The following is an 83,587-nucleotide window of genomic DNA, read 5'->3' as shown; positions in this document are numbered from 1 at the left end:
CAGCCCATCCACGCCTTCTGCGCGGAACCGCTTGACCCATTTGGCGACAGTCTTTGGCGTAACGTTGAACTGGCACGCGGCGGCTGCCTTGCTCAGCCCGCCTTCAACAACGCATCGCACCATGGCCTCTCGACCTTTGGGCGTCAGTGGCGCATTCTTGTGAGTGTCCATTCGGTCCCCCGCGAATCACTGTGTGTTTGGTGACATCAGCGTTCACGGCACGGGCCGAATGGACAACCTCCTGAAAGTTCACATCTAGAGCTGCGGTTCTGATTCAGTCAGAACCGGAAATGCTCTAGAAGCTCGCCTGCGTGCAGGCGGAAGGCCGCGGCTTTGGGCCTCGCTTGTCGGGCGGGACGTTGCAATTGTCGATTCGCTGCTCGTCGGTCCATTTCGGGCCGAGTCGCTCCTTGCCGGTGAGCACCTTCGGTGCCTCGGCGGACGCCGCCGCACGTCGCGCGAGCGAGGAGGGCGGCGGACCGTGCTTGGCCTCCTGGCCAGAGGCCTGTATGGCAAAGCCGATGCCGAGTAGTCCGGCAAGCAGCGCGCGGCTGAGCGCTTTCATGGTCCACTCCCTTTTGGCAAAGCATATCGCCGCTGATTGAACAGCCTGGAGATCAGGCTTGCCACCCGGAACCTGAAAAGATTTCGCTCGGTTTGTTCGATGCGTTCGCAATTGCAAAATGCGCGCGCGAAAGCCATGCTGAAAGGAAGCGAGCATGCGGCTAGCTGCCGTAGAGTGTCGACAGGGAGGAAAATTCGATGATGAGTTTACGCCGATCCATGCTTCTGACCATGACTGCGGCCGCGTTGGCGATCGGGCATTGGCCGGCTTTTGCGGCGCCCAAAGCGGCTGATCCGATCGCGGCGTTCGACACAGACAATGACGGGACGCTGGATCTGATGGAGGTGAAAAAGGCCGCATCGGCGCTGTTCGCAAAGCTCGATCGCGATCATGAAGGCACCGTCGACAAGCGCGAACTGGCGGGACGGTTGAGCGCCAAGGAGCTCGCGGCCGCTGACCCCGATCACGATGGAACGCTGACGCTGGATGAGTATCTTGCCGTTGTAGAACAACGCTTTAAGGCGGCAGATCCGGACTCCGACGGCACTCTCGACGCAAAGGAATTACACTCGAAAGCAGGGCAAGCTCTGCTGCGCTTGCTGAAATAGATTCGACGTCCGTCCAACGCCGCCCGGCCACGGTCGTGAAGATTTCCCGCTCGCAGCTTGCACGGGTAGGGGCCCCTTGCGTTAAGTGCGGGGCAGCCCTACCCTTGGGCACGGCGCGAACCTGCGCCAACATTGGACCAATGTACTTGGGAGGACCCCCGAATGACTTGGAAGACTCCGAAGATCGTCGAAGTGCCGGTGGGCATGGAAATCAACATGTACGCCTGCGCCGCGCGCAAGTGATCTGACAAGCGATCTGCCCGGCTCGTCCGCGAGCCGTGGCAGACGTCTCCCTCCGGGTGATTCAAGACCCCACCTCGAATTCAAAAGCTCCCGCACATCGCAAACCGGCCTCAGCGCGATCGCTCGGCAATGAGCCATTCATTGATTCGCCGGCATGAAATACATCGTCGAACGCGACGACAGCGGCACCCGCATTGTGATAGCGTCAATCGTCAGGGCAATCAGATCAGATCGAGACGGTCGGCGTGGGAAAGCTCATTCGCGCAGCACAAGCCGGGATCATGATCACGTGCGCCTGCGCGTTGCTCCCGCGTTGCGCGACGGCTGAAGGCATCGACAGCGAGCATATCTTTGGCTTCATGATCGGCACCGACGTCGGCGAGGTCGGTGAGCTCGAATTCCAGAGCCAGACCACGGGACGTTTTGCCAAGAGCGCCGGCGGCTATCGCGCGGTCGACCAGCAACTCGAGCTGGAGGCCGTGCCGGTCGATAATTTTCGCGTCGAGCTCGGCAGCAGCTTTTCGGCCCATGACATTGCGGGCGTGCCTGACATGGATGATCGCCGTCAACTGGGCTGGCAGGAGCTCTCAGCCGATTTTCGCTACAGATTTCTTGATCGGCAAACCGCGCCCGTCGGCTTGACGCTCGCCGTGGAGCCGCACGCCGGTCGTATCGACGAGATCACCGGCGCCTCTGTCCGCAGCTATGGGACGGACGTGACGCTGGCTGTCGAGCGCGAGGTGGTGCCCAATGTGGCCGTCGTCGCGCTCAACCTGCTCTACCAGCCGGAATGGACGCGCTTGACGGCAACCCAGGCCGCGGTGCAGGAGGCTACCGTCGGGGCAGCGCTGGGCGCCATGGTGCAGGTGCATCCGGGAATTCTTCTTGGCGGCGAAGCGCGCTATTTCCGGAACTATGATGGCATCGGCCTGCAGGATTTTGCGGGACAGGCGCTCTTTGTCGGCCCCGTCGCTTATTTCCAGCTCTCGGAGCGGTCCCGGCTGACGGCGGCATGGAGCGTTCAGGCCTGGGGTCGCGCGGCGGGATCGGCGGTATCGCTCGATCTCGTCAATTTCGAGCGTCACCAGGCGCGGCTGGTGTTCGGTGTCAGTTTTTAGAACAACGGGAACTTTCACGCTGTCTTGAAACCAAGCCGGCCGAATGGCGTAGTTCAATGTGATATCGCGATGAAGAGGCCATCAAGGGATTCCAGGCATGAACCCGATTGATTTGGTCATAACGATCTGCGCCGTCCTGTCGCCCACCACCTGCGAGGAGACGCGCCTGGTGTTCGACTCCAACATATCGTTGACACAATGCGCCATGGCCGCGCCACCCTACATCGCGCAATGGATCGGTGAGCATCCCAAATGGACGGCGGTGAAGTGGCGCTGCGAATATCCGCACAGCAACGACAAGGCTGATGCCAGCAAGGCTGGCACGGCCGGCTAAGCTACTTGTTGCAGTCCTTCAAATCCTTGTCGGAAATTGAGAACACCGCATCAGGTTTGATCTCGATATCGCGGACGAAGCATTGCCTGGAATCGGGATAGCTGACCTTGGCATCATAATGCCCGGGCTCCACGCCTGTGATGCGCAGGCGCTCGTCGTGATCGACTTCCTTGTCCTTGTCGTTCAGGGTCTGGTTGGGGCCCCATGCGTTCTTGCCCGCGGGCGACAGCTCGAAGCCTGAGATGGTCGCGCTGGTCAGGTTCCAGAGCCGGACGCCCTTGCCCTTGGTTTGCGCGAACAGGATGCCGGGCAGGGCGGTCAAGATCAGGACAATGGCGGTTGGGACGCGCAGCATGGGACGTTTCCTCGATTTTTTTCGGCGCAAGCCTCGCTTAATCCGCGGCAAGGTTCAATAGCGCGAGATCGGCCTTGATTGTCGCGATCTCCGCCTCGCTGCGCGCCGCGCGCGGTGTGGCGATGGGCACGACGCGCAGGATGCGCGCCGGCCGTGCCGACAGGAAGAACAGCCGGTCCCCGAGCCTGACCGCATCATCCAGCTCATGGGTGACGAGCAGCGTCATGGCCGAGCGATTGGCGACCAGTGTGGCGATCTGCTCGCGCAGGCGCGCGGCCAATGCCTTGTCGAGCGAAGCGAAGGGCTCGTCGAGGATGAGGAAATCCGGATCGACCGCGAAGGCCCGCGCGAGCGCGACGCGGCGGGCGAGGCCGAGCGACAATTCGCCCGGAAAATGGCTACGGTGTGCCGCGAGCTCCAGAACATCGAACAGCTTTGCAAGCGCCTCTTCGTCGGCGAGCGGCGCGGCAAGCCGCACATTGTCGTCGACCGTGCGCCAGGGCAACAGCCGCGGCTCCTGGAACACCATACCGAGCCGCGCCTGCAGCGGCCGCTCCACGGTGCCCTCGAAATCATGGTCGAGGCCGGCGAGGATGCGCAGCAGCGTACTCTTGCCGCAGCCGGAGGGGCCGACGAGGACCGCGACCTCCCCGGCAGCGAGCGAGAAGCTGACATCCGAGAGCACCTCGTGCCGCTTGCCGGACGCGCTCTCGAACGCCTTCTTCCTGATATCGACATCAAGCCGCACGGAGCCGCCACCGGGTTAGGCGCGCCTCGAACGGCTGCACCAGCGCCGTCTCGATCACGAGCACGACGGCTGCGAAGCTCAGCGCATAGGCGAGCAGCCGAGGTGTGTCGAACAGCTGGAAGGCGACCCCGATCTCGAAGCCGACCCCGTTGGGCCGGCCGAGCAGTTCCGCAACCAGCACGATCTTCCACACCAGCGAGAGGCCCGACCGCGCAGCGGCGGCGATATAGGGAGCAAGCTGCGGCAGCACGATGTGCCGGAAGGCGCGCCAGCGCGGAATCGCAAACACCTGGGCCATCTCGTCAAGCGACGTATCCAGCGCACGCGTGCCTTCGCGCAAGGTGACGATGGTTGCGGGCACCTTGTTGATCGCAATCGCCGTGATTGCGGCAGCCTCGGTCAGGCCGGCCCAGATATAGGCCAGCACGATCACCACCAGCGCCGGCAGGTTCAGCAGCAGGATCAGCCAGGGATCGCCGAGGCGATTGGCAAGTCGCACCCGCCCCATCAGATAGCCGATCGCAATACCGAGCGTGATGGCCAGGCTGAAGGCCAGCGCAACCCGGGCGAGCGTGACCCCGATATTGAAGAACAGCGCACCGGATGCTGCTTCTGACATCACCACCTGCATGACGGCGGGTGGCGCCGGAAGCTTGGTGCTGCCGGCGAGCAGCGCCGCGATCCACCAGGTGGCCAGGAAGATCGCGAAAGACAACAGACGCAGCACCTCAATCTCCGGGAAGTGCGTGATAATAGGTGCCGGGGTCGAGATCCGAGGCCGGCCCCACGAGGTCGCGACCGCCGATGCCGGCCAGCACGCGATAGAGCACGCGTGCATCCTTCTCCTCGTCCTCGATCCGGCGGTGCGGAATGCCTTCGCGATAGCGGTCGCGATAGGCCCGTAAGGTTGCGGCATCGGCGGCGCCCGTCAGCTTGGCGATCTCCTCCCACGCGCTGTCGGAGGTCGACAGGATCTGCTTGGCCTTGCGCGTCATGTCGACGAAGCGCGCGAGTCTGTCCCGGTTGGCGTTGGCCCATTCCTCCTCGAAGACATAGCCGACCATCGCGACCGGGCCCTTGGCGCCGAAGCGCTGCACGATATCCTGGATCGGGGCGAGGCGACGGAATCCCTTTTCCTCCAGCGCCGCGCAGAAATTCCAGTAATTCACCGTTGCGTCCATGTCGCCGTTGAGCATTTGCGCGGCAACCAGCGGTGCCGCGCCATAGACGATCGTCGAATCCGATTTCAGGTTGATGCCGTCCTGCTGCAGCGAGGCCTGCAGCAACAGCCAGCTCTTGTCGATCGGCCCGCCGGCGACCGCAAGCCTGCGGCCCTTCAGGTCGGCGAGCGTCTTGATCGGCGAGGCAGTCGGAACCATCACCGCGCCGAGCGCGCTGGAATAGGGATAGAACGCGAGCTTGGCGCCGAGCGAGCGCTCGCGCGACACCCAGAGCCAGTCGGAGATCATGATATCGGCATCCCCCGCGCGCAGCGCGATCTTGCCCGCCTCCGGACTGGCGAGCTCGCGCACGTCGAGGGTGAGGCCGGCGTCCTTGTCCAGCCCGTGCGTGCGGATAATCGCGAGTTCCCAGGCGAAGGTGCCGGTCTTCTGCGCCGCAATGCGTATGGTGTCGGCGGCGCTGGCGGCCCCGATCTGGATGGCCGCAAGGGCGGCGGCGATCAACGCGCGAACCAGGCTCTTCATCGTCTTGCGGGCCATTTCCTCGAATGTCTGCTTTTCAGGACCACAGTGATAGCATAGCCTCAAAAGTCAACGGAGGGCGACCAATGACGTATATCGGGTGGGTCACGCGCATCGTTATCGTGACGACTGCCGCGATGACAACCGCGGCAATTGCATATGCGGAAGAGGTCAGCGACTACCCGACCTCGGCACGGGCCGAATATGTCTTCGGCTGTCTGAAGGCCAATGGCGAGATGCGGCAGGCGATCGAGCAATGCTCCTGCTCGATCGATGTCATCGCCTCGCTTCTGCCCTATGACAGATATGTCACGGCCGAGACCGTGCTCAGCATGTCGCAGGTGCGGGGAAACCTGGGCGGCGAGTTTCGCTCATCCGAGCAGGCGACGAACGCGCTCAACGATTTGAGGCGGGCCCAGGCCGAGGCCGAGGTGAGGTGCTTCTAAGAGCATGATCCGGAAAAGTGTGTAGCGGTTTTCCGAAAAGATCATGCTCAATCAAGACCTAAAGCGCGATCACGATTCAACCAAATCTCATCGCGCTTTAGGTGCGAAGCAGAATCAGATCCCCGCGTCGACCTTCCATTCGTCGCGGTATACGTGACCCGCGGTGTCCTTTGCTTCGGCGCGGAAGGTCTTGGCTCCGTTCGAGACATAGGTGAAGCGGAGATTGGGGTCTTCGGAAATCGAAATTCCACCTTCCATCGATAGCACCGGGCTATCGTCCTGCCACAGCTTCAACTGATCGATGAAGAACGCCGGAATGTAGAGCTGCGTCACCTGGTCCATCTGCAGGCCGGAATTGTTGGGGTGGCCAATCATAATCTGCGCTTCGCGGGTCCCGTCTGCACCCTCTTGCCCCGGTCGTGCAAATTGCCGGTACTTCATCTGGCCGAGATGATTGCTGGCCTCATCGGCATCCTTGGCGGCGGGCGCCGAGCATCCGCCTGAGGCTTTGACAAAGGTCTTCACCATATAGAGCTTGCCGTCGCTGAGCTCGGCGACCGCATGAACGTCGGTGTAGTTGTTGACGCGGACGCGGGTCGAAATCTCGGACACGCGGGCATCCGGCCCGAGCTCGAATTTGGCCGCCATCGGCGCCGGGTTCTGGTCGATCACAAGCGTGATCCTCACCACGTGCCGGCTGTCGGTCGACGCCAGCTTGTTGTGCAGGGTGACGGGCACGATCGCCGCATCCTCGGCGCGGTAGGGCATCTCGATGCCGATGATGTCGCTGCCATCGTTCATCGGACGGTTGTTGAAGATATCCTGCACCAGGCCGGGCCAGGGGTCGTAGCCTTCGGCGCCCGCCGTTGGGAGCTGGGCGGCACCAAGCATGCCGCTCAGGAGAACGAGGATGGCGAGACTGAGCAAGCGACGTCCAGGCATCAGGCGGTCCTCGCGGCGACAGGATTGACGCAATATACGCGATGACAGCTGTTATTCCCATTCAATTTGCGAAAATGCTGCAGTTGCGTTGCGTGCATTGTAGTCATCGAACAGAGACCAGCGCGCCTTCTCCGAGGCTGCCGCGGTGGCCGCGGTGGCTGCGATGGGATCGCCGCGCGCCACCGCCGCGCGCACGTCAGCGGCCAGGGTTTCCAGATAGCGCCGTTCATCGGCCAGCGCCGCCGGCCACGGACTGACCGGGCCGTGGCCGGGAACCACGCGCTGCGCGGGTAGCGCGCCGAGCTTATCAAGTGCCGACAGGAAGCCGCGAAGGCTGCCGTCAAGGACAGGCACATGGGTGAGGAATACGAGGTCGCCTGCGAACAGGGTTCCCGATTTTTCGTCCGTCACCGTGAGATCGCTGTCGCTGTGCGCCGCAGGCCACGCCTGCAAGGTGAGTGTCCGCGAGCCGAGATCGAGCTTTTGCGTGTCCTCGACCAGAAGAGTTGACGGGATCAGGCGTACCTCGTCGATCAGCCCGGCGCCCATGATGCGACGAAAGGCGTCGATGTAGAATTGCCCGTGGGTCGCGAGCGCCCGCGGCAGGTTCTTGTGGCCGACAAACGTGGTTTGGTCGGCAGCGAAAGCCGCGTTTCCAAACATGTGGTCGGGATGGCCATGCGTATTGATGACATAGCGAACGGGCTTATCGGTATGGCTGCGGATGGCGGCGCGGAGCTCTCGCCCCTCGCGTACGCTGCCGCCGGTATCGATGACGGCGACCGCATTGTCGCCGACGATGAAGCCGATATTGGCGATGGCGCCGTCGTTTTCGCGTGTCATCAGCGCGATCGCGCCGATATGCACGAAAACGCCGGGCGCGATTTCGCTCACAGGCAATTCGTGTTCGCTCTCAGACAAGTTTCGCGGCTGAGCGTACGCGACGATGGACATGCAGAGCGTGGCGAGCGATACCAGAATCAATAAGCGCCGAACCATGATCCTGCCTCCATTTCACCACGACGTGATATCTACCGTGTTCCGCCGCGTGGCCGGGTGCGTCGCAGCACGCGCGGCCACTGAAACCGTTCTGCTTAATCCGTTGCACGCGTCACTTCGCGAGCATAGCATTTTGCCAAAATCGCACCGCTGTCGAACTTCGGTTCGTGTGATCGCGGACGTCTCTGGGAGGTTTGCAACGATGCGCTGGCTGCCTGTCTCGTTCATTGTCATTCTCGCCATGCTCGGCGGCGCGCAACGCGTGCATGCGCAGACCAGCGACAGCGGCGATCTCTCCATCGAGCTCGTCGATCCCAAGGTGCTCAGGGTCTGCGCCGATCCGCGCAACATGCCGTTCTCCAGCGAAAAGGGCGAGGGGTTCGAGAACAAGATCGCCGAACTGTTCGCCGAAAAGCTGCAGAAGAAGCTCGATTACGCATTTTTTCCGCAGGCCACGGGTTTTGTCCGCGTCACCCTCGGCGCGCATCGCTGCGACGTGATCATGGGCTTTCCGCAAGGCGACGATCTCGCGCAAGGTACCAACCCATACTACCGGACCGCCTACGCGCTGGTTGTCAAGCCCGGCAGCGGTCTTGAAGACGTGACCACGCTGGAGGACGAGCGTCTGAAGAACAAGCATATCGGCATCATCGCCGGCACACCGGCCGCGACCTACATGGCGGTGGATGGCTTGATGCCGAACGCCAAGCCTTATCCGCTGATGATCGATACGCGCGTGGATTCGTCGGCAGAGGCCATGATCAATGATCTGACCTCGGGCGCGATCGATGCCGGCGTGCTGTGGGGGCCGATGGCCGGCTATTATGCCAGGAAGATGACGCCGCCGCTCCATATCACGCCCCTGGTGAAGGAGAAGGGGGGACCGCGGTTGGTCTATCGCATCGGCATGGGCGTGCGGCCTGCCGACCAGAACTGGAAACGCGAGCTCAACCGCCTCATCCAGGAGAACCAGCCGGCCATCAACAAGATCCTGCTCGATTATGGCGTGCCGCTGCTCGACGAGAACGACCAGCCGATCAGTGTGGGAGCCGCGGCCAAATCGCCATGAGAGCGCTTCTTGCATGCGTGGTGATGCTGGCGCTTGCGTCGGCAGTCTTCGCGCAGAAGGGCGTTCCGGAGCCGCAGGATTACCGAACCGACAATTATCGAGCACCTGTGCCCGCAACGCTCGCCGGCGCTCGGGTGCTGACGACCGAGGCGGCCGAGGCGATCTGGCGCGCAAAGAATGGTGTCTTCGTCGACGTGCTGCCGCGCCCGCCGAAGCCGAAGAATCTTCCCGAAGGCACGGTCTGGCGCGACAAGCCGCGGCTCAATATTCCCGGCAGCATCTGGCTGCCCGACACCGGCTACGGACGATTGGCGCCATCGACCGAAGATTATCTGCGCAAGGGTCTTGCTCGCGCCACCGAAGGCAACAAGAGCACGCTGCTCGTGGTCTATTGCCAGGCCGATTGCTGGATGTCCTGGAATGCCGCCAGGCGGGCGCTCAGTCTCGGCTATTCCAACGTCGCCTGGTATCCGGAAGGAACCGACGGCTGGACGTTTTACGACCTGCCGACGCAGGAGTCGCAACCGGAGCCGCGCCCGGACGAAGAGACACCGCCTGCGCGCTAGCTAGTTGTGGAATCGGCGAGTTCATGGCGTCGTAACTACTTATGCTTACTGTAAAAGGCGGATCGAAGGCCGTCGGAGACGCGCTCAATGAGCTGGCCCCCCGCATCGAGCACGCCCGCGAACGACAGCAGCGCGTGAATCATCCCTGGCCAGCAGTAGTGGTTGATCGGAACGCCCGCCTCGCGGAGCTTGACGGCGTACTCGTTTCCCTCGTCACGCAACGGATCGAATTCAGCAGTGATGATCAACGCCGGCGCCAATCCTGCCAAGTCAGTCGCGTAGGCGGGCGAAACCTGCGGATCGGTGCGATCGATGCCCGGCGGGAGATAGGCGTCGTAATAAACCAGCGCATCGTCCCGCCCCAATCCGTATGCACCGGTCCCGAGCTGTTGCCAGGATTTGCTCGACGCGGTCGTATCCAAGGTCGGATAAAGCAGAACTTGCATGATCAAGGGCAGCCCCTCGGATTTTGCCTTCTGTGCGGCCCATGCCGCGAGCAATCCGCCCGCGCTATCGCCTCCCACCGCGATCCGTTGCGGATCGGCATTGATTTCAGTGGCATGGCTCAACCACTTGAGCGCTGCCCAGACGTCCTCATTCGCCGCCGGGTACGGATGTTCGGGCGCCAATCGGTAGGCCACTGATACGACCAGGCAAGCGGCGCGGTTGGCCAGCGCACGACAAGCGGTGTCGTAAACGTCCAGATCTCCGGTGACAAAGCCACCGCCGTGGCAGAACAGCAAGACTGGCGCAGGAAGCGCGAGTTCTTGACGCGGTACATAGAGGCGTATCGTCAGCTCGCCGGCAGAACCGGGAATGACAAGGTCTTTCGTCATCCCGATTGGTTCGTGCGGGAAACCGAATTGAGCCATGCTGATTGTCCCCGCTCGCACAGCGGCGATCTTTTCGTCAGCGGAAAGGGGCGTTCCCGATGTTTGCGTCGCGGCGGATTGCAATTTCGCCAGGAACTCTACGACTTGTGGATCGAGATCGGCATGCGGACTACTATTCACTCGTGCTTCCTTTTTGGTGGCTCTTTGTGTTCGTGGACCAGCGTCCCAAGGCTCGCCAAGTCTTGGGGGCCTCGCCAAGTCTTGGCGGCCTCGCAAGTCTTGGCGGCCTCGCAAGTCTTGGCGGCCTCGCAAGTCTTGGCGGCCTCGTATGCGTCGTCAGGTGTTGAGAATGCGAGGAGGCGATGGTGTGCGCCGCCATCGCCGAGCCGTTAGGTTGGTCAGCACCGAACTGCCCTTCGTCTGGGAGCCACCCACCATGCTGCGCATGAATCCCTTTCAGAGCCATTTCATTTTGGGCCGAAAGCATTTCGTTTGTAACGGGCGACGCGGCCATTCATCCGAGTAATACCGTAACGCAGTCCCGCGCCACGGCCACCGGGCCGTCTCGATCTGGCGGCCACGGGCCGTTTGGTCAAGGCCTGTCGTGCTCCTCGGAAATGTCCTTGTTGGTGTAATCGGGCATCAAGGAGGTCGCGATAATGCTGACGACCGCGCAGAACAGGATGTAGGCTGCAATCGCGTAGCCCGATCCGGTGGCCGCGAGCAGTGCGGTGGCGATCAACGGCGCCGGCCCGCCGGAGATAACTGAAGAGAGCTGGTAGCCGATCGAAGCGCCGCTGTACCGCAGCCGGGGCGTGAAGCACTCGGCGATCAAGGCCGCCTGCGGGCCATACGTCAAAGCGTGCGGTACGAATGACAGCACGATGGCGATGAAGATCAGCGCCGGCACTGCCGTGTTCAGCATGGCGAAATACGCAAAACCGAACAGCCCGGTGAGGACCGCGCCGATCAGATACAGGCGCTTGCGCCCGATGCGATCCGACAGGTGACCCGCCAGCGGGATGTTGAAGAGCTCAATGGTGCCGGCGGCGATCAGACAGATGAGCAGGAAGTCGCGATCCTGGTTGATCACCTGGGTGCCGTAGGCGAAGACAAAGGCCAGGTAGATGTAGGCCGGCGCCTGTTCAACCATCCGCGCAAACGCCGAGAGAATAATCGATCGCGGCTGACGCTTGATCACCTCGATGACCGGAACCCGCTCGACACGGTTTTCGGCCACAATCCGCCGGAACGCCGGCGTCTCCATGATGCCGAGCCGGATGTAGAGCCCGATGGCGATCATCACGAGGCTGAGCAAGAACGGGATGCGCCAGCCCCAGACCAGGAACTGGTCGCCGGACATTCGGCTGAACACGAGCACTGCTATGTTTGCCAGCAGCAATCCGGCGGGACCGCCGAGCTGCGGCCACGAGGTGATGAAACCGCGGTGCTGATTGGTCCGTGCCCACTCCATCGAAAGCAGCACCGAGCCACCCCATTCGCCGCCGACCCCCACGCCCTGGATGAAGCGGATGACGGTCAGGATGACGGCACCCCAGATGCCGATCGTCTCATAGGTGGGGACGATGCCGACGGCAGCAGTGGCAAGTCCCGTCAGAAGCAACGTCGCTATCAGCGTGGCCTTGCGACCGATGCGGTCGCCATAGTGGCCGAAGATCGCGGCACCGATCGGCCGGGCGATGAAACCCACCGTATAGATGGCGAACGCCTGCAGCACCCCAACCAGAGGATCGGACTTGGGAAAGAAGAGCTTGCCAAAAACGAGGCCGGTCACCGTGCTGTAGAGCAGGAAATCGTACCATTCGATGGTGGTGCCTACGGTGCTGGCGATCAATGCGCGGCGCAATTGCGCCCGGTGCTCGGCTTCCGGCAACGGGCCGGCAGTGATGTCCAATGTCGTCATTATGAATCTCCTTGATGAATCTCCTTTGGCGCCCGTCGGGGGGGCGCCTGCTGGAATGCGTTTCATCCCCATCCGGGAAAGTGGATGGTGGCATCGACTGCTATTTTCTTGTTTGGCTGGGGCGGTGGCGTCATTGCGCACATCCGCCCGTGCCGGCTGTCGGGGGCCGGTCCTGGATGGCGAGCGGCGCCACCGTTCGCCATCGCGGGAGCGGACATCGCTCAAATGGCACGGTCTTGCGAACTTAGCACGATCTTACAAAGTTAGAAATCGAGCCGCTTGGTCTACCCGGAAAATTCGACTTTGGTCCGTGGTAGGCCTGTCCCAGGTGTCGTTCGAGCTTTCGCGACAGGATGGTCACCGCGCTCGGGCTCCCAAGCTTGCCTGAGGAGTAGCCGCCAACATAACGGGCGGTTGCGGAGTGTGCGATGCGATACAGGAAGAGAAAAACTGGCCTCAAAAATCTCATCGGTCTCCGCCTCGAGCTCGAATCTGATTTCGGGGTCCTTCTCGGTCGAACCGCGGGCCCATCACTATCATCGAGGAGGCTGATGCTGTTATACAAATACAGAACTTATCGTCCGTCATCAGTTCGGGGCTCCCTTGTATTGGCAGCCCGCCAAGGCTAATCAGTGGGTATGGCAGCATACACTGCGACCATTCGTTTATCTGGAACCCGCCTTTGGCGCCAGGTGCTCGCCGCGCTCATCTCATTGGCTTTGGTCGCCTCGCTATTTCATTGCTGTTGCTGTTTTGATGGAGACGAGACCACGGTGACGGTCTCGGTCGCGCAGACCAGTTCTGGTGAATCCGGCAAGACTTCCCCTTGCCCTGCCGGAGCTCATTGTTGTCACTGCCTCGCCCACGTCACGACCGTAACCCCGCAGATCAATATCGCGAGCATCGAATACGTTACGCGACTTGATCGCATTGCAGCGGCCCCTGCGCCCGACTCGGCCGATCTCGACTCGCCCTTCAAACCACCCCGCGCCTGATCCGGCCCTGATGGCCAGTCGAGTTTCGCCGCGCTCTGCGGCGGAACATCGTCGCCTTGATCAATCAGACATGCGCGCAAGGCATCGACCTCGCGCAGCGGGAAGGTGCAGATGAAACGGATTCTTCTTTTTGTAGCCGGCATGCTTGCCGGTATCGCCGCACTTGTCGCGGTCGGCGCGTTGACCGGTTGGCCAATGCCGTTCACGGTCGGCCAAGAACGCGCGGGAACGGCTCACGCCACGAGGGATGCACGTGGCGACGACGGCCCGGAACGGGTCGCGCTGTCCGAACAGCAGATCAATGATGCCGGAATCGAGCTGGCGGAAGCAAAAGGCGGAGTGCTGAAGCGGCACTTCCTGGCGCCGGGATCACTTATCCCCGATGCTGACCACGTCGCCCGGGTGTCCGTGCGCGTGCTCGCCACCGTCGCCGAATTGCGCAAACGGCTCGGCGATAGCGTGGAGAAAGGCGAGATCGTCGCTGCGATCGAGAGCCGCGAAATCGCCGATGCCAAGAGCGAGTATCTTGCGGCGCGCCTCACCAATGAACTGCAGCAGACGTTATTCAGCCGGCAAAAGGTACTGGTCGAGAGCCGCACCGTATCCGAAAACGAATTTTTGCGGACGAAGCTGACGGCGAACGATGCCCAGATCAAGCTCGATGGCGCCCGGCAGAAGCTGTTTGCGCTCGGCTTGTCGGAAGGCGAGCTCGCGGAGCTGCCGAGCCAGCCGGCGGAAAGCCTGCGCAGGCAGTTCCTCCGGGCACCGATCGACGGCAGGATCTCGGAGCGGCGTGTCGATCTGGGGGGCCTGGTCGGACGAGAAGGGCTGGAGAGTGAACTCTTTGTCATCGTCAATCTCGATGACATCTGGGTCGATCTTGCTATTTCCCCGGAGGACATCGCGTCAGTGCACGAAGGCGCACCGATCACCATTCGCGCGATTGGCATCGAGGGCGAAACGAGCGCGAAGGTGATCTTCGTCAGCCCCTTGCTCGATCGCGAGACCCGCAACGCACGCGTCATCGCCAGCATGCCCAACGCCGATCATCGCTGGAAGCCGGGTACGTTTATCACGGCGGAGATTCCACTCGGCGGTCAGCCTTCTAAGGTGATTGTCCCCAGGAAGTCCCTGCAAGCGATCCGGGGCACGACGACCGTATTCGTGCGCGACGGCGAGGGATTTGAGGCGCGTCCGGTCAAGACCGGCCTCGAGGATGATGACGATATCGAGATACTCAGCGGCCTCTCCGCTGGCGAAACCATCGCGGTCGCCAACACCTTCACGCTGAAGGCCGAGTTGGAAAAGAGCGACGTGGAGAACGACTAGCCATGATCGAATGGATCATCGATTTCGCCATCCGCCGACGCTGGGTCGTCGTCACGGCCGGAGCGCTTGCCGTGCTGCTCGGCGCCTACGCGCTGACGCGGGTCCCAATCGATGCGGTGCCCGACATCACCAACAAGCAGGTACAGATCAACACGATTGCACCGGCCCTGTCGCCGGTCGAGATCGAGAAGCAAGTCACCTTTCCGATTGAGGCCGCGCTGGCGGGCACCCCCGGATTGGAAAGCACTCGGTCAATGTCGCGGAATGGGTTCTCGCAAATCACCGCCGTGTTCAGCGAAACAACCGACATCTATCTTGCGCGCCAGCAGATCGGCGAGCGCTTGACGGATGTCCGCGCCCGGCTGCCGCGAGGGATCGAACCGCATCTCGGCCCGATATCGACTGGGCTCGGCGAAATCTACATGTGGACGGTCCACTTTTCCGGCAAGCCGGTCGGGCGCGATGGTAGTCCCGGCCTTCAGCATGACGGTCGCTTTCTCACCTCGGACGGTCAGTTGTTGGAAAGCAACGTCGAAAAGAACGCCTATCTTCGCACGGTTCAGGACTGGATCATCAAGCCACAGATCAAGACGGTGGCCGGCGTTGCAGGCGTGGATTCGATCGGCGGCTATCTCAAGCAGTATCAGGTGAACCCTGATGCCGCGAAGCTGATCGCGCTCGGCCTGACGTTCGCGGACGTCGCCAACTCCATTGAAGCCAACAATGTCAGCCGTGGCGCACGATACATCGAACGGAATGGCGAAGGCGTGGTGGTTCGTTCAGGCGGCAGATTGGAGAACATCGAGGAGATCGGTGCCGTCGTCGTCACGACGCGCGGCGGCGTGCCGGTTCGGGTCAGTGACCTCGCTACTGTGTCGATCGGCGGTGAAACGCGCACCGGCAGCGCCAGCGATAACGGTCGCGAAGTCGTGGTCGGAACGGCATTGATGCTGGTCGGCGCCAACAGCCGCACGGTTTCGTCGGCGGTTGATGCAAAGCTTCGCGCGGTCGCACCATCGCTGCCGGCCGGCGTCGAAGTCACCACAGTGCTGGACCGCACCCAGCTCGTTGACGCGACAATCGGCACCGTGGTGCGCAATCTAACCGAGGGTGCGCTGCTGGTCATCGCCGTGTTGTTCCTGCTGCTCGGTAATTTCCGCGCGGCCCTGATCACCGCTCTAGTCATTCCGCTCGCCATGCTGATGACGGCCGTCGGGATGTGGCAGGGGCGAATCAGCGCCAATCTCATGAGCCTCGGCGCTCTCGACTTCGGTCTGATCGTGGACGGTGCCGTCATCATTACCGAAAACGCTTTGCGCCATCTTGCCGAGAGGCAGCAGGGATTGGGCCGCCTGCTCTCGCGCGAGGAACGGCTTACCACAGTGCGGGCGTCTGCCGTCGAAATGGTACAGCCGACCTTATACGGACAAGCCATCATCCTGCTCGTCTATGTGCCACTCCTGACGTTTACCGGTGTCGAAGGCAAGATGTTCGGGCCGATGGCACTTACGGTGATCCTGGCGCTCGCATCGGCTTTTGCGTTGTCTTTGACCCTGGTGCCTGCCTTGATCGCCATCTTCCTCACGGGGCGCGTGCGAGAAGAGGAAAATCGTTTCGTCAGACTTGCGAAGCGCTTCTATGCTCCCCTGCTGCGACACGCGATCAGTTCGCCATCTCCCATCATGGCCGCGGCCATCATCCTTTTTGCTATTTCCCTACTCGTCTTCACGCGGCTGGGCCAGGAATTCATCCCTACGCTGGACGAAAAGAACATCGCGATCACCGTATACCGGATTCCAAGCACGTCGCTGACGCAATCGCAGAGCATGCAGCTCGCTGTAGAAAAAGCGGTCAGCCGCTTTCCTCAGGTGGCCTTCGTGTTCTCGCGAACCGGCACCGCAGAGATCGCGAGCGATCCAATGCCTCCAAACGCGTCTGACACCTTCATCATCCTCAAGCCGCACGACGAGTGGCCGGATCACTCCGTCACCAAGGCGGCCTTGATTGAAGCGATTGAAGCGGCTGTCAATCGGCTGCCCGGAAATGTTTATGAAGTTACCCAGCCGATCCAGATGCGTTTCAACGAGCTGTTGGCAGGGGTGCGCAGCGATATCGCGGTGAAGGTGTTCGGCGACGACTTCGAGCTCATGCTGAAAGCCGCGCGGGACGTTGCCGCTGGCCTGCGCAGCGTACCGGGTGCAGTTGACGTCAAGGTGGAGCAGACGGGCGGTCTGCCCGTGCTGGAAATCAAGGTCGACAAGGCGGCCATCGCGCGCCGCGGACTCAGCGTGTCGGCAGTCCACGATGTGATTGGGGCTGCTGTCGGTGGTCAGGATGCCGGCGTCGTTTTCGAAGGCGACCGCAGCTTCGATATCATCGTGCGGCTACCCGAAACCGTTCGTTCGGACCTCGAAGCCCTCGGCAATCTTCCCGTCGCGCTTCCCAGAGCGACGCCGAATTCGCCAGTCCAGAGTCTTGCGCTCAATCGCCTGGCGCGGTTCTCCTTCGTCGAAGGACCGAACCAGATCAGCCGCGAGAATGGCAAGCGACGTGTCGTGGTCACCGCCAATGTGCGCGGACGCGATCTCGGCTCGGTGGTCGGCGAAGCCCAGAATATCGTCGCCAAGACCGTGCGGCTACCACCCGGTTACTGGATTAGCTGGGGAGGACAATTGGAGAACCTGGTTGCGGCGAAGCAGCGGCTCGCGATAGTCGTACCGGCATGCTTCATGATGATCTTCCTGTTACTGATTGCGGCAACGGGATCTCCGCGGGACGCGCTCCTGGTGTTCAGCGCTGTTCCGCTAGCGCTCACCGGAGGCATTTGTGCGCTTTGGCTGCGCGACATGCCGTTCTCGATCTCCGCTGCCGTCGGATGCATCGCGTTGTCGGGCGTCGCCGTGCTGAACGGCCTGGTGATGCTGAGCTCCATACGCCAGTTACGCGAAAGTGGAATGCCGATGCCCATCGCGATCGAGGCCGGCGCGCTCACTCGATTCAGACCCGTGGTCATGACCGCTTTGGTGGCCTCACTCGGTTTTCTTCCGATGGCGTTCGCAACCGGAACCGGCGCGGAGGTACAGAAGCCGCTGGCGACGGTCGTTATCGGAGGCCTAATAAGTGCCACCCTACTAACGCTCGTGGTCTTGCCCGGGCTTTACATACGCTACGGCAAATTGTCCGAGCCGTCGTCATCCGAGGATTCAGTGGCGGCGCAGGCTTCAATCAAATAGCCCGCTCGGGAGCATTTTTCGGCGGATTCAGCGTAGGTTGTGTCCTGCTTTTGCCCATAAGCGCCGACTGAGGCGAGGCCAGGGGAACATTGCGTTTGCCCGGACGCCCGCGATTCGAATCCCCAAACCGAGGACGAATCATGCGCCACGAACAAATCAGAAGGGCGCAAGCTTTTGCGAGAATTTGGCATTGATCGTATTTTCGACTTTTCCACAGAATCGGCCCGAATGCGAAGTCTGGACGGGTCGCCAAGCAGTCTGCTTATCGGGGGAATCTCGAAACGGCGATGCGCCCGCGAGCAATAGCTTCTGCGCTCGCGGCCGGTTGTTCAAGGGCGTCCGACAAGCAATGGCAGCACGTCTGCGCCGCCCGCCATGAGCGGATTCGACGGCTCGAAATGTTCCCGCAATTCTCGCTTCCGGACGAGTGAGCGCGCATCGAGAAACGCATCCTTCAGGTTGACGGCTTTCCGGAGCGCGACGTTGAAAAACGCGTCGCCAAAATAGGTCCACTTGGCCTTGTCCTGACAGCCGAACGACGGATGCTTGGCGTCGGCCGCGGTGATGACCAGCACATCGGGATTCGCCAGACGCGGGACAAAGACCCCGGAATAACAAGCCGAGATGACCACCACCTTGTGCCGCACGCCTGTCTTCGCGAGCATGTCGCGGAGACGAGATGGCGTGAGCGTTTCTGTGAGCCGCCCCGCCTTGATTGCAAGGCCATCGGGAGAGCCATGCGAGGTGAGAATCAAAAAGAGAACATCTTTCTCGGCATCCAGGCGGTTGGCTGCCGTTTGCAACGACTTGGTGAGAGCTTCGATCGTTGCACTTCCGCCTTTCTTGGAATTGTACTCCACGTTGATCGGGCCAGTCTCGAAACGGCCGGCGACGACCTGAGCCGCGCCGGTCGCCTCGGACCTAAACACGCCTTGATCCCCGAACAGGCCAAACGACACCACGCCAACCTTTCCAGCGTCCTCAATAGCATGTACCGGCGAAACCAACGGCCAGATGGTCAGAAAAAAAGCGACGAGCGGCGCGCCGAGCCGTCTAATCGAGGACCTGGAGGTCATGGCGAACCTCGTTTCGAGATCGCCGCTACAGAACTGCGGCTCAACACAAAATAGCGGAAAGTCAGTGAATTTCCATCCTTCGGAACAGCACCCGCGTAGGCCCGGATATGGCAGCTTGGCTGCGACGCAGCGACCGCGTCGCTTGAAAGGCAAAGCGGAAATTCGCTTCGCCACGTCATGCTACCGGGTCTATGAGTACGCGGTCCGATCTTCGGCGTTACTCGATCTCCTGCTGGATCGCGCGCCCGAGTGCGAACAGCCGCTGGTCGATCGCGGTCGGCACCTCGCAGACGAATTTGACCACGCGACGGCGGTCCTCGAAAATCCGCGTCTCCCACAGCAACTGGTTGCTGAGCTCGTCGACCTTCTGCTGATCGGGCGAGGTCTCGCTCTGCAGCGCCTGCAGCGCGATCGTGTCGGCGCGGACCCTGTCGGCGGCCTCGCGCTGCTTGCGCATGACCCGCTCGAGGCCGTTCATAACGGTCGAACGCTCGGCATTGAGCGTATCGAACAGGCCGGCGAACAGAAGCTTGCCGGCCATGACCTTGTCATTATTGGAGGAGGCGAGAAATTGCCTGATCTCCTTCTCGGCTTCGTCAAGCGGCATCCGCCGCGCCGCCGTCTTCGTCACCAGCGCGGTGACCTTGGAGTCGTCCTTCCATTTGCTCTGGACGTCGTCGAGCGGCGGGCCGGCCCACACCGCGGGCAGCGAGATCTCAGGCACCTTGGCCTGCGCGCAGGGCCAGTCGGGATAGCGCGGGTCGGCGGCGAGACAGGCCTGGCTCGATGCGGCCACGAGCGTCAACGCCCCAAGAACGATGCGCCATGTCATGTCTCACCTCCGGCAGGCCCGCGGCGGGCAAGGCCACGCGACGGATCATAGGCCAGGATCGCACCGATCATGAAGACGGCCGTGCAGCCGGCGACGACCGCGAGCGAAACCCAGTTGATCTTGCCATAAAGCGCGAAGCGTATCAGCTCGACCGCATGGGTGAATGGATTGGCCTGGCACACGTAATAGAGGTAGGGGCTGCCTTCCTGGACCCGCCACAGCGGATAAAGCGCTGATGAGGCAAAGAACATCGGAAAGATCACGAAGTTCATGACGCCGGCAAAATTTTCCAGCTGCTTGATGCCGGACGAGATCAGCATTCCGAGCGCGCCCAGCATCAGTCCGGACAGGATCAGCGCCGGCAGCACGGTGAGATAGCCGATGGTTGGCGGCGCGATGTCCCAGAACCAGGCGATCAGGAGAAAGGCATAGACCTGGAGCAGCGAGACTGCCGTGCCGGCGAGCAGCTTGCAGAACAGCAGGTAGCCGCGCGGCAGCGGGCTCACCAGCAAGGTGCGCATGTTTCCCATCTCGCGGTCATAGACCATCGAGAGCGAGGATTGCATGCCGTTGAAAAGCTGGATCATCGCCATCAGCCCCGGCGCGATATAGACCTCGTAGAGGATATAGGTCTCGTAGGGCGGGATGATCGAGATGCCGAGCACCTGGCGGAAGCCGGCCGCGAAAATGAACAGCCACACCAGGGGCCGCACCAGCGCCGAGATGAAGCGCTCGCGCTGGTGCAGGAAGCGCAGGCCCTCGCGCCAGACGATGCCGGTGAGGCAGGTCATGTACTCGGAAAACGAAAAGCCCTTCGGCCGTTCCGTAATTGTGGTTGAGGTCACGATTCCGATCCTCCGGTCACGGCGCCCTGCGTCAAGCGCATGAAGGCGGAATGGACATCCTGTCCGCCGGCCTTGGCGATGACGTCAGGCACACGGCCGCGTGCCAGCATCTTGCCCTGATGCAGCACGACGAGATCGTCGCTTGCCGTGATCTCATCGAACAGATGGGTAGCCCAGAGTACGCCGATGCCCTGCTCGGTGACGAGCTGCCTGACATGGGTGAGGATATCGGCACGGGCCTTGACGTCGAGCCCAACGGTCGGCTCGTCGAGCAGGAGGAGCCGTGGCCGGTGCAGAAGCGCCCGCGCGATCTCCAGCCGTCGCATCTGGCCACCTGAGAGATCGCGCACCTTGCTCGCGGCGCGGTCGGACAGGCCGATACGCGCGAGCAATTCGGCGCTGCGCTCAGCTGCCTCTCGTCGGCTGATGCCGTGCAGGGCGGCGTGGTACAACAGGTTCTGCTTGAGCGAGAGGTCGAGATCGAGGGTGCGCGGCTGGAACACAACGCCCAATAGCCGCAGCGCCTCGCCCGGTTCGCGGCTGATGTCGTGGCCGAAGATGCTGATCTGCCCGGTCTGAATGCCGAACAGGCGCGTGATCAGCGAGAACAATGTGCTTTTTCCCGCGCCGTTCAGTCCGAGGAGCGCGGTGAAGCTTGCGGGCGCCACCGTAAAGCTGATGTCGATCAGCGCGCGCCTCGGGCCATAAGAATGGCTGATGCCGGCGATCGACAGCGCCGCCACGCCGGCCGGCTGCGTTTCCGCGCCGGGCAAGGCCTGATCGCCGCCGGCTGTATCAGCCATTGTCATTGCGGCGTGATCGTGATGCCCCATGGCAACTCCCCGACCTGGATTGTCTTGATCACCTTCTGGCTTGCGACATCGATCACGGACACATCATTGGAAACGCCGTTGGTCGTCAAAAGATATTTCTCGTCCGGCGTGAAGGCCATGTGCCAGACCCGCTGTCCGACCAGGAGATATTTCGTCACTGTGTGGGTCGCGGCATCGACGACCGCGATGCGGTTGGCGGGGCCGAGGGCGATGAAGGCCGTCTTCCCGTCCTTGGTGATGCCGATGCCGACCGGCTGGATCGCTTCGCGCCGCAGGCCTGGAATGCTGAACTCGATCTTGCCGGTCACGGCGTGCTTGACGGGGTCGATGATCGACACCGTGCCGCCGATTTCCGAAGAGACCCACAATTCCGAGCCATCAGGCTTGAACTGGGCAAAGCGCGGCCGCGAATCCACCAGCACATTGGCCACGATTTCGCGCTTCGTGGTGTCGATGAAGTGCGCCATGTTGGTGGTTTCGGACGTGTTGATCAGGATCTTGTCGTCCGGGCTCATGGTCATGCCCTCGGGCTCGACCCCGACCTGGATGTCGCCAAGTCGCGCGCGCTTCGCGATGTCGATGATCGTCACGGTGTTGTCGTTCTCGTTCGCAACGTAGAGAATCTTGCCGGTAGTGTCCTGGGTGAACAATTCGGGGTCGGGGCCGGAGGGCAGGGTGTCGGCGATCTCGTGGGTCTTGGTGTCGATCATCTGGATGGTGTCGTCGTCGCCGACTGCCACCATCACGAATTTGCCGTCACGGGTGAACTCGATGCCGCGCGGCCGCTGGCCGACCTTGATGGTGTTGGTGACGGTCCAGCTATCGGTATCGATCACCGAGACCGTGTTGCCTTTTTCGTTCGAGACATAGGCGATGTAGGCGTGCGCGGGCGCGGCCGCCGCGAGCCAAACGGCCAGTCCGGGAAGCAGGCAATGGCGCCACATGCGCAGGTTCTCCATCCTCAATGCAGCTTGCACTTGGTTTCGGGCCGGTCAACGCCGAGCGTGTCGAGTTCGGAGACCTGGTGCAGGAAACCTTCCTGCGGCGAAACCGAAACCACCATGCGCCCGTCCGCAAGCAGGATCGGCTGGCGAAGCTGCAGATTCCAGTCGCGCAGCGTCAGCGGCTGCCCCTTGAAGGCCGCGACCGAAAAGTCCGGTCCCTTTATGAAGTCGGCCAGACGCTTGGGATCGCCGGAGTTGGTGCGGGAGGCAGCCTCGCCGATCATGCGTGCGGCGGTCCAGGCCTGCATGTCGAGCGCCGTCATGCGCCGCGAATTGAGCTTGACGAAGCGGTTCTGCAGCTGGATCGCGCCCCATTGGTCATGCGCGGCATCCCAGCTCGTCGGCATTAGTCCTGCCGAGCCCGCGACGGGGCGGGGATCCCAGGTGCGGTAAGGCAGATAGGAAGCGAAGACCTCGCTCTCGTCGGCGGCAACCAGAACGTCATAGGCCGGCGCCTGCTGGGTGAAAACAGGCATCTGGCGCTGGATCAGCGTGACGCCGCTGTCGGTGCGCCGCGCGCCGCCTTTATCCTCGAAGGTGCGCTCCTGCACGATCTTGGCGCCGAAGCGCGTCGCCGCGCGGCGCAGCGCGTCGGCATAGAGCTTGTCGTTGTCATGCGAGCCGGCCACCAGCAGCCAGCGCTTCCATTGCTTCCACACCAAATATTGTGCGAGCGCATCAGCCAGCATCGAGCGTGTCGGTGCGACATGAATGACATTGGCGCGACAGTCCTCCTCGCGGAGCCGGTCGTCGATGGCGCCGGCGTTCAATAGCAGCGTGCCATTGTCGCGCAGCGCGTCCGAGACCTTGAGCAGCTCGTCCGCGGGGAGGTCGGCGATGATGAAGCCGTCATGGCCGGCAAGCGTCTGCGCCGCCTTCACCACATCATCACTGGACTTGAGCCGAACCTCGTCCAGGTTGAAATGCTGGTTGAGAAATTTTCCGGTGGTGTTGTTGTCCTCGATCGCAAGGCGCGCACCGGCAATGCCGTCATTGTCGGCGGGCTGCGCAATCAGCGACAAGGTCTCTTTGATGCCTGCGTGGTGAAGATAGCCGATGTTGACCTCGACCGGCTCGGCCGCAAGCGCAAAGGGCGAGATCAGCGCCAGGCCAATCGCGGCCGCCAACCATCGGAACATAGTTCCTCCCAATGCACTTATCCCTCGCCTGAACGGTGATGGGCGCTTCGCCTTGAAGCTCTTGCCCGCAAACAAGACCGAATTATGCTTGGCTTGCAAGCCCGCATTTTGTGGTACGTCACGACGTCAGGGATCACCATCATGAGAGCACGGCTCGCGGCTATTTTTCTGTCACTGATGGGTTCGCTGCCGGCCCATGCCGATACGCCCAAGCTCGCGGTGTTCGATTTCGAGCTGCTCGACACCAGCCTGCAGGGCGAGATGAGCGGGCCGCGCAAGGACGAGCAGGATCGCCTGATGCGGGCCGGCGATCAATTGCGCCGGGAACTGGCGGAGTCCGGCAAGTTTCAGCTCATCGATATCGCTCCCGTCACCGCAGCTGCGCATGGCAGCAATCTGCAGGCCTGCGGCGGCTGTGACGTGCGCTATGCGGACCAGATCGGGGCGGATCTCGTTCTCACCGGCGTGGTGCAGAAGGTTTCCAACCTCATCCTGATCATGAACATTTACATGCGCGACGTTCACACCGGGCGAGTGGTCGCGGCCATGAATGCCGATATGCGCGGCAACACCGACGAATCCTGGACGCGGGTGACGAGCTACCTCGTGCATGACCGCCTGCTGGCGCCGAATTACGGCATGCCAAAGCCGCAATAGGTTTCGCGCCGCCTCACGCCTTCAGCCGTCTGGCGTGCCAGTGCAGATGATCGCTCATGAACGTCGAGATGAAATAATAGCTGTGGTCGTAGCCGGGTTGGCGGCGCAAGGCGAGCGGGATGTTCGCCTTCTCGCATGCGGCCTTCAAAAGCTCGGGACGAAGCTGCTCGGTCAGGAATTGGTCGGCATCGCCGTAGTCGACCAGAAATTCCGGGAAACGCGCGCCATCCTCGATCAGCGCGACCGCGTCATGCTTGCGCCAGGCCTGCTTGTTGCTGCCGAGATAGCCGCCCAGCGCCTTGTTGCCCCATGGCACCTGCGACGGCGCCACGATGGGCGCAAAGGCGCTCGCGGCGCGGTAGCGGCCGGGATTGCGTAAAGCCACCGTCAGCGCGCCGTGCCCGCCCATGGAGTGGCCGAGAATGGACTGCCGGTTGACGTCAACCGGGAAATTTTCGGCGACCAGCTTTGGCAGCTCCTCGGTGACGTAGCTCCACATGCGGTAGTTGCGCGCATAGGGCTCCTGCGTGGCATCGACATAAAAGCCCGCGCCGAGCCCGAAATCGTAGGCATTGGCGGGATCGCCGGGCACGTCGGGGCCGCGCGGCGAGGTGTCGGCTGCGACAAAGACGAGGCCAAGCTCCGCGCAGGCGCGGCGGTATTCGCCTTTCTCCGTGACATTGGCGTGGGTGCAGGTGAGCCCCGACAGATAGTACACCACCGCCAGCTTGGCGCCGCTCTGGTGCTCCGGCACATAGACCGAAAAGGTCATGTCGGTCCTGGTCTGCTGGCTCGCATGCTTGTACACGCCCTGCACGCCGCCATGGGATTTGTTGAGGGAAACAGTCTGGACCGCCATGGTTGGCTCCTGTGATGGAAGAGGTTGATCTTGCCGGACGCCGAGACGTCTCGTGCCGCGCTAGGCGACGCCGCTTTCGATCGCCAACCGGACCAGCTCGGCCGAGGTGCGCACGCCAAGCTTCTGGCGCATGATCGAGGAGGTATTGGCGACGGTCTTGTAGGAGGAGTGGACGAGCCAGGCGATCTCCGAAAGGCTCTTGCCGGCGCTGAGCAGGCGCAGGATCTCCATTTCCTTCGCGGTCAGTTTTGACAGCGGGCTCAGCGCAAAGCCAGGTCCCGCAAAAGCGATGCTCCGCGCTATCGCGGTCGGCAGATAGGTTCCGCCGTCGCCGACCTGTCGGATCGCCTCGACAAGATCGTTGGGATCGCCGGATTTCGAGACGTAGCCCTTGGCGCCGACCTCGATCGCGCGCGCGGCGAAGATCGGATCATCATTCATGCTGAACATGATGATGCGGGCGGAGGCGTCGCGCGCCAGGATCCGCCGCGCCAGTTCGAAGCCCGAGACGGTCGGCAGGTTGATGTCGATGACACAGACATCAGGATGCTCAGCGGCAAACATGCGCTCGCCGGTTTCCGCGTCGGAGGCGTCCGTGAGCACGATCTCGCCTTCGCCCGCGAGCAAGGCCCGGCAGCCGGAGGCGACAATGGGGTGGTCGTCGACGATCAGAACGCGCATGCATCGGTCCCAGACGGCTGCGCATGTCTGTTGTTGCAGCGCAACAAACGTGACGCAGCTCGTTATCGTCGCGACGCCTGTCCCCCCGGGCATGCATCTGAAACGAGGTTGCTATAGGTTTCGATTAGATAGCCGGCCCAGTTGTGCTGTCAACGCTCCTTCTTGTCAGTAGCGAAAGCGGCGGTCGCGGACAAATACCATGTGGCAGAAACTTTCCTTGCGTGCCCGGATCACCCTGCTGCTGGCGCTGGTCCTGGCCTTCGGTCTCCTCATCAACATCACGCGGCTCGTGGTCGAGGCGGGGCCGCGCGTTCAGGCCGAGGATCAGAGCGTCATCCGGCTCGCGCGCGAGTTCATCGAGATGATCGTCGCCGATCTCAACGAGGCGCCGGACCCGAATGCGAGATTGCAGCAGATCGCGAGCGACCTGAGCCGGCTCCGCCATGTCAGCATCACGCTGCAGGATGGCACGCAGCGTATCTCGAACAGCGGTCAGGCCGCCGAGAGCGACGACGCGCACGCGCCGCCTGCCTGGTTCGTCAATCTGGTTCACCCCGAGACCACCTCGGTGGATGTCCCGGTGTCCGTGCATGGCAAGCCGCAGCAGCTCGTGATCACCTCGCATCCCAATGACGAGATCGCGGAAATCTGGGACGGCATCGTGACCCAGCTCGAAGTTGGTTCGCTCACGGCACTGGCGCTTTTCCTGGTGACGATGATGGTGGTCAGCCGCGCGCTCAGCCCGCTCGGTGCCTTGTCGCAAGCCATGAACAGAATAGAGGCGGGCGACTATAATGCCCGCGTCACGCCCGGCGGCGCACCGGAGCTCGCCGCCATCTGCGGCAAGCTCAACCATCTGGCGGCGACGCTGGGCGAGGCGGTGGAGGAGAAGCGGCAATTGGCCGAACGCGCGGTCTCGCTGCAGGACGTCGAGCGCAAGCAGATCGCGCGCGAGCTGCATGACGAATTCGGTCCTTATCTGTTTTCGCTGCGCGCCCATGCAAGCGCGCTGGTGCGGCTGGCCGAGAGCGGCGAGCCGGCGAGGGAGGCGCTGCGGAAGCACGGCAGCGCCATCCTGGATCAGGTCAATGCGCTGCAGCAGTTCAACCGGCGCGTTCTTGAGAAGCTGCGGCCCGCGGGGCTTGCGGAACTCGGCTTGAACGGCGCGCTCGAGGCGCTGCTGCGGCTCTGGCGCGAGTCCCGTCCCGATGTCGCGATCGAAACCTCCATTTCCCGTTCCCTCGGTCAAACCGGCGAGACTGCGGAGCTCACCATCTACCGGGTGGTGCAGGAAGCCCTGACCAACGTGTTCCGACACGCGGGCGCAACCGCGGTCAACGTCACTGTCGAGCCGGCGGGAACAGGTGCTAACCGCGCCGGCGCGCTGGTGCGAGTGCGCGACAATGGCTGCGGGCTCACGCCGGACCACAAGCTCGGTCGCGGATTGAGCGGGATGCGGGAACGGATCCTGGCGCTGGGCGGCACACTTTCGGTTGCCTCGAACGATGGCGGGGTGACCGTGGAGGCGATCATTCCCAATGCGGCACATTAGCGCATCGGGAATTTTTCCCGATCATTCCGGGAAAAGATCGCGCTCGAACAGCGCTACAGTCCGCATTGGGCTCGGTGCATCCTCCTGAGGCGCGCTTTCGCAGCTGAAATTTCTCCTGACGCAATGATCGTCTTGAAGCGGAGAGCGACAAACGGCACTCTCTTGATTTGTCGGATCGTCTTGCAGCATCTGCCGTTACTTTGCCTAAGCGCGATGACACCATGTCGTGGCAGTGTGCGCGACCATCGCACGGTCAAGACCACGCCCCGGCGACAGACCGGGGGCAAGCGGGAGGAGTACAGAGCATGGCCGAGGTGCAAACCCAGCCGCGAGGTCGAGGCGCATACCCGCGAAAGCGTTCGACGTTGCGCGTCGAATGGCTGCTGGCGATGATGCTATCGCTGGTCTCCTTCTCCGTTCTCGCCGGGCTGCCTTCTGCACGGGCGGAGGAGGTGTCGAAGGACGCGCCGCCGGCCGTCGCCGCCCCTGCCAATCCGGCTCCCGTGAGCACCGCTGGCCAGAGTGTTCTCCCTTCGGAGAGCGAAGCAAAGCCGGCAAGCTCCGAGCCGCAGTCTTCAGCATCATCTATTGCGTCACCGGGGGCTCAACCCGCCTCGACAATAGCCGTCGGTCCCTTGCCCGATGCCATGTCGCCATGGAGCATGTTCGTACAGGCAGACGTGGTGGTGAAGGTCGTCATGATCGGCCTGGCACTCGCGTCGGTTGCGACCTGGACGGTTCTCCTCGTCAAGACCATTCAGTTGCGAGCGGCGAGAGGTGAAGGCCGCCGCGCATTGGCCACCGTTCTCTCGGCGCGTTCGCTGCTCGATGCAGCCCGCCAGATCGCGGACCAAAGAAACGTGGTGGGCCGGCTTCTCGCCGCGGCCGAAGACGAGGTGGAGAAGTCACGCGGTCTTCCTGTGGAAGGCATCAAGGAACGTGTCGCCTGGCAACTCGAGCGGATGGAGGCGGCAGCCGCGCAGCGGATCGGGCGCGGCATGGGCATCCTGGCCACCGTCGGGGCTGTCGCGCCGTTTGTGGGCCTGTTCGGCACCGTGTGGGGCATCATGAACAGCTTCATTGGCATTTCGCGGGCCCACACCACGAACCTCGCCGTCGTCGCTCCGGGTATTGCGGAGGCGCTGTTGGCCACCGCTTTCGGTCTCGCGGCGGCAATTCCTGCGGTCGTGATCTACAACGCCTTCGCGCGCTCAACCGGCACCTATCGTGCGGTGCTGGCCGATTCCTCCGTCGCAATCCTGCGCCTGCTGAGCCGCGATCTCGACCGCAATGCCCTGCCTATCGATGTCAGACGCGGGCCACGCACGGCGGAGGCCACGGTGCTTTCGATCGCAGATTCGGCGGAGTGAGCCATGGCAGTCCGGTTCGCCAGGCGCGACGAAGAGTACGCGGAGTCCCACGAGATCAATGTGACGCCATTCATCGACGTCATGCTGGTTCTCCTCATCATCTTCATGGTCGCAGCTCCGCTCGCGACCGTGGATGTTCCGGTCAATCTGCCGTCAGCGTCCGCCGAGCCGCCGCCGCGTCCCGACAAGCCGATCTTCGTGACCTTCAAGGCCGATCACTCGCTCGCGGTCGGTGACGACGCGGTCACGCGGGCGGACCTTGCCGCGGCGCTCGATGCCGCAACTGGCTCCGATCGCGCCCAGCGGGTGCTGCTGCGCGCCGACCAGGCCCTGTCCTATGGCGAGGTGATGGAGCTGATGAATGTTCTACGGAACGCCGGCTATGTGAAAGTGGCGCTGGTTGCGCTGGAAATCCGGAGCGGGCCGTGAGCGTATTGACGGTCGATCCCTATGATCGGGAGCGGGCCAGCGAAACGGCGCTGTGGACGGTGGCCGCACTTGTGGTTGTGGCGCTTCATGTCGGTCTGGCACTGGCTTATCTGCTTCTCAGGTCGGCGCCGGAGGGACAGGCCGAGGCGCCGGTGGTCGACGTCGCCTTCATGCCGGCCGCCAGCGCGCCTGCCATGGCTGCACCGGAAGCTCCGCCGGCCGAACCAACGCCGCAAGTCGAGCAATCCGATCTCGCGCCGGCCAAGACCGAACCTGTCGAGACCCGGCAGGCCGTCACCGAGCCTGAACCGCCACCGGTGAAGGCAGAGCAGACACCGCCTCCGGAACCCGTTCCGCCGCCTGTGGCACTGCAGATGCCCGAACCTGCAGCGCAGCCCGATCAGGTCACCGTCATGCAGCCTCCTGCGAAGCCAGCAGAATCGACGCCTGAGGCGAAGCCCGAGAAGGTCCCCGAGCAGTCCGCGCGCAAGCCGGCGACAAACGAAAAGGCTGAGAGAGAAAAGCTAGAGAAAGAGAAGGCCGAAAGAGAAAAAGCCGAGAGAGCGAAGCACAAGACCGCACCGCCGAAGCCCGCGGCCGCGCCGGGGAGCAAGCCCGCGCAACTCGCCATGGCGCCCAATCCCGGCGCGGACAGCGAGGGAGCGAAGGCGGGGCGGGCGTCGTGGGAAAGCGAGCTGGCCGCGCATATCAGGCGCTTTGCCACCTATGCCGCGAACGGCAACAAGGACAGTGGTACCGTGCGTGTGGGCGTCACCATCGATCGCAATGGTCGGTTGTTGTCGCACCGGCTCGCCGGCAGCTCGGGCTCTGCGGTGCTGGACAGCGCGGGGATGGCTGTCATCGAGCGGGCACAGCCCTATCCGCGTTTCCCGCCGGGCATGACCCAGGCGCAAATCGCGCTGACCATCCCGCTGCACCTGCGACCGCAGTGAGACTGCGCGGCGTGAAACCACGGCGCCGCGCGATCGCCATCTCATGGCAATCTGCTGATCCATTCAGCCTGCCGATCCATGTAGCGCCGGCCTGAGCGAACATGCTCCACGGCCCTGGCGAGCTCTTCCGGCGGCGCATCCTTCAGCAGATAGCCCGTCGCGCCGGCGCGGATGGTGGCACTGATCACAACCGGATCGAGATGCATGCTGAACGCGAGAACGGCGGCTTGAGGAGCGCGAGAGCGGATCCGCTTGATCAGGGCAAGACCGCCAAAATCCTCGTTCTGCAGCCTGAGATCAACGACGATGACGTCGGGCTTGTGCTGCAGAAAAGCGTCGTAGCCGGTTGAGGCGTCATTTGCATCCAGCACGGTGGTGCCAGCGTCCTGCTCGAGCAGCCAGCGACATGCAGCGACGATGATCGGATGGTCGTCGACGAGAAGGACTTTGCACATGGGGGGAGGGACCGGTGTGACCAAAGTGCATCAGGGAGCGAAGTTTTTATGTCACGTCGCGCAGGTGCAAGGATCGCAAAACCGCGCCAGCAACAAGAGACCGCTGCAAATAGCCCACTTTTCGCGATCGGGAAAAATGTCCCTGTCCCGCCGGGAGAAATCCCTGTTGCGGCGATCAAGGCGAGTCACTAGCAATATTTCCATATGTTAACGTAACGGCGTAATTCGACCGCTCTGCGTCGTTCGAGGCTCAGGGGACGCTGGGCAGCCAAGAACAACGCGGTCGAAAATTGGGGGATGTTTTGACCAGGCTCAAGGCATTGAAGAGCGCGCTTCTCCTGAGCTGCGCCGTATTGCCGGGGATTGCATCAGCGCAGGAGGCGCTGCCGACCATCGAAGTCGTCGGCGTATCGCCCGTACCTGGTGGGGAAATCGATATCAATAAAGTGCCGTCCAACGTTCAGACGATGGGTGCATCCGACCTCGTTCCCGAGAAGTCGACATCGCTGCTGGACGGCATGGTTCAGTTCCTTCCCTTCGTGTCTCTGAGCGACCAGTCCGGCAACCAATTCCAGCGCAATCTCGACTACCGCGGCTTTAGCGCCTCGCCGGTGCCGGGCACCCCGCAGGGAATCGCCGTCTATCAGAACGGCAACCGCATCAACGAAGCGTTCGGCGACGTCGTGAACTGGGACTTGATCCCGGAGATGGCGATCGCGCGCATGACCTTGATGCCGAACAACCCGATCTTCGGTCTCAACGCCACCGGCGGCGCATTGTCGATCGAGATGAAGAACGGCTTCACCTATCACGGCACCGAGGCCCAGCTCTGGGGCGGATCGTACGGGCGGATATCGGGCGGCGCGCAAGCCGGCTACGAGAAAGACAACGTCTCCGCTTATGTCGCAGCCGACAGTACCTTTGACCGCGGCTGGCGAGAATTCTCGTCGCAATCCCAGGTCCGGCGCATGTATGTCGATGTGGGTGTGCGTGGCGACCAAACCGAATTCCACGTCTCCTTCACGGGCGCAGACAACAAGCTGGGCTCCGCTGCCGCGACGCCAGTGGAGCTCCTCAATCAAAACTGGGCGAGCGTCTATACATGGCCACAATCAACCCATCTGCAGCTTGCCTTTCTGCAGACGAACGCGAAGTGGACGCCGACGGACACGCTCACGGTTCAGGCCAACGCCTATTTCCGCGCCTATCGTGCGGCCCATGTCGACGGCAACGGGTCCGACGCGCAGACCTGCGATGACGGCATCAACCTCTGCATCGGCGATGGCGCCACGCCGCTCAATATAGCAGGAGACACTCCGAACAACCTGATTGCGAATTCTGCAATCGGTGAAATCGACCGCAACTGGACCAGGTCGAACAGCTACGGCGGGTCGCTACAGGCAACGAGCACGGCCCAGGTGTTCGGACATGACAATCATCTGGTCGTAGGCACCAGCGTCGATCGCGGAACCACGAATTTTCAGACATCGGCCGAGCTGGGCACGGTTGACCAGAATTTCTTCGTGACCGGCACCGGCGTCTTCATCAATCAGCCCGCGGCTGACGACATGCCGGACAATCTCAGGGCCAACAACACCTATATCGGCGTCTACGCAACCAACACCTTCGACATCACCTCGCAACTCTCGCTGACCGGCGGCGGACGCTTCAATTACGCCCAGATCGACCTGCAGGACTTGACCGGCACCAATCCGCTGCTCACCAGCGCGAATAACTACCAGCGCTTCAATCCGGTCATCGGCCTGACCTACCGGATTACGCCGAATGTCACCGCCTATGCCGGCTACTCGGAAGCCAACCGCGCGCCGACACCGCTCGAGCTCGGCTGCTCGGACCCCTCGATACCCTGCCAGATCGATAATTTTTTGATCGCGGATCCGCCGCTCAAGCAGGTGGTGTCGCACACGATCGAAGGCGGCTTCCGCGGCGAATATTCGGGTGGCGCCGCAGCCGCAGAGCATCTGCCGTCGAAGGCGCCCCCCAAAGCCGTCGAGAACGGCTGGCGCCTGCGTTGGGGCCTCAGCCTGTTCCGCACCGAGAACACCGATGACATCATCAGCGTCGCCAGTGCTGCGGTGCCGAACTTCGGCTTTTTCCAGAACGCGGGCACCACGCTGCGGCAGGGTGTCGAGGCGAAGGTCGATTTCTCCTGGGATCGCTGGACGGCCTACGCCAACTACACCTTCATCGACGCGACCTATCAGAGCTTCCTGACATTGCCCGGCGTGAACAATCCGATGGCAAGCATCGACCCCGTCACCGGCGCGAGCGTCATCTTTGTCGCGCCCGGCAATCACATTCCCGGGATTCCCGCGAACCGCCTCAAGATCGGTGGTGAATACGCGATCACCGATGCCTGGAAGCTCGGCGCCGACGTAAATTATTTCGGCAGCCAGTATCTGATCCACGACGACTCCAACCTGAATCCCAAGGTGCCCGCCTATTGGGTCGTCAACATGCACACGTCCTACCAGATTACGAAAAACGTGCAGGTGTTCGGGCTGGTGCAGAACCTGTTCAACCAGCACTACTACTCTGCCGGCACGTTCTTCGACACCGGTGGTTACAACAACTCCACGCCCGGCGGTCCCAATCTGCTTACCTTCAACGACCCGCGCACCTTCCTGCCGGGAATGCCGCTCGCGGTCTACGGTGGCATAAAGGCGACGTTCTGACGCCAGCACGCATCCACGCGCCTGCCTTTTCGCAGTCCGTCCTTCGAGACGGCGCTGACGTGCCTCCTCATGGTGAGGAGAGGCATCTGCGCCGTCTCCGGACGATGCTTCGCATCGCCGGGAGGACCACGCAGGCTGCGCGCGCGAAGACTTGATGCGCTGGCTGCGACATGATCGGATATGCCTGATCGGAACGCCATCGTCGTCCTCTCGGGCAGCGAGGCACGGCAGCGTCGACAGGAGAGAGCAAGATGGCTCCGGGATCGGTCATATCGTGGCTGTACGGGCTGGCTCTTGTCAGGGCGATGGTCGGAGCCTTTGCTATGGGAGTCCTGGCACTCGCGCCTGCCGCGCATGCCGAGAACAGGGTTTCCCCGATTGCATCGCCGCACCATCCCATGGACGGCCTGACCGCCGACGAGATCAGCGCCGGTGTCGGCGTGCTTCGCCGTGCCGGCAAGTTCGGCGATGACGCACGGATCGTCTCCCTGGCCCTCGACGAGAATCCCAAGGACGAGGTCCGCGCCTGGCGCCCGGGGCAGGCTTTCGCGCGCAGGGCGGTCGCGACGCTGCTCGCGGGCGGCCGGCTCTATGAAGGGCGGATCGACCTGGTCGCGAAAAGCCTGGTCAAATGGGACGAGATCGCGGATCGGCAGGCCGCATTAACGATCGACGAACTCATGGCCGCAAGCGATTTGCCGAAACAGGACCCGCGATGGGTCGCCGCTATGGCCAAACGCGGCATCACCGACTTTCACAACATCTTCTGTCTTCCCTTGACCGTAGGTCCCTCGGTCGATCCGACTCTCAGGGGGCATCGCCTCCTCAATGTTCCCTGCGTCGATACGTCGGGAGCGGGCAACAATCTGTGGGGCAGGCCGATCGAAAACCTGATTGCGCAGGTTGACCTCAATGAGAAGAAGGTGCTGTCGGTGACCGATTTCGGCGTGGTGCCGCCGCCTGCGCCAACCCCATCGCACGCCTATGCCGATTCCGGCAAATATCGCGTCGTGCCGAAGCCGGTTTTGATTTCGTCGCCGCAGGGCACGAACGTCACCGTGAACGGAGGCGAGGTGCGCTGGGACAACTGGTCGTTCCATGTGCGCCTGGAGCCGCGCATCGGAGCGGTGCTGTCCCTGATCCGCTACGACGATCACGGCGCGATGCGGGATGTCGTCTACCAGCTCTCGGCGAGCGAGATGTTCGTGCCCTACATGGATCCGGCGCAAACCTGGCAGTTCCGCGCCTACATGGATATCGGCGAGTACGGCTTTGGCGTGCTCTCAAGCGAGTTGCGTCCCGGCGAGGATTGTCCCGACGACGCGCACTACCTTGACCTCACGATTTCAGGCACCAAGGGCACGCCGATCGTCTCCAGGGGCGCGGTGTGCATTTTCGAGCGGCCGACGGCAGATCCGATCTGGCGTCATAGCGAGCTGATCAACAACACCGCCGAAGTGCGGCCGAACACCGAGCTCGTGGTGCGCATGGCGCCCGTCGTCGGCAATTACGACTACCTCGTGGACTATGTGTTCGACCGTGCCGGAAACATCGACGTGCGGCTCGGGGCCTACGGCATCGATGCCACCAAGGGCGTCGCAAGCAGCACACTGAATGATCCAACCGCTGCGCAGGATACCGCCTACGGAACGCTGGTCGACGAGCGGTTGCTCGCGGTCAACCATGATCATTACCTGATGTTCCGGATCGACATGGATGTCGACGGTACCGGCAACCGGCTGGTGGAGGACCGTTTCACTGTTCACAGGCTGACGGGCGAGGGGCCGCGCAAGAGCCTGTGGCAGGTGGAGACGCGGCCGGTCGCAACCGAAGGGCCGATCGCGACGCCGCTGAACGCTGCCCAGTTCAGGGTCGAAAGCGCCGACAAGACCAACAAGTTCGGCTATCGCACGAGCTACCAGCTGATATCAGGCCATGCCGACACCTCGCTGCTTGCCAAGGACGATCCGATCCAGCTCCGCGCCGGCTTCTCGAGCTACACGCTGTGGGCCACGGCCTATGCCGCCGACGAGAAATACGCAGCCGGCCTCTACCCGAACGAAAACCCCGAGGTGGACGGCCTGCCGAAATGGGTCGCAGCCAGGCGCTCGATCGAGAATCGCGATCTGGTGTTGTGGTACACTGTCGGCTTCCGACACGTGCCCCGTGCCGAGGATTGGCCCGTGATGCCCGGCCTGTGGCACGGCTTCCGCTTGCGCCCGTTCAATTTCTTCGATCGCAACCCGGCCCTCGACGTGCCGCCGGCGAGCGAAGCGAAGGCCGCACAATGATCGCCAGATGGGCCGGCATTTTCCTTGCGGCAGCCTGCACCTCGCTCCCGGTCGTGACCGCGCTGCGGGCGCAGACGCCGGTCGGCCTTGAGACGTCGCTGATCTATCTCGATACTGATGAGTGGACGCGACAGACGCCCGCCCGCAAGATCGAGCTAGCCGCCGATTTCATGCGAATCTTCTGCACCGACCAGACCATGTCGGCGGCAATGCTTGCTGATTGTCTCGACAGGGACGGCGAGAATGGCCCGCTGTTCGAGCGGGCCATTGCCTGCGTGAGCGGGGCTTCGGGCGCCAAATAGAGCATGATCCGGAAAGGGTGTAACGGTTTTTCGAAAGGCATGCCCGCGGGCTCGACACGGGGAATCGTGCTCCATCGAAAGAGCGCGACGGCGATTCAACCTGATCTTGCCGATCTTGTCGCGCTCCGGTGTAGCTCACTGGCACGCCGGCGCGGCGAGCGCGGGCTGGCGCTGCGGCGGATCGCCGGGGCGCTTGAGCCCCGCACCGCGGGCGAGCGCGGTTGCAATCTCCTCGGTGACGATCGGCCAGCGCACCACGTCGACGATCCCGGCCGTCACCAGCGTATCGGCGCTGATCTCGATCGCGGCCTTGGTGGCAAGCACGATCGGGACGCCGGGCACGCTGGCGTGCAGCGCCGCGGCCAATTCGAGTGTGCGCGCGGCCGATCCAAAATGGCCCACAACGATCAGGTCGAAGCGGTCCTTGTTGGTTCGGCAGGCCGCGAGCGCCGCCTCGGCGGCGGCGAATCCGACCGGTTCATAGCCGAGCGCTGCGAGCATCTCCTCGTCTCTCAGCACGCGCTCGCCGTCCTGCGCGACGAGCAGGATTGTCTCACCCCGTCCGCTCGGAAGCGTCGTCTCGGCCGGTTCCGGCACCGGCGCCGCCGTCGCTCTCGGCAGCCAGACTTCGAAACAGCTTCCTTCTCCAGGCGCGCTCGTGACGTTCAAGGATCCGCCATGCTCATGCACAATCTGGAGCACCGTGGCCAGTCCGAGACCGTTGCCCGCCGCGCGGGTGGTGAAAAACGGCTCGAAGATGCGCCCGAGCGTCGCCTCGTTCATGCCTTTGCCGGTGTCGGTCACGGCAATACAGACATAGTTGCCCGGCTGAAGCTCGTCGTGGCTGAGCGAAAGGGATTGCGAAACGTCGTTCAACCGGGTTGCGATCTCGATCCGGCCACCATGCGGCATGGCGTGTACGGCGTTGTTGCACAGGTTGAGGATCACCTGCTGCAATTGCGCATTCTCGGCCGACACGACGACTGCGGTCGCAGACGGTTGGACGACGAGCTCGATGCCCGGCGGCATCGAGACATCGAGCAGCGTCGCCGTTTCGGCGATCAAGGCATCGATGCTCAAGGGCTTGCGGCGCGCGTCGCGCCGGCGGCCGAAGGCCAGGAGCTGGTCGACGAGATCACGCGCCCGTTCAGCACCCCGCCGGATCGCGGCCAGATTGCGCGCATGCCGCGCGCCGGGACCGACATGCTCCTCCATGATCTCGGAATGCCCGAGAATGCCGCCCAATATGTTGTTGAAGTTGTGGGCAATGCCGCTCGTCAGCGTTCCAATCTTCTCCAGGCGCTGGGCCTGGCGAAGGCGTGCCTCAAGCCGCGTCCGCTCGCTTTCGATCGCGTGCCGCTCGACGGCCTGCAGGATGGTGTCGAGCGCCATGCGCAGGAGCGCAAGCTCGCCTGCCGTCTTGATGGTGCACGGGCGGCCGACGGTATCGAAGCCGAGAGCGACGCTGACGCCATTCTTGCTGACATTCGTCGCGCATGCCCACCCGCCAAGCCCGAGCTCGATGGATCTGGCCCTGGCGGTCCCTACCGGCATCGAACGGACGCGGGGCACGTAGACCAGGCCGTCGGCTCCGGTACCGATCAGCGCCGCGAGCTCGACGGCGCCAGCCGGCCAGCCTGGTGGCGGCGGCATGCCGGGGCGATGCCACAGGTGAAGACGCGGCGTCGGACCGGACATTACGAAATAGGCGCGGTCCGAACCGATGCGGCCTGCCATCTCGGCAACAGCGCGATCGATTTCGGGTCCGAGATTTTGTGGTCGCGCATTGATGAAGCGCATCGACATCGCAGCGATCACATGGTCCAACGCCGCGCGCCGTTGCAGCGCGCTGGCGCGTGATCTCAGGTCGATGCCGAGCCGAACCAGGAAGGCCACGAGGATCAGCGACGCCGCGTAAAGCAGTTGGCGGTACCATCGGGCCTCGGTTCTGGTCTCAAGCTGCTGCGTAGCGATTATCGCGCGCAGAGTTTCCTGCTCCCGCTCCTGAGGTAGCGCGCGCATGGATTTCAACGTGCTGTCGACGGTGGGCAGGATGCGGGCGAGCAATCGTCCGTGCGCCAGCAATGCCTCAACCGAGCCTCGCTGTCCTGTCAGGCTCGCCTGCCGCTCGAGCTCGTCGAGACGGTTTTGAGCCTCGCTGATCGCGGCCGAGGACGTATCCAGCGTCAAGTGCAGGATCGCTGCGGCGGCCGCGCTGATCGCGGGATCCAGCTCCGGCGCGTCGGGTCGGACCCGAAAGCGTCCGAAAAAGGCCAGCGAGTTGTGCAGCAAGGCGTTGTCGCTCTTGAACAGCTCGACCAGCTGCTCCTGGCGATCGATCACGGCGGCGAGCTCATCGACGGTCACGGTGATCCGCGCATCGATGGCGGAGCTGTCCCGCAAACGATCGAGCGAATCGCGCAGCGCATTGACCTCGTTCACCAGCGGATCGTAATTGCGCAGCGTCCCGGCGCGGGCTGTGAAAACGTCGCGAGACAATGCATTTTCTATCGCAGCAAAGCGATCGAGTTCGACGAGCGCACGGTCGAACAGCTCGGCCTCGGGGTTGACCGCGCGCATCGACAGCCATGTCAGCAGCAAGATCAGAAAGACGACGATTGTCGCGGCTTGAATGGCTTTCATGGCTTGGCTCCAACGACTGGCGAGCCGCGATAGTTGCCGGTCAATGTCCGCAGGAAGGCAACGAGGGAAGCCACTTGCTCGTCGTTCACGGTTCGATTGAGCTGCGCTGCCGCCATCCGGCGCACGGCCTCTTCGAGGGTTGCGGCGCTTCCGTCATGAAAATAGGGCGCGGTGGTTGCGACGTTGCGCAGGCTCGGCACGCGCACCGTGTCGGGCTTTCCCTGGACGAGGGGGCGGAAAATGCCTTGCCGTGCGAACAGATTGCCACCGACATTCGTGCCCTGATGACACGAGCTGCAGCCGAACGATTTGAACAATTGATAGCCGGCAAGCTCGTCGGGCGAAAGCGCCGAGGCGTCGCCGCGAAGCCAGCGATCGAACCGGCTCCCAGGCGTCAGCAGCGATCTTTCGAAAGTGACGAGCGCGTCCAGCACGTTGTCACGATCCGGCGCGCGGTCGTAGGCGGCGCGAAAATCCCGGACGATGGCCGCGTCGGTGCTCAGCTTCCGCGCGACCTCGTCGGCGTTTGTGTGCAGATTGGTCGGGTTCTCGAGCGACGATTCGGTCTGCGTGGAGAGCGAGCGGAAATTGCCCTCCCAGTTCAGTCTGAAATTGAGGGAGGCGTTGAACACCGTCAGGGTGTCAAATTGGAGCGAGCCGCTAGGGGCCGCGTTGCGGCCGCGGCCTCCGGCGCCGTTGGTGCGAAGGTCATGGCAGGACGAGCAGGAGAGGCGGCCATCCGCCGACAGACGCGGATCGCTGAACAGGCGTTCGCCGAGCGCGAGCTTGCGCGGATCGGCAGGCGGGGGCGGCGGGATGGGCGTGATCGGCTCCTGATCGGCCACGGGTTCCACCAGCGACAATTCGGAAAGGCACAGCGGCGCTTGCGCAACCGCCACCCCTGATAGCAGGGCATACAGGCCAAGCAGGCTCAGCCGCCGGCATGCGTTTGGGAGCGACAACCATGCCGGCGGTCGCGGCCGGATCATTCCGGTCCGCCCCCGCATCGCGCGATGGATACGACGTCGATCCTGGATACGCCGAGTTCGCGGCGCGACCGTTCGTCGAGGTTTTGCACGTCGGCGTTGCTGCGTCGCCGGACGCAGGCCTGGCGAATTTTGGACCAGAGCCCGATCGCGGCCGCGATGATCGCCGCGCGCCAGCCGGCGCGGGCGCCGGACTTCTGCTCGCGGCGAAGCACTGCGTCAGTTCCATCGTCGATCCGGGACTGGGCTGCGCCAAGCAGCTGCGAGGCCTTGGTCCGCCCGGTGCCGTCCGGATTGCCCGATGAAATCACCCGCAGGGTGGGCCTGGCATTTTTCGGACGTCCGGACACCGGCGGCCTGGGTTCAGACGGCCTGGGTTCGGACGGCTTGGGTTCGGACAGCTTGGGGCCGACGGGGTCGGCGAGATCGTCCAATGCAAGGGCCGGATACATCGCCCTTGCGTAGGCGGCGCAGCCAGCGAGGGTCTCGGCCACGATCCAGGATACGATCGCGATGGCAAGTGACGGCAAGGCGCCAGCATGCCCTGCGAACGGCATGAGGCCGGCGCACATCGACCGGACTCTCTCCACGAGCCTTGGCCGTTGCGACGGCGTTGGGCGCCGTGGCGCTTCGTCGCGACGGACGCGTTGGGCTGGGCGCACGGATTGATCGATCCGGTGTGAGATCGAAAGCAGCGCGGGGGATCTGGCGTAGGACGGGTGCTTTGCGACTGGCATCGAGTTCTCCCTGGGAATGTCTGTGCGGGAGAAACTGACGCAAGCGTGTTTCGTGAGCATTCCGGCGCGGCGGATTGAGGCTACGGCTGTAACCCGTCGCGCCGCCTTGGCGACAGAAGCGGGCGTCGGTGCGCCTTGCCGGCACGCGGCCGAGCCCGCTTCACGTCTTGTGCCCGGAGCGGCAATCACAGGCGGTCCACGGGAAGCGAGAAGACATAGCCAACGCCCCGTTCGGTCCGGATGATGGATGGCGTGCTTGGATCGCTCTCGAGCTTGCGCCGGAGGCGCAGCACCTGCACGTCGATGCTGCGGTCGAAGACATCCTCGTGCACGCGGGTCGCCTGCAGCAGCTGTTCGCGGGAAAGGGGGCGTTGTGGCGCATCAAGAAAGGCGACCAGAAGCACGTACTCGCCCTTGGTCAGGATGACCTCCTCGCCGGCCGAATTGGTGAGGCGTCGCCGGCGGCGATCGACGTGCCAGCCGCCGAACCGGTACCGGCCTTTCTCATTGTCCCGCTGGACGGCGGCTTGCCCGGTTTCGCGTCGTCTCATGACCGCGCGGATGCGGGCCAGAAGCTCCCTCAGGCCAAACGGCTTGGTGATGTAGTCGTCCGCTCCCAGCTCCAGTCCCACCACGCGATCGATCTCGTCGCGGCGGTGGCCGGTCGTGATGATGATGGGAACATCGGACTGCGCGCGTATCTCGCGAAGCAGATCGAGACCATCTTCCTGGCCCAGTCGCAGATCGAGCAGCACCAAATCGGGCGTGGTGCGCGCAAGCAGCCCGACCACCTCGTCCCGTCGGCTGGTGGAGACCACATGGATATCGTGATCCTCGAGATAGTTCGTCACCACGTGACGCAAGGTGCTGTCATCCTCGACCACGAGACAGGTCGACGATCGCCGGTCCACGCCTGGGCTGCCGGGTGACAGCCGAACGCCGGACGCCACGTCGGCGGAGGGCCCGTCCTCTGCGCGCATCGGTCCGCTCTGGCGGGGCGGCGTACTATCCGTTCCTGTCATCAACCAACTCTCCGACGCCCCGGACGCTATATAGAGCGCGCAATCTTCCGTTGCTGAACACGTTTCAGAGAGCGGTGATGTTGCGTGAGCCCGTCAGCCGCCGAGGCTCGGGCCAGTCCGATTGAGGCAACCCGCGGACAATTGGTTACATTTGTAACGCGAAGGGGCTTTGCTGAAATCATCATAAGCCACGAATGTACATCCCGCGTGCAGGCGAATGCGCACCGCTCTGGAACGGCCAAGTAAGCAGCGGCGCGATTCGCTCAAGAGGCACGGTGATTATTTCAGTCGAGTATTTGCGACCGGCAGGATCGATGCGATCACCCAGCCGTGCCCATCCCGGACAAAGGTTTGGCAGACAAGAAAGGTGTTGCTCTGCGGCTGGCCGCCGGGGAGGCTGCGCGTGAAAACGATGGGCACGAGAATTTGCACGACATCGTTCGAGATCACCGCGGTGTGAAGGTTGGCCATGTCAGGTTCGAGATGCCAGGTGCCCTGATAGTATTGCGTGAAGCGATCGACCGCCGCCTCGGTTCCCCTCGCTTCGATGCCGCGCGAAAACAACAGCATGTCGGGCGAGTTCCAGAGCATGGATTTTACTTGGTCCGCATCGTGCGCGTTCTGTGCAGCCACGAATTTCGTGAAAAGCCCACGCGCTTCGGCTGCATTTGAATCCAGTTCAGCTGACGCTCCTCCCCCGTACGCAATCATGACTCCTGCAACAAGAAACACGAGCGCGGTGGAAAGGTAAAACCGGAGTTTCGGCCACTGGATGCGGCCGATGGAAGTCAGGAGGCTTTTCATGCGGCATCTTTCAAAATGAAATCATCGGTCGGCCGCGTGCGAGCTGGCCATTGATATCAATATGAGGATTATCATCCTTTGATATTGCCCGACCGTGTCGGCCAATTGAAATTTGGCTACGGTTGCAACACGAATGGAGCGCGCGAAGCCGCGGCGGCGGGTGAACATATCGGGGAGGCGATCCCGCATCCGGGGATCGTCCGATCTCGTTCAGGTTGAGTAGGATCGATCTGGAAAACCGCTACATTCTTTTCCGGCTCATGCTCCAGCGCCGATTGCGCGGCGCAGGAGTTCGACGGGATCGGCATCGTCTCCGACCCAGGCGACGAACTGGTCCGGCCGGACCAGGATCAGGCGTGATTGATAATTCTCCCGACCATCCGTCGGAGAGTCGCTGACGACTTTCAGGGGGACGCGGAGCTTCGAGGCGGCCTGCTCGAAGCCGGATGCCGCGTGGCTTGCGCCGAGGTCGATCAGCGTAAAGCCATGTCCGAGCGCCTCGAAAATATTCTTGCCCCCGGTCAAGGGCTGTGGCGCGAGATGATGGCCGGCGCGGGCCGCATAAGCATGCGAGCCGATCGCGCTGCTGACTGCGCCCGCCGGCCCCCACACGATCGGTGAGCCCTCGTAATTCGGTTCGAAAGCGTTCACCTCCGCGCGCGCGCCGGACTGCCGCTCGCGCCAGGCGGTCTCGAAATCGGAGCGATCGCGCGCTGGATCGTGTTTGCGCAAGAAGTCGCGATCATCGAAAATGGATTTCTCGATGAAATCGCGCGCCGTGGAGGCGAACACCGGCCGTCGCTCGGCATCATAACTGTCGAGCAATCCGCCGCCGCCCCAGCCTTGCAGGGCTGCCGCGAGCTTCCAGGAGAGATTGACGGCGTCCTCGAGTCCGCTGTTCACCCCGTAGCCGCCATAGGGCGGGTGGCTATGCGCCGCGTCGCCGGCGATGAAGATGCGCCCGGCGCGATAGCTGTCGGCGAGCGCGAAGCGCAAATCCCAGAAGCCGATGTGCTCGAATTCGATGTCGAACTCGGCGCCGGCGGCTTGGTGGAGAAAGCCGCGGAAATCAAAATTTTCGCGCGTGGTGCTGGCGGGAACGGGGGCATGGAAGAACCACGTACTGCCGAGATCGACCCGTCCAAAGAACTTCCAGTAGCCGTCGAGCTCCGGATGCAGCACGTTGTAGAACGATTTGCCCGGAAAGCGCTCCAGCAGCTTGTGCAGGCCGGCGGAGCGAAAGACGAGCAGCACCATGAGACGGTCGTGATCGGACCGGGTCTGCGTGATGGCGGCCTGCTCGCGCACGGTCGAGCGGCTGCCGTCGCACCCCACGACATAATCAGCACGCAGGCTCCGCTTGTTTGCATCGCGGTCGACGATGTCGACACTCACGCCGCCATCATCCTGGCGAACGGCTTCGGCGGTCCAGCCGTACAGGGTCTCAATGGCGGGGATCTGCGCTGCCCTGCGCCGAAGCACGGCTTCGGTCGCGTATTGCGGCAGGCGTTCATTGTCGGTGAAATAGAATGGTCGGACCAGCTCGCGCTGCAGCCAGTCGTAGCCATAGCCGCTCAGCAGCGTGCCGTAGCTCGTCATGCCGCCAATGCCATAGTCGCGCGGGATGGTACGCGCGGCGCGCAACTCCGCTTCCGCACCCCAGAAATGGAAATGCTCCATGGTGCGCTGGGTCAGATTTTGTCCCTTCGGGATCGGCTGCGGATCCCTGTAACGTTCGACCACGATGGTGCGGACGCCGCGCAGACCGAGATCGATCGCGAGTCCGATGCCGACCGGCCCGCCGCCGACGATCACGACCGGCACATCTGTTTCAGGTGAGTTCTGCATCGAAGCCATAACCCTCGAGAGCAGCTCCGCGATGGAGGAGTCCGACCGCGAGCCATTTGACGTTCCACATGAAGCCGGATCAGGTTTTCGTCAACTTAAATCTCACTAGATGAGATTACTTTGCGGAGCCGAAGGCTGCGATCGAGACCAGGCGGGCTGCATTGCGGACTTCGTTGCTGATCCGATCAATCAGCTCGCCATTTGCATGCTGGCCCGCGATCGTCACGCAAAGGCTTGCGACGGGATCATTGGCGTCCAGGATAGGCGCGGCAATTCCAATGGCGCCCGGCGTGACTTCGCCAAAGGCGACTGCAACGCCGGCCCGTCTGATGCGCTTGAGCACAGCAATGATCTCCTCCGGCGTAGCGCCGACGCCAACGGCGCGCAGATCGTCGGAATAGCGGGTGATCAGCGGGACGAGGCGCTGTCTGGGCAGAAAGGCCATGATCGAACGTGCAATTGCGCCGCGTCCCATCGGCATCGGTCGTCCCCGCGGATAGCTGCTCACCGGATTGGGCGCCGACGATTGCGAGGCGACGCACAGCATCTTGTCGCCGTACCAGCGCACGACCAGCGCGGTGCAGGGCTGCGCGGCGGTGAGCGCGGCGAGAGGCGAAGCGGCGGCGGCGACGAGGGGGTCCGCCCGCCGGCTCAGATAATCCATTTCGACGACGCGCGGGCCGAGCGTGAAGCGGCCCCCGCGCGCCGACATCAGAAGCCCGCTCTCTTTCAGGCTCTTGAGATAGCGGTAAAGCGTCGGCCGGCTGTAGCCGAGCTCCCGCATGAGTTCGTCCGGCGTCCAGAGCGGGCGGCTTTCGCTGAACAGGTCGAGCACCGCAAGCACCCGGTCCCGGCTGTTTGTCGTCTCCGCTTCCTGGTCCAATCCAACCTCCGCGCGCCCTGCGCATGATGCCCTGTAACCCGGTTCTGCGGCCCCGAAAACGGGTGACGGCGGGCAGGCTTGATTTCGAGTAAGTCTCAATATAAGAGATTTTGTATTAAACAACTATAGTTCATGCAACGGTGTTGCGCAGGGAGAACGACCGCACATGACAATTGCCGTTAGGGAGAGGCCTTCGCCCACGGTCATCGACGTCCCCGGCTACATCGACCGGCACCGGGTCGGGCCCTTTCAGGTTCATTTGCTGCTGATCTGTGCGGCGGTTCTGTTCATCGACGGCTTCGATACCCAGGCGATCGGCTACGTCGCGCCGGCGCTGGCCCAGGAGTGGAGGTTGCCGCGGTCGGCGATGGGACCGGTGTTCAGCGCCGGGCTGTTCGGCCTCATGATCGGTGCATTGATCTTCGGCACCATCGCCGACCGGATCGGCCGCAAGCGGATCATCGTGCTGAGCACGGCGGCCTTCGGCATCGCCACTCTGCTCACCGTCCTGGCCCCGGACGCGCCATGGCTGATCGCGTTGCGCTTTCTCACCGGCCTTGGCCTTGGCGGCGCGATGCCGAATGCCGTCGCGCTGATCTCCGAGTTCAGTCCGCACCGGCGCCGCGCAACCATGGTCATGACGATGTTTGCGGGCTTCTCGATCGGCGCGGCCGTGGGCGGCCTGCTCGCGGCTGCCTTGATCCCGGCCCTTGGCTGGCGCTCGGTTTTCGTGGTCGGCGGGCTCGCGCCGCTGCTGCTGGTGCCGATCTTGGTCCGCGCGCTGCCGGAATCGATTCGCTTCCTGGCGCTGGTCGGCGGGCGCGATCGCGAGGTTGCGGAACTGTTGCGGCGGATCACGCCCGATATGCCACCTGCCGCGGACGTCCGCTTTGTGGCGCAGGAGCCGAGATTGTCCGGTCTGCCGGTCGCACATCTCTTTGCCGAGAAGCGCGCGGCCACGACATTGTTGTTGTGGATCGTCTTCTTCATGAGCCTGCTCGATCTCTATTTGCTCTCGAACTGGCTTCCGACAGTTTTGAACGACCTTGGCGTCTCGGTTTCGGTTGCCGCTGCCATCGGCGCGATGCTTCAGGTCGGTGGCGTGGTCGGCACCTTCACGCTCGGGCGCTTCATCGACCGCTTCTCCTTTCGTGCGCTCGCGCTGACCTATCTGTGTGCGGCGGGCGCCGTGGCGGCGATCGGCATCACCAGCCATTCCACGGGCCTCGTCACCGTCGCGATCTTCGTGGCCGGATTCTGCATCGTCGGCGGCCAGATCGCCTCAAACGCACTGACGGCAACGTTTTATCCGACGGCGATCAGATCGACGGGGGTCGGCTGGGCGCTGGGGATTGGCCGCATCGGTTCGATCGTCGGGCCACTTGTCGGCGGCCTTCTGCTGGCGAACCAGATCGGGCCGCAGTCGCTGTTCGCGGTCGCCGCAATCCCCGCGCTTGCGGCCGCCGCGGCATCCTTCCTGCTGGCGCGCGCGGGATAGGCGAGGGACAAGTTTATGGGAGAAGCCGGCCTCGACACAGGAGTCGCCGGCCTTTCCGCCGTGAGGGCGCAGGTCCCCTCGGCGAACGAGCTCCGTGCCGCCGCAGATTGTGTGGAGTTGCCTCGTCATCTGCGGCTATGGTGCCACTCAGCGCGCCGCGCTGAAGACGAAAGGCATTTCGATATGACCCGTGAGGAACAACAATTGCGTGAAGCCATCATCGCGAAATGCCGGTGGATGAATGCGTCGGGTCTCAACCAGGGCACATCGGGAAATATCTCCGTCCGCTACGAGGACAGGATGCTGATCACACCCTCGGCGACGCCTTACGAGGCGATGAAGCCAGAGATGATCGCGTCGATGCCGCTCGAAGGCGAGTATGGTTCGTGGGATGGCCCATTGCCGCCATCCACCGAATGGCGCTTCCATCTCGATATCGTGCGCGGCCGGCCGGACGTCGGTAGCGTCGTCCACACCCATTCGACCTATGCCACCGTGCTTGCGATCGCGCGCAAGCCGATCCCCGCCTGCCACTACATGATGGCTGCGTTCGGCGGTAACGATGTCCGCTGCGCGGGCTATGCGCTGTACGGCACGGCGGAATTATCAGAGCTCGCGCTTGCCGCGCTTGAGGGCCGCAACGGCTGCCTGCTCGCCAATCACGGCATGATCGCGGTCGGCGCCAATCTGGACAAGGCGATGTGGCTTGCCGTCGAGCTCGAGACCATCGCGCGCCAATATTATCTTTCGCTTGCGCTGGGATCGGCGCACATCCTCAACGACCGAGAGATCGCGGAAGCGGCGAAGGGATTCTCGACCTACGGTCTCCAGGCGTCCAGGCCAAAGCCGGCGAAAATGCGCGCTGCGGCGAAAGCTGTTGCAGGCCGACAGATCGAGAAAAAGCGCAGCAAGACGCGATAAGCGCGGCCGCGACCGGCAGGGCAGGGCAGGGCTTATCGCCGACGTTTCGCCCGCGTACGCGCGGCCTTCCTTGCAGCCGTCGATCGCACCTTCGCGCCCTTGGTTCGCGCGGCTTTACGGGCGGCCGCCGAGCGCGATGCCGCGCTACGGCGGCTCGCGGCGCGTTTGGCCTGTTTTGAAAGCGCGCCGCGCGAGGCGCTGGATCGCGGCTCCTTTTTCAAAACCTGCTTCACGGCACGCGCAACGCGCGGCCGCCGTTGCGTCTTGCGCTTGCCCTGACCTGCTTCATAGGCATATCCGGCGCTCTTGCGTGTGCTCTTTTTTGCCTTGCCTCGACGGGGCGGCGGAAGTGCCACGCCCGCGCGGCGTGCTTCTGAGAGACCGATGGCGATGGCCTGCTGCGGCGACCGCGCGCCATGCTCTCCGTGGCGAATTTTATCGATTTCTTCGCGCACAAACTCGCCGGCCTGGGTGCTGGCCGATTTCCCGGCACGCTTGTCCGCCTTGGCCTTTCGGATCGTTTCTTTTCGCGGCATTGAAATGTTCCCTCAATTTCAGCACTTGACGAGGCAACAGGGCCGGGATGGCGATTGTTCCTTTGGACGCGCCAAATTCCAACGCCGTCGCGGGCATCTCGCCGCTCAGAAGAACAGCTCCGACGCCAATGACGTGGAGCTGTTCTCTGGCAAGCTTATGCAGAGCGATGTCTCAATGCGGCGAGAATCCTGCTAGCACGAGCCGGTGCCGGCCGCGCCAGTCGCGCCGCTGCTCGTCGTCGATCCCGCGCCACGACAACCGGTGCCCGCGCCCGAGTTGAGACCATTGTCCATACCGGGAGAGGTGCCGACGCCATTGTTGTTTCTCATCCCGTTCGTGGTGCCGGTGCCCATTCCGGTCGTGCCCGTTCCCATACCTGTCGTGCTGCCCGGGCTTGTGATGCCGGGAGAGGTCGTGCTGCCCGGAGACGACGACGTGCCTGGCGAGGTCGCGCCCGTTGAAGAACTTCCCGCAGCCGAGCCGCCTCCGGCAGAGCCGCTGCCTGCGCCGCCCGCTCCAGCCGCAAACACAGCTGTACCAGACATGGCGAGGGTCGTTGCCAACATGATGGTCGCAAGTTTCATGTGTTGGTTTTCCTTCGTTCGTTGACGAAGGGGATAAGGAGCCCCAGCGCGGGCCGTTCCTGATTTGCCGATCACAATCGGCAACATTGGCCTGGGCGTGAGAGATAGTTAGCCGAGTTCCATCGCAGCGTCGACCTCCGCGCCTACCAGAACGGCGATGGCGGAAATCCATAGCCAGGTCATGAATCCGATCACGGCGCCGAGCGAGCCGTAGGTTTCGTTGTATGCGCCGAAATTGGCGGCGTACCAGGAGAAGGCCGCCGATGCCGCGAGCCACAGCATCGCAGCGGTGACGCTTCCCCAACTGACCCAGCGCCATCGTGCTGTCCGCCGATCAGGCCCAAACCGGTAGATGAAGGAAAGGCTCACCGTCAGTGCGACCAGGAGTCCCGGCCAGCGGCCGGCACGAAGCAACAGATCGGCGCGGTCGGAGAGGCCGACATAGTTCAATGCCACGGGCAAGATGACGACGGCTGCGATCGCCAGCTGGACGAAGACAATCCCTCCCAGCGTGAACATCAGCGAGACCGTGTTGAGCTTGAAGAAGCCGCGCCCCTCTCGCTCGCCATAGATGATGTTCAGCGTGTCAAACAGCGACTTCATCGCGGCATTGGCGCTCCACAACGAGATCGCCAGTCCGATCAGGAAGGTCCAACCAAGCGTCTGTCGTCCCTTGGAGGCAACCCGGGTGAGCTGGTCGCGTGCGACGTCGAGCGCGCCACCCGGCAGGAAACCCGAGAGGTAATCGACGTGCCCCGCAATGGTCGAGGGGTCGGCGAACAGGCTGTAGATCGCAACGAGTGCGGCAAGCGCTGGGAAAATCGCCAGCAGACTGTAGAAAGTCATGCCGGCTGCCAGCGCGACGAGGCGATGCTCGGATATGGCGGCATAGATGCGCAGCAGCCAGTGGGCGCGGCTGCGCGCGGGTGGGGTGTCGCTGGAGGCGAGCCGGCCATCGCGGAAGATGTCCGCTTCACCCGGAAGCGAAGCGTCTTCGGCGTCGACGGCATGATTTTCAGAGTCTCGGCCGGCCAGAAGAAGGCCAGCCATGACGGCGATGGCCAGCATGACCGTCCAGTTGGACAGGATGGCCAAGCCGGGCCGCCGCTGCCGCGACGTGGATAATTGGTCTGACAAATTTCGAGCCCGCGACATCGGCGGCGCAATCCTGAACCCGAGGCCGGACGCCCCGCAACGAGGGGCAACAAAGCAGGTCTATACGTGTTCCATATCTCGCCTGTCGCCACAATCGCGGATGGTCGAGAGCTGACCAGAGAGTGCGCCGCGGCATCGGTCTGGGCGCCATTCGAATGAACCTCGTGGCTGTTCGGGAATTTCCACTTTGATGAGAGACGTTGGTGTCCCTGATTCAAATGTCGAACTTAGGAGACGTTCGGGTCGGTGGTTTGACCAGGACAAACGAAACGGAGACCGACCATGGCATATCCTAGCGATGATCAGATCAAGGTCCGTGCCCATCAGCTATGGGAGCGGGCCGGAAAGCCGGAAGGTCGGGACGACGAGTTCTGGCGCCAGGCCGAGCGCGAATTCGAGGAGATGGACGAGGTCGACAAGCAGGAGCCGCCGGCCGTATTGCCTGGCTAAGGCGCGGTGAGATCGGATTACGAACGCAAAGCGATGAGCAAGCTGATTTGCCCGTCGGGCGGCATGCGCGAATTGTTGTCAAGCAAACGCGGCAAAAATATTGTTCTTTCTTTTTTTCCGAATGTGTGATTAGCTAACCGCGTTCCGCTACCGACACGAGGGGCGTACGCGTCGTCACGAACGTGGAGCGGAATGCGGTGGACGGGATGTGCCGATCGACGTGCGGTGCATTCGCGGACGGCGAAGTCGTGTGGTCTTGGCGCGCCCATGCAGGCGCCAAGTTCGGGCGAAACTCCAAAGGTGTCGTACGGACAACGGTGGCAAACGCTGGTTCACCGGAGAGAGCACGTTATAAGCCGTAAACCACTGCGCGGGGAAGGCCGGTGTGATCACCGCCTGTACCTGTGGTTTTCGCGCTCGCGCAAATTTTGTTTGCGCGGGAGCCCCGGGTGCAGCGGCCACCCGGTCTTCCCCGCGCCCTCCATATTTTCGAGGAGGACGGCAATGAGCAGAATCTCGGGCGCGAAGGCGCGGCGAGAATACAGCGCTTTGCATCACCGGTTTGATGGTGCTTGGGACTGATATCCGAATGCCACGACGTGTGAACCTATGCAGGCATGTCGCGTTCGTTTTCCATCGCGACTTGTCTGCGTCAGTATTTTCGGACAGCCGATCCGAGCATTACCCACGAGCCCACCGCAGCGAGCCCCAGCGCACCGAGCACGAGAAAGGTCGGCGAAAAGCCAATCCACTCGGCGATCCAGCCACCAAGCGCGGGACTGACGGCGGCGCCCGCGCCTTGGACCGTGATGACGGCCCCCTGTGCCAGATTGACCCTGCCCGTGCCGCTGAGCGAGCGGGCCACCATTCCGGGTACGGCAACGCTTTGCAGCCCGGTGCCGATACCATCCAGGATCTCGACGGGAACGACGCCCCACCATCCAGTCAGGAAATAGGCAAGGAGGCCGCGCAAGGGCAGCACCAGAAACGACACAAGCAGGATCGGCCAATAGCTGCGGCCCTCGGCAGCGCGCATGCCGAGCACCGACGCAATGATCATCGTGCCCTGTGCGACCACGATGGTGGTCGCGACAAAACTCGGCCCATTGGCCTGGCGGCCCGCGACGGCCGCCATCCCATAGAGAGGAATGATGGCCGCGTTTCCGAGATGAAATACAGCGAGTGAAAGCGCAAGGACCAGGAGCGGCTTATGCTTGAGCAGCACCGAGAGGCCGCTGTGCTCGCTTTTCGGATCGTCCTCCTTGCCGCCACGCGCCGCATGGTCGTCGATGGAGGAGGGTGGAATCATCAGCACGCAGGCAACCGTGATCGCGCCGAAGAACGCCGCGAGCAGGAAAACGGAGAAATAGCCGAATTGCCAGCCGAGATAGCCGGAAGCCGCCGCGCCCACCATGTTGCCGGCGTGATTGAATGCCTGATTGAGGCCGTTCTGGCGGTTGAAGCCCCGCTGCTTCACCATGCCGAGGGTGATGCCGGTTACCGCCGGCACGATTGCAGCTCCCGCGACAGAGGTTGCGATCTGGGATGCGGCCACCGCCCAGAAGCTCTGCCAGAGGAGGATGATGGACGAGGCCCCCACCACCGCGACACCCGGGAGGATGACCCACAGGCGTTTGTGCCGGGTAGCATCGATGAGTCCGCCGACCGGCGTCGTGATCAGCATGCCAGCGATATTGCCGATCGTCATCGCCGTTCCAATCAAGCCGCTGGCCCAGCCGCGCTCCAGCAGGAAGACGCTGACGAAAGGGCCGATCCCCGACTGCATATCGGCCATGAAGAAGTTCAGGGCGAGGAGAGGCCAGAGCCGCGTCGCATGTTGCTTGGTTGTTTGCCGCGAGGGCGCCTTGCCTGCCATTCGTCGCATGTTCCTTCCGCACGAATGCCTTGCGCGGTGCAACGATAACCAAACACGCAGCCCGAAAGTTCACTGGTACGGGGACAGCCTGCGGGAACCAGCGGCCATGCGCAACGTTCTCGGCTCGGGACGATGGAGGAGAAGCAGGATGAGCCAGGAAAAGCCGACCGACGATCCCCGCCACAGAACCGACAAGGGGTCTCTGAAGCAAACGGATCAGCCCTGGAAGCAACCGGTCGAAAAAGAGCAGGGCTCCCAGGGAGCCAGGAAGTCAGACCTCGAGCGGTGGCATGAGAGCAATACGCATTGAGTGGAGCAATCAGCGATCCGCGATGATGCTGAAAGAGACGATGGTATGATCGCGCGCAAGCGCCTGCATCAGGTCGAGCGGCGGCTGCGCCCGCGCAGGCTGCGTCCATGTGAGGTCAAAGGTGTAGTCAGCAGTTGCAGAGCTGCCGTGCCGATTCTGGGCCTGGAAGCGGCCGCTGCAGTTAAGCTGTTTCAAAGTCCTGAGGACAGACTCGACCGGCCGCCAGTCATCCGGGCCCGCGATAACGAGACGGGCGCGGTGCTTGCGCAAAATCGTGCTGTCGAACTGCTTCAACGCCCAGAGGGTCAGGACGGCAAGTATCGTCGCCGCGATCCCGAGAATCAGCTGGCCGCCACCGAAGCAAAGGCCAATGACGGTTACAAGCCACAGCGTCGCCGCCGTGGTAACGCCAGTGAGCAGGTCGCCCCGTCTCAGAATTGCACCCCCGCCGATGAAGCCGACGCCGGTCAGGATGCCGAGGGGCAGTCGCATCAGATCCATGACGGCAAACGACTGGGGTGTCTTGCCCGCGATCGGCAAGAGGAGATTGGCCTGGATCATGGCGACCGACGCCGCAAGACCAACAAGAATTGTGGTCCGAAAGCCTGCGGCGTGGCCGCGCGCCTCCCGGTCAAAGCCGATGATCCCGGCCGCCAGTATCGTCAAAGCAAGCCGGATCGCGATATCCTGCCACGATGGCTGGAGCGGCAAAATTTCTCTCCCTTCGAACCTCCTTTGCCCCTGCAGCGTTCCAGCCTCACCAGTCGCGTCCGCATCCGCCTTCCGGCGGTTCAACGGAGCGGGCACCATCTTGTTCCTGCAGGAGCAGCGTCTGGAGCGGGAAACGCGCTTGGCGTCAGCCAGACGACCGTTGCCGGCAATTCGATCTCACTGCGCTTCCACCGGAGGCGTGAACACATAGCCGACACCGCGCTCCGTTCGGATAATGGACGGGGTGCTTGGATCGGACTCCAGCTTGCGGCGCAGCCTCAGTACCTGCACATCGATGCTCCGGTCGAAGACATCTTCGTGGACGCGTGTTGCCTGCAGCAGATGCTCGCGGGAGAGCGGTCGTTGTGGGGCCTCGAGGAAGGCGATCAGCAGGGTATATTCACCCTTTGTGAGGGCAACTGGTTCGTTGCGGGAATTGGTCAGGCGGCGTGTCCGCCGGTCAAGCCGCCAGCCTCCAAAACGAAAGGTGCCTTTTTCGTTTGGCCGATGCGATGTGGCCTGTCCCGTTTCCCGGCGTCTCAGGACAGCGCGGATGCGGGCCAACAACTCCCTCAAGCCAAACGGCTTAGTGATGTAATCGTCTGCTCCCAGTTCCAACCCCACGACGCGATCGATCTCGTCGCGGCGATGACCGGTGGTGATAATGACCGGGACATCGGAATGCGCGCGGATTTCGCGCAGGAGATCGAGACCATCCTCCTGCCCCAGCCGCAGATCAAGGACGACCAAATCCGGCTGGTTGCGGGTCAGCAGCGTGACGACCTCGTCCCGCCGTGAGGCCGAGATCGCCCGGATGTCGTGATCTTCGAGGTAGGTCGTGACCAAGTGACGCATGGTCGTATCATCCTCAACCACCAGGCATGTGAGCGCGCGGCGATCCTTGCCGTTTGCGGCCAAGGGTCCTAGCGGTCCGATTGTCTCGTTGGCAAGCACGGCGGCTGGACTTTCAATCCGTTCGTTCATTCGATTTCTCCGGCGCCCCGGATTGCGTGGGCACGCGAACTTGTGTCGCAGCACAGCTCCCGGAGAGCAACGTTTGGAGGAGGCCTTCGGTGGGTGGCTTATGCCACAAGATTGGTATCCCAGCGTCTTTTCGCAAGGTTTTGGCTACAGCCGTAACCTGAAAGGTCAATTTTGAAATCATTTCGTGTTGATCGCGGACGCTCCCACCACGGTTTTGGTCGGTCGCTTGCGCGCGTTGATGAAGTCCCCGGTCGCTGGAGATGCGGCTGTTCGAGCTTCTCAGTTCGGCCGTCGCGATTGTCATCGGCTTCCTGTTGGTGAGGGGTGAATCTTCGCGCATGGCGTGCGGGGAATCCTTGGCTGAAGTGGGGCGGCGGTAGCAGTGTTGATCGCGATCAACAGGCCATCTTCTCAACGGGATGGATTGGCAATCGACTGATGCGGCGTTCGCTCGCCGTGAAGATCGCGTTCGTGACCGCCGGTGTCACGATCGCCGTCGCGGCTTCATCGAGGCCGCCGGGATCCACCGTGCTCGATACGATATGGGCCTCAATACGCGAATTTATCGGTAGCCGCAATCGACCGCGCCGACGATACGACCTTGACGATGCCTCGGCCCCGCCCCTGCCGGCTCCGTTTCACGACAGCTCGCGCATCTTCCCGGAAATTAACGCGATTCATTGCGGCTCCGGCGTTACAGCTCTTGCGTCGGCAGGAGCATCCGCTTCCGGGCCGTAGCCCGCAGTCGGACAGGACAGTGCCGAGTAACGCAAGATAGCGCCAAGTAACGAAGCCGAGAGCAGGCGAATGACTCGACCCATCACGTGCGATGCTATGAGATCGGATGTCACCATCCTGTGGTTAGTCAATGACTATATCCTTCAATAAGCTGGATCTTAATCTTTTGCGCGTCTTCGACGCGGTCATGGAGGAGCGAAGCGTGCTGCGGGCTGGCCAGCGCATTTGCCTCAGTCAGTCCGCGGTCAGCCACGCTCTCGCTCGGCTGAGAGAGATGCTCGATGACGAGTTGTTTATCCGTACGACGACGGGAATGCAGCCGACGGCACGCGCACTCGCAATGGCTCCATTGATACGCAAGGCCTGGGGATCCCTGGAAGCCGCAATCGAGCTGCCGAAGTTCAAGCCGGAAACGTCGAGCAGGCGGTTCACAATTGCCGCGAGCGACTTCGTAACCACTGTGATGGTGCCGCATCTTCTCGAGTTGCTCAGGCGCGAGGCACCCAATGTCGATCTCGTCGTCCGGTCGGACAGCCGGATCGACCTTGGCGAGCAGATTGATCTTGGTCAGATCGATGCGGCGATCGGAACGTTCTCCGATGCGCCAGCGCGCTTTCGGTCGAATTCGCTTTTTTATTACGATGACGTCCTGATAGCGAGTTCGTCGCTGGAGCTTGGTCAAGTTTCGCTTCGGAAACTCTCTGGCTTATCCATCGCGGTCGTTTCACTGCATGGTGATCAGGACCGGATTGTCGACGGCTTTCTATCCGAACGTGGATTGGCTCGGCGCTCCGACATGTTTGATCGGGTTGGCCTCGCGCGGGCCTTTTCGGCAGCGAAAACAGCTCCACGTATTGCAGTCTCATTACCGCATTTTCTGTCACTTCCCTCGCTGCTGGAGGGAGCGCATCTGGCGGCGATCGTGCCGCGGCCACTCGGCAGGTCCCTGGCGCGGTTGCATGCACTGTCAATATGCGAGTTGCCATACAGGACCGCTCTCATGGACGTCGGTGTCCTGTGGCATGAGCGTAACTCTGGAAGCGCGCCGCATGAGTGGCTACTCAATGTGCTGAGACGTGCTGCTGAGCCTCTGCGTCCGCATCTCGAAGAGCTCAGGCATCCGGCCCGATGCATGGCGGGGGCATCGCTTTCGCGCTTGGCGGTCCAAGTCTGAGGCCGCGGGCACACCGGGGGGTTGAATGGTCAGTTATTCGTGCGGTCGGTGCATTGCGAGTGAGTCCGTTCGCCCGGCGTCTTCGATTTGGAAAAGGCGAATTGCGAGATGCCGGCGTGAAGCAATTCACGCTCGCATTTGTCGCGTGCGAATGTTGAGACTGTCGACGGTTCGAATTGCAGTGCGCTCATCCGCTCCTTGAAATTGTTTCACTTCCGATTCCGGTTGGAATTGTTCAGGGTCCTCGTGCAACGCGGTGGGACACATTGTGGTCGATCTCGGACCGATAGCTTGATGATCTGCCTGCAGGCTTCTGGAGACATCAATGAGTCAAGAAGCGGCCCATGCATGCGTGAGACGCATTCGTTGTGCAATGAGCATGACGACGTCGTTAGTGCGAGTCTTCTGGAAAACTGGATCGATGAAACCGAAGGTCGGGTCTGGTTCCCATATGAGGCCGGCCGCAACTGAGGGACGGTTGGCCGTTTGCGCCTGGCGCAAGTGGCACCGCTTGTGGAGTTCATGTCGCTGCACGGAACGAGGAAACCCATTGGAGCCGTCCGTGGCGGCTCCGCTGCGACGAGTACTGCTGTCTCGCCGAAGACGTTGACCGGCTGCGAGTTTGAAGCAACACTGCTCGCTATGGCGGGGCATGATCTTCGTCAACCGCTGCAGATCATCCAGAACGTCCGTGAGCGGCTGGAGAATGGCTTTCGTACCGCATCGGAGTTGACCCTCCTCAAACTTTGCCAGAGCGCAATCGATCGATTGACCTGTCAACTTGATCAGTTGTTGAGCGCCCTTCGTATCAGCGAACACGGCGGGCGGATTCAGCTGGCTCCGGTCAATCTCGAATCGCTGCTGCGAGAAGCCCGGCGCGAGCACGAATTGGCGGCGCTGGAGAAAGGGCTTCAAATTCGTGTGGTATCGACCCACTCCTGGATTTCGAGCGATACCCTTCTGCTCAGTGCCGTGCTTCGCAACCTGGTCAGCAATGCGATCAAATACACGGAACCTGGCGGCCGGGTTCTACTGGGCTGTCGTCACTTTCAGAATTGTGTCCGGCTCGACGTCATCGACACCGGAATTGGTATTTCCGATGAGCATATGTCGAAAATTTTCGAAGCCTTTACGCGTGTCGAGGCAACGCGAGACGGGGGGCTCGGCATCGGGCTTTTTATCGTCCGGCAAGCCGTCGCTGTGCTCGGACATCACGTCGAGGTAAGCTCCGTAGCGGGTCGGGGGACCCGGTTTTCGATCGCGGCCAGGCGGGTAGGCTCGGATGTGCACATGCCTCAGGATTACAGTGCGTGAACTTCACGGTGCTGCGCCTTCCCATGCCGCTTGGACAGGTTATCTCATGGAGAGATGCCGGAGCGGAAGCCGTGCCTTCATCGTCGCTCGCGGCGGCAAGAGGAGTGTTGATGACCGGATTGAAGAGAGAGCTGGGGGCGGCCGATGGCGGACCGTCGCCGCGGATCAAGCCTGTGGCGTTGCATTGGTTCGACTTCATCTGCCCCTTTTGCTACGTCTCCCAAGACAGGGATGATATCCTGATCGCGGCCGGGTTCGACGTCGTTGATCTTCCCTTTCAGGCTCATCCGGAGATTCCTGCCAGGGGCATTCGCGTCGGCCCACGGCAGGGCCCGATGTATGACCAGTTGGAGCGGCAAGCGAGAGATGCAGGATTGATCTTGAACTGGCCGGATCGATTGCCCAATAGTCGAACTGCATTGGCGGCCTCGGCATGGGCGCGCCGCCGATACCCCGGCATTGCCGGGCAGTTTAACGCGAGGCTGTTTGCCGCGCATTTCGCGCTCGGGCATGATCTAGGTGACGCCAGCGTTGTGATGCGATATGCGAGCGAGCTCGGGGTCGATGTCGGCATGCTGGAGAATGCGCTGGCCGACGGCTCTGCCTTCCAATACGTATCCGAGGCGGAGGCGAGGGCACATGAGCACGATGTTCGCGGAACTCCTGCCTGGTTCTTGAGAGGATCCGTGATCGAGGGGGTGATTCCAGCCGAGGAGTTCAGGCGGCGCGTTGAGAAGACGTCAGGCGAGAGGGCCTAGCTATTGCTCTGAGTGGTACAGGTTCGCTTTGGCGTCCTTTAATCGAAGCGGGAGGGGCGGCGCTTCATCCGGGGCGGTCACTACCTCGATGTAAACTCCGCTCTCCGCAAGCTCGGCGCGCTGCAGTGCCTGGTCGAGCTCTGCGCAGGTCGTGACACGTGCGGTCATCCAGCCCTTGCAGCCGAACACACGGGGCAACTCCGCGTAGCGCCAGGGCGCTATGTCATTGTAGGAGGCTTTGGGATCGCGGCAAAGCAGCCGTTCGATCGTATAGCCGTCATTGTTCAGCACGAAGATCACCGGCTTCAGGCCGAGACGGGCAAACTGGCCGATTTCCTGGGCCGTGAACTGGTGCGCGCCGTCCCCGGTTATGAGCAGCAGACGTCGATCTGGTGCTGCGACAGCGGCTCCGAGCGCGGCCGGAGTCGCCCAGCCGATCGAGCCCCAAAGCGCCTGGCTATAGAAGCTCGCTCCTCGAGGTAGCCGCGCAAAGCCGAGACCCATGGATATGGTGCCGGTTTCCGCCACCACGACGTCGTCGGGGCGGATGAAGTTGCCCCAGCGCGGATACAGCGCGGTGGCTGTAATTGGATCACCGCCGCCACCGCTTGCTGATCCGAGCGATGTGGCTTGAAGCGAAGCTGTCTGACGTCGCCTCTTCAGCCGCTTGGCGAGAAGCGTGAGCACGTCAGCCATTTCGACGCCATAGTACGTTTTGCCTCGCAGTGTGACCTGATGCTGTCCTATCGAAATCAGCCGTGCAGGATCGAGATGAGCTGTGAAGGCGCCCGTGTTCAGGTCGCTGAAGAGCGCGCCGACGGCGACCACCGCGTCGCAACTCTCAACAAATTGGCGGACTTGTTCGTTCATCAATCGCCCGGAATAGATACCGACATAGGCCGACTGATTTTCATCAAGGACGGATTTGTCCAGAAGCATGGTTGCGAACGGTAGCCCGGAGGCGTCGACCACCGCCTGCATGACCCTTTGCAAACCGGCGCGCGCCACCAGGAATCCAGGGAGGATGCAGCCGGTCCTGGCGCGGTCCAGAGCCGAGAGGATTTGCTCCACGACTTGCTCGAGGACGACGGAATCGCTTTCTGGACGGTTGATCGGCTTCGCGCTTCCTAGCACCGGTTGCACAGCCAGATCGGCGGGAAACGCCATGTAGACCGGGCGCAGATGATAGAAAGCCTCATGGATGAGGCGTTCGGTCTCGTATGCGACGCTCTGCGGCGTCATGACTGCGCTTGCGCACACCACCGGTTCGCTCATGCGACGGAACAGACCGAACTCGCCGTCGCCCAGCGTGTGGTGCGACAGGCTACGGGCGGCTTGCGCAGCCATCGACGGCGTGCCTACCAGATGGAAGACCGGAAGCTGCTCCGCATAAGCACCGGCGATGGCATTCAAGGCACTCAATTCGCCGACGCCGAACGTTGTGCAGACAGCGCCGGCGCCTCTCAACCGGGCATATCCATCTGCCGCATAGGCGGCATTGAGCTCATTGCCGCAGCCGATCCAGCGCATCGCGGCGTCGGCTTCTACGGCATCGCTGATTGCGAAAGAAAAGTCGCCCGGAACACCGAAAACATCGGTGACCCCGACGTCGCGCAGGCGCGAGATGACGTGTTGGGCGACTGTAACCGGCATCGAGCAAACTCCCTAACGGCCTTGCGCGAAAACGCCTGCCGTTGACCAAGCCGCCCCGGATCCGTGTCAAATCGAGCTTGGACGATGCCGGTTACGCGAATGTCTCGGCGTTGAACGATTTCGTTACAGCCGTAACGATCGCGTGCGGAACTCGCAGCTAGTGGGGAGGCTCGCCGTTTGCAAGCAGATTGCGCGTCGCAGCAGCGACATCGGCCTGTCGCATCAGGCTTTCGCCGACCAGAAATGTCGAGATACCAACCAGCGCGAGCCTCGCAAGGTCGGCGGCAATGAACAGGCCGCTTTCTCCCACGATCAGTCGCTCTTTGGGAACCTGCGGCGCAAGCGCCTCGCTAGTCGCCAGCGTGGTCTCGAAAGTGCGCAGGTTGCGATTGTTGATACCGATCATCGGCGAACGTAGTTTGAGGGCGCGGTCGAGTTCCTGCTTGTCATGGATTTCGATCAACACGTCCATGCCGTAGTCCAGCGCCGCGGCTTCGATTTCGCTCGCTGCTCCGTCATCGAGCGCCGCCATGATGATCAGGATGCAGTCGGCCCCGTGCGCGCGTGCTTCGGCTACCTGGTAGGTGTCGAACATGAAATCCTTGCGGAGGACGGGTAGGCTCGTTGCCCCGCGCGCAGCGACCATGAAGTCGAGATGTCCCTGGAAGGAGGGCATATCCGTCAACACGGAGAGGCATGTCGCGCCCCCAGCCTCGTAGGCCTGTGCGAGCGCCGGTGGATCGAAATCTGCACGAATGAGCCCTTTGGAGGGCGAGGCTTTCTTGATTTCCGCTATCAGCGCATATTTGCGGGCTGCGTGCTTGTTGCGAATGGCCGCGATGAAGCCGCGCGGTGGTGAGGCAGCTCTTGCGCGCGCGTCGACTTCCGTTCGCGGAAGGGTGCGCTTGGCCGCGGCGATCTCTTCGCGCTTGTAAAACTCGATCGTCTTCAGGATGTCGGACATCAGTTCCTCGTTCTTGACGTTAGATGCAGGGCGATCAGCGGGAGATTTCGTGAGTCGTCGGAGTTGAGGGTCGTCGAGTCCTGACGTTCTGCGGGTGGAGTTTGCCGTTCGCCATCGGCGCGATGTTGTGGTTCATGCGGAACAAGTTGCGTGGGTCATACCGCTTCTTGATCGCCGCGAGTCGGTCGTAGCGTTCGCCCCCGTAGATCGCTCGCATCTCTTCGGGCGTGCTGCCCTGCGCGGCCGAGAGCAGGTTTGGGTTCGTCTCTTCCTGCGCCCAAGGAGCCAGAGCATTGGCCAGAGCGCTCAGCTGCTCCTGGAAGACCGGAGCCAGGTCGGGGCGGCCGCCACCGACACCGAAGAGCGACCAGCGCGCGCTGCGGCCGGCGACTGCGTTTGGCACCGCGGGCGGACGTTCCAGCGCACCGCCAAGCGGTCGCAACTCGACAAAGCCGAGGTCGGTGCCCGAATCGGGGCCGAGCATGGAAAGCAGGGCGTCAACGGCCCCGCCAGGGAGATCCCGTAGCATCGTCGCGCGTTCAACCCAGGGAACGGGCGCCGGCGGATCGATGAACAACGAACCAGCCTTGCGGTAGGGCAGCTCGGTGATCGTGTCGAGCACCGTCGGTGCAATCTGGCGCATCGGGGCAAGCACGCGCTCAGCCTCCTCCTGCGGCCGCAGCGAGGAGAAGCGGACATGCATCACAAATTGCCCCCGTAAGGGTTCGGGCACGAAGGGCAGCGGCGGTTGGCGCAGGAAGCAGATGGAAGAGCTCATCTCCTCTGGCAGGCTGGCCACCCACACCCGCCAAGTGTGAAGCACTTTTGCGGCATGTTCACCGGCAAAGAAAAGCCCGCCGCCGTAGAAACGCTTGATTGGAAAGACGGTGAATTCCAGGTAGGTGACGACGCCGAAATTGCCCTTGCCGCCGCGAAGCGCCCAGAATAGGTCCGGCTCGGAGGAGGCCGTGACGCGATGCAGCTTGCCATCCACGGTGACGATCTCGATCGCCTGTACATGGTCGGCGGCATAGCCGTACGTGCGACCCAGGATCGGGCTTGCTCCACCGCCGAGATGGTAGCCGACGACGCCCACGGTCGGCGGGGTGCCGCCGGCCGGGGCGAGTCCGTACTTGCCCGCTTCGTCGAGGACCTGCCACCAGCGGCTGCCGCCTCCAACGCGGGCGAGATTTCGGGCGGGCTCGACGTGAACGGCGTTGATTCGCGATATGTTGATCAGCATCGCACCGGCGGCAGGGCGGACCATCTGATGTCCGGTCGCCAGGACCGCGATCGGCAAGTCGCGTTGCGCGGCGAAGCGCACCGCGGCCTGCACGTCCGCAACACTGGTCGCACCGACGGCGATGGCCGGTCGCACCGTGCTCATGGTGTTGAAGGTGGCGCACTCGCTTTGGTAGCCTTCTTCACCCGGCAGCAATGCCGGACCGACCACCCGCCTCACGAGGTTGGCAGTATCAGAGCGGTTCAGCACAGACGGAGCCGCCGTGTCATGCATATTCATTGTGTCTGAACTTGCCATGCCGGGACTGCCCGGCGGGGACCGTTTCGTTGCGTGGACCGCGCTCGCGGGGAGTGGCCGTGGTGGGGGGCTCACGCAGCCTTCAACACTTGTGACAAAACCGCACCGTGAATTCTATTTCAGAGCGGTCTCGAATGCCGATGTTGCGCAAGGAGCGGTCATCGAGTCTGGCGAGCGCGCGGACGGCTCGTCGGATATCGCGCTCGTCCCTGCAGTAGTTCCAGAGGGCTGCTATCGCTGCAGTGATAGCGGACAGTTGGCTCCTTGGATCGTTGTAAGACTGCTCTGAGGCGACGGAAGCAGCTTTCCTCTCGGGCGGTAGTGAAGTCTCAGAAGAAAAAAAATTCATTATAGAGCTCCTCATTTTGCAGGAGCGACCATGGCCGTCCGCTGCTACAGCTTGATCACGGCACGTCGAAATCCGGTTACATTGGAAACCACCGTTTTCGCATTATCGCCATAAAGCGTACCCGACCGCCTCGTTAGGGGTTCTCTGGCTCCGGAACCAATACGGGGCTTGTCAACATCCGCGTTCGATGCCGTCTCGCTTACGCCGGATTGCGGCATGCTCGACATCTGAGCGTCTCAGCCGCCACCGGCACCATCGTATAATTGAGCGCGGCGATCCGCTTGAAATAGCTTTGCCACTGATGCTGGCCTTGCGGGCGCAGGCCGATTTAATCCATGCGCCGTGACGGCCTGTGCACGATCGAGAGATGTGCCAGTGACGAGCCGGCCAGGAAATTCGAACGTGATGTCGGACCTCACCCGTCGAGCGGTCGCGGTGAGCTGTTGTGATGAAATGTCGGGATTGCTGCGTTGCAACAACAGGCTATTGAATTTGAAGAAGTTCAGTTCGGGCCGTATCGCCTGATACCGTCCAAGCGTCTTCTTCTTTTGGGTCAGGATCGGGTGGGGCTTGGAAGCCGCGCTTTCGACATCCTGGTATTATTGCTGGAGAGGCGAGGTGAAGTCGTCAACCGCCGAGATATGATTGAGCACGTGTGGCCAGACTTGATTGTCGACGAATCGAACCTTCGCGTCCAGATGTCTGAACTTCGTCGTGCGCTGGGCACCAGGGAGGGCGGATCGAGCTTCATAAGGACTGTGCCGGGGCGAGGATATTTGTTTGTGGCTCCGGTGCACGCTGTGTCTTCGTGCGAAGCACCGGTGCTCCCAACCATGTCAACGCTGGGCAGGCTGCCGGTCCGTCGGCCGAATCTTGTCGGGCGTGACCATGCGCTCGATGCGCTTGTCCGCCAAACCCTGGCAGGCCGCTTCGTCAGCATCGTCGGGCCTGGCGGGATCGGCAAAACGACATTGGCGATTGAACTTGGTCATCGCCTGACGGACGAATTTGATAACGAGGTCTTTTATGTCGATCTTTGCTCTGTCGACGCTCCGGACCTCGTCTTGCCAACCATTGCGGCAGCGCTGGGCTATACGGCGACGCCGGAAGACTTGCTGACTGGGCTAACCTCGTTTGTCGGGGACAGACGCCTGCTGCTGGTCATCGATTGCTGCGAACATGTCGTCGAAGCCGTAGCGAATGCCGCCTCTGTGCTTTTTCAGAAAGCGCAATCGCTTTATCTTGTCGCGACAAGCCGGGAGGCGTTGCGTGTAGAGGGAGAGACCGTCTATTTCGCAGACCCGCTCGGCTTGCCGGCCGTAAATGAGGATCTGACGGCCGCCGAGGCTTTGGCTGCAGACTCCGTTCGGCTCTTTATGCATTGTGCGATGGCCGGCGGTTACGTGGGGAAGCTCGATGATCGTCATGCCCGCGCCGTCGCCGAGATTTGCCACGCGCTCGACGGCAGTCCTCTCGCCATCGAGCTCGCGGGCAGCCGGCTGAATACGTACGGATTCGAGGGGCTCCTTGAGCGATCGCACAGCCCGGCGTTGTTAGGCTGGGCGGGCCGCCGGCACCAACCCAGGCACCGCAGCCTGGAAGCCCTGCTCGACTGGAGCTTTCGATTGCTTTCAGACGTCGAACGGCGTGTCCTTGTCCGGCTTTCCGTCTTTGCCGAAATCTTCACAATGCAATCCGCTCAGGCGGTGGCGAGCGATATCGTCGACAACGAGTGGGTGGTCGCGCACGCAATTGAACAGCTCATCGACAAATCTCTGATCACGATCTTCCCCGCCATTGATATGCATTTGTACGGAATTCCGAATATCGTCCGCCTTTACGCCGAGATCAAGCTTGCGCAACGCGGCGAGCGCCAGGAGCTCCAGCGGCGCCATGCCCGGGTTTGCGCAGAGCTTTCCCAGAAACAAAATGCGGCACGGCAGCGCGTGCTTGCGAGAGCGGCTATGAGGTGCGGCTACCGTGTTGACGAACTTCGGGCGGCGCTGGAGTGGTGCCTCTCCAATTTGGATGACGTTAAGCTCGACATCGATCGGACCGCGCACGCCTCCAGACGGCTTGCATATCTGGACATTCAGTGAAGGCCATAACGCTGAAATCGCATGGATATGCGATCTTGCGAACTTTGGAAGAGACATGGTAATTGATGTTATCCAATCACGCTCCGTCAAATAAGCCTTTGCGCAGCCGAAGCACGTTGCGAGCGAATTTCGCAAGTGCTGAGTGCGGGCCAGTTCATCCCAGGCGGCGTCTTCATATGGTGATCAACCGCGAACATTCTACCGAAGAGAGCCGGCGCCTTCAGCAATGCTTCAACGATCTCAGCCAGATCGTCGCCCTTTCTACCGCCTTGGGTCGGGGCTCATTGTCGCAATTGGTTGCTGATCTGCTCGAGATGCTTCTAGGCATGCTCCACCTGGAGTTTGTCTATGTGCGTCTCAAGGATCCGGTCAACGCCGCTCCCATTGAGCTGGGCCGAACCGCGAAGTCGCTGGACGGGTTCATCGGGCCGAAAGAGATCGGGAGCGTTCTGAACAATGCGCTCGGTTCGAATCCGCAGACTTGGCCCGCGAACGAGCAAATTGCCTTTTGCGACAAGAGCGTCTCCCTCGTGTCGCTGCGATTGGGGCCGCAAGGTGATATGGGCATTTTGGTAGCCGCATCGACCCGGGCCGATTTTCCTGAGGAGACAGAGAGACTACGTCTGGATGTCGCCGCCAATCAAGCCGTGATCGCGCTGCAGCAAGGCCGGCCCTCGAGCGAAGCGAGACAGCCTGCGAATGCCGTCGATGAGCCGCTCGCGCAACCAACCATAGACACTGTCAGCCGCGAAGGAGGAGGTGAGCTGGAGCAACTCAGGCGAGCAGTAGAGTCACTGCGCCTGCGAGAGATCGATATTCAATCGGTCGTCGACGCGATTCCAGCTCCTACTTCGATCATGACCGCTGAAGGCGAGGTCGAGGCAGTCAACCGGCCGGTTCTGGAATACTTCGGAAGGTCGGTTGATGAGCTCAGGCATTGGAGCACGAGCGACATCGTTCATCCTGATGACCTCCAACCAACGATCAGCGCCTGGAGGCTGGCCGTCGAAACCGGCGAGCCATACGAGGTCGAAAGCCGTCACCGCGGCAGTGATGGTGTCTACCGCTGGTTTCATGTCCGCGGCTTTCCTTTACGCGGTAGTGACGGCCACATCGTGCGCTGGTGCGTCCTGCAAATCGACATTGAGGATCGCAAGCGCGCCGAGCAGGCATTGCGGACCAGCGAGCGAAATCTCTATCTGATCATCAGTACCATTCCGGGGCTGGTGTGGTCGGCTCGTCCGGACGGCTCCGCCGACTTCTTCAATCAGCACTATTTGGACTATGTGGGATTCAGTTCCGAACAAGCCCAGGATTGGGGATGGACAGCCGCAGTTCATCCAGAGGATTTGGATGGTCTCGCGAGCGCGTGGCAAGCGTTTATGGCGACTCGCCAAGCGGGAGAAAAGGAAGCACGTTTACGTCGCTTCGATGGCAGCTACCGATGGTTCCTGTTCCGAGCCAATCCATTGCGTGACGACTCTGGAAATGTCATCAAATGGTTCGGTATCAACACCGATATCGAAGACCGCAAGCGAGCCGAGGAAGAGCTGCGCGACACTCAGGCGAAACTGGCCCATATGGCGCGGGTGATGATGATGGGCGAGCTCACGGCGTCGATCGCCCATGAGGTCAACCAGCCATTGGCGGGCATCGTTACCAACGCCAACACCTGCCTGCGCATGCTGGCTGCCGATCCTCCAAATGTCGCCGGCGCTCGCGAAACCGTGCGGCGCACGCTCCGCGACGGCAACCGTGCGTCCGATATTATCGGGCGATTGCGAGCGCTCTTCAACAGGAAGGCGCCGGTCAGCCAGCCTATAGACCTGAATGAGGCAACCCGTGAGGTCATTGCCCTGTCGCTCAACAAGCTGCATCGTGACGGCGTTAGTTTGCGCACGAGATTGGCGGAAGACCTTCCACGTGTCACGGGTGATCGGGTGCAGCTTCAGCAAGTGATCCTGAATCTGCTCAACAACGCCGCGGACGCGATGAGCGCGATTGATGATCGACCGAGAGAGTTGATGGTCAGCACCGGCCGAGACGAAGACAGTTGTGTTCGGCTGAGTGTGCATGATTCGGGACCTGGGTTTGACCTCGAAGTGGCGGAAAGGCTCTTTGACGCGTTCTACACGACCAAGGGTGACGGTATGGGAATTGGGCTATCTGTCAGTCGCTCGATCGTCGAAAATCATCACGGTCGTATATGGGCGGCACTGAACGATGGTCCGGGAGCTACATTTTCGTTTTCCATCCCAGGAAGCTCGGAGGTGACGATCAGCATCGGCGGCCCGGAAGGCAAGGGAACGCTTGCCGCGAACAACATCGCGAGGGATGTTGGATGAGTACACGTTTACTTGTGTCGGTCGTCGACGACGATGAGTCCGTCCGAGAGTCGTTACCGGACCTGCTGAGGGAGTTCGGCTATGCTGCTCAAGCATTTTCGTCTGCCGAGGCGTTTCTTGCATCGGAGTATGTGGGTAAAACAGGCTGCCTGATTCTCGACATCGCAATGCCGGGCATGACCGGCCCCGAGCTCCAGAGGGAGCTGATCCGCCTTCGCTACCAGATTCCCGTTGTTTTCATTACTGCGCATGGGGATGAGTCCACACGCCCGCGAATGATTGGGCAAGGCGCTGTCGAATGCCTCTCCAAGCCATTCAGCGATGAGGCATTGCTGAGGGCCCTCAACGCTGCCTTCGGCGCGGGTTGACTGCGAATGCGCCTGAAAACGAGAGACACTAACGATGGATCGATAGCCGAGGGCGTGATCCCCATGTCACACGACAATGCAATCGTGTTTGTCGTCGACGACGACATCTCCATTCGCGAATCTCTGGAACTGCTGATTCGCGATGCCGGCTGGCAACCCGAGATCTTCGAGTCCGCACAGGAGTTTCTCTCGCGGCCACGTGTCTTTGTTCCGAGCTGTCTGATCCTGGACGTTCGGCTTCCGGGGCTTAACGGTCTTGAATTGCAGAAGCGGGTCGCAGTCGATCGACCTGACATGCCGATCATCTTCATCACCGGTCACGGCGACGTGCCAATGTCGGTCCAGGCCATGAAGGCAGGAGCTGTCGAGTTTCTGACCAAGCCGTTCAGCGACACGACATTGCTCAGTGCAATTAAAGAAGCCATTGACCGAAGCGACGCCGAACTTGGTCTCGAAGCCGAGATGCAATCGCTGCGCGACCGCTACGTTTTGCTCAGCTCCCGCGAACGGGAGGTTATGGCTTTGGTCGTTCGCGGCCTCCTGAACAAGCAGGTCGCTTTCGAACTTGGGATCAGCGAGATAACGGTCAAGGCTCACCGCGGCCAAGTGATGAGAAAGATGAACGCCACCTCTCTCGCAGACCTGGTGAACATTGCAGCAAGGCTCAACGCTGCTCGTTAGCAGCGGTTTGTTGGCCGGTATCGTCGGGCAGAACCGAACCGGCAGCCCGTAGCAAAGGTCGATAGGTCGGCGCGGTTCAGCACAGCCGAGGCTACGCGTCATGACCGCGCACGGTTGCCACGGTCCTTGTTGCGACCGCTCGACAACCGCAGTTCGTCGCGCGGGCCGGGCCTGCGCGAAAGGAGCGTGGCAACTCGCACGCTACGCCGTCAGCGTGGGCGGCTGAACCGGACCGTGAACTCGATCTCGGAGCGGTCGCGAATGCCAAGGTCGCGCAGGGTATGGTCGTCGAGTTCGGAGAGTTCTCGGATTGCTCGTCGGATCTCTCGTTCGTCTTTCCAGTGGCCCCACAGCTTTGCGATCGTTGCCCCGATAGGCAAACGGTGGCTCCTATAATTGCCGGGATGCCGCGCCGATGTAGCTGTGCTGACCGTATTGCCGGAAGCGGCAAGGGTTCGGGCGGAGACGGCGTTGGGCGCTTCGGCTTTCGTCCCGCTAGCCGTCTTCCGGACCGAAGGCCTGATTGGGAAGGAGGTATCAAAAGATCTGGCGTTCATCATGGAACTCCGGGATTGCTGACGGAGGCCACAATGGCTGTTCGCTGTTACGGCTTGATCACCCAAAATGGCGATCGGGTTACATAGGAAATGATCATCCAATCCAATTCTGTCTACGCTGGCGACCCGGCTCCGGCCGTGTCAAAATTGGTCGTATTTTTGTCCCGGACATGGCCATTGTTCCGGGAGCTGCCCGACTTCCGCCTTTGAGTCGCTGAAATTGGCTTTTGTCGATGGATTTTTGAAATGGGCGACATCGCAGCGGTTCTGGTGGAGCAGCTTGGGCAAAGAACAGCTATGAAGCGTGCCCCAGCTCCGCCTGTCTTGGCAGCGACCGCTGCAATTTGTCAGCCATGCGCGCCAGATCTGGTTACGACGACGCATGCATTTTCTTCATCACCTGGCCGCGATGGACCTTCACGGTGATTTCGGCGATTCCAAGATCGCCAGCAATCTGCTTGTTCAGGCGACCGCTGACGACGAAATTCATCACTTCGCGTTCACGCGGTGTAAGACTGTCGTAACGCCGTTGGAGCTCCGACAACTCCTCCGCATTCTGCAACCAGGCGCGGTCTCGTGCATGGCCGAGCGCAATTGCGTCAAGCAGATCCTGATCCTGAAATGGCTTGGTCAAGAATTCAATCGCGCCGCCCTTCATTGCCTGCACGGACATCGGAATATTCCCGTGCGCGGTAACGAAGATGATGGGAAGTGGCCTCTTGCCTCCGCCCGACAATTCGCGCTGCAGGTCCAGCCTTTGCCCAGGTAGCCGAACGTCGAGTACCAGACAGATAGGACCTTGCGGCAGGTTGTCTTTGAGGAAATCGGAGACAGAAGCAAAAAGTTTCACACGAAAGCCAACCGATCGGAGCAGGGTTCGCAGTGCCTCACGCATATCCGGATTATCGTCAACGACGAGCACCGTTGGCGAAAGGTCGCTCGATGTCCGTTTCACTTTCTCGCCCCCGCAGGATTTAAGCGGATCGAACGCCGGGATCCAGCGAGCCGCGCGCTCAAAGCGTCAGGGCACAGTCTAGCCGACGTGGCACGGAACCTCAATTGCAGGGCCACATTGATGAATACTCCGGGTGTTTTTCCCGCCCGGTTCCGGACTCCGGAGGGCCTGCCAGAGCGAGGCCCATATATAAGCCGTTAGCGGCAGGCCATTTTTAAGCACCTTAAGCGCGACGTGAAGTCGGACTCCCCAGGGGTTTCGGCCCGCTGGTTGGCGTTACCGGTGCGATCAAGACGACCTACACGTTGGTATAGTCGTATCGCGTGCGGCGTAACCCTAAACTCTGCATCGGCCGTCTCGGGGCATAGCGCAATGGAGGCGGCGCATCCTGTGCAATTCTTGAACATCCGGGCGCCGGTGCGAAACAAGCGACAACTGATTTCGATCGTGGACGACGACGAGCCCGTACGCGAGGCCGTCAAGGGACTGATGCGGTCGATGGGATTTCCCACCGTAGCGTTTGCATCCGGAGCAGACTTTCTGCAATCGCCGGTGGTCGTCCGGACCGGTTGTCTGATTGCCGACGTCAATATGCCGGGCATGAGCGGATTTGATCTGCATGGACATTTGTCGGCGCAAGGCCATGCAGTTCCAACCGTGCTGATTACTGCTTATCCGGCTGAGAGCGCGCGAACGTTCGCGCTCGCATCTGGAGTTATTGCTTACCTCACGAAGCCGTTCGTCGAGGCAGATCTGTCGGAGGCGGTCCGCATCGCGCTGGCCCGTCGCCGATAAAGGGATTGGATCGTGCAGCGCTCGTTGCGAACATCGAGAATGGGGTAGAGCAGGTGAAGAATGTCGAGGTCGCTGCCTTGCAGCCGAGAGTAAACGACGCCAAAGTATTCCGGTTCGGCCCGTTTCGCCTGATCACCTCTGAGAGATTATTGGTGAACGACAGCGAACCGGTGGCGGTGGGAGGGCGTGCCCTCGACATCCTGATCGCTCTGCTTGAGCGTGCAGGCGATGTGGTGAGCCACAGGGAATTGGTCAAACAGGTTTGGGCGGACGTCGTTGTCGAGGAGTCCAGTCTTCGGGTGCATATTGCCGGGCTGCGCAGGGCGCTTGGTGACGGCCGAGACGGAGCGCGCTACATCACCAACGTGCCCGGCCGAGGCTATTGCTTTGTTGCACCGGTCCAGCGTTTGGCGCCATCGGGGCCGCCCGCGGGCGTCTCGGCAGAGCGAGTTAAGCTCCAGGCCTTTCCTCCGCGCTTGCAGCGGATGATTGGTCGCGATGGAGCGATTGAAACCCTGCGGACAGAGATCAACTCCAAGCGGTTCGTCAGCATTGTGGGACCGGGCGGCGTTGGCAAGACGACTGTAGCCGTCGCTGTCGCTCACGAGATGGCGGCCGATTTCGGCGAGGCGATCCGCTTTGTCGATCTAAGTGCACTCCGCGACGGTGCGCTTGTTGTCTCCGCCGTGGCGTCTGCTGCGGGATGTCTCGGCGAGACGCAGGATTCGCTGACGCGGCTTCTGGCATTCCTGGCTGACAAGCATATCCTGCTGGTCCTCGACAACTGCGAGCATGTAATTGAGTCGGTCGCGATGTTGGCTGAAGGTCTGATTCGTGGAGCGCCACTTGCACACATTCTCGCGACCACCCGCGAGGCGCTGCGGGTTGAGGGTGAGAACATCTATCTGCTGGAGTCCCTCGACAGCCCGCCGAACGAGATCACGTTGACGGCGGCCGAGGTGCTAGCCTCTCCCGCTGCTCAGCTTTTCATGGACTGCGCGACGGCGGGCGGATATCGCCAGGAACTCAGCGACGAGGAGGCACCTGTCGTCGCCGGCATCTGCCGTCAGCTCGACGGCATGCCTTTGGCGATCGAGCTGACAGCCAGCAGGGCCAGCGCCTATGGCATCAGGGGCTTGGCACAGCTGATCGACGACCGCTTGATACTGCTTTGGCAGGGGCGGCGGAGCGTGCCACGGCATCAGACTCTCCGCGCCATGCTCGACTGGAGCTATAATCTTCTGTCCGAGCGCGAACAAACTGTTCTGTGCACGCTGTCAGTCTTTGTCGGTGCGTTCACGCTGGATATGGCGCGAACCGTCGCATTCGAGCTGGGTCGCGACGACCTGCAAGTCGAAGGCGTCGTCGCCAGCCTGGTTGAGAAATCGCTGATCTCTGTCTCACAGACCGATCATGCTAGCTCATACCGGCTCCTCGATACGACACGCGCGTATGCGGCGGCGAAATTGAAGGAGCGGGGAGAGGCAGATGCGACCGCAAGGCGGCATGCATTTTATTTCGCCGAGCGTCTGCTGGGAATTCGAGCCAACATCTCGATAGATCTTGATCTCACCGCCTATGCGCGGCAGATCGGCGATATCAGAGCTGCGCTCGAATGGAGTTTCTCGCCGTCGGGCGACAGCTCGGTCGGGGTAATATTGGCCGCTGATGCTGTACCATTGTTTCTCCGAATGTCGATGATGAGCGAGTGTCGACACTGGTCCGTGGAAGCGATACGTGTGTTGACCGACGAGGACCGTGCGACAAAGCTTGAGCTTTCTCTGCAACTTTCACTGGCGATATCGTCGACCTATGTCGACGGCAATAGCGAGGAGGCGGAGACGGCGTTGGAACGCGGGCTGACTCTTGCCGCGTCGTTGGGAGACGCCCAGTATCAGCTGGAATTGCTAGCCGGTCTCAATATCTTTCGGGCTCGGTCAGCGGACTTTCGCGGCTCATTGGCGGCGGCGGAGCGCTATGCGTCCCTCGCCAGGGAGTGTGGCGGGCCGCGAGAGATTGTGATAGCCGAGTGGACGCTCGGAATGAGCTACCACCTGGTAGGATCACAGGCCGCCGCGCAGAACAGCTTTGAATGCGGCTTTGCGCGCGCCGCCGAAGCTGGCGTGAGCGAGGTACATTCCTTCGGATACGATCAACATTTGAGGGCGCTGATCGGATACGCCCGGACATTGTGGGATCGCGGCCTTCCCGATCGGGCGGCTCAATTCGGGCACAGGGCGATCGAACTTGCCGGACGGCAACAACATCCTGTTATGCTTTGTGCCCCATTGCTCTTTGCCATACAGGTCTTCATGTGGCGGGGAGATCAACAGCTCGCAGAGGATCTCATAGAGCGGCTCATTGCTTATGCGGGCAGGTACTCACTCAGGCCGTATTATGCTGGCGGCCTCGGTCTGCGAGGCGAGCTGATGCTCGCGAAGGGAGAGACGAAGGACGGTATCGAGGCGATACGTAACGCGCTCTCGACCTTGCAAACCGAGCGGCAATTTGTCCTCTCATCGGCATTTTCCCGGGCTTTGGCCGAAGGTTTGGCGCAAACCGGGCAGTTCGCGGAAGCAACCAGCATTATCGACGCAATTGTGGCTGACGCCAAAGCCGGCCCCGGAACGTTCGAACTGCCGGATCTGCTGCGGGCTCAGGCGGCAGTGCTATTGGCGGCATCGCCAGCGAACCATCCAGCGGCCGAGATATTGCTCAAGGATTCGCTCGATTGCGCGCGGCAGCAGTCGGCCCTCGGGTGGGAACTACGATCGGCCCTTGCGTTGAGTCGATTATGGGCAGATCACGGCCGTCCCGACGACGCTCGGACTCTGCTTGCCGACGTCTATGGGCGCTTCACGGAAGGATTTTGCACGGCTGATCTAACTGCGGCGCAACGTCAGCTTCGTGCATTCGAGGCGCGGACCCCGCATTCTTGATCTGTGGTGTTCTTCGTAGGCGAGCCGATCGCGGTTCAGCTTCCTGCTGCTGGCCGCGTTCCCCGAGCGACGGATGGTCCGATTTGTCGCAGAGGTTGCACAGCCGCTTGACCGGTTGAGTCTTCACACTTACTCACATCAATAAACTCGCAACCGCGCCGGTCGAGCGCCAGTGTGCGCCGCAGTGTTGGTGACCCGTCGGAGCGTTGTCATATGTTACCTCGTGCTTTGCCCCCATTTACCTGGGAGACCGCAGCAGCAAGGGTCCGTTCCATGGAAGACAGTTGGAACGACCGCAATCCAGCTCGCGTGGCGCTTGGCTACTCGATCGATAGCATCTGGCGAATCCGTCTTGAGTGCTTTTCCGGACGTGGCGCCATTGAGGCGTTCCTCGCACGCAAATGGGTGAGGGAACTGGACTACCGGCTTGTCAACGAACTCTGGGCTTTCACCGGCAACCGGATAGCCGTGCGGTTCGCGTGCGAATACCACGATAATCACGGCAGGTGGTTCAGGGGTTCCGGAAACGAGAGCTGGGAGTTCGATCAGGATGGTCTGATCCGGCTGTGGATCGCCTGTATCGACGATCATCCGATCGGTGAGGCCGACCGCATGTTTTTTTGGCCATTGGGACGCAGGCCCGACGATCACCCCGAACTCAGCGATTTCGATCTTTAGTCCAAGGTATGGCCGGGAAACGTGTGTAGCGGCCATCTGAAAAGATCGTGGTAAAGCCAAATATCTAAAGTGCGATGACGGTTCAACCTGATCTCATCGCGCTTTAGGTGTTCAGTGCCGCGGTTTGCGACGACGCGTTCGAAGTCCTGAGAGGTTCGGCCGCGCGGCGCAGGATTTCATGCAGCCATTCATGAGACGGATCACCGTCGGCGCGCTGATGCCAAAGTAGCCTTACTTCAACAGGAGTGGTCGGGTAGGGCAGTTCATGCGTTGCGATAGGGTATCTCGCCGCGAACGCGTTGGCCAGGGGCCGGGGAACGATCGCCGCGAGCTCGCTGTCTTCGAGCAGCGCCGGCAGGGCCAGAAAGTGCGGCAAGGAGACCGCAATCCGCGGTGGGCGGTCGCTGTCGCCGAGCGCGCGCTCCAATGCGGAGCGGTCATACATCTCCGACCTCCTCGCGAGCCCACGTTCGGAAATGAAGCCGCCGATCGCCCCTTCCTGTTCGCCGCCAAAGGACACGACGACCAGCGGAAGCTCGGAAAATGTCTCCTTGTCCAGCTTGGCCAGCTTGTGCTTTGCCGAGACGATCAGGACGTCGTCATATTCGAACAGGAAGCTCGACCGAAAGCGATCCGGAGGTGCGGAAAAAACGCCAATGGCGACATCGACGCGTCCGAGGTCAATCTGTTCGGCCAGATCGATTCGGGTGACAGGTTTGATGACGAGGTCAATCGAGGGCGCCTCCCGGCCGATTATCGACAGGAGCGGCGAGGCCAGCACCATGGTGGTGAAATCGTTGGCAGCCAGCGTAAATTGCTTGGTGGAGCTCGCCGGGTTGAACTTCGGAAGCTCGACTGCGGCCTCGAGAGAGCGGAGCGCCTCTCGGACAAGGGGGGCCATCGCGAGCGCCCGGCTGGTCGGCTGCATGCCTGTTGCCGTACGGACGAAAAGGTCATCGTCCAGCATCTCGCGCAACCGCGCCAGCGAATGGCTCACGGCAGATTGGCTGAGGGCAACCTTCTGGCTAGCGCGCAGGACGCTGCGTTCCTCCATCACTGCATCGAAGACCTTCAGAAGATTGAGGTCCAATGTCTTGAACGAGACTGACACGACTGCAATCCCTTGATCATGCAGCAGAGGCTTCGGCCGGCCTCCCGCAGCCAGAAGTTAGAACCAGGCGCCCGGAGATCGCAATCGGCGTTCCAATTGATTTCCGCTCATTTTGAATCTGCAATAGTTGCACTTCCATCCGTCGGCGGCCGGTTCTTAATTGCCTGACGGCGGCGGCCAGGAACCGCCGCCCGGAGAATGACATCCGGACGGGAGGAAAATGATCATGGGCAGCAGAGAGGAGCTTATTCAATGCAGCATTCCGTTTCTGCGGGAGGTCAAGGACATGACCCCCAGCGCGAAAATGGAAGAATGGCTCAACGCGACGTATGGCGAGAGGAGCGAGCTCTACAACGATCTGTCGCGTTTGATAAAAATCGGCGTAGCGGAAGGCTGGGCCGCCAATCAGGAAGTCGACGGACCCAACTACCGCCGCAGCCGGATATTGGAACCCGGGCCGGAAACGTTCCATTTCAGCATCACGGCCGTTTATATGAACAGCAAGGCTCCCCATCGCTTCATTGACGAGGACGAAAACGAGGTGTTGCGGGGACAATATCACGGACACCCCTACGGCGAGTTGAATCTCGTTGTCCCGCTCGATACGGGCGCTCAGCTGAAGGGCCTGCAGGGATGGCAGGGGCCGGGCTGGACCGCGCCGGATCCCGGAAGCCGCCACTATCCGGAGGTCAGGGGGGGTGCGGTCATCGCGCTGTTCTATTTGCCGGCTGGTCGGATTTCCTACGATTTCCCCGCTCCGTCTTGAGTCTACACTCCAATCGTCTTCCATAGAAGATAGATGAAGCGAAATTGAGCAATTGAACAGTAGACAGGATGAGCATGCACAGATTGCACTTGTGAAGGGCTCCGTTTGATGGTGATGGAAGCCGGGTGCGCTCGTGGGTGCGTACCTCCCGAGACTGCTGCAGTTGCAGCCGCCCGCCGTTTTTTCGCAAATGGCGGGNGTTATTTTTTCGGCTTGAAGACCGAAAGCGGTGCGGGGTCGCGGCTGGGAGGCGGTGGCACTTTTCCATCGACGTCGGTGAAACCGTATTCAGTCGCCAGTTCCGAGGCGAGCAGGATCGTTCCTGTCCTCGCGATGACGTTGGGGTCGGCGGCGAGGGCGGCAACTGCACGACCGACGAAGACAGGCGTTTCGCCGCGCTCGGCAATCAGCCTGGCCAGGGCCGGTGGAACGCGGTCAGGCTGTGCCGCAAGCTTCTCGCTCCTGATATAGCCCGGCCAGATCGAGACGGCCGTAATGCCATGGGGCTCGAGCTCATGCGCCATATCACGCGCCATGCGGTCGACGCCCGATTTCTGGACCCCGAATGGCACGTTGAACGTATAGCGAATGCCGCCACCGGAAGAGGTGTTGACGATGAGGCCGCTCTTCTGCGGCAGCATCAGGGGCACGGCGTATTGGCTGGCGACGAAGTGAGAGCGCAAGCCGACCGTATGCATCATGTCCCAAACGGAGACCGGAACCTTCCAGAACGGCACGTTGACCGGCATGACATTGGGTGCGCCGAAGACGTTGTTTACCAGAACGTCCAGTCTGCCGTAGTCGGCCCTGATGCGGTCGAATACGTCTTTGACCGAAGCGTCGTCGGAATGGTCGCAGAGCAGGCCGAGGCCTTCGCCGCCGTTCTGCCTGATAGCCTCGAGCGTCTCGTCCAGCGAACCCGGCCATTCCGACGTACCGCTTGCTCGTGTCCGCGCGGTGACAACGACGGTCGCCCCGGCCTCCGCGAGTCCGATGGCGACGCCTTTTCCCACACCGCGGCTTCCGCCCGTCACCAATGCGATGCGGCCTCCCAGTCGCTGACTGCTCATCATGTCCCCCAACTTGCGGCTTCGCTCCCGTCAGGACCGAAGCGTTGACAATAAATCTTCCATGGAAGATAATAGCGTTGTAGTTTCGCTCAGGTCAACAAGGATGCAACAATGGTTACCAGGGAAGAAAACGAGCTCTTGTGTCGGGTCACGGGCGATGCTCCGATGGGACGAATGCTGCGCCAGCACTACTGGCTGCCTGCGGTTCTTTCGGTCAGGGTGCGAAAGGGCGAAGCGCCTGTCAGGGTGAAGCTGTTCGGCCGGAATTTCGTGGCTTTCCGTGGCGCCGACGGAAAGGTGGGCTTCCTTGACGAGGCCTGCCCGCATCGCGGCGCGTCGCTGGCGCTCGCGCGCGTGGAAGACTGTTCGCTCCGATGCCTGTTTCACGGCTGGAAGATCGGCGCGAGCGGCGAGGTGCTCGAGGTTCCGAACGAGCCGAACAGCCCCAAGGAGTTCGCAAAGACTATTAAGGTGAAGCATTATCCGACCCGCGAAGGCGCCGGTCTGGTCTGGGTGTGGCTTGGCGAGGGCAATGCTCCGCCGGCTCCCGATTTCGAATGGATGGATCTGCCGCCGGAGCAGGTCTACGTCGCGGGCATAGAACTCAATGCAAACTGGTTGCAAGGCGTCGAAGCGACCATCGACTCCTCGCATATCGCGCTGCTCCACCAAAGCTGGACCACCACGTCGGCAACGGACTTCGGCGCGACGCGCGAGAATACCGCGGTCAACTACGAGTTCGAGAAGAAGGAATACGGCTTCCGTGCCGCAGCGCTTCGACCGGCATCCGATGGATCCTGCCTCGCGCGGGTTACCGAGTTTGTCATGCCCTATTACGGACTGATCCCGCCGATCTACTCCGGAGCCCAGCAAGACCGCACAGCCATCATCGCGGTGCCGATCGACGATGAAAATCTGATCCAATGGTACATCTATTACAATCCTGAGAAGCCGGTGGATTCCTGGCGCAAAACCCAGCGCGCCAATCAATGGCCGATGGCGGGCGGACTCCCGGGCGACCGGAGCAGCAATTGGGGTCAGAACCGTCAGATCATGGATGCTGGCAACAGCACCGGATTCCACGAAATCGTCATCGAGGATTTCGTCGTGATGGTCAGCATGGGACCGATCGTCGATCGCTCGCAGGAGTATCTCTGCTCGGCAGACCAGGCGATTGTGAGAGTACGGCGCCAGTTGCTGGACGAGGTCCGCGGCTTCACGAACGGCAAGGAGCCGAAGAGCGGCCAGGGTGAAAGCATGTCATACAAGGATATTCGTGCCGTCGGCGGAAGATTGGCCTCGGCATCCGACGACTGGAGACTAATTCCCCGATAGTCCGTCTGTTCATCGGGCGCCGCTGCGGCCGGCGCCCGACTTCATTCAGGAAGAAAAATGTCTGAAACCTGGCAACACATATGCCCCGCCGTCAAGCTTGGCGAGGGCGAGTCCCTGGGATTCAAGTTCGGGGAGCAGCGACTGGCCCTCTACCGGGTCGACGACCAGATCTTCGCGACCGACGATGTCTGCCCGCACGCATTTGCACTTCTGTCGACCGGATTTCTGGATGGGCATGTGATTGAATGCCCGTTGCATGCGGGAATGTTCGACGTGCGCACCGGAAAATGCACCTCGGGCGGCTACCGGGATGTCAGGACCTTCGCGGTCGAAGTCCGGGAAGGGGAGATTTACATCAATCTCGAAACCCGGGCGGCCGAGCAAGGATGAGACGATGAGAGGGCGGCCGCCTTGAACGCGAGGACCGGCGGCCGCTTGGCGAATTGCCATAGCTCATCACTGAGCGCTGAGTGTACCAGACAAGGGCACCCAGTGAGCCCCGTCGAAGCGCTCGGGTCTCAGCGACTTGATCAGACGATAGTCTTCGGGCGTCGTATTCACGCTGATACCGGGAATGAGGCCAGGAAGCTGCACGTCCTTCAATGATGTCGCTTGTTTCATGATATTCTGGGGCGAGACGTCCGACCCGCAGGCCTCGATGACCTTGCGCATGAGAACGGCAACGTTCCAGCCTGAGAAGTTCAACTGGTCTGTGATGTCCCCATCGGGATAGTACTTTTTCATGAAATCGAGCCACTCGAGGTAGCCAGGGTCATTGGCCCATTCGGGATCATCGATGGCCTTTGTCGGCGTGGCCGAGATGGCGCCTTTGGCGTATTCCAATCCGGCCGGCCGCAAGATGGTCGCCACGAAATTGCTGCCGATCGGAAGGAATTGTTGCGCGTGCCAACCCAGTTCACCGGCTTTGCGGATCGCTTGGGACGTGAATTTTCCGGTCGATGCATTCAGGAAGACGTTCGCGTTCGAACTGGCCAATGCAATGACCTGCGATTCTACGGTCGGTGAGGTCACTTCGTAGGAGGATGCGGCGACAATTTTGGCCTGGGGGTCGAGCCGGGCCAGCTCAGCCTTGAAGCTTCGCAGGTATTCTCGCCCGTAGTCGTCGTTCTGGTAAAGGACGGCAACACGCGCGTGAGGGATCGTTTCCGACACGAGCCGCGCATAGAGCGTTGCCTCGGTGCTGAACAAGGTCATTCCCGACATTGTATACGGGCTTGCTTTCGGATCCGCGAACCGGTCGCTGGCGGCATAGACGAACAGCTGCGGGATTTTCTTCGCGTTGAGGTGTTTCTGGACCGCCGCGTTCTGTGCGGTGCCTACGCTACCGAATATGGCGACGGCTTGATCGCTTTCGACCAATCGCCTGGTCTGCTCGACGGCTTTCGGCGGACTGTAGCCATCGTCGAGCGAGATCAGCTTGATCTTGCGCCCGTTGATGCCGCCCTGGTCGTTTATCATCTGGAAGTATCGGGTTTGCACCTTTCCGACCGAACTTAACGCCGAGGCAGGCCCGCTGTATGGCATCGTCTGCCCGAGAATGAGTTCGTCATCGCCTGCCTGTGCGTCCGACCCGGAGAACGAGTACGCCATCACCACCAATACAAGACTTAATTTCCGCGAGAACATGACTTGCCTCTGAGCTTATACCTTCCAAGGAAATTACTTCCTAGGAAGATATATTTGTCAAGGTTGCATTGTCGGCCGCGCCATTGGCCATTAGGCTATGTGGCAACTCCCGGTTTCTTGGCTGGCCGTCGAGCCGTTTCGCTGATGCGAAATGATGCAGGGGGTGCTAGGAAGAGCGTCTTGATACGTGTCGAGCAGCCAAGGAAACTGAGACCCATGACCAGGAAGAGCGCGGCCCGCAATTCGGCGCGGATCGCCGCGACGGCGTCCGAGGGCACTTCCCTTTATGATGACATCGAATCGGCCTGGCTGGAGCAGCGCCCCGATCTCGACATGGCGATGGCCTGCACGCTGCTTCGGCTCGAGCGGGTCAATCAGTTCCATGAGATGCGGGTTCAGGAGATATCCAACAAGGTCGGTTTGAACACCGGCGATTTGCATGTGCTGCTCGCGCTCCGACGCTCGGGAAAGCCCTATGAGCTGCGACCGACGGATCTATTCCGGGCCTTGCTGGTCACGTCAGGTGCAGTCACAAAGCGCGTGGCGCGGCTCCAGGAGACGGGTCTTATTCTCAGGGTTTCGGCGAATGACGACGGCCGCTCGGAGTTGGTCCGTCTCACGGCCAAGGGCCTTGCGATCGCCGATCGCGCGATCGGCGAGATTGCAAAGGGGGTCGCCCGCGTAAAGGAGGCGAGCGGCCTGACCGATGCCGAGCTTGCCGTCTTAGATCGCTGCTTGCGAAAGCTGTTGGCGCTAGAAACCAGAAAAAATCGTTAGGTGCGGGCCTTTTCCGCAGCCTTCAGCAGGACTTTGAGGTCAAACGACTCGTCTGTCGCCTGCTCCAGGGAAGGCGACATGCCGTTGGCGATGAGACGCCGCGCGGCCATTTGATCGCCGGGCCGGTTGACGCTCTCGACCGCGATCAACTTCGATTGCCTGAAGTAGAAGACCGAAAATCGTCCTCCCTCGACTGGGCCCCGCACGGCCATCTGATCGAAGCGGCCGCAAAGGCCGACCATCTGCAGCTTGACGTCGTACTGATCGGACCAGAAGCGCGGCACGCTCTCGTAGGGCTCGTATTGACCCGCGATTGCGAGTCCCGCGGCTCTGGCCTGATCCTGCGCGTTGTGCACTGATTCCAGCCTGATCCAACCCTCGGCGAACCGATTATAGTGATTGGCGCAGTCGCCGGCGGCGAAAATGTTCGTTGCTTCGCTCCGTCCGTGCGCGTCGACCACGACGCCATTGGCGCAGTTCAGGCCTGCACGCCTGGCGAGTTCGTCGTTGGCGATTCCTCCAATACCGACCAATACGAGATCCGCCCGAAGTTTGGTGCCGCTTGCCAAGACGATTGCGGTAACGCGTCCGTGCTGGCTCTCGATGGATGCCACTATGTCCCCGAAACGGATCTCGACGCCGTGCTGCTGATGAACATCGCGCAGATAGCTGGAAACGAGCGGAGAAATAGCCCGCTCCAGAAGGCGCGAACCGCTCTCGACGACAGTTACCTTTTTTCCGAGCTTGGCCGCTGATGCCGCGACTTCGAGGCCGATGAAGCCGCCGCCGACAATCACGATTTCGGCGGTCCGCTTTAAGCGGGCTTTCAGATCGACGGCATCGGTAAGGGACCGGAGATAACAAATTCCCTCGACCTCAGCATCAGCTACAGCCAGCCGACGCGCCCGGGATCCCGTTGCGATGACAAGCTCGTCAAATTGCAGCGTCGAGTCACCATCCAACGCGACGCGCCGGTCGCGGCGATCGATCTCCGTGGCCTGGTTTCCCAAAACCAGCTCGATCCCTGAAATGTCAAAGAAGGCCTTGTCGCGCAAAATCAGATTCTGTTCGGCCATTTTGTTTAGCAGGAAGTCCTTTGACAGCGGTGGTTTCTCATAGGGGAGCCAGTGTTCATCAGTCACCACCGTCACGGGTTTGGTATAGCCCGCCTCGCGCGCGGTGAGCGCGGCCTGAATGCCGGCGTAGGATCCTCCGATAACGACCAGTCCGCTCATGATGCACCCGCATGTCTGACCTGTGACAGGCTAAAGAAGGACATTTATAGGAGTATATTATCTTCCTAGGAAGAGAAATTATGATTGCGGTTGGAAAATATGACGTGTTTGCGGCCGATTGGCGCCGGAGAAATTGCAGATGTAGCTTGCTCCGCGCGCCTTGTAACGGGCGGGTAAGGCCGCCGCGTCATGATTTCTCGACAGATGTCCGCCGGAGAGCGCTGATGCTGGATCGTGACTAGTTCTTCGCTGACTGTGAGCATGCAGTCGCAGAGGGTCCCACTGTGCAGGAAATCGCGGCCCGGTGGGATGGTGATAGCCGCCGGCCAAACGAATCGGCTGGACCCGAAACGAAAAGCCTGCGCCTTGGCAAGCCTTTTGAGGTGAGGTCGAGAACGAACATCTGCATCGACTGATGCGTTACGGTTGTAACCTAAATTGTTGCGCGGAAATTGCCGCGCAACACAGCCAGTCTATCTCCTGTCCGAGGGGGAATGCGCCGTCTCAAGTTGATGGCTTCCGAGTTGCCCGCGCCCGGGCATCGGTTGTTTTCGATCTCGGAATATGAGGACAGAGTGGGGTTACTGTTTCGTTTGTTCATGCTGGTGGCGGTTGCGCTCCTGCCGGCAATCGCGATTCAATCCTATAACGAATTTGCCTTGCGTCGCTCACGGGAAGCCGAAGTGCAGGAGCAGGCTCTCAGCCTTTCCAGGATCGCCGCGGCGGAAATACAGCAGTCCGTGGAAGGCGTCCGGGATGTCCTCATCGCGCTTTCGGAACTGCCGGCAATCAAGGCGAGGAATACGGAAGCCTGCAATGCGTATCTTTCGGCCATCAAGCGGCGCTATCCGGCATTTCTCTCGTTTCTCGTTGTCGACATGAACGGCCAGTCCTTGTGTGCTGTCGATGGCCGAAAGACGAATGTCGCCGGGCGCGCCTATTTCGCGAATGCAATAAAGACCGGCCAATTGTCGATTGGCGAGTTCTCGATCGGCCGCATGACCGGGCGCCATGTGCTCCAGTTTGCTTTGCCGTTCTATGGTGACGAAAGCGCCATGGCCGGCGTCATTGTCGCGCCTCTCGATCTGGAATGGCTGGCTACGTTCGTCGCGCAGTTGGGAGTTCCCACGGGAGCCGCTCTTGGCATTACCGACCGTAACGGCACCTATCTTGCGCGCTCGCCCGACAATGGCGCGTTCGTCGGCCGGAAGATGCCGAACGATCTTTACGCGCAGCTGCGGAAACCAGGCACGATTGCGGCTCGCGACCTCGACGGCATGGAGCGGATCATCGGCTCATCGCCGGTGATGGCGGATTCCGGTGGGCTTCTGGTGACCGTCGGTCTCGATCGGATGCGGGCATTCGCGGGAATCGAGCGGCGTACGGAGCTCGGCATCGTCCTCATCCTCTTGAGCACGTCGCTCGTGCTGCTCCTCACATGGTTTGGCGCCCGCCGTTTCATCGATGAGCCGCTTGGGCGGCTGGTCGACGGGGCGAACCAGCTCCGGCTTGGCGACTATGCCCGACGTGTGAAAATTCCGGACACGCAGCCGGAAATTGCCAGGGTCGCCGACGCCTTCAATTCGATGGCAGATGTGCTTCAAGAGCGCGAGCGCGAGCTCTGCCAGGCAAAGGAGAGAGCCGAGGAAGCGGCAGCTCGTATCACGACCCTCTTCGAGAGTACGATTGACTGCGTTCTCATCGTCGATCGGAATTGGCGCATCACATATCTCAACGAACGAGCGCGAGTGCAGCTCGTCGGACGACGTGATGTCGTGGGGGCCGACTTCTGGGAGACGTTCAACG

Annotated in this window: 79 protein-coding genes and 1 pseudogene (1 of these 80 running past the window's edge); 40 read left to right on the top strand and 40 right to left on the bottom strand. The window is 61.8% G+C overall.

Going from position 1 to position 83,587, the window contains the following annotated elements; genetic code table 11:
* Together A3AI_RS46530 and A3AI_RS0130505 are read right to left on the bottom strand one after the other, a co-directional pair.
* Positions 1-171, bottom strand: a 171-nt coding sequence (locus tag A3AI_RS46530) for a helix-turn-helix domain-containing protein (RefSeq protein ID WP_036050510.1), incomplete at its 3' end; no start/stop codon positions are given.
* Between the two features lie 124 nt (positions 172-295).
* Complete coding sequence (locus tag A3AI_RS0130505; protein ID WP_024519215.1) at positions 296-565, bottom strand: hypothetical protein; 270 nt, start codon at positions 563-565, stop codon at positions 296-298.
* Positions 566-795: 230 nt separating this feature from the next.
* Between A3AI_RS0130505 and lanM the strand changes: the two genes are divergently transcribed.
* From lanM to A3AI_RS0130485, 4 genes are all read left to right on the top strand, one after another.
* Positions 796-1,173: a lanmodulin LanM gene (gene lanM / locus A3AI_RS0130500; RefSeq protein ID WP_502685774.1), complete on the top strand. Its 378-nt coding sequence runs from the start codon at positions 796-798 to the stop codon at positions 1,171-1,173.
* 162 nt (positions 1,174-1,335) lie between these two features.
* Entirely contained in the window at positions 1,336-1,416 is an 81-nt protein-coding gene (gene pqqA / locus A3AI_RS43685; RefSeq protein ID WP_035721241.1) for a pyrroloquinoline quinone precursor peptide PqqA, read from the top strand.
* A gap of 245 nt (positions 1,417-1,661) precedes the next feature.
* Complete coding sequence (locus tag A3AI_RS0130490; protein WP_024519213.1) at positions 1,662-2,534, top strand: DUF6662 family protein; 873 nt, start codon at positions 1,662-1,664, stop codon at positions 2,532-2,534.
* A 97-nt stretch (positions 2,535-2,631) separates the two neighbouring features.
* Entirely contained in the window at positions 2,632-2,868 is a 237-nt protein-coding gene (locus A3AI_RS0130485; protein WP_024519212.1) for a hypothetical protein, read from the top strand.
* 1 nt (position 2,869) lies between these two features.
* Here A3AI_RS0130485 and A3AI_RS0130480 read toward each other — a convergent pair whose 3' ends face one another.
* From A3AI_RS0130480 to A3AI_RS0130465, 4 genes are read right to left on the bottom strand one after another with little or no spacing between them, the layout of a single operon-like run.
* Positions 2,870-3,223 (bottom strand): hypothetical protein, encoded by a 354-nt coding sequence (locus A3AI_RS0130480; RefSeq protein ID WP_024519211.1) that lies wholly within the window; start codon positions 3,221-3,223, stop codon positions 2,870-2,872.
* A 37-nt stretch (positions 3,224-3,260) separates the two neighbouring features.
* Complete coding sequence (locus A3AI_RS0130475; protein WP_024519210.1) at positions 3,261-3,971, bottom strand: ABC transporter ATP-binding protein; 711 nt, start codon at positions 3,969-3,971, stop codon at positions 3,261-3,263.
* Complete coding sequence (locus tag A3AI_RS0130470; protein ID WP_024519209.1) at positions 3,961-4,698, bottom strand: ABC transporter permease; 738 nt, start codon at positions 4,696-4,698, stop codon at positions 3,961-3,963. The genes A3AI_RS0130475 and A3AI_RS0130470 overlap by 11 nt, the downstream gene beginning before the upstream one ends.
* A gap of 1 nt (position 4,699) precedes the next feature.
* On the bottom strand, positions 4,700-5,677 hold the full coding sequence (locus A3AI_RS0130465) for an ABC transporter substrate-binding protein (RefSeq protein ID WP_024519208.1): 978 nt from the start codon (positions 5,675-5,677) through the stop codon (positions 4,700-4,702).
* Positions 5,678-5,760: 83 nt separating this feature from the next.
* Here A3AI_RS0130465 and A3AI_RS0130460 point away from each other — a divergent pair, with 83 nt between their 5' ends.
* The gene (locus tag A3AI_RS0130460) at positions 5,761-6,120 is read left to right on the top strand and encodes a hypothetical protein (protein WP_024519207.1); all 360 of its coding nucleotides are present in this window, start codon (positions 5,761-5,763) and stop codon (positions 6,118-6,120) included.
* A 114-nt stretch (positions 6,121-6,234) separates the two neighbouring features.
* Here the strand turns inward: A3AI_RS0130460 and A3AI_RS0130455 are convergent, their stop codons facing one another.
* Both A3AI_RS0130455 and A3AI_RS0130450 read right to left on the bottom strand, forming a co-directional pair.
* Positions 6,235-7,011, bottom strand: coding sequence for a quinoprotein dehydrogenase-associated SoxYZ-like carrier (locus A3AI_RS0130455; protein ID WP_502685777.1), 777 nt, complete (start codon positions 7,009-7,011; stop codon positions 6,235-6,237).
* Positions 7,012-7,113: 102 nt separating this feature from the next.
* A complete protein-coding gene (locus tag A3AI_RS0130450) occupies positions 7,114-8,061 on the bottom strand; it encodes a quinoprotein relay system zinc metallohydrolase 2 (protein ID WP_024519205.1) in 948 nt (315 codons plus the stop codon).
* A 202-nt stretch (positions 8,062-8,263) separates the two neighbouring features.
* Between A3AI_RS0130450 and A3AI_RS0130445 the strand changes: the two genes are divergently transcribed.
* A complete protein-coding gene (locus A3AI_RS0130445; protein WP_024519204.1) occupies positions 8,264-9,130 on the top strand; it encodes a substrate-binding domain-containing protein in 867 nt (288 codons plus the stop codon).
* Positions 9,127-9,696 (top strand): PQQ-dependent catabolism-associated CXXCW motif protein, encoded by a 570-nt coding sequence (locus A3AI_RS0130440; protein WP_036050031.1) that lies wholly within the window; start codon positions 9,127-9,129, stop codon positions 9,694-9,696. Before A3AI_RS0130445 ends, A3AI_RS0130440 begins: the two co-directional genes overlap by 4 nt.
* Positions 9,697-9,731: 35 nt before the next feature.
* On the opposite strand, the gene A3AI_RS0130435 is transcribed toward A3AI_RS0130440, so the two are convergent.
* Together A3AI_RS0130435 and A3AI_RS43680 are read right to left on the bottom strand one after the other, a co-directional pair.
* Complete coding sequence (locus A3AI_RS0130435) at positions 9,732-10,709, bottom strand: alpha/beta hydrolase (protein WP_036050030.1); 978 nt, start codon at positions 10,707-10,709, stop codon at positions 9,732-9,734.
* Positions 10,710-11,121: 412 nt separating this feature from the next.
* On the bottom strand, positions 11,122-12,594 hold the full coding sequence (locus A3AI_RS43680) for an MFS transporter (RefSeq protein ID WP_245286984.1): 1,473 nt from the start codon (positions 12,592-12,594) through the stop codon (positions 11,122-11,124).
* Between the two features lie 497 nt (positions 12,595-13,091).
* Here A3AI_RS43680 and A3AI_RS48080 point away from each other — a divergent pair, with 497 nt between their 5' ends.
* The 3 genes from A3AI_RS48080 to A3AI_RS0130420 all read left to right on the top strand — a co-directional run bounded on the left by A3AI_RS48080 (position 13,092) and on the right by A3AI_RS0130420 (position 18,010).
* Complete coding sequence (locus tag A3AI_RS48080; RefSeq protein ID WP_156928006.1) at positions 13,092-13,448, top strand: hypothetical protein; 357 nt, start codon at positions 13,092-13,094, stop codon at positions 13,446-13,448.
* 111 nt (positions 13,449-13,559) lie between these two features.
* On the top strand, positions 13,560-14,777 hold the full coding sequence (locus A3AI_RS0130425; protein ID WP_024519201.1) for an efflux RND transporter periplasmic adaptor subunit: 1,218 nt from the start codon (positions 13,560-13,562) through the stop codon (positions 14,775-14,777).
* A 2-nt stretch (positions 14,778-14,779) separates the two neighbouring features.
* Positions 14,780-18,010 carry an efflux RND transporter permease subunit gene (locus tag A3AI_RS0130420; protein ID WP_024519200.1) on the top strand — a complete coding sequence of 1,077 codons (3,231 nt, stop codon included), beginning with the start codon at positions 14,780-14,782 and terminating at the stop codon, positions 18,008-18,010.
* Between the two features lie 329 nt (positions 18,011-18,339).
* Here A3AI_RS0130420 and A3AI_RS0130415 read toward each other — a convergent pair whose 3' ends face one another.
* The 6 genes from A3AI_RS0130415 to A3AI_RS0130390 all read right to left on the bottom strand — a co-directional run bounded on the left by A3AI_RS0130415 (position 18,340) and on the right by A3AI_RS0130390 (position 23,739).
* Positions 18,340-19,086, bottom strand: a complete 747-nt coding sequence (locus A3AI_RS0130415) for a C13 family peptidase (protein WP_024519199.1) — start codon at positions 19,084-19,086, stop codon at positions 18,340-18,342.
* Between the two features lie 217 nt (positions 19,087-19,303).
* A complete protein-coding gene (locus A3AI_RS0130410; protein ID WP_024519198.1) occupies positions 19,304-19,918 on the bottom strand; it encodes a hypothetical protein in 615 nt (204 codons plus the stop codon).
* Entirely contained in the window at positions 19,915-20,709 is a 795-nt protein-coding gene (locus A3AI_RS0130405) for an ABC transporter permease (protein WP_502685776.1), read from the bottom strand. The genes A3AI_RS0130410 and A3AI_RS0130405 overlap by 4 nt, the downstream gene beginning before the upstream one ends.
* Positions 20,710-20,759: 50 nt before the next feature.
* Entirely contained in the window at positions 20,760-21,566 is an 807-nt protein-coding gene (locus A3AI_RS0130400) for a lanthanide ABC transporter ATP-binding protein PedB/LutE (protein ID WP_051382538.1), read from the bottom strand.
* A gap of 2 nt (positions 21,567-21,568) precedes the next feature.
* Positions 21,569-22,540, bottom strand: a complete 972-nt coding sequence (locus A3AI_RS0130395) for a YVTN family beta-propeller repeat protein (protein ID WP_245286983.1) — start codon at positions 22,538-22,540, stop codon at positions 21,569-21,571.
* Positions 22,541-22,557: 17 nt separating this feature from the next.
* Positions 22,558-23,739 (bottom strand): lanthanide ABC transporter ABC transporter substrate-binding protein PedA1, encoded by a 1,182-nt coding sequence (locus A3AI_RS0130390; RefSeq protein WP_024519194.1) that lies wholly within the window; start codon positions 23,737-23,739, stop codon positions 22,558-22,560.
* Positions 23,740-23,880: 141 nt separating this feature from the next.
* On the opposite strand from A3AI_RS0130390, the gene A3AI_RS0130385 reads away from it, so the two are divergent.
* Positions 23,881-24,396, top strand: a complete 516-nt coding sequence (locus A3AI_RS0130385) for a DUF3280 domain-containing protein (RefSeq protein WP_036050088.1) — start codon at positions 23,881-23,883, stop codon at positions 24,394-24,396.
* Positions 24,397-24,409: 13 nt separating this feature from the next.
* Here A3AI_RS0130385 and fghA read toward each other — a convergent pair whose 3' ends face one another.
* Together fghA and A3AI_RS0130375 are read right to left on the bottom strand one after the other, a co-directional pair.
* Positions 24,410-25,255 carry an S-formylglutathione hydrolase gene (fghA, locus tag A3AI_RS0130380; protein ID WP_024519192.1) on the bottom strand — a complete coding sequence of 282 codons (846 nt, stop codon included), beginning with the start codon at positions 25,253-25,255 and terminating at the stop codon, positions 24,410-24,412.
* Between the two features lie 60 nt (positions 25,256-25,315).
* Positions 25,316-25,936: a response regulator transcription factor gene (locus A3AI_RS0130375; protein ID WP_024519191.1), complete on the bottom strand. Its 621-nt coding sequence runs from the start codon at positions 25,934-25,936 to the stop codon at positions 25,316-25,318.
* A gap of 199 nt (positions 25,937-26,135) precedes the next feature.
* Here A3AI_RS0130375 and A3AI_RS0130370 point away from each other — a divergent pair, with 199 nt between their 5' ends.
* The 4 genes from A3AI_RS0130370 (at position 26,136) to A3AI_RS0130355 (ending at position 30,240) form a co-directional block, all read left to right on the top strand.
* Positions 26,136-27,488 (top strand): histidine kinase, encoded by a 1,353-nt coding sequence (locus A3AI_RS0130370; RefSeq protein ID WP_024519190.1) that lies wholly within the window; start codon positions 26,136-26,138, stop codon positions 27,486-27,488.
* 635 nt (positions 27,489-28,123) lie between these two features.
* Complete coding sequence (gene exbB / locus A3AI_RS0130365) at positions 28,124-28,858, top strand: tonB-system energizer ExbB (RefSeq protein WP_245286982.1); 735 nt, start codon at positions 28,124-28,126, stop codon at positions 28,856-28,858.
* 3 nt (positions 28,859-28,861) lie between these two features.
* Positions 28,862-29,287, top strand: a complete 426-nt coding sequence (gene exbD, locus A3AI_RS0130360; RefSeq protein WP_024519188.1) for a TonB system transport protein ExbD — start codon at positions 28,862-28,864, stop codon at positions 29,285-29,287.
* Positions 29,284-30,240 (top strand): energy transducer TonB family protein, encoded by a 957-nt coding sequence (locus A3AI_RS0130355; protein WP_024519187.1) that lies wholly within the window; start codon positions 29,284-29,286, stop codon positions 30,238-30,240. Before exbD ends, A3AI_RS0130355 begins: the two co-directional genes overlap by 4 nt.
* A 41-nt stretch (positions 30,241-30,281) precedes the next feature.
* On the opposite strand, the gene A3AI_RS43675 is transcribed toward A3AI_RS0130355, so the two are convergent.
* Complete coding sequence (locus A3AI_RS43675; protein ID WP_051382537.1) at positions 30,282-30,695, bottom strand: response regulator; 414 nt, start codon at positions 30,693-30,695, stop codon at positions 30,282-30,284.
* A 302-nt stretch (positions 30,696-30,997) separates the two neighbouring features.
* Between A3AI_RS43675 and A3AI_RS0130345 the strand changes: the two genes are divergently transcribed.
* From A3AI_RS0130345 to A3AI_RS0130335, 3 genes are all read left to right on the top strand, one after another.
* Positions 30,998-33,391: a TonB-dependent receptor gene (locus A3AI_RS0130345; RefSeq protein WP_024519186.1), complete on the top strand. Its 2,394-nt coding sequence runs from the start codon at positions 30,998-31,000 to the stop codon at positions 33,389-33,391.
* Positions 33,392-33,714: 323 nt separating this feature from the next.
* Complete coding sequence (locus A3AI_RS0130340) at positions 33,715-35,682, top strand: copper amine oxidase (RefSeq protein WP_024519185.1); 1,968 nt, start codon at positions 33,715-33,717, stop codon at positions 35,680-35,682.
* The gene (locus tag A3AI_RS0130335; RefSeq protein WP_024519184.1) at positions 35,679-35,984 is read left to right on the top strand and encodes a hypothetical protein; all 306 of its coding nucleotides are present in this window, start codon (positions 35,679-35,681) and stop codon (positions 35,982-35,984) included. The genes A3AI_RS0130340 and A3AI_RS0130335 overlap by 4 nt, the downstream gene beginning before the upstream one ends.
* Before the next feature lie 135 nt (positions 35,985-36,119).
* Here the strand turns inward: A3AI_RS0130335 and A3AI_RS0130330 are convergent, their stop codons facing one another.
* The 7 genes from A3AI_RS0130330 to A3AI_RS0130295 form a co-directional block, all read right to left on the bottom strand.
* Positions 36,120-38,627 carry a two-component system VirA-like sensor kinase gene (locus A3AI_RS0130330; protein ID WP_024519183.1) on the bottom strand — a complete coding sequence of 836 codons (2,508 nt, stop codon included), beginning with the start codon at positions 38,625-38,627 and terminating at the stop codon, positions 36,120-36,122.
* Complete coding sequence (locus A3AI_RS0130325) at positions 38,624-39,616, bottom strand: cytochrome-c peroxidase (protein ID WP_024519182.1); 993 nt, start codon at positions 39,614-39,616, stop codon at positions 38,624-38,626. Before A3AI_RS0130325 ends, A3AI_RS0130330 begins: the two co-directional genes overlap by 4 nt.
* On the bottom strand, positions 39,613-40,185 hold the full coding sequence (locus A3AI_RS0130320; RefSeq protein ID WP_024519181.1) for a hypothetical protein: 573 nt from the start codon (positions 40,183-40,185) through the stop codon (positions 39,613-39,615). Before A3AI_RS0130320 ends, A3AI_RS0130325 begins: the two co-directional genes overlap by 4 nt.
* 350 nt (positions 40,186-40,535) lie before the next feature.
* Positions 40,536-41,330: a response regulator gene (locus A3AI_RS0130315; RefSeq protein ID WP_024519180.1), complete on the bottom strand. Its 795-nt coding sequence runs from the start codon at positions 41,328-41,330 to the stop codon at positions 40,536-40,538.
* A 321-nt stretch (positions 41,331-41,651) separates the two neighbouring features.
* Positions 41,652-42,176, bottom strand: coding sequence for a YybH family protein (locus A3AI_RS0130310; RefSeq protein WP_024519179.1), 525 nt, complete (start codon positions 42,174-42,176; stop codon positions 41,652-41,654).
* 258 nt (positions 42,177-42,434) lie between these two features.
* Positions 42,435-44,024 (bottom strand): FAD-dependent monooxygenase, encoded by a 1,590-nt coding sequence (locus A3AI_RS0130300; RefSeq protein ID WP_024519178.1) that lies wholly within the window; start codon positions 44,022-44,024, stop codon positions 42,435-42,437.
* Positions 44,025-44,139: 115 nt separating this feature from the next.
* On the bottom strand, positions 44,140-44,907 hold the full coding sequence (locus tag A3AI_RS0130295) for an IclR family transcriptional regulator (protein ID WP_024519177.1): 768 nt from the start codon (positions 44,905-44,907) through the stop codon (positions 44,140-44,142).
* 166 nt (positions 44,908-45,073) lie between these two features.
* Between A3AI_RS0130295 and A3AI_RS0130290 the strand changes: the two genes are divergently transcribed.
* Positions 45,074-46,405, top strand: a complete 1,332-nt coding sequence (locus A3AI_RS0130290) for an MFS transporter (protein WP_024519176.1) — start codon at positions 45,074-45,076, stop codon at positions 46,403-46,405.
* 183 nt (positions 46,406-46,588) lie between these two features.
* The gene (locus tag A3AI_RS0130285; RefSeq protein WP_024519175.1) at positions 46,589-47,326 is read left to right on the top strand and encodes a class II aldolase/adducin family protein; all 738 of its coding nucleotides are present in this window, start codon (positions 46,589-46,591) and stop codon (positions 47,324-47,326) included.
* Positions 47,327-47,358: 32 nt separating this feature from the next.
* On the opposite strand, the gene A3AI_RS49470 is transcribed toward A3AI_RS0130285, so the two are convergent.
* Positions 47,359-47,781 (bottom strand): DUF6496 domain-containing protein, encoded by a 423-nt coding sequence (locus A3AI_RS49470; RefSeq protein ID WP_245286986.1) that lies wholly within the window; start codon positions 47,779-47,781, stop codon positions 47,359-47,361.
* On the opposite strand from A3AI_RS49470, the gene A3AI_RS48895 reads away from it, so the two are divergent.
* Both A3AI_RS48895 and A3AI_RS0130270 read left to right on the top strand, forming a co-directional pair.
* Complete coding sequence (locus tag A3AI_RS48895) at positions 47,711-48,058, top strand: hypothetical protein (protein ID WP_198030245.1); 348 nt, start codon at positions 47,711-47,713, stop codon at positions 48,056-48,058. The genes A3AI_RS49470 and A3AI_RS48895 overlap by 71 nt on opposite strands.
* 9 nt (positions 48,059-48,067) lie before the next feature.
* Positions 48,068-48,472, top strand: a complete 405-nt coding sequence (locus A3AI_RS0130270) for a hypothetical protein (RefSeq protein ID WP_156928004.1) — start codon at positions 48,068-48,070, stop codon at positions 48,470-48,472.
* A gap of 83 nt (positions 48,473-48,555) precedes the next feature.
* Here the strand turns inward: A3AI_RS0130270 and A3AI_RS0130265 are convergent, their stop codons facing one another.
* A complete protein-coding gene (locus A3AI_RS0130265; RefSeq protein ID WP_024519171.1) occupies positions 48,556-49,542 on the bottom strand; it encodes a YihY/virulence factor BrkB family protein in 987 nt (328 codons plus the stop codon).
* A 342-nt stretch (positions 49,543-49,884) separates the two neighbouring features.
* On the opposite strand from A3AI_RS0130265, the gene A3AI_RS46525 reads away from it, so the two are divergent.
* Positions 49,885-50,052 (top strand): DUF2934 domain-containing protein, encoded by a 168-nt coding sequence (locus A3AI_RS46525; RefSeq protein WP_084801069.1) that lies wholly within the window; start codon positions 49,885-49,887, stop codon positions 50,050-50,052.
* A gap of 652 nt (positions 50,053-50,704) precedes the next feature.
* On the opposite strand, the gene A3AI_RS0130255 is transcribed toward A3AI_RS46525, so the two are convergent.
* Positions 50,705-51,928, bottom strand: coding sequence for an MFS transporter (locus tag A3AI_RS0130255; RefSeq protein ID WP_024519170.1), 1,224 nt, complete (start codon positions 51,926-51,928; stop codon positions 50,705-50,707).
* 148 nt (positions 51,929-52,076) lie between these two features.
* Between A3AI_RS0130255 and A3AI_RS48890 the strand changes: the two genes are divergently transcribed.
* The gene (locus A3AI_RS48890) at positions 52,077-52,238 is read left to right on the top strand and encodes a hypothetical protein (protein WP_198030243.1); all 162 of its coding nucleotides are present in this window, start codon (positions 52,077-52,079) and stop codon (positions 52,236-52,238) included.
* A 9-nt stretch (positions 52,239-52,247) separates the two neighbouring features.
* Here the strand turns inward: A3AI_RS48890 and A3AI_RS0130245 are convergent, their stop codons facing one another.
* Positions 52,248-52,904, bottom strand: coding sequence for an MgtC/SapB family protein (locus A3AI_RS0130245; protein ID WP_502685775.1), 657 nt, complete (start codon positions 52,902-52,904; stop codon positions 52,248-52,250).
* A gap of 222 nt (positions 52,905-53,126) precedes the next feature.
* A complete protein-coding gene (locus A3AI_RS0130240; protein WP_024519168.1) occupies positions 53,127-53,933 on the bottom strand; it encodes a response regulator in 807 nt (268 codons plus the stop codon).
* 868 nt (positions 53,934-54,801) lie between these two features.
* On the opposite strand from A3AI_RS0130240, the gene A3AI_RS0130225 reads away from it, so the two are divergent.
* From A3AI_RS0130225 to A3AI_RS0130210, 4 genes and pseudogenes are all read left to right on the top strand, one after another.
* Positions 54,802-55,845, top strand: coding sequence for a LysR family transcriptional regulator (locus A3AI_RS0130225; protein WP_063615503.1), 1,044 nt, complete (start codon positions 54,802-54,804; stop codon positions 55,843-55,845).
* A gap of 348 nt (positions 55,846-56,193) precedes the next feature.
* Positions 56,194-56,316: pseudogene (locus A3AI_RS49465) on the top strand (DNA starvation/stationary phase protection protein); the annotation flags it as partial.
* Between the two features lie 51 nt (positions 56,317-56,367).
* Positions 56,368-57,159: a sensor histidine kinase gene (locus A3AI_RS43670; RefSeq protein ID WP_024519166.1), complete on the top strand. Its 792-nt coding sequence runs from the start codon at positions 56,368-56,370 to the stop codon at positions 57,157-57,159.
* Positions 57,160-57,269: 110 nt separating this feature from the next.
* On the top strand, positions 57,270-57,917 hold the full coding sequence (locus A3AI_RS0130210; protein WP_024519165.1) for a DsbA family oxidoreductase: 648 nt from the start codon (positions 57,270-57,272) through the stop codon (positions 57,915-57,917).
* Here A3AI_RS0130210 and A3AI_RS0130205 read toward each other — a convergent pair whose 3' ends face one another.
* From A3AI_RS0130205 to A3AI_RS0130195, 3 genes are all read right to left on the bottom strand, one after another.
* Entirely contained in the window at positions 57,918-59,570 is a 1,653-nt protein-coding gene (locus A3AI_RS0130205) for an alpha-keto acid decarboxylase family protein (protein ID WP_024519164.1), read from the bottom strand. It lies immediately after the preceding gene.
* Positions 59,571-59,727: 157 nt separating this feature from the next.
* On the bottom strand, positions 59,728-60,534 hold the full coding sequence (trpC, locus tag A3AI_RS0130200; RefSeq protein ID WP_024519163.1) for an indole-3-glycerol phosphate synthase TrpC: 807 nt from the start codon (positions 60,532-60,534) through the stop codon (positions 59,728-59,730).
* Positions 60,535-60,568: 34 nt separating this feature from the next.
* Positions 60,569-62,050 (bottom strand): FAD-binding oxidoreductase, encoded by a 1,482-nt coding sequence (locus A3AI_RS0130195; RefSeq protein ID WP_198030242.1) that lies wholly within the window; start codon positions 62,048-62,050, stop codon positions 60,569-60,571.
* Positions 62,051-62,893: 843 nt separating this feature from the next.
* Here A3AI_RS0130195 and A3AI_RS0130190 point away from each other — a divergent pair.
* From A3AI_RS0130190 to A3AI_RS0130175, 4 genes are all read left to right on the top strand, one after another.
* Positions 62,894-64,522, top strand: coding sequence for an ATP-binding protein (locus tag A3AI_RS0130190; protein ID WP_024519161.1), 1,629 nt, complete (start codon positions 62,894-62,896; stop codon positions 64,520-64,522).
* Between the two features lie 176 nt (positions 64,523-64,698).
* Complete coding sequence (locus A3AI_RS45825; protein WP_024519160.1) at positions 64,699-66,867, top strand: PAS domain-containing sensor histidine kinase; 2,169 nt, start codon at positions 64,699-64,701, stop codon at positions 66,865-66,867.
* Positions 66,864-67,235, top strand: a complete 372-nt coding sequence (locus A3AI_RS0130180) for a response regulator transcription factor (RefSeq protein WP_024519159.1) — start codon at positions 66,864-66,866, stop codon at positions 67,233-67,235. The genes A3AI_RS45825 and A3AI_RS0130180 overlap by 4 nt, the downstream gene beginning before the upstream one ends.
* Before the next feature lie 63 nt (positions 67,236-67,298).
* Positions 67,299-67,916: a response regulator transcription factor gene (locus A3AI_RS0130175; RefSeq protein WP_024519158.1), complete on the top strand. Its 618-nt coding sequence runs from the start codon at positions 67,299-67,301 to the stop codon at positions 67,914-67,916.
* A gap of 209 nt (positions 67,917-68,125) precedes the next feature.
* On the opposite strand, the gene A3AI_RS49460 is transcribed toward A3AI_RS0130175, so the two are convergent.
* Positions 68,126-68,296: a DUF1127 domain-containing protein gene (locus A3AI_RS49460; protein WP_245286981.1), complete on the bottom strand. Its 171-nt coding sequence runs from the start codon at positions 68,294-68,296 to the stop codon at positions 68,126-68,128.
* 547 nt (positions 68,297-68,843) lie between these two features.
* Complete coding sequence (locus tag A3AI_RS43660; RefSeq protein WP_283807282.1) at positions 68,844-69,428, bottom strand: response regulator transcription factor; 585 nt, start codon at positions 69,426-69,428, stop codon at positions 68,844-68,846.
* A gap of 372 nt (positions 69,429-69,800) precedes the next feature.
* Here A3AI_RS43660 and A3AI_RS0130160 point away from each other — a divergent pair, with 372 nt between their 5' ends.
* From A3AI_RS0130160 to A3AI_RS0130150, 3 genes are all read left to right on the top strand, one after another.
* Positions 69,801-70,223 (top strand): response regulator, encoded by a 423-nt coding sequence (locus A3AI_RS0130160; RefSeq protein ID WP_051382535.1) that lies wholly within the window; start codon positions 69,801-69,803, stop codon positions 70,221-70,223.
* Between the two features lie 5 nt (positions 70,224-70,228).
* Positions 70,229-73,162: an ATP-binding protein gene (locus A3AI_RS0130155; protein WP_024519156.1), complete on the top strand. Its 2,934-nt coding sequence runs from the start codon at positions 70,229-70,231 to the stop codon at positions 73,160-73,162.
* Between the two features lie 213 nt (positions 73,163-73,375).
* Positions 73,376-73,840, top strand: coding sequence for a DUF1348 family protein (locus A3AI_RS0130150; RefSeq protein ID WP_024519155.1), 465 nt, complete (start codon positions 73,376-73,378; stop codon positions 73,838-73,840).
* 103 nt (positions 73,841-73,943) lie between these two features.
* Here A3AI_RS0130150 and A3AI_RS0130145 read toward each other — a convergent pair whose 3' ends face one another.
* A complete protein-coding gene (locus A3AI_RS0130145; protein ID WP_024519154.1) occupies positions 73,944-74,951 on the bottom strand; it encodes a LysR family transcriptional regulator in 1,008 nt (335 codons plus the stop codon).
* Between the two features lie 226 nt (positions 74,952-75,177).
* Here A3AI_RS0130145 and A3AI_RS0130140 point away from each other — a divergent pair, with 226 nt between their 5' ends.
* Complete coding sequence (locus tag A3AI_RS0130140; RefSeq protein ID WP_024519153.1) at positions 75,178-75,717, top strand: 4-hydroxylaminobenzoate lyase; 540 nt, start codon at positions 75,178-75,180, stop codon at positions 75,715-75,717.
* A gap of 200 nt (positions 75,718-75,917) precedes the next feature.
* On the opposite strand, the gene A3AI_RS0130135 is transcribed toward A3AI_RS0130140, so the two are convergent.
* On the bottom strand, positions 75,918-76,787 hold the full coding sequence (locus A3AI_RS0130135; RefSeq protein ID WP_024519152.1) for an SDR family NAD(P)-dependent oxidoreductase: 870 nt from the start codon (positions 76,785-76,787) through the stop codon (positions 75,918-75,920).
* A 111-nt stretch (positions 76,788-76,898) separates the two neighbouring features.
* On the opposite strand from A3AI_RS0130135, the gene A3AI_RS0130130 reads away from it, so the two are divergent.
* Positions 76,899-78,122 carry a Rieske 2Fe-2S domain-containing protein gene (locus A3AI_RS0130130; protein WP_024519151.1) on the top strand — a complete coding sequence of 408 codons (1,224 nt, stop codon included), beginning with the start codon at positions 76,899-76,901 and terminating at the stop codon, positions 78,120-78,122.
* Positions 78,123-78,179: 57 nt separating this feature from the next.
* Positions 78,180-78,512: a non-heme iron oxygenase ferredoxin subunit gene (locus A3AI_RS0130125; RefSeq protein ID WP_024519150.1), complete on the top strand. Its 333-nt coding sequence runs from the start codon at positions 78,180-78,182 to the stop codon at positions 78,510-78,512.
* A 66-nt stretch (positions 78,513-78,578) separates the two neighbouring features.
* On the opposite strand, the gene A3AI_RS0130120 is transcribed toward A3AI_RS0130125, so the two are convergent.
* Positions 78,579-79,769, bottom strand: coding sequence for an ABC transporter substrate-binding protein (locus tag A3AI_RS0130120; RefSeq protein WP_024519149.1), 1,191 nt, complete (start codon positions 79,767-79,769; stop codon positions 78,579-78,581).
* Positions 79,770-79,985: 216 nt separating this feature from the next.
* Here A3AI_RS0130120 and A3AI_RS0130115 point away from each other — a divergent pair, with 216 nt between their 5' ends.
* Positions 79,986-80,546, top strand: coding sequence for a MarR family winged helix-turn-helix transcriptional regulator (locus tag A3AI_RS0130115; protein WP_024519148.1), 561 nt, complete (start codon positions 79,986-79,988; stop codon positions 80,544-80,546).
* Here A3AI_RS0130115 and A3AI_RS0130110 read toward each other — a convergent pair.
* Complete coding sequence (locus A3AI_RS0130110) at positions 80,543-81,781, bottom strand: NAD(P)/FAD-dependent oxidoreductase (protein WP_024519147.1); 1,239 nt, start codon at positions 81,779-81,781, stop codon at positions 80,543-80,545. The two genes, A3AI_RS0130115 and A3AI_RS0130110, sit on opposite strands and share 4 nt — an antisense overlap.
* Before the next feature lie 524 nt (positions 81,782-82,305).
* Here A3AI_RS0130110 and A3AI_RS0130105 point away from each other — a divergent pair.
* On the top strand, positions 82,306-83,587 hold the start of the coding sequence (locus A3AI_RS0130105) for an ATP-binding protein (RefSeq protein WP_245286980.1). Its footprint extends 1,328 nt past the window's final position; 1,282 of the gene's 2,610 nt are visible here — the first part of the coding sequence; its start codon is at positions 82,306-82,308; the stop codon falls past the right edge of the window.

The sequence above is a fragment of the Bradyrhizobium sp. Tv2a-2 genome, assembly GCF_000472425.1.
In the GTDB taxonomy this organism is placed as follows: domain Bacteria; phylum Pseudomonadota; class Alphaproteobacteria; order Rhizobiales; family Xanthobacteraceae; genus Bradyrhizobium.
This window is presented reverse-complemented; position numbering and strand designations above follow the sequence as displayed.

Coding starts and splice junctions, on each gene's coding strand:
- A3AI_RS0130505 (WP_024519215.1), bottom strand. CDS start 565: ATGAAAGCGCTCAGCCGCGCGCTGCTTGCCGGACTACTCGGCATCGGC.
- lanM (WP_502685774.1), top strand. CDS start 796: ATGACTGCGGCCGCGTTGGCGATCGGGCATTGGCCGGCTTTTGCGGCG.
- pqqA (WP_035721241.1), top strand. CDS start 1,336: ATGACTTGGAAGACTCCGAAGATCGTCGAAGTGCCGGTGGGCATGGAA.
- A3AI_RS0130485 (WP_024519212.1), top strand. CDS start 2,632: ATGAACCCGATTGATTTGGTCATAACGATCTGCGCCGTCCTGTCGCCC.
- A3AI_RS0130480 (WP_024519211.1), bottom strand. CDS start 3,223: ATGCTGCGCGTCCCAACCGCCATTGTCCTGATCTTGACCGCCCTGCCC.
- A3AI_RS0130465 (WP_024519208.1), bottom strand. CDS start 5,677: ATGAAGAGCCTGGTTCGCGCGTTGATCGCCGCCGCCCTTGCGGCCATC.
- A3AI_RS0130460 (WP_024519207.1), top strand. CDS start 5,761: ATGACGTATATCGGGTGGGTCACGCGCATCGTTATCGTGACGACTGCC.
- A3AI_RS0130455 (WP_502685777.1), bottom strand. CDS start 7,011: ATGCTTGGTGCCGCCCAGCTCCCAACGGCGGGCGCCGAAGGCTACGAC.
- A3AI_RS0130450 (WP_024519205.1), bottom strand. CDS start 8,061: ATGGTTCGGCGCTTATTGATTCTGGTATCGCTCGCCACGCTCTGCATG.
- A3AI_RS0130445 (WP_024519204.1), top strand. CDS start 8,264: ATGCGCTGGCTGCCTGTCTCGTTCATTGTCATTCTCGCCATGCTCGGC.
- A3AI_RS0130440 (WP_036050031.1), top strand. CDS start 9,127: ATGAGAGCGCTTCTTGCATGCGTGGTGATGCTGGCGCTTGCGTCGGCA.
- A3AI_RS48080 (WP_156928006.1), top strand. CDS start 13,092: ATGGCAGCATACACTGCGACCATTCGTTTATCTGGAACCCGCCTTTGG.
- A3AI_RS0130425 (WP_024519201.1), top strand. CDS start 13,560: ATGAAACGGATTCTTCTTTTTGTAGCCGGCATGCTTGCCGGTATCGCC.
- A3AI_RS0130420 (WP_024519200.1), top strand. CDS start 14,780: ATGATCGAATGGATCATCGATTTCGCCATCCGCCGACGCTGGGTCGTC.
- A3AI_RS0130415 (WP_024519199.1), bottom strand. CDS start 19,086: ATGACCTCCAGGTCCTCGATTAGACGGCTCGGCGCGCCGCTCGTCGCT.
- A3AI_RS0130410 (WP_024519198.1), bottom strand. CDS start 19,918: ATGACATGGCGCATCGTTCTTGGGGCGTTGACGCTCGTGGCCGCATCG.
- A3AI_RS0130405 (WP_502685776.1), bottom strand. CDS start 20,709: ATGACCTGCCTCACCGGCATCGTCTGGCGCGAGGGCCTGCGCTTCCTG.
- A3AI_RS0130400 (WP_051382538.1), bottom strand. CDS start 21,566: ATGGCTGATACAGCCGGCGGCGATCAGGCCTTGCCCGGCGCGGAAACG.
- A3AI_RS0130395 (WP_245286983.1), bottom strand. CDS start 22,540: ATGTGGCGCCATTGCCTGCTTCCCGGACTGGCCGTTTGGCTCGCGGCG.
- A3AI_RS0130390 (WP_024519194.1), bottom strand. CDS start 23,739: ATGTTCCGATGGTTGGCGGCCGCGATTGGCCTGGCGCTGATCTCGCCC.
- A3AI_RS0130385 (WP_036050088.1), top strand. CDS start 23,881: ATGAGAGCACGGCTCGCGGCTATTTTTCTGTCACTGATGGGTTCGCTG.
- fghA (WP_024519192.1), bottom strand. CDS start 25,255: ATGGCGGTCCAGACTGTTTCCCTCAACAAATCCCATGGCGGCGTGCAG.
- A3AI_RS0130375 (WP_024519191.1), bottom strand. CDS start 25,936: ATGCGCGTTCTGATCGTCGACGACCACCCCATTGTCGCCTCCGGCTGC.
- A3AI_RS0130370 (WP_024519190.1), top strand. CDS start 26,136: ATGTGGCAGAAACTTTCCTTGCGTGCCCGGATCACCCTGCTGCTGGCG.
- exbD (WP_024519188.1), top strand. CDS start 28,862: ATGGCAGTCCGGTTCGCCAGGCGCGACGAAGAGTACGCGGAGTCCCAC.
- A3AI_RS43675 (WP_051382537.1), bottom strand. CDS start 30,695: ATGTGCAAAGTCCTTCTCGTCGACGACCATCCGATCATCGTCGCTGCA.
- A3AI_RS0130340 (WP_024519185.1), top strand. CDS start 33,715: ATGGGAGTCCTGGCACTCGCGCCTGCCGCGCATGCCGAGAACAGGGTT.
- A3AI_RS0130335 (WP_024519184.1), top strand. CDS start 35,679: ATGATCGCCAGATGGGCCGGCATTTTCCTTGCGGCAGCCTGCACCTCG.
- A3AI_RS0130330 (WP_024519183.1), bottom strand. CDS start 38,627: ATGAAAGCCATTCAAGCCGCGACAATCGTCGTCTTTCTGATCTTGCTG.
- A3AI_RS0130325 (WP_024519182.1), bottom strand. CDS start 39,616: ATGATCCGGCCGCGACCGCCGGCATGGTTGTCGCTCCCAAACGCATGC.
- A3AI_RS0130320 (WP_024519181.1), bottom strand. CDS start 40,185: ATGTGCGCCGGCCTCATGCCGTTCGCAGGGCATGCTGGCGCCTTGCCG.
- A3AI_RS0130315 (WP_024519180.1), bottom strand. CDS start 41,330: ATGCGCGCAGAGGACGGGCCCTCCGCCGACGTGGCGTCCGGCGTTCGG.
- A3AI_RS0130310 (WP_024519179.1), bottom strand. CDS start 42,176: ATGAAAAGCCTCCTGACTTCCATCGGCCGCATCCAGTGGCCGAAACTC.
- A3AI_RS0130300 (WP_024519178.1), bottom strand. CDS start 44,024: ATGCAGAACTCACCTGAAACAGATGTGCCGGTCGTGATCGTCGGCGGC.
- A3AI_RS0130290 (WP_024519176.1), top strand. CDS start 45,074: ATGACAATTGCCGTTAGGGAGAGGCCTTCGCCCACGGTCATCGACGTC.
- A3AI_RS0130285 (WP_024519175.1), top strand. CDS start 46,589: ATGACCCGTGAGGAACAACAATTGCGTGAAGCCATCATCGCGAAATGC.
- A3AI_RS48895 (WP_198030245.1), top strand. CDS start 47,711: ATGGCGATGGCCTGCTGCGGCGACCGCGCGCCATGCTCTCCGTGGCGA.
- A3AI_RS46525 (WP_084801069.1), top strand. CDS start 49,885: ATGGCATATCCTAGCGATGATCAGATCAAGGTCCGTGCCCATCAGCTA.
- A3AI_RS0130255 (WP_024519170.1), bottom strand. CDS start 51,928: ATGGCAGGCAAGGCGCCCTCGCGGCAAACAACCAAGCAACATGCGACG.
- A3AI_RS48890 (WP_198030243.1), top strand. CDS start 52,077: ATGAGCCAGGAAAAGCCGACCGACGATCCCCGCCACAGAACCGACAAG.
- A3AI_RS0130240 (WP_024519168.1), bottom strand. CDS start 53,933: ATGAACGAACGGATTGAAAGTCCAGCCGCCGTGCTTGCCAACGAGACA.
- A3AI_RS0130225 (WP_063615503.1), top strand. CDS start 54,802: ATGACTATATCCTTCAATAAGCTGGATCTTAATCTTTTGCGCGTCTTC.
- A3AI_RS43670 (WP_024519166.1), top strand. CDS start 56,368: ATGTCGCTGCACGGAACGAGGAAACCCATTGGAGCCGTCCGTGGCGGC.
- A3AI_RS0130210 (WP_024519165.1), top strand. CDS start 57,270: ATGACCGGATTGAAGAGAGAGCTGGGGGCGGCCGATGGCGGACCGTCG.
- A3AI_RS0130205 (WP_024519164.1), bottom strand. CDS start 59,570: ATGCCGGTTACAGTCGCCCAACACGTCATCTCGCGCCTGCGCGACGTC.
- trpC (WP_024519163.1), bottom strand. CDS start 60,534: ATGTCCGACATCCTGAAGACGATCGAGTTTTACAAGCGCGAAGAGATC.
- A3AI_RS0130195 (WP_198030242.1), bottom strand. CDS start 62,050: ATGCATGACACGGCGGCTCCGTCTGTGCTGAACCGCTCTGATACTGCC.
- A3AI_RS45825 (WP_024519160.1), top strand. CDS start 64,699: ATGGTGATCAACCGCGAACATTCTACCGAAGAGAGCCGGCGCCTTCAG.
- A3AI_RS0130180 (WP_024519159.1), top strand. CDS start 66,864: ATGAGTACACGTTTACTTGTGTCGGTCGTCGACGACGATGAGTCCGTC.
- A3AI_RS0130175 (WP_024519158.1), top strand. CDS start 67,299: ATGTCACACGACAATGCAATCGTGTTTGTCGTCGACGACGACATCTCC.
- A3AI_RS0130160 (WP_051382535.1), top strand. CDS start 69,801: ATGGAGGCGGCGCATCCTGTGCAATTCTTGAACATCCGGGCGCCGGTG.
- A3AI_RS0130150 (WP_024519155.1), top strand. CDS start 73,376: ATGTTACCTCGTGCTTTGCCCCCATTTACCTGGGAGACCGCAGCAGCA.
- A3AI_RS0130140 (WP_024519153.1), top strand. CDS start 75,178: ATGGGCAGCAGAGAGGAGCTTATTCAATGCAGCATTCCGTTTCTGCGG.
- A3AI_RS0130135 (WP_024519152.1), bottom strand. CDS start 76,787: ATGAGCAGTCAGCGACTGGGAGGCCGCATCGCATTGGTGACGGGCGGA.
- A3AI_RS0130130 (WP_024519151.1), top strand. CDS start 76,899: ATGGTTACCAGGGAAGAAAACGAGCTCTTGTGTCGGGTCACGGGCGAT.
- A3AI_RS0130125 (WP_024519150.1), top strand. CDS start 78,180: ATGTCTGAAACCTGGCAACACATATGCCCCGCCGTCAAGCTTGGCGAG.
- A3AI_RS0130120 (WP_024519149.1), bottom strand. CDS start 79,769: ATGTTCTCGCGGAAATTAAGTCTTGTATTGGTGGTGATGGCGTACTCG.
- A3AI_RS0130115 (WP_024519148.1), top strand. CDS start 79,986: ATGACCAGGAAGAGCGCGGCCCGCAATTCGGCGCGGATCGCCGCGACG.
- A3AI_RS0130110 (WP_024519147.1), bottom strand. CDS start 81,781: ATGAGCGGACTGGTCGTTATCGGAGGATCCTACGCCGGCATTCAGGCC.